A 113,464-nucleotide genomic window follows, 5' to 3' on the forward strand; every position below is an offset into this window, starting at 1 on the left:
CTGTCGCCGATCTTCAGCTACTTCTCGATGAGCGACAGCAACCCGCAAGCAACATTCGACTACACGGCCAGAATGCTCAGCCGCTATGGCTTGGCTTACCTGCACATCGTGGAATTGGGCGAAGGCCCGTTCGACTTCCTGGAACTCAAGCGTCGCTTCGGCGGGACGTACATTGCCAATGGCGGCTACAGCGCCGAACGCGCCGCCACTGCCATCAGCCGTGGAGAAGCAGACCTGGTGGCATTCGGCACGCCGTTTTTGGCAAACCCGGACCTGGTGGAGCGCTTCAAACGAGGCCAGGCGCTGAACACCCCTGACGCATCGACGTTCTACCAGGGCGACGAGCGCGGTTATACGGACTATCCGACCTTGGCCGGGGCTTGACCCCAGTGTCCAGCGCGTGCCTCGCTTGGACTTGTACAAAATAGCGAAATTACTTGTACAAAAAACTTTAATTTGTACAAGGCGTGCAGTAGGCTTCTGAAAACTTGTACAGGAATCATTTCCTGTACAACAATCGGAGCCTATGCATGTCCGTCTACCTCCAGCGTTTCGCCCACGCTTTCGCCGAGCTGGACGCCAGTCGCCTGGCTGAGCTCGATGAACTCTACAGCGCCGACATACAGTTCCAAGACCCTTTGCACCGGATCGAAGGCTTGCCGGCCCTGCGCGCTTACTTTGCCCAGTTGTACGCCAACGCCAGCAACCTGCGCTATGACTTCCACGCCTTCGATGAAGTCGGTCCCGGAGAGGGCTATCTGCGCTGGACCCTGCATTTCAGCCACCCCCGCCTGGCGCAGGGAGCACCCATCGCGCTGCAAGGCTGCAGCTATCTGCGTTGGAATGATCGAATCTACCTGCATCAAGACTTTTTCGACGCAGGCGCCCTGCTCTACGAACATCTGCCGCTGTTTGGATCGGTGATTCGCTGGCTCAAGCGGAGGTTGGCATGAGCCGTGTCTGGCTGACCGGCGCCAGCAGCGGCATTGGCGCGGCATTGGCGGCAGTCCTTCTGGAACAGGGGCATCTCCTGGCTGTGAGCGCGCGCCGGAGCCAACCCCTGGAGACGTTGGCCACACGCTATCAAGACCAGATATTGGTGCTACCGGGCGACCTGACCGACCCGCATCAGGTCGCCACGATCTGCCAGCAGATTGACCTTCATTGGGGGGCGCTCGATCTGGTGATCCTCAATGCCGGCACCTGCGAATACCTGGAACCGGGCCACTTCGACACCCGCCTGGTCGAACGGCTCATCAACACCAACCTGCTGGGTACTTGCCATTGCCTGGAGGGCGCCTTGCCCTTGCTGCGCCGGGGCCAGCGTCCACATCTGGTGGCGGTGAGCAGTGCGGTCACCTCGCTGGCCCTGCCTCGCGCCGGCGCCTACGGTGCGTCCAAAGCCGCGTTGCGTTATCTGATCGAATCCTTGCGCATCGACCTGGCCGCCGAGGGTATCGATGTCACCCTGGTCAGTCCCGGCTTCGTCGACACGCCACTGACCCGACGCAACGACTTTCCCATGCCCATGCGCTGGTCGGCGCAACGAGCCGCCCGCCATATCGCGCGACGCCTGCCGGCGCGCCCGCTGGACATTGCGTTTCCGTGGTCCTTCACGCTGGTCCTGCGCCTGCTCGGGCATTTGCCCGCCCGCTGGCGGCTGGCACTTGGCCGACGCCTGGCACGCCCTTCCAAGGAGTCTTGAAGCATGCGCATCGCGATCATCGGCAGCGGCATTTCCGGGCTGACATGTGCTTACCTGTTGGCCCGCAGGCACCAGATTACCCTGTTCGAGGCCGACGACAGGATCGGTGGCCACACCCACACCGTGGATGTCGATTGGCAGGGGCAGCGCTATGGCGTAGACACAGGCTTCATTGTGTACAACGACTGGACCTACCCGAATTTCATCCGTCTGCTGGACCAGTTGGGCGTCGCGTCTCGCCCCACTGAAATGAGCTTCTCGGTGCATGATCCGGCCACCGGCCAGGAGTATAAGGGCCACACCCTGCGCAGCCTGTTCGCCCGCCGCCGCAATCTGTTTTCGCCCGGGTTCTGGGGCATGCTGTGGGACATACTCAGGTTCAATCGGCAGGCCACCGCCGACCTGCAGGCGCAGCGCATCGACCGAACCGCCCGGCTCGGCGACTACCTGCACAGCCAAGGGTATAGCCAACGTTTCATCGATCACTACATCGTCCCCATGGGCGCAGCAATCTGGTCGATGTCGCCCGCCGGGATGCTGGAGTTCCCGCTCGAGTTCTTTGTGCGTTTTTGCCACAACCACGGCCTCATGTCGGTCAATCAGCGCCCTCAATGGCGCGTGATCGCGGGCGGCTCACGTGGCTACATCGAGCCTTTGTGCGCAGCCTTTCGCGAACATATCCGGCTCAATTGCCCAGTGCAGCGTGTCAGTCGCAACGTTGCCGGGGTTAGCGTGACCAGCAGCGCTGGCACCGAGCATTTCGATAAGGTGGTGTTCGCCTGCCACAGCGACCAGGCCCTCGCCCTGCTCGAGGCGCCAAGCCTGGCGGAGCGTGAAGTACTCGGCGCCCTGAGCTACGCCAGCAATGAAGTGCTGCTGCACACCGACACCCGCCTGCTTCCCCTGCGACCCCAGGCCTGGGCGAGCTGGAACTATCGGCTCGGCGGCCCTGCGCAAGCACCTGCCGCGGTGACCTACAACATGAACCTGCTCCAGGGCCTGGATGCCCCGGTGACCTTCTGCGTAAGCCTCAACCAAGGCGACGCGGTCGACCCGGCCAAGGTGCTTGCGCGCTTCGATTATGCGCACCCTCAGTACAGCCTCGCCGCCATTGCCGCCCAGGCCCGCCAAGGTGATCTGCAAGGGCATCAGCACAGCTATTTCTGCGGCGCCTACTGGGCCAACGGCTTCCATGAGGACGGCGTGGTCAGCGCGCTCGACGTGGCAAAGCATTTCGGAGAACAGCTTTGAACAGCAGTGTGTGTCGCGGCTGGATTGATCATCGGCGCCATACGCCGCGAATCCACGCCTTCCGCTATCGGATCGGCATGCTTTACGTGGACCTCGCCGAACAGGAACACATGCTGGGGTTGTCGCGCCTGCTACGGCCCTGGTCCTGGGCCCCCCTGTGCTGGCGCGAGCGCGACTACCTGCCATCGCGCACCCGCCTTGGGGTTCCCCTGGTCGATGCCGTGCGCCAGATCCTCAACGAAGCCCTGGGTGTCGCTCCCCAAGGGGCGATTCACCTGCTGACTCAGCCGCGCAGTTGGGGCCTGTCGTTCAACCCGGTGAGTTTCTATTTCTGCCATGAAGCCAACGGGCGCCTGGCGGCGATCCTCTGCGAAGTGCGCAACACCCCATGGCGCGAGCGCTATCACTATGTATTGCCGGTGCCTCCCGGCGCGTCCTGTGCCTTCAGGGTGGCCAAGGCGTTTCACGTATCGCCGTTCCTGCCTCGGGATATGGACTATCACATGGGATTCCTGGTCCAGGACACGCACATCCGCATACGCATGGAGAACTGGCGCGACGGCCACAAGGTGTTCGAGGCCGACCTGGCACTCAAGCGCCACCCCCTCGACGCCTCTTCGCTGCGCCGACATGTCCTGGCCTTCCCCTGGATGAGCTTGCGCACCGTAAGCGCCATTTACTGGCAGGCCCTGCGCCTGCTTTTCAAACGCACGCCCCTCTACGCCCATCAGGCCAGCGAAGACGGCCTGAGTCTGGGTCAAACCGCTCACAAGGATCCCAATCATGCCCGAACCGACCCTGAGCGCTACCAAGGCTGGTAGTTGCGACCTCTTTAACGGAGGTTTTTTCAAGCAAGCCGTGCTGGGTCAGTTACGCCGCCTGCGTCACGGCCACCTGCGGCTGCTACTCAATGGCGAACCATTGAGCTTCGGTGACCTGGCCAGCCCCTTGATGGCCGAGGTCGAGATCCTCGACGACGCGGTCTGGGGCATGGTTGCGTGCAACGGTTCCATCGGCGCTGGCGAGGCTTATGTCCACGGCTATTGGCGCAGCGGCGACCTGACGGCTGTGACGCGCCTGTTCGTCGCCAACCTGGATGTGCTCGATGCCATGGACAGCGGCCTGGCTCGCATCGGCCGCCCGTTGTTGCGCTGGCTGCACTGGCTCAACCGCAACAGTCGACGGGGTTCGCGGCGCAATATCATTGCCCATTACGACTTGGGCAATGCTCTGTTCGAGCGCCTGCTCGACCCCACCATGATGTATTCAGCCGCCCTGTTCGAAAGCCCCGAACAAAGCCTGGAGGAGGCTCAGCTCAACAAGCTCGCCCATATCTGCCGCAAACTCGACCTGCGTCCCGGCGACCATTTGCTGGAGATCGGCACGGGTTGGGGCAGCCTCGCCATCTACGCAGCCAGCCATTATGGCTGCAAGGTGACCACCACCACGCTGTCCCTGGAGCAATACACCCACACCTGTCGACGTGTCGAAGAATTGGGCCTGCAACAGCAGGTGCAAGTGTTGCGCAAGGACTACCGTGACTTGCAAGGGCGCTACGACAAGCTGGTGTCCATTGAAATGATCGAAGCCGTCGGGCATCGCTATCTGCCCGAGTACTTCCGGCGCTGCGCCGCGCTGCTCAAGGACGACGGGCTGATGCTGCTGCAATCGATCACCATCCGCGACCAGCGTTATGAGCAGGCCCGACGCTCGGTGGACTTTATCCAGCGCCATGTTTTTCCCGGTGGCGCGTTACCGTCACTGTCGATCCTGCTGAAGACTGCCAGCACCCAGACGCCGCTCAACCTCCTGCATCTCGAGGACTTCGGCGCGCACTACGCCCGTACACTGCGGCACTGGCACGACAACTTTCGCCAATCGCACCAGGCCTTGGCGCAGTTGGGCTACGACGAAACCTTCCAGCGTCTGTGGGAGTTCTACCTGTGTTACTGCGAAGGTGGATTCATCGAGCGTGCCATCGGCGTGGCCCAACTGCTCTTCGCCGGGCCCGGCGCCCGTCGAACCGCCCTGCTGGAGTACCAGGATACGTGATGAGCCGCACCGGCCTGATCGTCAATGCCCTCTGGTTGCAACTGGGTTGGTGGGGCTGTGTGCTCGGGGCACAGGACCCGTGGTGGCTGTTGCTGGTGGTCATCGGATTGCTGGCCCACCTGTGGCTGTGTCCTGCTCCCCGGGCAGAGCTGTTTGCGGTGATGCGTGTCGGGCTCAGTGGCATGCTGCTGGACTGGAGCCTGGGTACGCAGGGCTTGTTCATATTCAAGCAAACCCCGCTGCCGCTCTGGCTGGCGCTGCTCTGGCTGGTGTTTGCCACAGGCCTGCGTCATAGCCTGGCCTGGGCCAGGCGGCCGGTATCGCGTGGTGTGTTGCTGGGCTTGGTCGGTGGTCCGCTGGCCTATTGCGTGGGGGCGCCACTGGCGGGCGTCGCCTTGCCACTGGGGGTCGTTGGCACCGCCCTGTTCCTGGCACCGCTATGGGCGTTATGGCTACCCCTGGCGCTGCGTCTGGCCGAGCCGAACTGAACTGGCCCCAGAACGCCGTCGCTACCAGGGCTCGTCGAGGAAAAGCGGCATGCGCAGCGGCTCGATCGGCCCGTCGCGCTGGCCGCACATCTCATCATGGACAACCTGTTGCACCAGCGTGCAGGGCAGCCGTGGGACGAAACGCAGCAGCTCACGCAAATGGGTGGTGGAACGTATATGCAAAGTCTTTCCCGACTCATCCAGCAAAGTACGCAGGCCACCGTCCAGTCGGGCGCGCAATACGTAGATGCCACCCTCCAGTGACAACAACTCCAGTTCGCGGACTCGCCCCTCGACAGCCAGATCCGTGAGCGCCTGCAAGTTCATGGCACGTTTGCGCAATGGGTCAGGCCCAGCATCAACAGCAATGCCATCATAAAATGCCTCACTGCACATCTCTCCCTTCACTTGAGGTTTTGATTCCAAGCAATTGATTTCTAAGATCAGGCTCTCGAGTTCGAGGATCGAGCCAGATGGCAAAAAATGCCCGGGCGAATAGCGAGTCTGTGACCGCGAGAGACAGTTTTTCACCCACATAGAAACGACAGCCCTGCCCCGGCAGATACAGGCCAGTGATACGACTTCCAGGCTTAACATCAATAAAGGCACGGCGCATTTGAGCGGCCCATTCGTCCCGGCGCTTGGCGTCCAGGGGCGCACCGTTGAGGCGCTGCATTTCCTTCAGGCTCGTTTCGACCAAAGACTCTTTGTCGATGGCGCGTCGGTAATTGAGTTCCAGGGCAAACGCTGTTTCCAGGCTTGGTGCAGCGGCCGCACTCCAGAGCCTGGCCTGATAGACGTCGAACCCATACCAGTCGAAATCGGCTTGTCCAACCAGACGCGTGCCTGGCAATACGCCGCGCCAGTCCGACAAGACTTGGGGGCAGTAAAGCGTAAACATGCAAAGCGCTATGGCGACCAGGCTTTTCCTGAGCGCGAACGACCAGGCCATGAAGGCGTTACCCGCTTATCAAGGGAATCCTAATATTTGTACATAATTTTAGTTTTGTACAGGTTTTGTGCAGCTACACGCTTTCCGACACATCAATCTGAAGTGGCACCACCCGCCTCGGTGCCGGGCCTGGCGGCGTAGCAGTCGCCGCTTCGACCAGGGCTTCAACTGCCTGTTCGGCCATGGTCACGACGGGATGCGACAGCACTGCCTGGACCAGGCCCGTCTTCAACGCCTCGCGTGTCAACGGCGTCAGGTCGTGGCACACCACCACCGGCAAGCGAATCCGCTGTTTCTGGAGGCTGCGCAAGGCCCGCAACACGCCGGCGATGCCACCACCGGCCACATAAAGCCCCACCAGGTCAGGCTCTGCGCTGAGCAAGTCCAATGTGTTGCCATACGCGAACTCATCGTCCTCCAGTGTCAGGCGCGATGCGAGCAGCTCCCATTCGCTGGAGTGCTCGGCCAGATAACTGCGAAAGCTCAGCTCGCATAATTCCTGGCACTGGAAACGCTGGCTGCTGAGCATGACAGCCGCCGCCCCGGGCTGCCTCGCCAGACGGCTGATGAACCAGCCTGCCGTGCGGCCCGTGAGTCGATTGTCCAACCCGACATACCCCGTGCCGCTGGCGCTGGACAGCTCCGACAGCAGCGCCACTACCGAAACACCCGTCTCGCGCAACTTAGCAACTGCCTCCCGAACCCGGGGATGATCCACCGCCACCACGCCCAGGCCGTCCACTTGATCGCGCAGGGCCAGGATGCGTTGCGCCACGATGACCGGGTCGAGGTCGTCCAAGTAACCGATGACCACGCGAATCCGTGCTCGCGTGCAGGTCGCGGCAGCGTTCGACAACGCATGGGCAAGCCCCTGGTAGAAAGGCACACCACTTTTCTGCAACAGGAAGCCAAGCCGCAAGGTTGGGCGGTCGTTGAGCACCCGCTGTTCGATAACGCCCTTGGCATGGAACCCCAACCGCGCGGCCGCCGCGGCAATGCGTTGGGCGGTGTCGGCGCGCACATCGGCGCGCAGGTTCAGCACCCGATCGACGGTCGACAGGCTGACTCCGGCTTCCCGGGCGACATCGGACATGGTGGGGCGAAGCATTCGGCGGGGCTTTTCTGACATATTTTGACACCTCTACCGAGCATCATGAGGGGTTTTGACATATTAAGCCATCGGCCCATGGCCCCCTCCCCAGCAACGCAATAGCATCAGGTCCAGCCCATAACAATAAACACAGCCGGAGTACTTCCATGGCGATCCACATCTGCACAGCGCCCTGTTGTTGGGGCGTCGACGACGTCAAGAACCCGTTCCTGCCACCGTGGCGCCGGGTGCTTGGCGAAGCCGCCGAGGCTGGTTATCGCGGCATTGAACTGGGGCCCTATGGTTACCTGCCCCTGGACGCCGAAGGCGTAGGCTCGGCCTTGTCCGAACACGGTCTTCACGTGGTTGCCGGGACGATCTTCGACGACTTGGTCAACCCCGCCAACCTGCCTGAACTGCTGCGCCAGGCCCACGATATCTGCACGCTGCTCAGGCAGTTGCCCCCCATGGAAAAACAGCCCAGCCAACGCTTCGCCGGGCCGTATCTGGTGATCATCGACTGGGGCCACGAGGCGCGCGACTACGCCGCCGGTCACTCGGACCGCGCCCCGCGCCTGGACGATGCACGCTGGAACACGATGATGGCGCACATCCGCGCCATCGCTGACGTCGCCTGGCATCAATACGGCATCCGCGCCGTCATCCATCCCCACGCTGGTGGCTACATCGAGTTCGCCGACGAGTTGGCGCGCCTGGTGGACGACATTCCCGATGAAGTAGCCGGACTGTGCCTGGACACCGGGCACCTCTACTACGCAGGCATGGACCCGGTCGCCTCGCTGCGCACCTACGCCCATCGCCTGGATTACCTGCACTTCAAGGACATCGACCCAGTGGTGTTCGACCAGGTGCTGAACGAACACATCCGCTTCTTCGCCGCCTGCGCCCGCGGCGTGATGTGCCCCATCGGGCGTGGCGTCATCGATTACCCGGCGCTGCACAGCCTCGTGCATGAACTGGGTTATGTGGGCTGCATCACCGTCGAACAGGAACGCGACCCGCGCAACGCCGGGAGCAGCCTCGACGACGTGGCCGCCAGCCGCGCCTACCTGGCCCACATCGGTTTCTGATCACACAAGGACAACGTCATGATCAACGGCAGCAAAACAATCACGCGGCCCATCCGTTGGGCCATGGTCGGTGGCGGCGAGCACAGCCAGATCGGCTACATCCACCGCTCGGCCGCCCTGCGCGACCGGAATTTCGAACTGGTTGCCGCGGCGCTGGATATCGATCCCGCCCGTGGCCGGGCCTTTGGCGAGCAACTGGGTATCGACCCCCAGCGTTGTTATTCGGACTACCTCAGCCTGTTCGAGCTGGAAGCGCAACGTCCCGATGGGATTGAAGCGGTGTCGATCGCCACGCCCAACGGCACCCACTACGCCATCACCCGGGCCGCCCTGGAAGCCGGGCTGCATGTGGTCTGCGAAAAGCCGCTGTGCTTTACCCTCGAGCAGGCCGAGGCGCTGCGCAGCCTGGCGCACGCCAAGGGACGCATCGTGGGCTTGACCTACGGCTATGCCGGGCACCAGTTGATCGAACAGGCCCGGGCGATGATCGCGGAGCAGGCACTGGGCGAGATCCGCATGGTGCACATGCAGTTTGCCCATGGTTTTCACAGTGCGCCGGTGGAGGCGCAGAACCAGGCAACGCAATGGCGCGTCGATCCGCGCCAGGCCGGGCCCAGCTACGTGCTGGGGGATGTCGGCACGCATCCGCTGTATTTGTCCAAAGTGATGCTGCCCGATCTCAAGATCAAACGCTTGATGTGCAGCCGACAAAGCTTCGTCGCCAGCCGCGCTCCGTTGGAAGACAACGCCTACACCTTGATGGAATACGAAGGCGGCGCCATGGGCATGGTCTGGTCCAGCGCCGTGAATGCCGGTTCCATGCACGGGCAGAAAATCCGCGTGATCGGCTCCCGGGCCAGCCTTGAATGGTGGGACGAGCGGCCCAACCAGTTGAGCTTCGAGATCCAGGGCCAACCTGCGCAGACCCTGGAACGCGGCATGGGCTATCTGCACGCCGACGCACTGGAAGACGACCGCATCGGTGGCGGCCACCCCGAAGGGCTGTTCGAAGCCTGGTCCAATCTCTATCGCCGCTTCGCCCTGGCCATGGATGCGGCGAACCGTGGCGACAGCGAGGCGCTGGCCGCCCTGCGCTACCCCGACATCGACGCCGGCGTGGAAGGTGTGCGTTGGGTCGAACGCTGCGTGGAGTCAGCCGAGAAGGATGCTGCGTGGGTCGCCTATTGACCCAATGCCAGTCAGTCAAATAACCCTGTGGCGAGGGAGCAAGCTCCCTCGCCACAGGTAATGAGCGTTGCCTAAGGAGAACTACAATGAAAATCGCCCTCGACCCCTACATGCATCGCCACCTGAGCCTGCCGGACCTGTGCCGCAAGACCGCCGAACTTGGCTACCAGTACCTGGAGCTGTCACCACGGGAAGATTTCCTGCCCTGGTGGGTCCGCCCTCGTGCCCACAAGGAACGCATCGCCGAATTCAAGAAAGCCCTGCGCGACCACGATCTGCAACTGGCCTCGCTGCTGCCGATGTATCGCTGGGCCAGCCCCCACGAAGACGAGCGCCGGGCAGCGGTGAACTACTGGAAGGAGGCCATCCAGATCGCCGTGGAGATGGGTTGCACGACGATGAACTCGGAGTTTGGCCGCGGGCCATCCCCTGATCGTGGGCATAAAGTCAGTTGCTGCGGCGGCCTGCACAGCCATGAGTCGAGCGAAGCAGCCTGGTGGCGCTCGATGGAGGAACTGGTGCCGATCCTGGAAAGCGAGGGGGTCACGCTGAACGTCGAACCTCACCCCGAAGACTGGTGCGAAACCCTGAACCCGGCCCTCGACATGCTCAAGACCCTCGGTTCGGACAACGTCAAGTTCCTCTATTGCACGCCGCATACCTTCTATTTCGGCGATGACATGAAAGCCATGATCGCCGAGGCCGGATCGATGATCGCCCATGTCCACATCGCCGACACCTACAACCACAAGGCCTCGTCCGGCCTGCGCTACATCGTCAACCCACCCGGCGCCAAGGTCACCGTCCACCAGCACATGGACATGCACCAGGGCGAGATCGATTGGGACCTGTTCTTCAGCGAGCTGGCCAAGACCGGCTTCGACGGTATCGTCACCGCTTGCGTGTTCGGCTGGGAAGAACGGGCGGATGAATCCGGGCGCTTCATGCGCAAGGAAATCCAGTCCTACGTCGACAAGTACTTCAAGTAAGCATGTTCATTCCAGCAACCGGACTAGCCGCGGCTCGATCGCGCTAGCACTCACCTCGACCAACGCCAGCGTCACCGGCAGCGTGAACCGCCGCCGGCCGGCGCTGCCGGGGTTCAGGTACAGCCGGTCGCCACGCCATTCGATGCCCGGCTTGTGGGAATGGCCGCTGATCACCCACTTCACGTCCGGATCGAGTAAATCCTGTACATCGGCGATGTCGTGGACCAGCAAGACCTGCCATCCACACAGGTCGAACTGCAGGCGATCGGCAAGCGGTCCAGCCCAATCGGCCCCCATGTCGTTGTTGCCGCGCACCACGTGCAATGGCGCGATGGACGCCAGTTGATCAAGGATCGCGGCGCTGCCGATATCACCGGCATGAATGATCCGCTCACAGTCTTGCAGCGCAGCAAGCGCTTCGGGACGCAGCAGACCGTGGGTGTCGGAAATGACGCCAACTTTCATGAAACCTTTCTCCCCAATCGTGTGTCGCCCGTTGTACCTGCCTCGTCGCAGTTAGCTAACGTGCTGAAATCGAATAGGATAGGCTGCGCCCAGAAAGGCGCAGACCCGTCGTGGAAAGGATACGTCAATGCTCGGACGCAAACGGCCAGAGCCAAAGATTGAAAACACTGATGAAGCCTTTCCCCCCCACAGCGCACGGGCTGGAGCGGCATTACGGCTCACGGTGAGCTTCATGCTGGTGGTGGTGATCGCGTTTCTGGCCGTCGAAGGCTGGCGCACCTGGCGCGATTACCGCGCCGCTTTTGCGTCTGCCCGCGATTCGGTGACGAACCTGGCACGGGCGACGGCCCAGCACGCCGAAGATACCATTCGACAAGTGGATGTGGTCACCGCCGCCCTCAGTGAACGGGTGGAGGGCGATGGCCTGCAGAACATGGACGTCCCGCGCATCCATAAGCTATTGGTGCAACAGGCCGCCATCATGCCGCAACTGCACGGGTTGTTTATCTATGGCCCGGACGGCCAATGGCTGGTAACGGACAAGGAAATCATTCCGGAAACGGCGAACAACGCCGACCGTGACTACTTCCAATATCACCGTACCCACGAGGACCGAGGCGTGCGCATTGGCGCAGTGATCAAGAGCCGATCCACCAACGAACTGATCATCCCTGTGTCCCGTCGCTTGAACAATCCCGACGGCTCGTTCGCTGGTGTGTTGCTCGGAACGGTAAAAGTCAGTTATTTCGTCGACTACTACGGCGACTTCAAGATCGACGACAAGGGGGCGCTGGTCCTGGCCACACGCAGCGGGAGCATCCTGGTACGGCGCCCCTTCGTCGAATCAGTGATCGGCAAGAGCCTGGTCAACAGCGTGATCTTCAGGAACTACCTGCCTACCTCGAACCAGGGCGTAGCGGAAGCCAGGGCCGTGATCGACGACACCGAGCGGCTGTATGGCTATCGGGCCCTGACCACCTACCCGCTGGTGGTGGAAGCCGGGTTGTCGCGCGAGTCCATCATCGCCCCGTGGCGGCGCGATCTGTTCAAGACCAGCCTGGTGCTGATTTTCCTGATCGTGATCCTCGTCGGCTTCGGGCTCATCGTGCTGAGCCAGTTGCGCTACCGGATGACCATGGAGAAACAGATTCGCACTGCGCACCAGGCCATGCGCGACATGGCGCTGACCGACAGCCTGACCGGACTGGGCAACCGCAGGCGGCTGGACATCGCCTTGGCCGACGAAATTCGCCTGGCCAAGCGCCAGAATTCTTCCCTGGCGTTGATCATGCTCGACGTCGACTACTTCAAGCGTTTCAACGACAGATACGGTCACGCTGCCGGCGACGATTGCCTGCGCGCGATTGCCGCCGCGGTCAGGCAGACCATCAAAAGGCCGGGCGACCTGGCGGTCCGGTATGGCGGTGAAGAGTTCACCGTGTTGCTGCCCAACACCGACAGCGCCGGCGCCGCCAAGGTCGCGGAGCAAATTCTCGAAGCCGTCAGGGCCCTGAACATTGAACATGGCGATCATCCCTTGGGAATCGTGACCATCAGCGCCGGTATCACCACCTGCCAGCCGAGCGGCGAGGACGTCACCCCGGCCATGCTGATCAAGGCGGCGGACGCCTTCCTGTACCTGGCCAAGAACACCGGGCGCAACCGCTGGTGCAGCGCCGGCTCGACGCCTGGGTGAGCCCAGCGGGACGGCCGCGCATCGGTCAAGGTCGTACAACCCCAAGTCCACAGGTGCCGGCAAGGCGCCTGGCGGCTACAATGCTCGCTTCGACCGTGACCAGCCTGACTAAAAACAAATGTCCTTGCCCAAACATCATCTGGAATTGCTCAGCCCCGCCCGCGACGTGACCATCGCCCGCGAGGCCATCCTGCATGGCGCCGACGCCGTGTACATCGGTGGCCCGAGTTTCGGCGCGCGTCACAACGCTTGTAACGAAGTGGGCGATATTGCCCGGCTGGTGGAGTTCGCCCATCGCTACCACGCCCGTGTGTTCACGACCATCAACACCATCCTGCACGACAACGAGCTGGAGCCGGCCCGCCAACTGATCCACCAGTTATACGATGCGGGTGTCGATGCGTTGATCGTCCAGGACCTGGGGGTGATGGAGCTGGATATCCCGCCCATCGAGCTGCACGCCAGCACCCAGACCGACATCCGCACCCTGGCCCGGGCAAAGTTCCTCGACCAGGCCGGCTTCTCGCAACTGGTATTGGCCCGTGAGCTGAACCTGCAGGAAATCCGCGCCATCGCCGACGAGACCGACGCGGCCATCGAGTTCTTCATCCACGGCGCGCTGTGCGTGGCGTTTTCCGGCCAGTGCAACATCTCCCACGCCCAGAACGGCCGCAGCGCCAACCGTGGTGACTGCTCCCAGGCCTGTCGCCTGCCCTACACCCTCAAGGACGACCAGGGCCGGGTGGTCGCCTACGAAAAACACCTGCTGTCGATGAAAGACAACAACCAGAGCGCCAACATCCGCGCCCTGGTCGAAGCGGGCGTGCGCTCATTCAAGATCGAAGGCCGCTACAAGGACATGGGTTATGTGAAGAACATCACCGCCTATTACCGCCAGCGCCTGGACGATGTCCTCGAAGACCGGCCGGACCTGGCCCGCGCGTCCAGCGGCCGCACCGCGCACTTCTTCGTCCCCGACCCGGACAAGACTTTCCACCGTGGCAGCACCGACTATTTCGTCAGCGAACGCAAGATCGACATCGGCGCCTTCGATTCGCCGACCTTTACCGGCGTGCCGGTGGGCGTGGTGGAAAAAGTCGGCAAGCGCGACCTGCAAGTGGTGACCTTCGACCCGCTGTCCAACGGCGACGGCCTCAATGTGCTGGTCAAGCGCGAAGTCGTCGGCTTCCGCGCCAACATCGCCGAGCCCAAGGGTGAGTTCGAAGAGGATGGCCAGAAGCGTTACCGCTACCGCGTCGAGCCCAACGAGATGCCGGCCGGCATGTACCAGTTGCGCCCCAACCACCCGTTGAGCCGCAACCTGGACCACAACTGGCAGCAAGCGTTGCTCAAGACCTCCTCCGAACGCCGCGTGGGCCTGGCCTGGGTTGCACGCCTGCGTGAAGCGCGCCTGGAACTGACCGCCACCAGCGAGGAAGGCATCAGCGCCAGCGTCGCCCTGGATGGGCCGTTCGGCGTGGCCAACAAGCCGGAACAGGCCCTGGAGCAGTTGCACGACCTGCTCGGCCAACTGGGCACCACCGAATACCACGCCACCGCGATCGAGCTGGATGCGCCCCAGGCGTTCTTCATCCCCAACTCGCAGCTCAAGGCCTTGCGCCGCGAAGCCATCGAGGCCCTGACCGCCGCCCGCATCGAAGCCCACCCACGCGGTGGCCGCAAGGCCGAGACCAGCCCGCCGCCGGTGTACCCGGAGTCGCACCTGTCGTTCCTGGCCAACGTCTACAACCAGAAGGCCCGGGATTTCTACCATCGCCACGGCGTCAAGCTGATCGACGCGGCGTTCGAGGCCCACGAGGAAACGGGTGAAGTGCCGGTGATGATCACCAAGCACTGCCTGCGCTTCTCGTTCAACCTCTGCCCCAAGCAGGCCAAGGGCGTCACCGGCGTACGCACCAAGGTGGCACCGATGCAGCTGATACACGGTGATGAAGTGCTAACGCTGAAGTTCGACTGCAAACCCTGCGAAATGCATGTGGTCGGCAAGATCAAGGGGCACATCCTGGATCTGCCATTGCCCGGCAGCACCGCGCAACCGGTGGTCGGCCATATCAGCCCTGAAGACCTGCTCAAGACAATTCCGCGCGCACCGCATTAAGCCAATACCCACCCGCTTCCCCTGTGGGAGTGGGTGTTCACAAAACTGGCATCCACCGCAGCCCCCCTGTGGGAGCGAGCTTGCTCGCGAAAGCGGTGGATCAGTTTGCATTGATGTTGAATGTGCCGCCGTCATCGCGAGCAAGCTCGCTCCCACAGTAGGTTCTCGGCTGTTTGATGACCCTCCGCTATTTTTCATTTCTGCGCCGTTTTTGCCTCACTGTGCGACAAATTCCCCCGCCAGAGTCCCCTGCCCCACAATCGCCTGTTAGGTTGTAAAGGTTTGTGTCACCAAATCAGACACTTATCCCTTACAGCCTGCAAAGGAATGCCCAGCAATGGACTTCTCGCTCAAACACCTGGCCGTGACCACCCTGCTATTGTCCAGCCTCGCTTCGATCACCACCCCAGCATTCGCCAACATCAGCGCCCAACAGGGCGCAGCCATCGTCAAAACCTTCTCCGACACCTCAATCACCGATTTCAGGCAGTTCCTGGCCGATGTGGCCAAGAGCGACCTGGGCAAAACCGCCAACCTCGGCCCGGCCATCAGCGCGTTCCAGGGCAACAAAACCCTTTCGGCTGAACAGCAGAACGAAATCCATCGTCTGCTGGGCCTCTATGCCCGAGTGAAATACGGCCAGGCGGCCACCGAGACACTGAAGGAACTGGTCGCCATCCCGACCTTTCGCAAGGACGGCGTGGCCCAGCACGAGAACCCGGAATTCCTCAAGATCGCCGACAAGATCAAAAGCCTGGCCGAGGCGTTCAACCTCAACTTCCGCAATGTCGACAACCGCGTCTATGAGATTTCCCTCCAAGGCAGCGGCGACGAAGTCGTGGGCATTCATGCCCATGCCGACGTGGTGCCGGTAACGCCGGAAAACTGGGTGTTGAAAGATGGCACCCGCCTCGACCCGTTCAAGGTCACCCTGGTGGGCGACCGCATGTATGGCCGCGGTACCGAGGACGACAAGAACGGTATCGTGGTCGCGCTCTATGCCATGAAAATCATCAAGGAAGAGAAACTGCCGCTGGCGCGCAACTTCAAGCTGCTGGTCGACACCACCGAGGAAACCACCGGCGACGCCATTCCCTATTATTTCGAACGCAACCCGACGCCCAACTACAACCTGGCGCTGGATGGCGGCTACCCCGTAGTAATTGCCGAGAAAGGCTATGGCACCGTCATGGCGAACTTCCCCCGGCGCGCCGCACAGGGTAAGGGGGCAGAAATTACCGCGCTGACGGGCGGCCTGGCGACCAATCAGATTCCGTCGACGTCCGTTGCCACCTTCGCCAGCGACAAGCCCGCCGAACTGGCCGCCAGCCTGCTCAAGGCCGCTACCGACTATGCCAAGCGCAATGGCGGTAACTTCGAGGTGGCCAGCCAGGTCGTCGGCAAGGACGCCCAACTGACCTTCACCGGCGTTTCCGCCCACTCGTCCGAGCCCGAGTCAGGCGTCAACCCGGTGGCAAGGATGCTGGACTTCATCAATGACCTCGACGGCAAGGTCGCGCTCAAACGCAACCACATCACCGACGCCGCCCGCTATGCCGCCGATAACTGGGGCCTGGACTATCTGGGCAGCAAACTGGGAATTGGTTTTTCCGATGCCTTCATGGGCCCGCTGACCGCGTCCCTGACCTACGTCGGGATGGATGAGAAGACCTTCAAGTTGGCAGTCAACCTGCGGGTGCCGGTGGGCAAGACCACAGAAGCCCTCAAGACTGACATTGCCGACAAGCTGGCCGCCTGGAGCAAGAAGTCCCACGTCGCAGTGGCCTTCGACTATTCCATTGACGAGCCGATGTACCGAAACCCTGAAGGTGAATGGGTCAAGGCACTGTTGGCTGTGGCCAGTGAAAACCTGGGCATGGAACACAAATACGGCACCTCCGCCGGCGCCACGTCGGTCCATGAACTGCCCAACGGTGTGCAGTTCGGCCTGGCAATGCCCGACGTCAAGTACACCGGGCACAACGACAACGAGTTCAAGACGGTCGAGCAGTTCCTGTTGGACTTGCAGATCGTGACCGAGATGATGGGGCGGATCGGGCAATTGCCGAAGCTCTAAGGCGCGTGTGATCCATTGTGGCGAGGGAGCTTGCTCCCGCTCGGTTGCGCAGCGACCGCAAGTTTTTTGGGACTGCTGCGCAGTCCAGCGGGAGCAAGCTCCCTCGCCACAGGTTTACTTCATTCCTTCACGTGAGTGGCGCTTGGATCGATGACCTTGGCGGTAATGTCGACCAGCTCCAACCCCCAATCCCCATGCAGGTACCAATCGTCCCCGATCATCTCGGCCGGGTGCATCGTTCGATCGGCACCGTTGCCGCAGGCCAGCGCACTGGTCGGACAGTAACGATCACAGCCCCAACAGATGCGCTCGGGATGTTTGGGACTGATAGGAAAGGGCTTTGCCATGACGACCCCGTATAACTGATGGGTGTACCCGCACCCTACCGCGTCAGGGCGCCGTGCCCCTTGATCCCGATCAAGAACAACCGTGCAGGAACGAGCCGGCATTCGTTGTTGGAAAATTCGCGCTAAAAATTGACAAGAATCATTATTATTCGCAGCAAAGCTTCCTAGACTCGGCGCCATCATTTAGCCAACCAGGAAGTCATCATGCGCACACTTGCCACTCTACCTCTGGCCTTGCTGTTTCTCGCACCACTGGCCCAGGCCAAGGAATACCCCATCGGCGAACCGCAACTGTGCCCAGGACTGGAGGTCGGTGCGGTGTATTTGCAGCCGATTGAAATGGCACCCGCCGGGATGATGCGGGCCACGGCCGATTCCGACGTGCACCTGGAAGCCGACATCCGCGCCACGGCAGACAACCAGCAGGGCTTCCAGGAAGGCAGTTTCGTGCCCTACCTCAACGTGTCGTTCCAACTGAAGAAACAAGGCAACGACACCGAGCTCAAGGGTGACTTCCATGCCATGGTCGCCAACGACGGGCCGCACTATGGCGACAACGTCAAGCTACTCGGCCCAGGCAAATATCAGCTGACGTTCACCGTCCTGCCACCCGGTGGCCATGGCTCCCTCGGTCGTCATACCGACAAGGAAACCGGCGTGGCGCCATGGTTCGAGCGCTGTGAATTGCGCTACGAATTCGTCTACGCCGGGATCGGGAAAAAAGGCGGGTACTGAAAATGGATCGCCGATCCTGGCCGTCATACCTGGCCTGGCTGATGCTGGCCGGTCTGCTGCAACCGTCAATCGCCCAGGCTGAACTGCCGACCTACGAGCTGAGCATGCGCGACGGGCATTTCACCCCGGCGCAACTGCAAGTGCCGGCCGGGCAACGCTTCAAGATCGTGCTGAAAAACATCGGCCAGGGCCCGGCGGAGTTCGAAAGCACGCCTTTGCGCGTAGAGAAAGTGCTCTCGCCCGGCGTCACGACCTTCGTGGTCATCCACCCGCTGCGCCCCGGGCACTATCCGTTTTTCGACGAATTCAATCCGCAACTGCCCGAGGGCGGGATTCTCGCCCAGTAATCGGTCAGCAGGAGGCGTTTGCATGACTCAATCGATGTTTATTGTCTGGCGCGAAAGCGTCGAGGCGTTGTTGGTGATCGGGATTCTCCAGGCCTGGGTCAGCCGGCAACAACAGGCCAGCCAACTGCTGCGCTATGTCTGGGCTGGCGCAGCGTTGGGCTTGCTGCTTTCCGGTGTGCTCGCAGGGCTGATCCTGCTGGCCGGCGAGGCCATGAGCGGGACGGCCAATGAATGGTTCCAGGCGTCGCTGGCACTGGTCGCCAGCTTGCTGATCGTGCAGATGGTCGGCTGGATGCACCGAAACGCGAGGACGCTCAAGCATGACCTGACACGCCACGCCGACCAGCGCCTGAGCCGCCAGGGCGGCCTGGGATTGTTGGTGCTGGCGCTGCTGGCGGTCAGCCGCGAAGGCAGTGAAACCGTGGTGTTCCTGTATGGCGCCGGTGCGCGCCTGCAAGGGCCGCAACTGGGCTTGTTCGCCGTCGGCGCGCTGGCCGGGCTGGTGTTGTCGCTGCTGACCGTCTCCTTGCTGCACAGCAGTCGCCGGTTCATCTCATGGCCGCGTTTCTTTGCCATCAGCGAAGCGATCCTGCTGCTGTTGGGGGCGGCGTTGCTGGTCAGCGGTATCGAGCGGGTCGGCGGGCAACTGCTCGCGATGGATTGGCCTGAGGCGGTGTATCGCGGCATTGGCGACGCGCTGTGGGACAGCAGCGCGATACTCGACGACGGCCATGGTTTGGGAGGGTTCCTGGCGGATTTCACCGGCTATCGGGCCAGCCCGAGTGCGATGACGCTGCTGGTGTGGCTGGGCTATTGGGGCGTCGTCGCGGGCTGGCTGCGGCCGCGCAAGGCGGAAAACCTGCCATGCCCAACCTGACCCCCTGGCTCCAGCGCCTGGGCGACGGCATGCGGCGCCACGGTGCAACCATTCGTGCCGTGCAATGGACGGTGGTGCTGTTCTACGCGGTGCTGTTGGTGGTGCCGGCCCTGCTGCCATTGCCCAGCGGCCAGGCACGCCTGTTCGACAATCTCACGTTGCTGGCGCAGTTTCTGTTCTGGGGCCTGTGGTGGCCGTTCGTGTTGCTGTCGATCGTGTTGTTCGGGCGGATCTGGTGTGGCGTGCTGTGCCCGGAAGGCGCCTTGAGCGAATGGGCCAGCCAGTACGGCAAAGGCTTCGGGGTACCGCGCGGATTGCGCTGGGCTGGCTGGCCGACCCTGGCGTTCTGCCTGACCACCCTCTACGGTCAACTGATCAGCGTCTACGACTACGCCCAGGCTGCATTGCTGATCCTGGGGGGCTCGACCGTCGCCGCGGTGGTCGTCGGCCTGTTGTTCGCCCGGGGCAAGCGGGTGTGGTGCCGTTACCTGTGCCCGGTCAGCGGCGTCTTCTCCCTGCTTGCTCGCCTGGCGCCGGTGCACTTCCGGGTGGACGAACAACGCTGGCTGGAAAACCCGGCACCGCGTCGCCCTCCTCCCAACTGCGCGCCCTTGCTGGACATCCGCCGTATGCGCGGCGCCGCCGATTGCCACGCCTGTGGTCGCTGCAGCGGCCAGCGCGATGCGGTACGGCTGATTGCCCGCTCCAGCAGCGAGGAAATCCTGCACTCGACGGCTGACACCCTCTCGCCCTGGGATGTTCGCTTGCTGTTGTTCGGTGTCATTGGCCTGGCCATGGGCGCCTTTCAGTGGACCGTCAGCCCGTGGTTCATCGACCTCAAGCAAAGCCTGGCCCAATGGCTGGTCAGTCATGATTGGCTCTGGGCACTCCAGGACAATGCGCCCTGGTGGCTGTTGACGCACTATCCGCAACTCAATGACAGTTTCAGTTGGCTCGATGGTTTTTGCATCGTCGCGTACCTGGGAATGAGTGCGCTGCTGATCGGCACTTCGCTGATGCTGCTGATGCGCCTGGCGGCACGCCTCTCGGGGGATAGCGCACAATATTGGCCCTTAGCCATCACCCTGACGCCCCTTGGCGGTGCAGGGTTGTTCCTCGGCTTGTCGGCCACCACGGTCAAACTGTTGCGCTATGAAGGACTGCTGCTGGAATGGGTACAACCGGCTCGGGCCGGGTTGCTGATAGCGGCGATAGCCTGGAGTTTATGGCTGGGCTGGAAACGCCTGCAGCAAACAGAGGTATCACCGATCCAGCGATTGCCAGCCATGGCATGCCTGGTCTTGACCAGCGGCCTGGTGGGTTATGGCTGGTGGTTGCAATTCTGGGGATGGTGATAGCCCCCGAACACAACACAAAACCCTGTGGGAGCGGGCTTGCTCGCGAAGGCGCCGGCACATCCAACATCACCACAGTTCAGACCTCCGCTATCGCGAGCAAGCTCGCTCCCACATTGAATTTGTGTTGCCCACAACATTCGAATTCGACACAAAACCCTGTGGGAGCTGAGGCTCTGACATTGCCCCGCCTACACCTTGAACCGCGCTACCGTCTCATGCAGTGAGCCGGCCATCTGCGCCAGGTCCTGGCCCGCCGTATCGGTATGCCGGGCGCCCAGCATGACCTGTTCGGAGAGGTTGCGGATACCCACCAGGTTACGGTCCACCTCTCGCGCCACCAGGGCCTGCTGTTCCGTGGCGCTGGCGATCATCAGGTTGCGCTCGTTGATCTGCGAGATCGAGCGGGCGATTTCGTCCAGGGCATCGCCGGAGCGCTGGGCCACTAGCAGCGTGGCCTGCACCAGTTCGCTGTTGTTTTGCATGGAGCTCACCGCGTGCCCGCTGTCCAGGCGGATGTTACCGATCATGCCCTCGATTTCCCGCGTCGAATCCTGGGTTCGATGAGCCAGCGCCCGGACTTCATCAGCGACCACCGCAAAGCCACGCCCGGCATCGCCGGCGCGGGCCGCTTCGATGGCGGCGTTCAGGGCCAGGAGATTGGTCTGATCGGCAATGCTGCGGATCACATCCAGCACCGAGCTGATGTCCTGCACCCGCCCGGCCAATTGCTGGATTCGCCCGGAACTGTCCGTCACACCTTCGGCCAGGGCGGTAATGGAAGCCACCGTTTCCTGGACCTGTTCACGGCCGCGCTGTGCGGTTTGCTCAGACACTCGCGAGGCTTCGCTGGTACTCACGGCATTGCGCGCCACTTCATCCACCGCAGCGGTCATCTGGTTCACGGCCGCGGCCGCCTGTTCGATTTCATGCCCTTGCAACTGCAAGGTGCTGCTGGTCTGGCTGCTCACCGCGCTCAGTTCTTCGGAGGAACTGGCCACCCGATCCACCGAGGCCGCAATGTGCCGGACCATGCTATTGAGGCTCTGCTGCATGTCGTGCATGTTGCTCATCACGCTGTCATTGGCGCCGATGCCCACGGGCACGCGGATCGTCAGGTCGCCCTGGGCGATGAGGTTAAGCACCCGCGCCGCGTCATTGGGTTCACCGCCCAGGGGACGAGTCACGCTGCGGGTCACCAGAATTGCCACGGTCGTCACCAGTGCCAGGCAAGCCAGCACCAACGCCAGCATGTTGCGCCTCGCATCGTTGTAACGTGCCTGGGCCAGGTGCTCACGCTCGACGAAGACCTTGCCCTGCATCGCCATGATCCCTTCGAGACTCTTGTACACCTCGCGCTCTGCCGGAATCACCCCTTGCTTGAGCTGCGTCATCGCCTCCTGCGTCGCGCCCTGACGGATCAACGCCTGCACCTGGACGAAAGCCGCCACATAGGCCTCGCGACGCTTCTTCAATTCGGCATACGCGGCCTTGCCTTCAGGCTGATCGAACAGCGGCTCCAGCGTGGCGAAGGCCTGGGTAATCCGTTGCCGGGTGGCGTCGATGGATTGCTGGACCTGTGCATTGTCCTTGTCGATCAGCAAGTCCCGGGTGTTCCTGGCGTTGTCGCGCACACCCGTGGCGATCACCATGATCGGGTCGATCTTGGGCCAATCCTGCCTGACGATCTGCTCGGCCTGGTCGCGCAGCATCGCCAGGTCGTTCAAGGCGTAGAACGTCAAGGCGATCAAGGCCAGCGGCGCGATGGCAAAGCCGATCACGATGCGTTGGGCGGTGGTGAGTCTGGTCATATCAAATGCTCCCTGTTCAACTACCTGCCGGTTGGCAGCGCATTTGAAAACCTTGAAAAAAGAGGGGCCCGGTTGTCCCGGGCCGCTGTCGGTCGTTCATCCCGGCGTCCGTTCAACTGCGCAATACGAACGAGGGAAACAGCTCGCGCATGGCGGCCCATAGTTCGGGCTGCAAAGCGTGTGCCGAGACGCTGGAAAGGTGGGGATCGAGCATCCGGGCGGTGCGTACCAGTTGCACGGCGAAACGTGTGACGCCGCGCTCACTCAAGCGTCGGGCCAGGGTCAGCAACCGCTCCGGGTCGAACAGATGCCAGTGCACCGTCGTGCGACACTCATAATCCACGCCGCTGGCCAGCAGATAGTCGAGGCTGCGCCAGTTGGCAGGGCCGCTGCCTTCGACCCGGGTCACGTCGAGGGCATCTTCGGGCAAGGCCTTGACATCGAAACCCACCCAGTCGGCTTGTCCGACCACTTTGGCGAAGGCCGCCGGCTTGATGCCGGCACTGTGCAGGCCGATGCGAAAGCCCATCTGCCGCACTTCCTCCATGGCCGGCGCCAGGCCGTCCTGCAAGGTCGGTTCGCCGCCGCTGAAGACCACGGCGTCGAGCAGATCCTGACGGCGTTGCAAGAACGCCAACACCCGGCACCAATCCACCTCCTCGCTGCCGCGCGGCGGGATCAGTTGCGGGTTATGGCAATAACGACAACGCCAGGCACAACCCTGGCAAAACAGTACGCACGCCAGTTGACCCGGATAATCGAGGGTGGTCAGGGGCACCATGCCCCCGACCCGTAGCACTCGACTCATGGACGCCCGGCCGCGCGTTCGGTGAAGTGCACCCGCTCGCGGTGCTCGGACTGCTTGCCCGGGTTGAAGGCCGTTACCGGGCGGTGATAACCCATCACACGGGTCCAGACTTCACAACGTTGACGCTGTGCTTGGGGAAGGCTTTGCGATGCATTCATGGGTGAAGCTCCTTGCGGTCGATGGATCGGATCAGTGAACGCTGCCTGCCAACTGCTGTTGCAGCAGCAAGGCCTCGTCGCATTTCGGGCAAAACTCGTGTTCGCCGGCCAGGTAGCCGTGCACCGGGCAGATGGAAAAGGTCGGGGTGATGGTCAGGTACGGCAGGCGGAAGCGTCCCAGGGCCTTGCGCACCAGCTGCTTGCAGGCCTGTGTCGAGGAAATCTGCTCGGCCATGTACAGGTGCAACACGGTGCCGCCGGTGTATTTGCATTGCAGTTCGTCTTGCAGCTCCAGGGCTTCGAATGGATCTTCGGTGAAGCCCACCGGCAGTTGCGATGAGTTGGTGTAGTACGGCGCGACCGGGCTGCCGGCCTGCAAGATATCCGGGTAGCGCTTGAGGTCTTCCTTGGCGAAGCGGTACGTGGTGCCCTCGGCGGGCGTGGCTTCGAGGTTGTAGAGGTGGCCGGTTTCTTCCTGAAATCGCAGCAGCGTGGCCCGCACGTGATCCAGCAGTTTCAGAGCGAACTCCCGGCCCTGCTCGGTGTGCAGGCCTTGCTGGTCATCGGTGAAATTGCGCAGCATTTCGTGCAGGCCATTCACGCCGATGGTGGAGAAGTGATTGCGCAAGGTGCCCAGGTAGCGCTTGGTGTAGGGGTACAAACCGGCATCCATGTGATGCTGGATGACCTTGCGCTTGACCTCCAGGCTCTCCATCGCCAGTTCCATCAGGGTATCGATGCGTTGCAGCAAGGCGCTGGTGTCGCCCTTGTACAGATAGCCCAGGCGGGCGCAGTTGATCGTGACCACCCCCAGGGAACCGGTCTGCTCCGCCGAGCCGAACAGGCCACCGCCGCGCTTGAGCAACTCGCGCACGTCCAGTTGCAAGCGACAGCACATCGACCGCACCTGATTGGGTTGCATGTCCGAGTTGAGGAAGTTCTGGAAGTACGGCAGGCCGTAGCGGGCGGTCATTTCGAACAGCCGGTCGGCGTTCTCGCTGTCCCACGGGAAGTCATGGGTGATGTTGTAGGTCGGGATCGGGAAGGTGAAGACCCGGCCTTTCGCATCGCCGGCCTGCATCACCTCGATGTAGGCGCGGTTGATCAACTCCATCTCCGCTTGCAGGTCTCCGTAGGCGAACGGCATCTCCTGGCCACCGATCACCGGGATCTGTTCGCGCAGATCCTCCGGGCAGACCCAGTCGAATGTCAGGTTGGTGAACGGCGTTTGCGTGCCCCAGCGCGACGGCACGTTGAGGTTGTAGATGAACTCCTGCAACGACTGGCGAACCTCGTCGTAGCTGAGTTGGTCCTTGCGTACATAGGGCGCCAGGTAGGTGTCGAACGAGCTGAACGCCTGGGCGCCGGCCCATTCGTTTTGCAGGGTACCGAGGAAATTCACCATCTGTCCCAAGGCACTGCTCAGGTGCTTGGGCGGCCCGGCCTCGACCCGCCCTGGCACGCCGTTGAGGCCTTCGTGCAACAGGGTGCGCAACGACCAACCGGCACAGTAGCCGGCGAGCATGTCCAGGTCGTGGATATGCAGGTCAGCCTCGCGGTGCGCCTCGCCGATGGCCTGGCTGTAGACCTCGTCGAGCCAGTAGTTGGCGGTGACCTTGCCCGAAACGTTGAGGATCAGCCCGCCGAGGGAATACCCCTGGTTGGCGTTGGCCTGCACGCGCCAGTCTTCGCGATCCAGGTATTCGTTCATCGACGTGGCGACTTCCACCAGTGTGCGACGATCCCGGCGCAGGCGTCCGTGTTGCTCGCGATAGACGATGTAGGCACGCATGGAGAGAAAGAAACCGGCGTCCATCAGTACCCGTTCGACACGGTCCTGGATCTGCTCGACGTTCAACCGCGTCTGCCCTTCCAACCGCGCCAACACCGCCTCCAGCAACGCCTCGGCCTCGGCTTCGGCGTATTCGCCGGTGGCCTTGCCGGCGGCGATCAGCGCCTGGCGGATCTTGTCCGCATCAAAGGCGACCACACTGCCATCGCGCTTGTGCAAGCGGTTACACCCTACTGAGATCAACGTGCTCTGCATTTTCGCTCCAGACACTACATATAGGCTTTTTGAGATCTTTAAACACAATATGCAGTGGAGAGTACGGGCAAAAGGCAGGGTTGCAATTGATCGACATCAAGAATCGGGAGCGACCCACATTCAGGCTCGAAAAGTCATTTTTGCAGGCGCCGCAGATCCCCTGTGGGAGCGAGCTTGCTCGCGAAGAGGCCAGCACATTCAACATCATTGCAAGCTGACCCACCGCCTTCGCGAGCAGGCTCGCTCCCACAGGAGTTTTGGGGTGACTGTAAGATTTGTATCCAACACAAACCCTTTCTACCTAACCGCCACTCATGTTCATGAACCGCACAATCTGCACTTCCCCACCCGGGTTGAAATCATGGCGCAGTGGCTTGCCGCGCAGTGCCTGCTGCACCGCCTGAATCACCGGTTGGTCTTCCAGCGGATAACGCCGCAGCAAGCCGCGCAGGTCGAGGGAGTCCTCTTGTCCCAGGCACAGCAGCAAGCGCCCTTCGACGGTCATGCGCACGCGGTTGCAACTGGCGCAGAAGTTGTGGGTGTTGGGCGAAATGAAACCGATGCGGGTATCCGGATGACGCTCCAGGCGCACATAGCGCGCCGGCCCGCCGCTGTTTTCGGTGCTGTCGAGCAGGCGATGATGGCGGGCGATTTCGGCCCGTACCTCATCGCTGGAACAGAACGACTCGCCCCGGGAACGCCCGACCTCCCCCAACGGCATTTCCTCGATGAAGCTGATGTCGATGCGTTGGTCGATGGCGTATTGCACCAGCGCCGGAACTTCATCGAAGTTGCGTCCCTTCATGACCACGCAGTTGAGCTTGATCCGTTCGAACCCGGCGACCTTCGCCGCTTCGATGCCGGCCAGCACCTGGTCCAGGTTGCCGTTGCGGGTGATCGCCCGAAAACGTTCGCCGTCCAGGCTGTCGAGGCTGATGTTCATGCGCTTGACCCCGGCCTCGACCAGCGGCTGGGCCAATCGCCCCAGCTGCGAGCCGTTGCTGGTCATCACCAGTTCCCGCAGGCCGGGCAATGCCGCGATCTCGCGACACAGCCCGACGATGCCCGGACGGATCAGCGGCTCGCCACCGGTCAGGCGGATTTTCTTCACCCCCAGGCCGACGAACAGCCGCGCCAGGCGCTGCAACTCCTCCAAGGTCAACACTTGCTGACGTGGCAGGAACGTCATGTTTTTCGCCATGCAATACACACAACGAAAATCACAACGATCGGTCACCGACATCCGCAAGTAATCGATCTGGCGCCCAAATCCGTCCTGCAACACCGCGTTCATGAAAATCTCCCGATTGAGCCCGTGCTCACTGCACCAGCGGCGAGTCGGCACCCTGAAGGTGAATGCCGCGAATATCCGCCGCACCGATCAGGGTTTGCAGGTACTGCACCAGCGCTTTTTGCCACACGCCCTGCTGCAACTGGGTACGAATCGCCGTCGCTACCGCCTCATACGGCAATGGTTGGCCATCGATTCGCTGGTCGATGCTGATCACGTGCCAGCCGTAACGACTTTCCAGCGGTTTACCGGCCAGGCCCGCCGGCAGGGTGAACAACTGACGCTCCAGTTCAGGCACGGTCTGGCCCTTGCTGATCTGCCCCAGCGAACCGCCTTGCGCCTTGGATGGACACGCCGAATGCTTCAGCGCCAACTCGGCAAAACTGCCCGGGAACTGGTCCAGCCGCTCCAGCAGCAGCTCGGCCTGGACATGTGCCAGGCTGCGCGCCTCGGCATCGTCCGGCGCACACTCGAGCAGGATGTGCCGCACTGCCAGCAACGGTGCGCTGTGAAACCGCGCCCGGTTGCTTTCGTAATAACGCAGGCAGGTAGCCTCGTCGCACTGCGGCACCTGCACCTCGCGTTCGAGCAGCAGCCGCGTCGCCGCTTCCTCTTCGTTTTCACCGGCGCCGACCTGCAACGCCAGGCCCAGTTCGGCGATACGTTGCTGCAGCAACTCACGAATCACCAAGGCCCGTGCCGCTTGGTAAACCGCCTCCTCGCGGCTTTGTGCCGGGTGATACTGCAGCTCCTGGGCCATCGCCTGCGGGGTGACCGACACCCCGTTGACGCTGATGATCGGCCACTCTTGCTCACTGCTGGCAATCAACTGTGGCGCTTCATCCTCCGCCACCGGCCCGGCCTGGGCCGGCTCGAACTGCACCGCCCCCACTGGTTCGGCATCGGCCACCGGCGCGATCACCGGTGCCGCTTTTGCCGAAGAACCGCAGCCGCCGCTGCCGCCACCACCACCGCCACATCCGCATCCACTCGCCATGATCTTCTCCTCAAAACTTCTGCCGAACGATTTGATAACGACGCCCCAGGTACCAGACCGGCGCACTGACGATATGGACCAGACGGGTGAACGGGAACAACACGAACAGGGTCAGGCCCAGCACCACGTGGAGCTTGTAGACCAGGCCCACCGGCGCTATCGAGGTAGCGGCTTCAACCGGACGCAACAGCACGGTGTTCTGCGCCCAGTCGGCCAGCATCACCATCACCGAGCCGTCCATATGGGCGGTGGACGCGACGATGGTCATCAGCCCCAACACCAGTTGCACCAGCAGCACTACCAGCACGAGGATGTCCGAGGCACTGGACGTGGCGCGAACCCGTGGGTCAGTCAGGCGACGGTTGAGCAGCATCACCAGGCCGATCAGGCCCAGTACGCCGAAGAAACCGCCGGAGACCATCGCCAACAACTGCTTGTTCTCGGTGCTCAGGAAGTGGTGATAAACCGCCGAAGGCGTCAGCAGCCCGACGAAGTGCCCGGCCAGCACGAACAGCACGCCGATGTGAAACAGGTTGCTGGCCACGCGCATGCCGCGCTTGTTGAGCATCTGGCTGGAACCGGCCTTCCAGGTGTACTGGGACAGGTCGAACCGCGCCCAGCTACCGATCAGGCAAATCGCCAGGGCGACATAGGGGTAGACCCCGAACAACAACAGATCCCATTTAGACATTGCCCACCTCCCCGGCTGGCGCTGCGGCCCGCCCTTCATGCTGAAAATCCACCCAGTGCAGCGGCACCGCACTTTCGTCCCGCGCCTTGCCCGGCGCGCTTGGCATCGAGCTGCAACGGTCTTGCTGCTCGGCCTTCATGAAATCCACCGCCTCTTCTTCCCAGACCCTGTCCAGGGCTTCGAGGGAGTCGTCCCGTGGCTCGGCCTTTACTTGCTCAAGCATCTCGGCCACCGCCACCTGGGGTTCAGCACCGGATATCTGCAGCAAGGCCCGGAAGCAACTGGCGTAGGCGCTTTCACGCTCTTCCAGGCGCGCCGCGAGCAAGGCCAGCAGGTGCGCTACATCGGCCAGGCCCTCGCGGGCCTCGATGTCTTCGCGGGTGGAAAGAAACTCCAGGTACAACGGGATGTAGTCAGGCAGCTCCTTGACGCCGATGGCGAAACCGGCTTCTTCGTACTGGGCCATCATGTCGACCATGGCCTGGCCGCGGTCACGGGATTCGCCATGGACATGTTCGAACAACAGCAGCGACAGCGAACGACCGCGGCCGAACAGCGCACCGTAGTGCTCCTGGCCGTCCATCAAGTCCTTGCCGCAGATCACCTCCAGCAACTCGAACAACCCGGAGCGCTGGGCGGGACTGATTTCCCGCGCCTGGAGAATGGCCTGTTCCAGCTCGTCACGACCGGCCACCAGGGTCTCGGTCGGGTAATCGAGCAGCAACGAAATCACTTTGAGAATGCGCATGCTCATTCCTCCCACAACTGCACGGTTTTGATCACGTCGCGGCGGTTGGCCTTCTTGCCACCGAACATGTTGGTGTCGGAACTGCCACTGCAACCACTGCCAAAGCTGAAGCCGCAACCGGAGCGCTCGGCGAACGCGTCGCTCATGGCGTCTTCGCGGTGGGCGCTTGGCACGACGAAGCGGTCTTCGTAGTTGGCGATGGCCAGGTAGCGGTACATCTCTTCCACCTGGTTCACGCTCAAGCCGACGTCGGCCAGCACTTGCAGATCCTGCACGCCGTCGACCTGCTCGGAACGCTTGTAGGCCCGCATCGCCAGCAAGCGTTTGAGGGCAAGCTTGACCGGCTTTTCATCGCCGGCGGTGAGCATGTTGGCCAGATAGCGCAGCGGGATACGCAGGCTGTCGACGTCCGGGATCACCCCGTTCATGCCCACGGTGCCGGCCGTGGCAGCGTTCTGGATCGGCGACAGTGGCGGCACGTACCAGACCATTGGCAAGGTGCGGTATTCCGGGTGCAGCGGCAGTGCGAGTTTCCAGTCCACGGCCATCTTGTAGACCGGCGAGCGTTGCGCCGAATCGATCACCGACTGCGGTACGCCATCGGCCAGGGCCTGGCGAATCACCGCCGGGTCGTTCGGGTCGAGGAAGATCTCCAGTTGTTTCTCGTACAGGTCCTGCTCATTGGCGGTGCTTGCCACTTCGCTGATGCGATCGGCGTCATACAGCAGCACACCGAGGTAACGGATGCGGCCAACGCAGGTTTCAGCGCAGACGGTCGGCATCCCGGCTTCGATGCGCGGGTAGCAGAAAATGCATTTTTCCGATTTGCCGCTCTTCCAGTTGAAGTAGATCTTCTTGTACGGGCAGCCGCTGATGCACATGCGCCAGCCGCGGCATTTCTCCTGGTCGATCAGGACAATGCCGTCCTCCTCGCGCTTGTAGATCGCACCGCTCGGGCACGATGCCGCGCACGCCGGGTTCAGGCAGTGCTCGCACAGGCGCGGCAGGTACATCATGAAGGTGTTTTCGTACTCGCCGTAGATGTCCGCCTGGATCTTGTCGAAGTTCTTGTCCTTGCGCCGCTTGGCGAATTCAGTGCCGAGGATTTCCTCCCAGTTCGGGCCCCACTCGATCTTCTCCATGCGCTTGCCGGACACCACCGAGCGTGGTCGTGCGGTGGGCTGGTGCTCGCCCAGCGGTGCGGTGTGCAGGTGCTGGTAGTCGAAGTCGAACGGTTCGTAGTAGTCGTCCAGGCTCGGCAGGTCCGGGTTGGCGAAGATGTTCGCCAACACGCGGAACTTGCCGCCGATGCGCGGGTTGATCGAACCGTCAGCGTTGCGGATCCAGCCGCCTTTCCACTTGTCCTGGTTTTCCCACTCCTTGGGATAGCCGATGCCAGGCTTGGATTCGACGTTGTTGAACCAGGCGTACTCCATGCCTTCGCGACTGGTCCAGACGTTCTTGCAGGTAATCGAGCAGGTGTGGCAGCCGATGCATTTGTCCAGGTTCAGGACCATGCCGATTTGTGAGCGAATCTTCATCTCAGTTCTCCTCGATATCAGTCGGCAGTGGACGCGGCAAATCATCGCCACTGGAACCATCGAGCCAATCGACCTTGACCATCTTGCGCACCACGACGAATTCGTCGCGGTTGCAACCGACCGTGCCGTAATAGTTGAAGCCGTAGGCCTGTTGGGCGTAGCCGCCAATCATGTGGGTGGGCTTGAGCACCACGCGGGTCACCGAGTTGTGGTGGCCGCCACGGGTCTTGGTGGTTTCCGAACCCGGCACGTTCACGATCCGTTCCTGGGCGTGATACATCATCACCATGCCTTCCTTGACCCGTTGGCTGACCACCGCACGGGCGGTCAGCGCGCCATTGACGTTGAAGCATTCGATCCAGTCGTTGTCCTCGATACCGGCGCGCTTGGCGTCGATTTCCGAGAGCCAGACAATCGGTCCGCCACGGCTCAAGGTCAGCATCAGCAGGTTGTCGCTGTAGGTGCTGTGGATGCCCCACTTCTGGTGCGGGGTGATCCAGTTCAGGACGATCTCGGTCTCGCCATTGCTGCGCTTGCCCTTCACGCCGGCGATGGTGCGGGTGTTGACCGGTGGCCGGTAACTCATCAATTGCTCGCCGAACGCCTGCATCCACGGGTGGTCCTGGTAGAACTGCTGGCGACCGGTGATGGTGCGCCATGGGATCGACTCATGGACGTTGGTGTAGCCGGCGTTGTAGCTCACGTGATCGTCTTCCAGGCCAGACCAGGTAGGGCTGGAAATGATCTTGCGTGGCTGGGCCTGGATGTCACGGAAGCGAATCGCCTCGTGCTCCTTGGAAATGGCCAGGTGGCTGTGGTCGATGCCGGTGAATTCCGACAGCGCCGCCCAGGCTTTCAGTGCGACATGGCCGTTGGTTTCCGGCGCCAGGGACAGGATCACTTCGGCAGCGTCGATGGCGCTGTCGATTTTTGGCCGCCCTTGGCTGATGCCCGCCTCGACTTCCTTGTGGTTCAGCTCACCGAGGAATTTCACTTCGGTTTCGGTGTTCCAGTTGATGCCCTTGCCGCCGTTGCCGAGTTTTTCCAGCATCGGGCCCAGGGAGGTGAACTGCTTGTAGATGTTCGGGTAGTCGCGTTCCACCACGTGCAGGTTCGGCGCGTTCTTGCCCGGGACCGGTGCAACGCCGGCGCTTTTCCAGTCGGTGCCGCCGAATGGCTGGGCCAGTTCGCCGACGCTGTCGTGCATCAGGGGTACGGTGACCAGGTCTTTCTCGACACCCAGGTGGCCGACCGACATGGCGGAAAACGCCTTGGCGATGCCCTTGTAGATTTCCCAGTCCGAACGCGATTCCCAGGCCGGATCGATGGCCGCCGACAGTGGGTGAATGAACGGGTGCATGTCCGAAGTGTTCATGTCGTCTTTTTCGTACCAGGTAGCAGTCGGCAAGACGATGTCGGAATACACGCAGGTCGAGGACATGCGGAAGTCCAGGGTGGTCACCAGGTCGAGCTTGCCAATGGCGCCCTCGTCGACCCATTCGGCTTCGGTGGGCTTGCACTCGGTGCTATGGCCGATGTCTTCATTCATCACGCCGTTCTTGGTGCCCAGCAGGTACTTGAGCATGTACTCGTGGCCCTTGCCCGAGGAGCCCAGCAGGTTGGAACGCCAGATGAACATGTTGCGCGGGAAGTTCACCGGGCTGTCCGGTTGCTCGCAGGCAAAGCGCAGGGAACCGTCCTGCAGCGACTTGACCACGTAGTCCTTGGGGTCCAGGCCCGCGGCGGCGGCGTCCCGGCAGATGTGCAGCGGGTTGGTGTTGAGCTGCGGTGCACTCGGCAACCAGCCGGCCCGTTCGGCGCGGATGTTGTAGTCCAGGGCGTGCTCGGGGAATTGCGATTTGTCGGCCAGGGGCGAGAGCACATCGTGCATGCTCATCTTCTCGTGGCGCCATTGCGAACTGTGGCCGTAGAAGAAGCTGGTGCCGTTCATCTGCCGTGGCGGACGGTTCCAGTCCAGGCCAAAGGCCAGGGGCAGCCAGCCGCATTGCGGACGGAGTTTTTCCTGACCGACATAGTGGGCCCAGCCGCCGCCGGTCTGGCCGACGCAACCGCAGAGCATGAGCATGTTGATCAGCCCGCGGTAGTTCATGTCCATGTGGTACCAGTGGTTCATCGCCGCACCGACGATGATCATCGAGCGTCCACGGGTCTTGTCGGCGTTGTCGGCGAACTCGCGGGCGATCTGGATCGCTTTCTCGCGGCTCACACCGGTGATCTGCTCCTGCCAGGCCGGGGTGCCGGGCACCGAAGCGTCGTTATAGTCCTTGGCAACGTTGGCGCCGCCCAGGCCACGGTCGATCGCCAGGTTGGCCGCCGACAGGTCGAATACGGTAGCGACTTTCGCCACGCTGCCATCGGCCAGCACCACGTTGTGCACCGGCACCCGACGGAACTGCACCGCATCACCGGCCACATGCTGGAAGTACTCCTGGGCTTCGCCGGCGAAGTACGGGAACGCCACCTCGGCGACGTCGCCGCCGATCAGGCTCAGCTTGAGGTCGATCTCACGCCCCTCGCCGCCTTCACGGGGCAGGATGTTCCACTTGCCCTTCTCACCCCAGCGATAGCCGATGGAGCCTTGGGGCGAAACCAGTTCGCCGCTGGCATCCAGGGCGATGGTTTTCCATTCCGGGTTGTTGTCCTGGCCGAGGTTGTCGGTCAGGTCGCTGGCCCGCAGGAAACGGTCCGGCTGGTAACCGGCACCCGGCGCGGCGCCGAGCATTGGCTTGAGCATCACCAGCACCGGCAGGTCGGTGTAGCGCTTGGCGTATTCGGTGAAATAGGCGCTCGGCTTGTCCAGGTGGAACTCTTTGAAGATCACATGGTTGAAGGCCTGGGCCAACGCGGCGTCGGTGCCCTGCTTGGGGTTGAGCCACAAGTCGGTGAGCTTGGCGACTTCTGAATAGTCCGGGGTGATCGCCACGGTCTTGGTGCCCTTGTAGCGCACCTCGGTGAAGAAGTGGGCGTCAGGGGTGCGGGTTTGCGGGACGTTGGAGCCCCAGGCAATGATGTAGTTGGAGTTGTACCAGTCGGCCGATTCCGGCACGTCGGTCTGCTCGCCCCAGACCATCGGCGAAGCTGGCGGCAGGTCGCAATACCAGTCGTAGAAGCTCAGGCACACGCCACCGATCAACGACAGGTAACGCGAGCCGGCGGCGTAGCTGACCATCGACATGGCCGGGATCGGCGAGAAGCCCACCACCCGGTCCGGGCCATGTTCCTTGATGGTGTAGACGTTGGCCGCGGCGATGATCTCGTTGACTTCTTCCCAGTTGGAACGGATGAAGCCACCCATGCCGCGCTTGCTTTTATAGGAGTCGGCCTTGGCCTTGTCCTCGACGATGCTGGCCCAGGCTTCCACCGGCGGCAGAGTCTGCCGGGCTTCGCGCCACAGCTTGAGCAATGGCTTGCGAATTTTCGGGTACTTGAGCCGGTTGGCGCTGTAGATGTACCAGCTGTAGCTCGCGCCGCGAGGGCAGCCGCGTGGTTCGTGGTTGGGCAGATCGTTGCGGGTACGCGGATAGTCGGTCTGCTGGGTTTCCCAGGTGATCAGGCCATTCTTGACGTAGATTTTCCACGAGCACGAACCGGTGCAGTTCACCCCATGGGTGGACCGCACGATCTTGTCGTACTGCCAGCGCGAACGGTAGACGTTCTCCCAGTCGCGGGACTCCTTGCGGGTCTCGCCGTGACCATCGGAAAACTCGCCTTGCTTGCGGTTGAAAAACCGCAGTTGATCCAGTAAATGACTCACAGTGTGTTCCTCTCAGGCTTGCTCCGCGGGGTCTGCGCCCCGCCCACGCAGGTTTAGGTTCGGCTTAGCAAGGTGTCGCGGCGCCCTTGCGGGCATACCACCACCAGGTCACCACGATGCAGCTCAGGTAGAAGCCGACGAACATGTAGAAGGCCATCTCCGGGCCGCCGGTCAGGGCCATCGAAGTGCCGAATGATTTGGGAATGAAGAAGGCTCCGAAGGCGCCCATGGCCGAGCTGAAACCCAGCACGGCGGCCGATTCCTTGCCGGCATTCTTGAGCGCCTGCTCGCGCACCTCGGGCTTTTTCCCCAGGGCGGCTTTTTCATGCAGGGTGCGGAAGATCACCGGGATCATGCGGAAGGTCGAACCGTTGCCCACACCCGTGGTAATGAACAGCAACATGAACATGCCCAGGAAGCCGTAGAAGCTGCCGCCCTGGCCGTTCTGCGGAAGAAAGTGCAGGACGCCGAAGACCATCGCGATCATCAACACGAAGTTCCACAAGGTGACCTTCGCGCCACCGAGCTTGTCCGCCAGCCAGCCGCCCAGCGGCCGTACCAGCGCGCCCACCAGCGGGCCGAGAAAGGCGAATTTCAGGGCGATGACTTCCGGGAACGAGGTCTTGATCAGCAGCGGGAAGGCGGCGGAGAAACCGATGAACGAACCGAAGGTGGCCAGGTACAGCCAGCACATCAGCCAGTTGTGCTTGCGCTTGAAGATCACCGCCTGCTCGCTGAACGAAGCGCGGGCGCTGGACAGGTCGTTCATGCCGAACCAGGCAATCAGGGTCACGGCGAGGATGAACGGCACCCAGATGAAGCCGGCGTTCTGCAACCACAGCGAGCTGCCGTCGGCCAGGACTTGCGGTTGGCCGCCCATGAAGCCGAACACACCGAAGGAAATCACCAGTGGCACGCTGAACTGCATCACCGACACGCCCAGGTTACCCAGCCCGGCGTTCAGGCCCAGGGCGGTGCCCTGCTGGGACTTGGGGTAGAAGAAGCTGATGTTGGACATGCTCGAGGCGAAGTTGCCGCCACCAAAACCGCAAAGCAATGCGATCAGCACGAACACGCTGTAGGGCGTGGCCGAATCCTGCACGGCGAAGCCCATCCACAAAGCCGGTATCAGCAACGACGCCGTGCTCAGCGCGGTCCAACGACGCCCGCCGAAGATCGGCACCATGAACGAGTAGAAGATGCGCAAGGTCGCGCCGGACAGCCCCGGCAATGCCGCAAGCCAGAACAGCTGGTCAGTGCTGAAGCTGAAGCCGATGGCGTTCAGGCGCACAATCACCGTGCTCCAGACCATCCACACCGCGAAGGCCAACAGCAGCGCCGGGATGGAAATCCACAGGTTGCGCCGGGCGGTCAGTTTGCCGCTACTGCCCCAGAAAGCAGGGTCTTCCGGGCGCCAGTCATGAATGACCGGGCCCTTTTCAGGCGTTTGCAGAACGGACATGTTCTTCTCCTTGGGCAATGCTGGAAAACGGGGATTGAGTGGCCGGCGGCTGTTTACCCAGCAGCGGGCGCTTGCGTATTTCGCTGAAGTACATCCAGGCCAGTGACACCCAGACCACGCCGTACATCAACATGAAGCAGGACGAGCGCACGCCGGTGAGGTCCACCAGGGCGCCGAACATGATCGGCAGCACGAACCCGCCCAGGCCGCCGGCCAGGCCGACGATGCCGGACACTGCGCCCATGTTTTTCGGGTAGTCGTTGGCGATGTACTTGAAGACCGAGGCCTTGCCGAACGCGAAGGCGATGCCCATCACGAACAGCAGCACGGTGAACAGCGTGGCGTTGAGGCCGATGTGGAAATCGACGATGCCGTTGACGGTCTGCACTTGCAGTTGAGTCTGGGGATAGGAGAGCAGGAACAGGCAGATCCAGCTGACCCACAACACCCACCAGGTCACGCTCTGGGCGCCCCAGCGGTCGGACATCCAGCCACCGACGGCCCGCAGCACGCCACCGGGCAAGGAGAAACACGCCGCCAGCAGCGCCGCGCTTTGCAGGCTGAAGCCGTATTCCTGCACGTAGTACTTGGTCATCCACAAGGCCAGGGCCACGTAGCCACCAAACACGATCGAGTAGTACTGGCAGTAGCGCCACACGGCTGGCTCTTTCAGGGTTTGCAATTGCTCGCGCAACGTCGCACCGCCAGTGCCGCTGTGTTCCTTTTTCTCGGTGGTGAGAAACCAGAACAGCAGCGCAGTGATGAACAGGATGGCGCTGAACACTTTCGGCACCAGGTGCCAACTGCCGAACGCGATCAGCGCCGGAGCGAGGAACTTGGTCACCGCCGCACCGGCGTTGCCGGCGCCGAACACGCCCATGGCAAAACCCTGGTTCTGCTTGTCGAACCACTTGGCGACGTAGGCGATGCCCACCGAGAACGAGCCCCCGGCCAGGCCGACGAACAGGCCCAGCACCAGGAACTGCCAGAAGGCCGTAGCGAGGGTGATCAGGTACAGCGGCAATACGCAGGCCAGCATCAGCAGGAAGAACACGATCCGTCCGCCAAAGCGGTCGGTCAGAAGCCCCAGGGGTAGACGCACCAGCGAACCGGTCAACACCGGCGTGGCGGCCAGCAGGCCAAACTGGGTTTCATTGAGGGCCAGCAGTTCCTTGATCGGAACCCCCAGCACAGCAAACATCATCCAGACCATGAAGCACACGGTGAAGGCCAGGGTACTCATCCCTAGTACCAGCCCTTGTTGCACTTGCGCTCGCATCACGATGCACTCCGTCAGTTCGATGGGCGCAGCCTAGTGATACGAACCCCGCGAAAACTTGACCTGGGTCAACGTGCGCCGGGGCGGTACAGGCCTATGCTTGGCCCGTCTACCTCCAAGGAGGTAGGTCCTGATATTGATACAACCCTTTATTTATCAATACTTTGAACAAGTCTGCCGAAGCTTTTATGGAAATGGAGCGGCCGACAACTCTTTAGAGGTAGTACGCCCAGGATTGGCTGCTACACCCCCAGGTCCAAGGCGCGCCCATGCTCGCTTCACCGTTTTTCCTCGCAGGTCCGCGTCGATGATGCGTTGGCTGCGCAGTTCCCTGCCCGCTCGCGCCGGGCTGGCGGTGATCTTGATCGCCATCCTGGCCCTGGCCAGTTCCTTGAGTGCCGGGTTGATCGCCTGGTTCAGCCAGGGCGACGCTGCCGCCATCAACACCGCCGGCTCCGTGCGCATGGAGACCTACCACCTGAGCTGGAAACTGGCGGCGGGGGCCCACGACGACATCCCGGCGATCATGGACAGCCTGCAACAACGCCTCGACAGCCCTGCCCTGCGCGCTGTGCTGGAAGACGGGCCGGAAACCTCCTTGCACACGAGCTATCGCGACCTTGTACAACGCTGGAACCAGACCTTGCGCCCGGCCATCGAGCGTGGTGACTCGGCATTTTTCCAGGCCAGTGCCAACACCTTCGTCGATCAGTTGGACCAGTTCGTCACCCTGCTGCAACGCCAGAGCGAGCATAAGCAAGGCTGGCAGCAGGCGATCCAGGGCATGGCGCTATTCAGCACCATGATCATCTTGCTGATCGGCCTGTATGAATTGCAGTACGGCGTGGTCACGCCCTTGCAGGAGTTGGTCGACGCCACCCAGCGCTTTCGCCGTGGCGAATTCCAGGTGCGGGTCAATCACCAGTCCGAAGATGAACTGGGCCAGTTGGCGACCAGTTTCAACACCATGGCCGAAACCATCGAACAATCGCACCGCACCCTGGAAAACCAGGTCCAGCAAAAGACCCTGAACCTGCAACAGGCCAACGCCGCCCTGGAGCTGCTGTACCAGAGCAGCCGCAGCCTGGCGACACGCCAGGCCAATGCCGAAGGGCTGGATGAACTGATCCGACGCTTCCAGCAGCGCCTGCCGGGCCTGCGCCTGACGTTGTGCCTGCAAGGGCAATTGCAGTCACCGGCCAGGCACCTGCTGGCCCTGCATGGCGCCGCCAGCCGCCAGGTCTGCGCCAGCAGCGATTGCGCCAGTTGCCATAAACACAACGCTGCGCGCCCGCAAGCCTTCAGCATCAGTAACCAGGGCAACGAGCTGGGTGAGCTCAAGGCGCATTTTGTCGACGGCCACGCCGCACAGCCCTGGGAAACCGCATTGATCCAGGCCCTGGCCAACCTGATCGGCACCTCGCTGTCCCTCAAGCGCCAGCGCGAACAGGACCATCGCCTGCTGCTGCTCGATGAACGCACGATCATTGCCCGCGAGCTGCACGACTCCCTGGCCCAGGCCTTGTCGTACATGAAGCTGCAAGTCAGCCGCATGCAGACCCTGATGCGTCGCGGCGAACCGGTGCAGACCCTGGAGACCGTCACCGGTGAACTGCGTGAAGGGCTCAACAATGCTTATCGCCAGTTGCGCGAGTTGCTGACCACCTTCCGCTTGCAGATCCACGATGACGGCCTGGTCGAGGAACTCAAGGACACCGCCGAGGAGTTCTCCAACCGAGGGGATTTCCAGGTGCACCTGTTCATCGACACCCTGGCCTTCGAGCTGTCGGCCAGCGAGCAGATCCACATCCTGCAGATCACCCGCGAGGCCCTGTCCAACTGCCTGCGCCACGCCCATGCACAAAACGCCTGGCTCGAACTGCGCCAGGAAGGCGAGACCGTGCAGCTGTCGATCGAAGACGATGGCCGCGGCTTCAGTGGCGAGGTCGACCAGCGCGAACACCATGGCCTGAACATCATGAACGAACGGGCCCGCAGTCTGCACGGCCAACTGCAGATTCTCTCCAGAACACCCCAGGGCACCCGCATCCAGGTGCATTTCCAACCGGAATTCCTGGGCCAACACACCGAAGGCCTCGCAACATGAACGCCCCCCTGCGCCACACCCTGCTACTGGTCGACGATCACCCGATGATGCGTCGCGGGATCCGCCAGATGCTAGAGCTCGAAGACGATTTGCAGATCGTTGGTGAAGCCAGCCACGGCGAAGAAGCCCTGACCCTGATCGAGCCGCTCAAGCCCGACCTGGTCCTGCTGGACAACAACATGCCGCAGATGAACGGCATCGAGACCCTGCGCCGGCTGCGCGCCATGCACTACACCGGCAAGGTACTGCTGTTCACTGTCTCCGATGCCGAGGACGACATCCGCGATGCCTTGCGCCTGGACGCCAACGGTTACCTGCTCAAGGACATGGAGCCGGAGCTGCTGATCCAGTACATCCGCGATGCCCTCAACGGCGCCCTGGTGATCAGCCCGGGCCTGACCCGCGTCATGGCCCAGGCACTGCGCTCGCCACCGCGCCAGGCCGATGTGGAACTGACCGAGCGCGAACGCCAGGTACTCAAGACCATCGCCGGCGGCTACAGCAACAAGGTCATCGGGCACAAGCTGGGCATTACCGAAGGCACGGTCAAGGTCCACGTGAAGAACCTGCTGCACAAGCTCGGCTTGCGCTCACGGGTCGAAGCCGCCGTGTGGGCGATGGAGCATTTGCGCGGGGCGGGCTAGCCCTGCAAAACACACCAACTGTGAGAGCAGAGCCTGCAGGAAAAAAACCTGTGGGAGCAAAGCTTGCTCGCGATAGCGGTGGTTCAGCTTGCGCAAATGTTGAACGTGCTGCCGCCATCGCGAGCAAGCTTTGCTCCCACAGGGGATTGGCAGCAGATCTGGATTTCGTCCCCCACAGGGTTTGTGTCTTGATCGCGCAGCCCATCCCTCTTCCGAGGTAGGCCTGCCGAGGCATAGGCCGGCGGCGATTTGGGCTCTACCATGACGGCACGCGGAGGTACGCCATGCTGACCCACCCTTCCATCGTTTTACTGTTGCGTCGTCATCACCTGTTCAGCCAACTGCCGGAGCGGGTCTTTGAAGATGTCTGCAGCCTGGCCGTCCTCAGGCGCCTGGACTGCAACAGCACGCTCATGCACCAGGGCGATCCGGCCAAGCGGTTTTTCTTGCTGGTCAGTGGTCAGATCAAGCTGTTCCGGGTAACCGGTGAGGGCCAGGAGAACCTGGTGGAAATCATCCAGCCCGGCCAGACCTTCGCCGAGGCCCTGCTGTTCAGCCAGGCCCGTTGCTATCCGGTCAGTGCGTCGGCGATCAAGGACAGCGTGCTGGTGAGTATCGAGGGTACCCATTACCGCAAGGCCCTGGAGGACCAGCCCAAGGTCTGCCTGGCGATCCTGGCGAGCATGAGCATCCATCTGCACCAGCGCCTCAAGGACATCGACAACCTGACCTTGGCCAGCGCCAGTCGGCGGGTGATCAATTTCCTGCTGCAGGAGCGGGATCCGCGCGATGGTCAGGTGGTTTTGCAGGTGTCCAAGCGGCTGGTGGCTTCCAAGTTGGGGATCCAGCCGGAGACGTTTTCGCGGATTCTTCATCGGTTGGTGGATGGGGGGTTGATTGCCATGGAGCGACGTCAGATTCGTATCTTGTCCGAGGATGGGCTTGAGGGTTATCAGCAGTAGGTTTCTTTGTGTGAATATCCATTTCTTCGGTAACGGCTACTTAGGGTTCCGCCCTGACGGCGGCTCACTTTTGAGAAGCGCAAAAGTAAGCAAAACGCTTTTTGCCCCACCACTCGGTGCCTCGCTTAGGCTCGGCATTCCCTCACTCAGGCATTGCTCCGTGGGCCGCCGCGAAGGGCCATCCATGGCCCAGCGCGGCTACCTCGGCATCCATGTCGAGGTGCCCACTCCACAATGCCTGCGTTCGGCCATCGTGGTTAACGGGGCGCCGAGATCAACGTCCACCACGAGGCGGCCTGATAGCCGACCTGGCTCTGGGTGAGACCGCGTTTCTCCTGTGGGAGCAACTGTCTTGGATGGTTTATTTAGCCGGCACATTCAGCATCCGCGTCGATTGTGAGACCGCATTCGCGAGCAAGCTCGCTCCCACAAGAGGGCTGCGGCGTACATAGGTTTTGTGGCTGCTGAAGATCCAGTGTGGGAGCGAGCCTGCTCGCGATTGCGGTGGTTCAGTCACATGGATGTTGAACTTGCTGGCCTCTTCGCGAGCAGGCTCGCTCCCACAGGGGAAACGCGGTCCCACCAAGAACCAGGTCGGCTATCAGGCCGCCTCGTGGTGGACGTTGATCTCGGACGCCCCGTTAACCACGATGGCTGAACGCAGGTATTGCGCAGTGGGCATCCCGGCATGGATGCCGGGATAGCCGCGCTGGGCCATGGATGGCCCTTCGCGGCGGGCCCACGGAGCAATGCCGGAGTGAGGGCACACCGAGTCTAAGCGAGGTGCCGAGTGGTGGGGCAAGAGCGTTTTGCTTACTTTTGCGCTTCTCAAAAGTGAGCCGCTGTAAGAGCGGAACCATAAGCCGCCATTACCGAAAAAATGGATATTCACCCAACCTAACCCACATCAATCAACCCCGCTACCCGCGAAAACACCAACTCCATCTCAGGCTCACCGCAATCCACCCCGAACCGCTTGCGCAACCCCAGCTGGTTCAGAATCACATGCACATCCGCCACCAAATCATGCTGCCGCAAACACGCCTGAACGCACTGCAACGGACAACCATCCAACGCAATGATCCGCCGCCCCGACCGCGCCTTGTCAACCAGCGGCGCCACACCCCCACCCACCCCGACAATGCAGGACATCTCAGCCAGCCCCGCACGATCCAGCCGCAGGGCGACGGTGTTGGCCAGTTGCGCCACGTTGGAACAACCGGAACACGAATACACCAGAGGCAATAAACTCGGGGCTTTCATCAGACCGTCGCCAACCCCTTGCCCGCCCGCTCCAGATTGCGCCAAAGCCAGGGCGGCAGAACGTCCGGATCAAGACTGTCGATCAAATTCTTCAACGCCAGCCCCAACTCGGTATCCCCCTCGATCACCAACCGGCGACGGAAGAACAACGTGTCAGGATCCTCCTGCCGACTGGCCAACAACAGGAACTCGCGCCAGTTGCCGCTGATGGTGACCTGGGCCTCGGCCCGTTCGGCAATGCGCAATCCATCCCGCGCCAAGGTCAGGTACCAACACAACTTCAAGTCAGGCACGCGCAGGCACAACCAGCGCCCACGCAGCATCTCGAAACCACCGTCGCGCAACGGCTCGGCCAGGCAGCGATTGAGCGCCTGCTGCAACGCCAGTCGCTGCACCACGAACGGCACCTTGCCCACCAACGGCAGCAAGCGGTCGGCGCCTTTGAGCACCCACTTCTTCGGACTCAACACAGGCCCGCCTCCTCTACCTTCAACATGCCGGCATGGCCGTGCCAGTAACCATTGCAACCGTCCACGAACAGCGGGGGTGCCTCGCCCTGGCGAACCTTGTCGAAGGCCGTCACCACTTCGGCCATGCCTTGGGCACGCGGACTCAGGCGCAGCACATCGGCGCCGCAGGCCATCAACGCGTTGTAGTCGGCCAGCAGGTTCGTCACCTCGCCGGACATCGTCTGGATGCCGTTGAGGGTGAACAGCTGTTGGCCTTCCTGACTGCTCAGCGCCAGGCCGTCGGGGTAGTTGATGCAGCAGAACTGACAGTCGTCCTTGGGGCGATTTTCGGCTCGGGCGGTAAAGCAGCGGGCCGAGTACGCCAAGGGCAGATGACCGTAGGCGAAGATCTCCACCTCGGGCACCTCGCGGTCCATGTCCCGCACCTGCTCCAGCACATCGCCGATCAGTGCCGCCGAACATTCCACGGGCGGCACCCAACGGATCATGCCGCTGTCGAGCAATTGCCCCAGGGCGTGGCCGTTGTACAAGTTCAGCGCCGGGCCGCCAACGAAAGGCAGCTTGCGTTCGGCCATGAACTGCACCGCGCCCATGTCATTGGCTTCCACCAACAACTGGCCGTTGTCACACAGGCGTCGCAGCGAGGACAGCTCCGAGGCTGCTTCGATCAGCGTCAGGCTCGACAACACAATCTGTGCCTGGCTGCACGCTTGCAGCTCGCGCGCCAACCCCAGCCACTGATCCAGGGAGAACGCCCGGCGTTTCGAACACACGGTTTCCCCCAGGTAAATCACGTCCAGCGGCAATGCCGACATCTCGGCATAGAAATTCCCCAGTTGCGCTTTGTCCCAGTAAAACAGGACCGGTCCCAGGCTGAGTTTCATCTGGCCTCCCCTCATTGCCATGATCGATGGTAGGCACCCAGGGTGGTCTGGCTGCCTTCGGACAAGCCAGCCAGCACCTGGCGCCATTCTTCCTGCACCCGGAACCGTTGCGGCGCGGCCTTATGGGCATCCAGTGCGGCGCGCCAGACCCGGGTCACTTGTTCAACGTAGGCGGGGCTGCGTTGGCGACCTTCGATCTTCACCGCTTCGACGCCAATGGCTGCCAACTCCGGCAGCAGGTCGAGGGTGTCGAGGCTGGTGGGTTCTTCCAGCGCATGGAAGCGCTTGCCGCCGACCAGGAAGCGGCCTTTGCACAGGGTCGGATAACCGGCCGGTTCTTCGGGGGTGTAGCGGTCGATCAGCACCTCGCTCAGGCGTGCGCTAAGGCCCTGGGCATCCTCGCTCCAGCGCACCGCCTTGGCGGGCGAGCAGACGCCGCACAGGTTCGGCGATTCGCCGGTGATGTAGGAAGACAAGTGGCAACGGCCTTCGGCCATGATGCACAGGCTGCCGAAACCGAAGACTTCGATCGGCACCGGACTGCCCGCCGCCACCTGTCGCACCTGGGCCAGGGACAGTACCCGTGGCAGCACGGCGCGGCGGATGTCATAGCGCTGGGCGTAAAAAGCCAGGGCCGCGGCGTGGGTCGCCGAGCCTTGTACCGACAGGTGCAGCGCCAGTTTCGGATGGCGCTGGCTGGCGTAGCTGAGCACGCCGGGGTCGGCGGCAATCAGGGCATCCACGCCAAAATCGGCGGCACGGTCCACTGCCCGTTGCCAGCGCTCCCAACCCTTGGGCTGCGGGTAAGTGTTGACCGCCACGTACAGCTTGCGTTGGTGCTGACGGATGTGTGCGACAGCCGCGTCGAACTGCTTGTCGTCCATGTTCAGCCCGGCAAAATGCCGGGCGTTGGTGTCATCGCGAAAGCCGACATAGACGGCATCGGCGCCTTGGCGCACCGCCGCTTTGAGGGCAGGCAGATTCCCTGCCGGGCAAACCAGTTGCATGGGGCATCCTCATGAGAAAACTCAAGCGCCGCCAGTCTAGCCAGCCCTCGGCCGGCGACCTTGACGGCAATCAATTGCCGTCAATGCATCAGCTCGGCGAACGGCAGGTACAGCACCTTGTCGTGCTTGTGCAGTTGCGCCTCACACTCCACCACCGCCAGCCCATCGGCCCAGCACGCGGCCGTCAGCATTGCCGAACTTTGTTGAGGGTGCAGTTCCACACACAGGTGGCCGTTGGCATCCGGGACCAACCTGGCCCGCAGGTACTGCCGGCGCCGGTTGCGCTTGAGCCAGTCGAACCCGGCTGGCACCTGCAACGGCACAGGTAACACGTCGCCCATGCCCTGGGCCCGGAACAGGAACGGCCGCACGACGATCAGCGCGGTAATCAACGCCGCCGACGGGTTGCCCGGCAGCCCGATCCAAGGTTTGCCTTCCACATCGCCAAAGGCCAGGGGCTTGCCCGGCTGGATGGCCAGGCGCCAGAGGTCGACGCTGCCCAAGGCTTCGATGGCTTGCTTGAGGTGGTCTTCTTCACCCACCGAGACACCGCCCGAGGTGATCAGCACATCGCATTCGGCGGCGGCCAGGCGCAACGCTTGTCGACTGGCCAATAGCTGGTCGGGCATGACCCCGAAATCATGCACCTCGACACCCCAACCGCGCAACAGTGCGGCGAGGCTATGGCGATTGCTGTTGTAGATCTGTCCTGGCGCCAGCGGCTCGCCTGGCTCGCGCAGCTCATCGCCGCTGCTGAGCAAGCCCACTTGCAAGGGGCGATAAACGTCCACCTGGCCGATGCCGGCACCGGCGAGCAAACCTAATTCTTGGGCGCGCAAGCGCGTGCCGGCTTCGAGCAGCCGCTCTCCTCGACGCAACTCCTCGCCTTCCTTGCGAACATGGTCGCCGCCATTGACCGACGGCAACCAGACCCGCTCGCCATCGACGCGACAGCTTTCCTGCGGCACCACCGTGTCGGCCCCCGGTGGCAGCGGCGCGCCAGTAAAAATCCGCACGACCTGCCCGGCCTGCAACGGCTCGCCTGGCTCGTCACCGGCGGCGATCCGCCCGCCCAACAGCAGGTAGCCGCCGTCACCCGGCAGGTCAGCGGCCCGCAGGGCATAGCCGTCCATCGCGCTGTTGTCCCAGGCCGGCAGGTTCATCGGGCACACAATGTCAGTGGCCAGCACACGCGCCAGGGCCTGGTCCAGGCCAACCCGTTGCATGGGCGGTGGCGGCGGTGCCTGGTCGAGCAGATGACGGATCGCCTCATCCACCGGCATCAGCACGCCGCTGTCGCACACCCGGCCGCTCACGAGCGTGTCTCGCAAGCCGTCGGAGCGATGCCGTCCTGGGGCTTGAAGTGCGGGGTGAAATTGCACGGGCCGGTGCGGCTGTCCAATTGCCCGGCCAGGATCTGCTCCCAGCCGGTCCGGCACGCCCCCGGCGAACCCGGCAAGCAGCACACCAGCACCCCATTGCTCATGCCCGCCAAGGCGCGCGATTGCAGGGTGGACATGCCGATCTCCGCCAGCGACACCTGGCGGAACAACTCGCCGAAACCGTCGACGTGTTTGTCCAGCAGCGGCGCCACCGCTTGGGGGGTGTTGTCGCGCGGGGTGAACCCGGTGCCGCCGGTCATCAACACCACCTGCACCTTGGGGTCGGCGATCCATTGGGAGACCTGGGCGCGGATCTGGTAGATATCGTCCTTCACCAGCCCACGGTCGATGAGCACGTGTCCGGCCGTTTGCAGCAGGTCCGCCAGGGTTTGGCCTGAGGTGTCGGTGTCGAAGGTGCGGGTATCGCTGATGGTAAGGACCGCGATGTTCAGCGGTTGAAAGAGGCGTTGCGTCAGATGGGCCATGATCAGCCGTCCTGTCAGAAAAGATGGCCCAGCCTGAACCGCAATCGTTGCCGGGCCTATTCCTCCTTGGAGGTACCTCCCTTGGCGTCAGGGTGCCAGGCGGCAACGCTGCCAGGCGCCATCCTGCAGGCGGTAGTCTAGGCGATCGTGCAAACGGTCGGCGCGGCCCTGCCAGAACTCTATCCGTTCGGGCCGCAGGCAATAGCCTCCCCAATGGTCGGGGCGCCGCACGGGTTGATCGGCAAAGCGTTTTTCGGTTTGCGTCAGCAAGGACTCGAGCGCAGCCCTGTCCTCCAGTGGTCGGCTTTGTGGCGAGGCGCAGGCACCCAGGCGACTGGCGACGGAACGGGATTCGAAATAGGCATCCGACAACGCTGGATCGAGTTTGTCGACCGGCCCTTCGATGCGGACTTGCCGCTCCAGCCCCGGCCAGAAAAACGTCATGGCCGCCCAGGGGTTGGCCGCCAGGTTCTGGCCCTTGCCACTTTGGTAGTTGCCAAAAAAAGAGAAGCCCTCATCGCTGAACCCCTTGAGCAACAGGATCCGGCAATGCGGTCGACCCTGCTCGTCCACCGTCGCCAGGGCCATGCTGTTGGCTTCCACGGGTGGACTTTCGGTGTCGCGGGCCTGTTGCATCCAGAGCCTGAACAAAGCCATGGGGGCGTCGGGTGCCTGGGTTTCATCCAGGCCATCGAGGGTGTACTGGCGGCGCATTTTGGCCAGGGAAAGGGGCATGACGGTGATCTCCACGATGGATTTGGGCCAGTGTGGATTCTGCGGCGGTGGCGGGCCTTGATCGTTGTCAATGCCGGTTCTTGTGGTGAGTTGAAGGGTGCTACCGCGAGCAAGCTCGCTCCCACAGGTGATCTGCTGTGCTCACAAGATCCCTGTGGGAGCGAGCTTGCTCGCGATGAAGGCAACTCGGTCTAACGGATCAACGACTACTTAAGCCCCAACCGCCGCGCCAGCTTATGCAGATTGCTCGGGTCAACCTCCAACAACCGCGCCGCCCCCGCCCAGTTCTGCCCGCAGCGTTCCAGAGCCTTGAGGATCGCCTGTCGCTGGCAACCGTCGACAGCCTCGCTCAAGGGTTGCACGGGCGCATCCAACGCTTGCAGAGCCTGTTCCGGTAGCGCCTGCGCCGAAGCCGCGCTGGCGTTGACGTCAAGGTCCAGCACCTGCGGTTCCAGGGTCATGATCAGGCTGCGACTGGCGCCCCGGCTCAGTTGCTTCAACGCCGCGCGGCTGATGACGTGCTCCAGCTCCCGCACATTGCCGGGCCAGCTGTACGCCAGCAACGCCTGTTCGGCGGCCGGTGACAGGCGCAAGCCGCGCAAGCCCAGGCGCGTGCGGTTCAGTTCGAGAAAGTGCCCGGCCAGCATCAACACATCGTGGCCGCGCTCGCGCAGCGGCGGGATCGGCACTGGGTAGACCGAAAGCCGGTGGTACAGGTCGGCGCGAAACAGCCCGTCGCGAATGCTGTCGGGCAAGTGCCGGTTGGTGGCGGCGATGATCCGCACATCGACGTGCAGCGGCTTGTCCGCCCCCAAGCGCTGAATCTCGCCGTTCTGCAGGGTGCGCAGCAACTTGGCCTGCACGCTTAGCGGCAACTCGCCGACCTCATCGAGAAACAGCGTGCCGCCATTGGCCGCATCGAAGCGCCCGGCGCGGTCGGCGGTCGCCCCGGAAAACGCGCCTTTGACGTGGCCGAACAACTCGCTTTCGGCCAGGGACTCCGGCAACGCCGCGCAGTTGACCTGGACCAGCGGCTTGTGACCGCGCCGGGACAGGCGATGCAGCCGCCGGGCGAACAGCTCCTTACCGACGCCGGTTTCGCCCAGCAATAGCACCGGCAGTTCGGAATCCGCCAGCACATCCAGCTCGTTGAGCAACTGCTGCAACCCCTCGCTGCGCCCGAGGATCTCGCCCTCTTCGGCGGGCAGCCGCAGATCGGTCTGGTCGCTGCGCGACGCCCGCAAGCTGCGGTTTTCCTGCTCAAGGCGGGTGACCCGCACAGCGGCCTCGATCTGCAACGTACAGCGCTTGAGTTCCTCGCGAGCGCGGCTGTCAAAGGTGCCGGCGTGCAACGCATCCAGGGTGATCGCCCCCCAGAGCCGGCCTTCCACGTACAGGCTCACGCCCATGCAGTCATGCACCGGCAGTGGCTCGCCGACGTGGTTGTCGAGCAAGCCGTCATAAGGATCCGGCAAACGGCTGTCCGGCTCGAACCAGGTGGGTTCGCGCGACGCCATGATCGCCGCCAGGCGCGGGTGCTGGGCGATCACGAAGCGCCGTCCCAGCGCCTCGTGGACCAGGCCCACGGTGGCCACGGGCCTGAGACTGTCATCGTCCAGGCGCAGCAGCCCCACGGCGCCACTGTTGAAGTATTCGCGCAGGGTCTGCACCAGGCGCTGCAATCGCACCGCATTGGGCAGCTCGACGATCAGGTCGGCGGCCAGGCTTTCACGCAGCATGGTAGTGATGACCCTCCAGGGTTCGTTTGACCCTTCACAATCAGGGTGACAATCACCCTGGCAAAAATTTAATGCTTTGTTTTCAATCAGTTGAATCTGGCACGTCGGCTGCAACGACAGCGTTCATCTGTCCCTGCCGGGATTCAACCCAAGGAAACATGATGAGCCTCGATCTGCTGGAACAAAGCCTCGGCCAACTGGCCTGCGACATTCCCGGTGCAACCCGTACCTTCCATCATTACAACCTCGACTTCTGCTGCGGCGGGCGAAAATCCTTGCGCGAAGCCGCGCTGGGCAAAGGCCTGAACCCGCTGCTGATCGCCGACGCCCTGCGCACCCTGCAAGCCGCCGGGGAGCTGGGCCATGACTGGCGCGACGAGCCCCAGGCGACCTTGATTGCCCACATCCTGGAGCGCTATCACGCGCGCCATCGCGAACAGCTGCCGGAACTGATCCGTCTGGCCCGGCGCGTCGAGCAGGTCCACGGTGCACGCCCCAGTTGCCCCAACGGCCTGGCCGATCACCTGCAGGACATGTATCAGGAACTCGAAGGCCACATGCTCAAGGAAGAACAGGTACTGTTCCCGATGCTGCAACAGGGCCTGGGCGAACGGGCCTCGGCGCCGATCCAGGTGCTGCGCTACGAACACGACCAGCACGGTGAAGCCCTGGAAACCATGCTCACCCTGACCGACCAGATCACCCCGCCCTCCGACGCCTGCAACACCTGGCGCGCCCTCTATCGCGGGTTGGTGGAGTTTCGTGATGACCTGATGCAGCACATCCACCTGGAAAACAATGTGTTGTTCATCAATGCGATGAAGCCTGCTCACTAACTCTCAAACATTGCCCATTACTTCTGTGTTACTCCTGTGGGAGCAAGCTTTGCTCCCACAGGCATTTGCAGCTCTCATTTGCACATTTGCAGCTCTAATTTGCCGCCCTCATCCGCAGCTCAAAACTGCCAATAGAACATCGCCTTGGCCAACACCACGATCAGCACCATGTGCCCCAGGATACTGCGGCGCAACCAGCAGGCGCGGCTGGGCGTCAGGCGACCGCTCTTGAGCCAGTACGCCAGCCACAAATAGTGACCGATGATGCTCAGCGCCAGCAGGATCTTCAGGCTCAGCAGCAGGCCGAAGCTGTTGCTAAACGGCTGGCTCAATGCGCCGCGATGCTGCCAGGCCAGGGCCAGGCCGGCGCCGTACAGCACCAGCACGACGCCGTGCAGCACGTGCCGCGAGCGCTGGGCGATGGCCTGGTCGGCAGCGTCCTTGACGCCTTGGGCCAAGGGCCGACGGGCGTTATGCCAGATGAAGACCTCGAAAAACAGCGTGCCAATGAAAGCGATGGCCGCCAACAGGTGGGTAACCAGCAAGACCCCGTACATTATCGATCCCCTCTGCCCCACCGACTCATCCCGGATGCCCATCCACCCGGGCCTTGAGCAGCATCGGCCCATAGCGCCAGGCGTATAGACCGAACGCCAGTGTCCAGCACAGCGCCGCCAGCCACAGCCCGGCCAACGGCAACAGCAGCACCAACAGCACGCGGCTCAGGCACGCCAGGTTCAGCAGGATGAACGCCAGGGTCATGCCCGCTGGTGGCTCAAGGGGGCGCCCGGTATGGCCCAGGCTGACACGGGCAACCATCGCCAGGATCAATCCGGCCATCGCGCCGATGGTCAGGCTGTGCACCGCCAGGCTCGGGTTCACCGGCACACCGAAGTGCCACAGCGCCATGCCCAGGCAGGCCACCGCCAGCCAGGCGTAGGCCAGGTGCAACGACCACAACAGCGGCACCCGCCACAAATCCCGATCATGCCAACGCACCAGTCGAATCCCGTGGCCCACCGCCAACGCGGCGAACAACAGGCCGACCCAGACGCTGGCCACCAGCGCCGGACCGAAGGCATACAGCAACGCCACCAGCGCCGACCCTGCCAGCAACAGGCGATCAAGCCACGGCCAAGGGGCAACGCCCTCGACCCTACCAAGGCCGCGCTGGGTAAAAAATGGAATCACGCGCCCGCCGATCAACCCCATCATTGCCGCCACCAGCCACAGGCCGGTGAGCACGCTCTGGCGTTGCAAGCCCTCGTTGTGCTGCACCAGGCCGTACACGGATAACCCATCGGCGGCGGCCAACAGCAGCAATACCAGCACAATCGGGTAATTGCGCTTCTGCCGCACACGCCACAACGTCACACCCATCAACGCCGCGACCGCCAGGGCAAAACCCAGCTCCAGCAGCGTCAGCAATGGCCAGGGCGCATCCACCAGCCAGGCCAACCGCGCGCCCAGCCACAACGATGCCAGGGTTGCCAGCCGCTTGCCGCTGAGGCCCGGGGTTCCGGTCCAGGTTTGCACTGCCGTCAGCAGGAACCCGGCGATGATCGCCAGGCCGAAACCGAACAACAGTTCATGCCGGTGCCAGGCCAACCAGCCGCCGGCCGGCTGCCAGGCTGACAAGCGCCCGGTAAACGCCGCGAGCCAAAAGGGAATGGCCAGCAGCGCCAACACACAACCGGCCAGAAAGAATGGCCGAAACGCCAGGCGCCACAGCGGCGCGATGGCCATGGCCTTGCGACGGTCAAGCACTTGCATACATCACTCCTTTTGCCTCGCTGAACCGCCAGCGAGGTACAACAAACCAGGGTTCGAATGATCGGCTATCGACGCCGGCGGGCCTTGTCTCAGATCAAGCCAGCTCATCGGCAACCTCCCGTCTCGAACAGGTACTTGCAAGGGGCTTGCCGAACTGGATCAAGCCTCCCGACAAAACACCTCTGCCCCCTGTGGGAGCGAGCTTGCTCGCGATGGCGGTGGGTCAGGTGGCATTGATGTTGGGTGTGCTACCGTCATCGCGAGCAAGCTCGCTCCCACAAGGACTATAGCCATAAAGGGTATTTATGACCCTTTCATGGTTGTTTTAACCCTTCCAGACCAGGGTCATTTTCACCCACCTCATCTTCAACACCCCACAAATCAACGCCCGCAGGCATGGCCCGTCTCTTGCTCAGGCACGGCATCACCTTTCTTGTCGGGGTCATCCATGAAATCCGTCGTTCTGCCGCTTACCTGGTTCGTCTTGCTCTCCTGCGTCGTGGCGCTTGCCAGCGGCCTGTCCCTGAGCCTGGTCTGACCCCGATCACCTCTTTCGCCCTTACAAGGATTCCATGCCATGGTGCTCCACCGCGTCCATCACCAGATTCTGCGCAGCCATCACCTGTTCGAGCCCTTGAACGAAGAAGAGCTCAACGAATTGATGAGCAACAGCCAACTGCTGAACATCGACAAGGGCGATCCGCTGTTCCGCCAGGGAGAACCGGCGCAGGCGTTTTACTTCGTGATTTCCGGCGCGGTGAAAATCTATCGGCTGACCCCGGACGGCCAGGAAAAAGTCTTCGAGGTGATCGGCGAGCGCCAGACCTTCGCCGAAGCCATGATGCTGATGGACACACCCAACTACGTCGCGTCCGCCGAAGCCGTCGGCCCGACCCAGGTGTACCGGCTGTCCAACGCCACCTACATGCGTCTGCTGCAAAGCAACAGCCGGCTGACCTTCGCCCTGCTCGGCAAGCTCTGTGTGCGCCTGCACCAACGGGTCAACGAGATTGAAACCCTGTCGCTGAAGAACGCCACTCACCGCGTGGTGCGCTACCTCTTGACGCAACTGGTGCGCCTGCAAACCGTGGACAGCCAGTTCGAACTGCCGATGGCCAAGCAGTTGATCGCCGGGCACTTGTCGATCCAGCCGGAAACCTTCTCGCGGATCATCCGGCGCCTGATCGATGAAAAAATCATCACCCAGGACGGTCGCCAGATCGCCATTCTCGATCGCCTGCGCCTGGAGCAATTCGAATGAGCGCGCAGCCCACTTGCCTGTATTGCCAACAGACCCAACCCGTTGATGCAACCGAATGCCGCCAGTGCGGCATGCCCCTGCCGGCCGAGGCGGCGCTGGCCGGCGAGCGCAGGCTGCGGCGCTTCACCTGGTTCTGTGTCGGCTTGACGATCTTCTGCATCGTCATGTTCTTCTGGCTGCCTCGCAGCATCGTCTGAACCCCTCAATCCTGAGTCAACTGCCGGTACAACTGCGGTAAACGCAGCGGCAGTTGCTCGGGCTGGCGAATCAAGGTGTAGCCATTGGCCCCGAACATGTACGGCAGGTAATCCCCCGCTTCGCGATCAATGGTAATGCAGAACGGCGTCAGCCCTTGGCGCCGGGCTTCCAGCACTGCCTGGCGGGTGTCTTCCACACCGTAGCGTCCTTCGTAAAGATCCAGGTCATTGGGCTTGCCGTCACTGAGCAGCAACAACAATTTGCGCCGCCGCTTGCAACCCGCCAACCGTTGCGTAGCCTGGCGAATCGCCGCGCCCATGCGCGTGTAGTAACCGGGCTTGAGGCCCTGGATGCGTCCGCGGGTGTGATCGTCGTAGCGCTGGTTGAAGGCCTTGAGCTCATGCATGCGCACCTGCTGGCGGCGCAGGGAAGAGAACCCATACAAGGCGAAATCATCCCCCAGCACCGACAGGGTTTCGCCGAACAGCAACAGGCTGTCACGGATCACGTCGATCACCCGGTGCTCGTCGTTGAGGTGGGCATCGGTGGACATCGACAGGTCGGCCAGCAGCAGGCAAGCCAGGTCGCGGCGCGTCTGGCGCTGGTCCATGAACAGTCCGCGTTCGCTGCACTGCCCGTGCTGGCGCTCGACATGAAAATCCAGCCAGGCTTGCAGGTCCAGTTCCGAGCCTTGGGTTTGCTGGCGCAACCATTGGCGATCGTTGCGCAAGTGTTCGAACTGGCGACGCAAGCGCTGGGCCGAGCTCCGCAGGCGTGCGGGCAACGGTTGAGGCGGGCAATCGCGAGGGGTGAAGGTTTGCAGGCTGACGAAGTCGTCCTGCAATCGTTGCTTGCGGTAATCCCATTCCGGCAACAGGATGCCTGCGCCCAACGGGATGTCATCCACATCGGCCGGCGGCAGGTCCAGGTGCAGTTTCAAACCACCACCCTTGCGCAAGCGGGTGCGCGACAGGGTCAATTGGTCCAGGTCTTCGGCGACGCGGGCAGCGTCCGGGTCTTCGCTGTCATCCGCCCAGCGATCCAGGTCCACGTGCTCGGTCCAGCTGAACAGGTTTTCCAGGCGCACGATCAGCAGCCCACCGTCACGGGTGGTGTCGTCGATTCGCTCGGCGCGCTTGCGCCCGCCCTGCTGCTCACCGGGCGGCGTCGCCAGGTATTGCTCGGACTCCTCAAGGTTGGCGGCCTGGGGATTGGCCAGGTGTTGGGGTGGGTATAACCACAGCGGCAACGGCCAGGCCGCCCGCTCGCTGCGTGGAAAATGTTCGACACTGCCCGGTTCGCGCAAGGCATGGCACAACGCCCGCTCCAGGGCGGCTTCGGCCGGGTTGAGCGTGGCCGGATCGGGGCGCAGGGCCAGGTGCGCGTCCACCAGCCGCCGGTAGCGCGGGCGCAGCGCCGGGTAGCGCTTCAATACCGCCAGGGTCCAGCGCTGATTGTCCCGCCCCCAGTGCTTCATCGGCCCCGACTGCGCGGCCAGCAACGCGAGCCAGCGATACAGCTCTTCGTTGAGCCCGACATCAGGGAACGTCGCCAGGCTCGCCGGCAGCCGCAGATTGTCGCCATCGCAACAGGCCAGGGGCACTTGCTTGCAGGTGCCGGCGATCTGCTGCAACAGGTTGCGACGCAGCAACAGGTCGCGGTCGCTGACCGCTTCCACCCCCAGGTGAGGCGCACCGCCAGTGGCGCGAAACAGCACCTGCAACGCGCGTTGCCGGGGTACCAGTTCGACCCGGGCCTCAGGAAAATCGGCACTGGCCCGGCGGGTGATGAAACGGTGCCAGACACTGCCGACCCATTCTTCCAGCTCCAGGGTGAATGCCATGGTTACTCTCCTATCAACCCATTGCAGTGAAGAGACTGGCTCATACTGCTTTTGTGGCGAGGGAGCTTGCTCCCGCTTGGGTGCGAAGCGCCCATCAAAAAGGGTCTGCTGCGCAGCCCAGCGGGAGCAAGCTCCCTCGCCACAAAAGCTCCCTCGCCACAGTCTCAGTGGCGATGATTTACGAAGGCACCACCGCCGCCGGTGCGCGCAGGGCCGCACGGCCACGTTGACGGAAGCTGAACAGGTAGCAGAGCAACCCGGCCAGGAACCCGACGCCGCTGACCAGTCGCGCCCAGAACAGCGGCTTCAAGTGATCCATCGTGGCCATGAATGGCAAGGCACTGCCATCCGTCATCCAGCGCTGCAACCACACCTGGACGACACCGGCTGCGGTGAGGAACAAGGTGATCATCACCATCGACAAGGTCATCAACCAGAAGCCCCATATCTCCAGGCGCTGCGAACGCTCGTCCGCCGCTTCACCCAAGCCCCGCAAGCGTGGCATGGCGTAGCTGATCAGCGTCATCACGATCATTGCGTAGGCACCGTAGAAGGCCAGGTGACCATGGGCCGCGGTCAGTTGCGAACCGTGGGTGTAGTAGTTGACCGGTGCCAGGGTGTGCAGGAAACCCCAGACGCCCGCGCCGAAGAACGCGGTGACCGTGGTGCCCTTGGCCCACAAGGTAGCGGCGCGGTTCGGGTGGTGCCGACGACGGTTTTTCACCATGCTGAAGGCGAAGACCACCATCGCCAGGAACGGCAGCGGTTCCAGTGCCGAGAAGATCGAGCCTACCCACAACCAGACCTCAGGCGCGCCGATCCAGAAGAAGTGGTGGCCGGTGCCGATGATCCCGGTGATCAATGCCATGGCGATAATCACGTAGAGCCACTTCTCGACCACTTCACGGTCCACACCGGTGATCTTGATCAGGACGAAGGCGAGCATCGAACCCATGATCAGTTCCCAGACGCCTTCCACCCAAAGATGCACCACCCACCACCAGTAGTACTTGTCGCGAGCGAGGTTTTCCGGGTTGTAGAAGGAGAACAGGAAGAACACTGCCAGGCCGATCAGGCCGGTCATCATCACCATACTGACCGTGGTCTTGCGACCTTTGAGCAGGGTCATGCCGATGTTATAGAGGAACCCCAGGCACACCACCACGATACCCATCTTGGTGATGGTCGGCTGCTCCAGGAACTCGCGACCCATGGTCGGTAGCAAGTCGTTGCCGGTGAATTTCGCCAGCGTCGCATAAGGCACCGAGAGGTAGCCCAGGATCGTTGCCACGCCTGCGGCGGCGAACACCCAGAACAACACGAGCGCCAGTTTCGGGCTGTGCAGTTCGCGGTCGGCCTCCTCCGGTATCAGGTAATACGCCGCGCCCATGAAGCCAAACAGCAGCCAGACGATCAGCAGGTTGGTGTGGACCATGCGGGCCACGTTGAAAGGGATCAGCGGGAACAGGAAGTCGCCGACCACGTATTGCAGGCCCATGATCAAACCGAACAACACCTGCCCCAGAAACAGCATCAGGGCAAACACGAAGTAGGGTTTGGCGACGGCCTGCGAGGCGAATTTCAGATGCGGATTAGCCATGCTCATCTCTCAGCCCTCCTTGTTTGGCGGCCAGCCATTGGTATTGATTTTCGAGCTCCATTTGAGGAACTCGGCGATGTCGTCGACTTCCTGCTCGCTCAGGTTGAACTGCGGCATGGCCCGACGACCCGGAACGTTCAGCGGCTGCATTTTCATCCAGGCCTGCAGGAACGGCTTGAAGGCTTCATCGCCACCGCGACGGTTGACCACGTTGCCCAGCTCCGGCGCAAAGTACGCGCCCTCGCCCAGCAGGGTATGGCAGCCGATGCAGTTGTTGCGCTCCCAGACGCCCTTGCCGCGTATCACCGATTCCGTCAATTGCGCCTGGTTGCTGCGTTCCGGAAAGGTCTGTTCCGTGTGGTAGGTCAGGGCCAGGAATATCAGGAAAAAGAAGATGCTTCCCCCGAAATAAATATTCCTGGCCATGCCTTTGGTGAAGGTATCTGACATGGTCACTTCCTCATTGCTTGGCGTGTTCATTCTAGGAAGCAAGGGGTCGGAAACCGCTTGATGGCGATCAAGAATCTCCGATGGTTTTGGTGGGTTGTTGCAAGGACACCGCGATGATGGAGAGCAGCTTTTGTGGCGAGGGAGCTTGCTCCCGCTGGGGCGCGAAGCGGCCCTAAATCCCACTGACGCGATGTATCAGACGGATTGAGCTGTTGCTATTGGGGCTGCTGCGCAGCCCAGCGGGAGCAAGCTCCCTCGCCACAGGGGGGGGGGGTGTCGGGATTCAGAGCGCGAACGAGATTGCAATCGCAAGCAGCGCCGCCCAGCTCAACACCAACCGCCGCCACAACCGCGGCGCGTGGCGCAGCTCCATGAAGCCGTCGGCGATCAGCCAGGCCTTGGTCACCGCAACCACCAGGATGGCGATGGACACCACCCCGGTAGCCGCGATCTGGCCCAGGGCGACGGTACCGGTGCTCAGCACCGCCAGCGTCATCCAGCAGACGATCAAGACACGGGAAGCCGACATGAGCACCTCCGCTCAATCAAGGATGTAGACCACCGGGAACAGCAGCACCCAGACCAGATCGACCATGTGCCAATACAGCACGCCGGACTCCAACCCACTGTTGCACTGCGCCCCATAACGACGCCGCCGACAACCCTCGGCCAGCCAGGCGAGGATCACCATGCCCAGCAGCACATGCAGGAAGTGGAACGCGGTGAGGATCCAGTACAAGGTGAAGAACGTGTTGTGCTCCATGCCCAAGCCGTTCGCCAACAGATGGGCGTACTCCGTGAGCTTGATCCCCACATAGCCGCAGGCGAGCAACAAGGCCACCCACAACAACAGTGCGCCTCGACGCGGCCGGTCCTGCCTGACTTGCTCCTGGGCCAGGGCGGCGAACAGGCCAGCGGTCAGCAGACTGAGGGTCATCGCCAGGCCCGTGGAGCGGTCCAGCAATTGCCGGCCTTCGCTGAAAGTCTGCGGATGCAACGCCTGGGCAACGGTGAACGCCAGGATCAACAGCGCGAACACCGACAGCTCGGCGAGGATGAAAAACCACATCGCCAGGTCCCCGGGCAAACGTCGGGGCACTGCAACGGCTTCAGCCAAAGTGGACATCGACCACATCCATCAACGCGGAGACAGTCTGCGGATCGTCACTCAATGGCTCGGCCAGGCACGCCAGACAGGCTTGGCGCGGGTCCATGCCGGAGCCGATCATGCGCGCCGCGAAGATAAGCAGGCGCGTAGAGGCGACTTCCTCCAGGTCATGCTGATCGAGCCGGCGCAGCGCCTGCCCCAACCGCACCACCTGGGCCGCCAGGGCCAGATCAACCCCTGCCTCGCGGGCGACGATGCGTTCTTCATCGGCCACCGCCGGATAGCCAAAGCGCATCGCCACGAAACGCTGGCGCGTGCTGGGCTTCATGCCCTTGAGCAGGTTCTGGTAACCGGGGTTGTACGACACCACCAGCATGAAGGACGGCGGCGCCTGCAGTACTTCGCCGGTGCGTTCCAGGTACAACTGCCGACGATCATCGGCCAGCGGGTGCAACACCACGGCCGTGTCCTGGCGCGCTTCGACCACCTCATCCAGATAACAGATGCCGCCCTCGCGCACCGCCCGGGTCAAGGGCCCGTCCTGCCACCAGGTGCCCTGGGCGCCGATCAAGTGACGGCCCACCAGGTCGGCCGCGCTCAAGTCATCGTGGCAGGCCACGGTGTACAGCGGCAGTTTCAGGCGGTGGGCCATGTGCTGGACGAAGCGGGTCTTGCCGCAACCGGTGGGGCCTTTGATCAGTACCGGCATGCCGTGATGCCAGGCCTGTTCGAACAGCGCCTGCTCGTTGTCCTGGGGTTGATAAAAGGGTTCGTCGGGGTGCTGCAAAGTGTGGATAGCGTTCATGGCAAGGCCTGATCAGACAACACGATTGCAGGCCACGCTACGGTGCCCTGCGACAACCTGGCAAGGGCTGCGGCCGGCAAACTTGATCGCCGTCAAGCGGCTAACCACCGCCTCGGGCATAGCCTTGCACCGCACCAAGAACCTGCGCGCCGAACGTCAATTACAGCGCAGCGCGGGTCACGCCTGAGGAGAAATGGAATGCTGATCAGCCACAAAAAATCGTGGGCCCTGCGGGTCACGGCGCTGTGTACAGCGCTGGCCGCCCCCCACGCCTTCGCCGACCAAACCGCTGCGCCGGAACAACCCCGCGTGGTCAAGACCGAAGGCGCGCCCGACCTGAGCCAGGCCGACTTCGACTCGGCCAAGGAAATCTACTTCCAGCGCTGCGCCGGTTGCCACGGTGTGCTTCGCAAAGGCGCCACCGGCAAGCCGCTGACACCCGACATCACCCAATCGCGCGGCCAGGCCTACCTGGAGGCGCTGATCACCTACGGCTCGGCCGCCGGCATGCCGAACTGGGGCACCTCCAATGCCCTGACCAAAGACCAGATCACGGTGATGGCCAAGTTCATCCAGCACACCCCACCGACCCCACCGGAATGGGGCATGGCCGAAACCCGCAAGACCTGGAAAGTGCTGGTCAAACCCGAAGACCGGCCGACCAGGCAGATCAGCACCCTCAACCTGCAGAACCTGTTCTCGGTGACCCTGCGCGACGACGGCAAGATTGCCCTGATCGACGGCGACAGCAAGAAGATCGTCAAGCTGATCGACACCGGTTATGCGGTGCACATCTCGCGCATCTCGGCCTCGGGTCGCTACCTGCTGGTAATCGGCCGGGACGCCAAGATCGACATGATCGACCTGTGGCCGAAAGAGCCGACCAAGGTCGCGGAAATCAAGGTGGGTATCGAGGCCCGCTCGGTGGAAACCTCCAAGTTCAAGGGCTACGAAGACAAGTACACCATCGCCGGTTCCTACTGGCCGCCGCAGTTCACCATCATGGACGGCGAGACCCTGGAGCCCAAGCAGATCGTCTCGACCCGCGGCATGACCGTCGACACCCAGCAATACCATCCCGAGCCTCGGGTCGCGGCCATCATCGCGTCCCACGAATGGCCGGAGTTCATCGTCAACGTCAAGGAAACCGGCAAGGTGATGCTGGTCAACTACCAGGACATCAAGAACCTCACCATCACCAGCATCGACGCCGCACCGTTCCTGCATGACGGCGGTTGGGACAGCAGCCATCGCTACTTCATGACGGCCGCCAACAACTCCAACAAAGTCGCGGTGATCGACTCCAAGGAACGCAAGCTCACTGCCCTGGTGGACGTTGGCAAGACCCCGCACCCGGGACGCGGCGCCAACTTCAATCACCCCCTCTACGGACCGGTCTGGGCCACCAGCCACTTGGGCGATGCCGGGGTTTCGCTGATCGGCACCGACCCGGTCAAACACCCGCAATACGCCTGGAAACAGGTCAGCACGCTCCAGGGCCAAGGTGGCGGCTCGCTGTTCATCAAGACTCATCCCCAGTCTCGCCACCTGTATGTCGACACCACCCTCAGCCCTGACGCCAAGCTCAGCCAGTCGGTGGCGGTGTTCAACATCGACAAGCTCGACGCCGGCTACACCGTGCTGCCGATTGCCGAGTACGCCGGTATCAAGAAAGGCGCGCTGCGTGTGGTGCAACCGGAATACAACAAGGCCGGCGACGAGGTCTGGTTCTCGGTCTGGAGTGGCCAGGAAGACGAGTCGGCGCTGGTGGTGATCGACGACAAGACCCTCAAGGTCAAGAACGTGATCAAGGACAAGCGCCTGATCACACCTACCGGGAAATTCAACGTCTACAACACCCAACACGACATCTATTGAGCCCCATCAATAAGAGGAAAAACCATGAAGCCTATTCTGATTGCCTTGGCCTTGACTGCCGCCTACAGCCTGCCGGCGTTGGCACAAGACGGCCCGACGTTGTTCAAGAGCAAGCCCTGCGCGGCCTGCCACTCCATCGACACCAAGGTGGTTGGCCCGGCCCTCAAGGAGGTCGCGGCGAAAAACGCCGGCGTCGCCGGAGCACAGGATTTACTCGCCAAGCACATCAAGGAAGGTACGCAAGGCAACTGGGGACCGATGCCGATGCCGGCCAACCCGGTGACGGAAGAGGAAGCCAAGATCCTGGCTGCGTGGGTCTTGACCCTTAAATAACCACCCAGGAGGGAGGCTTTCAAGAATACCTGTGGCGAGGGAGCTTGCTCCCGCTGGGCTGCGCAGCAGCCCCAATAGCAACCTGACGACTCGGTGTGTCAGGCAAGCCCAAGGGGCTGCTTCGCAGCCCAGCGGGAGCAAGCTCCCTCGCCACAAAAGCTGATCGCGACTTTATTTTCTTATCAGGAGGACGTCATGGAACGACACAGCTCTGCAACCTTGATAACCACCCTCCTCTTTGTTTTCTCTTCCTGCGTGCTGGCCGCTCCCGACAGCCAGCGCCAGGCCCAACTGCAACACCTGCTGGACCAGGATTGTGGCGCCTGCCACGGCCTGTACATGACCGGCGGCCTCGGCCCGCCCCTGACCCACGAAGCCCTGGCCGGAAAGTCCCGCGACAGCCTCATCGCCACCGTCACCCTCGGACGGCCCGGCAGCGCCATGCCCGGTTGGGCACCGCTGCTTGCGCCCGACGACATTCGCTGGCTGGTGGACCGGCTCCTTCAAGGAAAACCCGCCTCATGATCCGTTCTTTCCTCTCCTCCACCGCCATCGCCCTGCTGCTCTGCGGTTGCGCCCAGACACCGTTGCGCGGCACCGGCGATTTGGGCGTGGTGGTGGAGCGCGCCAGCGGCAGCCTGCAAATCATTGAAAGCGACACCCGTACCGCCCTGGGCCGCGTCGAAGGCCTGGGGGACTTGTCCCACGCCTCGGTGGTGTTCTCCCGCGACCAGCGCTACGCCTACGTGTTCGGCCGCGATGGGGGCCTGAGCAAAGTCGACCTGCTGGACGCGCGCATCGAACGTCGGATCATCCAGGGCGGCAACAGCATCGGCGGTGCAATCAGCCAGGACGGCAAGCTGATCGCCGTCTCCAACTACGAGCCTGGCGGCGTCAAGGTATTCGATGCCCAGACCCTGGAACAGGTCGCCGACATCCCGGCCACGCCGTTGCCCGGCGGACAAAAGCGCTCGCGGGTGGTCGGTTTGGTGGATGCGCCGGGACAACGCTTCGTGTTCAGCCTGTTCGACACTGGCGAGATCTGGACCGCCGACTTCAGCCAAGGCCTCACCCCGCGCATCGAACGTTTCACCGCCATCGGCCAGCAACCCTACGATGCCCTGATCACCCCGGACGGGCGTTATTACATGGCCGGGTTGTTCGGTGAAGACGGCATGGCCCAACTCGATCTCTGGCACCCGGAGCGCGGAGTGAAACGGGTACTGGGCCATTACGGCCGCGGCCAGGCGCGGCTCCCGGTGTACAAGATGCCGCATCTGGAAGGCTGGGCCCTGGCCGACCAGCAAGCCTTCGTGCCTGCCGTCGGGCATCACCAGGTGTTGGTGATGAACGCCCAGGATTGGCAGCAGACCGACGCCATCGCCGTGGCCGGCCAACCGGTGTTCGTCACGGCGCGACCGGACGGCCGGCAGTTGTGGGTCAACTTTGCCTACCCGGACAACGACCGCGTCCAGGTCATCGACACCCAGACCCACGCCATCGTCGCCGACCTGCGGCCAGGCCCGGCGGTGCTGCACATGGAGTTCACCGCGCGGGGTGACCAGTTGTGGTTGTCCGCCCGGGACGGTGGCGAGGTCCAGGTCTGGAACCCGTATCGGCTTGAACGCCTGGGCAGCCTGCCGGCCCTGAGCCCGAGCGGCATTTTCTTCAGCAGTCGCGCGCACAAGCCGGGGTACTGACCATGACTTCCAGCTCACTGGCCCGGCGCCTGATCGATCAATTCCAGCATGGCCTGCCGTTGTGCGCCGAGCCCTATCGGGCCATGGCCGAGACCTTGGGCTGCAGCGAAGCCCAGGTCATCGACTGCCTGCAACACCTGCAAGTGGCCGGGACCTTGTCGCGGGTCGGCCCGGTGTTCGAACACACCCGGGCCGGGGCCAGCACCCTGGCCGCCCTGGCCGTGCCCGAAGAGCGCTTGCACCAGGTGGCCGCACGCATCAGCCAATACCCGGAAGTCAATCACAACTATGCCCGCGAACATCGCTACAACCTGTGGTTCGTGCTGACCGGCCCCAACCGCGCCCACCTGGAAAATATCCTCCAGGAACTGGAGAACGACACCGGTCTCACGCCACTGGACCTGCCCATGCTGACCGCCTACCGCATCGACCTGGGCTTTGCCCTGGAGGCCACCCCATGAAAAACGCCCTGAGCGAACAACAGTCACTGGCGCTGCGCCGTTTGCTGGAAACCGGCCTGCCCCTGACATCGCGTCCCTTCCAGGCCCTGGCCGAGCAGATCGAGGCCAGTGAGCCGCAGGTACTCGAGCAGGTGCAGCATTGGCATGAACAGGGGTTGTTCCGCCGTGTCGGCCTGGTGGTCAACCATCGCGCCTTGGGGTTTGCCGCCAACGCCATGCTGGTGCTGGACGTGCCGGACGCCTTGGTCGATGAAGTCGGCCGACGCCTCGGACAAGCACCGGGCATCAGCCTTTGCTACCAACGCCCCAGGCGCCTGCCCCAGTGGCAATACAACCTGTTCTGCATGATCCACGGTCGCCAGCGTGACCGTGTCGAGACCCAGGTCCAGGCGTTGCTGGAAGAACACCAGCTGGACGACCTGCCCCACCAGTTGCTGTTCAGCACGCACCTGTTCAAGCAATGCGGCGGACGTTTCGCCGCCCCGGCCGGAGCCCGTAGCGATGGATGACCTCGACCGCCGCCTGATCAATCGCCTGCAACTGGGCCTGCCGCTGGTCCGTCATCCCTGGCAGGCCCTGGCCCAGGAACTGGACAGCAGCAGCACCGAATTGCTCGATCGCCTGCATGAGTTGCTCAACGACGGGGTCCTCACCCGCTTCGGTCCGATGTTCGACATCGATCGCCTGGGCGGTGCGTTCACCCTGGCGGCGCTGGCAGTGCCCGAGCCGCGCTTCGAGGCCATCGCCGAGCTGCTCGCGGACATGCCCGAGGTCGCCCACAACTACCGCCGCGAGCACACCTGGAACATGTGGTTCGTGCTCGCCTGCCCCAGCGAACAGGCGATCAACGACACCCTGCTGCACATCGAACACCTGACCGGCCTGGTGCCGCTGAACCTGCCCAAAGAGGAGACCTACCATGTCGGCCTGTATTTCCCCGTCTGAGTCTTTGTGGCAAGCGCCGCCACGGCTGGATGAAACGCCCTTGGCGCTGCGCCTGGTGGAACTGACCCAGGCCGGCCTGCCCTTGCTCGAAGACCCCTGGGCCTGGCTGGCCGAACAACTGGAACTGAGCGTGGAATCCACCCTCGACCTGCTCAAGCGCTTGCAGGCCGACGGTGCGATCCGCCGCATTGCCGCCGTGCCCAATCACTATCGCCTGGGTTATCGCCACAACGGCATGACGGTCTGGGACGTGGCCGATGCCGACATCTCGCGTCTCGGCGCCCTGCTGGGGGCGCAGCCCTTCGTCAGCCACTGCTACCGGCGCCCGCGCCGGCCCGGCTGGCGCTACAACCTGTTCGCCATGGTCCATGGCCGCAGCCGCGAAGAAATCGACAGCTACCGCGAACACCTGCGCTACCTGCTGGGGGACGCCTGCGCCGCCGACGACATGCTGGTGAGCAGCCGCATCCTGAAAAAAACCGGCCTGCGCCTGACACCTGTGGGAGCAAAGCTTGCTCGCGAAACAGGCGCCTCGGTTTCTGAAGGACCGCATCAGCTTCATCGCGGGCAAGCCTTGCTCCCACCAAACCTTGCTCCCACAAAGCGGGAATAAGCCGCGCTGAACTCGGACATCGATCGAAATCGAAGGAGCGCCTTATGTTGAGGATCAGCCATTACCTGCGAGCCCTGGCCGGGCATTGCCCCGCCCCACGTGTCGCGCCACCGGGCAGCAGCCGCCCGCCGGTGGTGATCTGGAACCTGCTCAGGCGCTGCAACCTGACCTGCAAGCACTGCTATGCAACGTCGGCCGACAGCGTGTTTCGCGATGAACTGGACACTCCGGCGGCGCTTCAGGTCATCGACGACCTGCACGATGCCGGCGTGCGCGTGCTGATCCTGTCCGGCGGCGAACCGCTGTTGCGCGAGGACCTGTTCCAACTCAGCGCCTATGCCCGCGACAAAGGTTTTTTCCTCGCCTTGTCCACCAACGGCACGCTGATCGACGCTTCCAATATCGAACAGATTGCGGCGGCGAACTTCGATTACGTAGGCATCAGCATCGATGGCCTGGAAGCGACCCACGATGAATTCCGTCAGCTCAAGGGCAGTTTCGCCAGCTCCATGGCGGCCATCCGGCTCTGCCGCGAACAAGGCATCCGGGTCGGATTGCGCACCACCCTCACCCAGCAAAACCATGCCCAGTTGCCGCGTTTGCTGGACTTGATGAATGAGTACGACGTACAGAAATTCTACCTGTCGCACCTCAACTACAGTGGCCGGGGCAAGCGCAGTCGCAAGCTCGATGCCCATCAGCAGATGAGCCGCGAGGCCATGACCTTGATCTTCGAACGAGCCTGGCGCGACATCGAACAAGGCCGCGACAGTGACTTCGTCAGCGGCAACAACGACGCCGACGCGATCCTGCTGCTGCAATGGGTATCCCGGCACCTGCCCCAACACTACGCCGCACTGGAGCAGATGCTGCGGGCCTGGGGCGGCAATGCCTCGGGCAGCGGCATCGCCAACATCGACAATACCGGCGAGGTTCACCCCGATACGTACTGGTGGCAGCACTCGGTGGGCAATGTCCGCCAGACGCCATTCAAGACACTCTGGCTCGATCGACCCGATGCCCTGCTGCTGAAACTGCGCGAACACCCACGGGCCGTGGGCGGCCGCTGCGGACAGTGCCGCTGGCTGGCGATCTGCAACGGCAATACCCGCACCCGCGCCTGGGCCGACGGCGACCTGTGGGGCCAGGACCCCGGCTGCCACCTCAGCGACGAAGAAATCGGCTTGCACGCGATCCCCAGCGTTGCGATGCCCTGCGCCTGATCAACCGACGGCGAACCTGATACCGAACCAAGGAAGTCCCATGCCTGCCTCCATCGTTTTGCCCGCTGCCCTGCAATCGCCCTTCAGATCGGGTGAAGTCGCCCTGGTCGGCGCCGGCCCCGGAGACCCGGGCCTGCTGACATTGCGCGCCTGGAGCCTGTTGATGCAGGCCGACGCGGTGGTCTACGACCGCTTGATCAGCTCGCAATTGCTCAGCCTGATCCCGCTGACCTGCGCCCGGCACTACGTCGGCAAGGCCGCCGGTTGCCACAGCCTGCCCCAGCCACAGATCAACGAACTGCTGGCCGAGCTGGCCGACCAGGGACAGCGGGTGGTGCGACTCAAGGGCGGTGATCCGTTCATCTTCGGTCGCGGCGCCGAGGAGCTGGAGTATCTGCTGGCCCGCGGCATCGATTGCCAAGTGGTGCCCGGCATCACCGCCGCAGCTGGTTGCAGCACCTATGCCGGCATTCCCCTGACCCATCGCGACCTGGTCAATTCCTGTCGCTTCATCACCGGTCATTTGCAACGCGAAGGCGACTTGAACCTGCCCTGGCAAAGCCTGGCGGATGACAGCCAGACCCTGGTGTTCTACATGGGTCTGTCGAACCTCGGCACCATCGCCGCACAACTGATCGCGGCGGGCCTGGCGGCAGATACGCCGGCGGCGCTGATCAGCAACGGCACGCGCCCCGACCAGCAGGTCCTGCGCGGCACCCTCCAGCAATTGCCGCAGATGGCGCTGGCATGCGCCGAGGGCCTGCCAACCTTGACGGTGATCGGCAAGGTGGTTGGCTTGTTTGCCCATCAGGTATTGGAGCATCCGGCCCGCCTGCACCCGGCCCTACCGCTCCAGCCAGGTATCGCGAGGGTGGCCTCATGAGAATCGGCTGGCTTGCCCCATTGCTGTGGATCGGTGCCGTCCACGGCGCCACGGCGCCTGAACCGGACCTGACGTTGGCCGAACAGAACTACCAGCAACACTGCCAGCAATGCCACGGGGTGAATCGCATCGGCGCTGCCGGGCCGGCGCTGTTGCCCCAGAGCCTGAGTCGGATCAAGCCCGACGAAATACGCCAGGTGATCGAAAATGGCCGCCCGGCCAGCCAGATGGCGGCGTTCGGTGCGGTGCTCGAGCCTGCGCAGATCGATGGCTTGACCCACTATCTCCAGCGTTCACCCGCCGTCGAACCGACCTGGAGCGAGGACGACACGCGCCGCAGCCATCGCCTGCTGGCGGATGTCGCCAGCCTGCCCGATAAACCCCAGCACCACGCCGACCCGCTGAACCTGTTCGTGGTGGTGGAGGCTGGCGATCATCACGTCGATATCGTCGACGGCGATCGCTTCGAGGTCCTGGCGCGCTTCGCCTCACATTTCGCGGTGCATGGCGGGCCGAAGTTTTCGCCGGATGGACGCTTCGTCTATTTCGCCTCCCGGGACGGCTGGATCAGCCTGTATGACCTGCACAACCTCACGCTCATCGCCGAGGTGCGGGCCGGGCTCAATACCCGCAACCTGGCGGTGAGCAAGGACGGGCGCTGGGTGCTGGTGGGCAACACCCTGCCCGGCAACCTGGTGGTGCTGGATGCCCGCGACCTGTCACTGGTCAAGACCGTTGCAACGGTGGGGCTGGACGGCCAGGCTTCGCGGGTCAGTGCGGTGTATACCGCGCCGCCGCGCAACAGCTTCATCGTCGCCTTGAAAGATGTGAAAGAGGTCTGGGAACTGTCCACCGGCCCGAATCCGGACTTCGTGCCCAGGCGGATCGAGGCCGAGGATTACCTCGATGATTTTTCCTTCTCGCCCGATTACCGGCAGTTGCTCGCCACCTCGCGCAAGGCCCAGGGCGGCCAGGTGATCGACCTCGACACGGGGCGGATCGTCACCGACATCGCGCTGCCGGGCATGCCGCACCTGGGCTCGGGGACCTATTGGAAACGCGATGGGCACTGGGTGTTCGCCACGCCCAACATCAGCAAGGGGCTGATTTCGGTGATCGACTTCGACACCTGGAAAGTCATCAAGCAGATCCCCACCCTGGGGCCGGGTTTCTTCCTGCGCAGCCACGTCAACTCCCGCTACGCCTGGACCGATGTGTTCTTCGGCCCGGACAACGATGCCATTCACCTGATCGACAAACAGACTCTGGAAATCGCCCACACCCTGCGACCCATGCCCGGCAAAACCGCCGCCCACGTCGAGTTCACGCGCGACGGCCGCTACCTGCTGCTGAGCATCTGGGATACCGATGGCGCGCTGATCGTCTACGACAGCAACACCCTCAAGGAAATCAAGCGCCTGCCCATGAACAAGCCTTCGGGCAAATACAACGTCGGCAACAAGATCGAGTTCGCCGAGGGGACGTCACACTGAAAAAAAGGGGGGCTGATGCGCAGCCCCCAATATCAATCGATCTGAGACACCAGGGTGTCAGGTCTCAGGGCCGCTTCGCGCCCCAGCGGGAGCAAGCTCCCTCGCCACAGGGTTGCACCCGTACTCAAAAATGAAATCGAACACTGCTCTTGTGGCGAGGGAGCTTGCTCCCGCTGGGCTGCGCAGCAGCCCCAAAAGTCGACCTGACACGCCTCAGTTGAAGGGAGTCACCCTTACCAGGTGAGCACCGCCCCCACCGCAAAGGTGTCGGTGTCTTCGTTTTGGGCGCTGGTATCGTGGCCGTTGATTTCGAACTGGTTGTACTCGGCCACGAGCTTGAGGTTGTCGTTGATGTCGTGGAACAGCGCGACGCCACGGGTTTCGTAGTCGGCGCCACTGCCCACCACGCCGTTGCCGTCGTCATCGGTCTTGCCGTAGGACAACGCCAGGCGGTTCTTGCCCAGCTTGTAGGAGCCCTGCAACAGGTAGCCCTTGCTGTCGACATTGCGCAGGGTGGCTTCACCGGCGTTGTTGGTGAAGAACGGGTTGATGCCCTTGGCCTGGAACCCCGAGCCGGTCAGCGACAACCCGCCTATCTTGGCCTGCACGCCATACCCCAGGCCCTTGGAAGTGACCGACTCAACGGTGGCGTCGGTGTTGTCCGAGGTCTGGTAGCTGCCGTTGAGCCAGCTGTAGATCTTCGCCCCCCCCAGGTCGAACTGGTAGGTGATCTCGCTCTCGGTGCGCGGGTTTTCCTGATAGGCCTTGCCCGTGGCGCTGTTGTCGTTGGTGTCCACCGGGTCCATGATCCCCACCGCCACGCGCAAGCCCTCCATCACCGGCGTGCGGTAAGTGATCTGCGAGGTCGGGAACGGGTACGGATAACCGCTGCCGATGTTACCGAACGAGACGCCACCGCCGTCCACCAAACCCAGGGTGTCACTGACCTGGCCGTAACCGGCGAGCAACTCGTCCAGCAGGATGTTGGAGCGGGCAAACAGGCCGAAGTCCTTGCCGATCAGCACCTCACCCCACTCCGGGTTCGCCACGGTGCCGTAGAACTGGCGCACGTCGATGGCGGTGTCGGTGCCGTTGGTTTCACTGTCGTTGATGGTCACCCAGAACGAGGCCCGGGCACCGAGCTTGAGGTCATCGACCTGCTTGCCCATGTTGAAGCCCAGGTAGTTGGGCAAGAAACCCATCTTGACCCGCGCCTGCCGACGGTCGTACTGCTCACCGGCGCGGTCCACGTCGCTGTTGACGTAAAAGGCGTTGACGTAGCCATCGGTGGAAAACGTGGTCTGGTCCTTGTCGTACAGCATGATTTCGGCGTTGGCCCAAGGCATCAGGCCCAGGCTCGAAACACCTACGATGACCGCAGGCAAAAAACGTTGGCGGGTATTTTTATTGTTGTGCATGGCGCGCTCCGCAACAGGGGACGGGATGTCGGAGGCGATTATCGAAAGGCGCCCGCGCGCGTCATACGCTGCCTTGGAGGCATTTGGCGGATGCTTTGGAAGCGCCGGCCTGGCGCGGCAGTTTGGGTGTAAGACGGCGAGGCTGGCGGGTGCGGTACTTTGGGTGTGGGCCGCAAGGTGGCTTGGGAGGGATCAACCCATTGGGCAGTCATAGTGAGTTGGCTGGTTTGGGGCTGCTGCGCAGCCCAGCGGGAGCAAGCTCCCTCGCCACAGGGGTCGCACCCACACTCAAAATTGAAGTCAGATCCAGCTTTTGTGGCGAGGGAGCTTGCTCCCGCTGGCCTGCGCAGCAGGCCCCTCGCCTTCGGCTCAGAACCTCGGCTTGACGGTCTTCCACTCCGGCCGGTAACGCTGCATCTGCCGCACATCGTCACGCTGGCGGATGCCGCAACTGAGGAACTGCTCATGCAGCTTGCCCAGTTGATCCCGGTCCAACTCCAGGCCAAGACCAGGCGCCCGGGTGATCTTCACGCAACCGTCGACAATCGGCAGCTTGCCGCCCTTGATCACTTCTTCATCCGGTTCCTGCCACGGGTAATGGGTGTCACAGGCGTAATCCAGGTTCGGCACCGCGGCCGCCACGTGGGCCATGGCCATGAGGCTGATGCCCAGGTGCGAGTTCGAATGCATCGACACGCCCAGGCCGAAGGTGCTGCACATTTTCGCCAAGGCCTGGGTGTCGCGCAGGCCGCCCCAGTAATGGTGGTCGGCCAACACGATCTGCACGCTGTCCTGCGCCACACTGCGGCGAAACTCATCGAAATCGGTGACCACCATATTGGTCGCCAGCGGCAGCCCCGTGCGTTTGTGCAGCTCGGCCATGCCCTCAAGCCCCGGCGTCGGGTCTTCGTAATACTGCAGGTCATCCCCCAGCAGCTCGGCCATGCGAATCGAGGTTTCCAGGGACCAGTTGCCATTGGGATCGATGCGCAACGGGTAGCCGGGAAACGCCCGTTTCAGGGCCTTGATGCAGGCGACTTCATGCTCCGGATCGAGGGCGCCGGCCTTGAGCTTGATGCTCTTGAAGCCATAGTCCTGGATCATCCGCCGGGCCTGGGCAACGATCTGCTCTTCGTTGAGCGCCTCGCCCCAACTGTCGGGCGGGTACGGCGAGTCGATGTGCTCGGCGTACTTGAAAAACAGATACGCACTGAACGGAATCTCGTCACGAATCGCGCCGCCCAGCAGGTCCACCAGCGGCACGTTCAGGTAATGGGCCTGCAAATCCAGGCAAGCCACTTCGAACGCCGAATAGGCATTGCTCACCGCCTTGCTCGCGTGGGAACCCGGCGCCAGTTCGGCACCGGCAACGCTGGCCGGTTTCTGCGCGGCGACGGTCGCCTGGACGATGGCCCGCAACTGGTTGAGGTTGAACGGATCCAGGCCGATCAACTGGCTCTGCAACTGCTGCTGGATCGCCAGGGCCGGCGCATCGCCGTAGCTCTCCCCCAGGCCGATGTAACCGTTGTCGCTCTCGATCTCGATGATCGAGCGCAACGCGAACGGTTCATGGATGCCGCTGGCGTTGAGCAAAGGTGGATCGCGAAAAGCAATGGGGGTGACGGTGACGCGTTTGATCTTCATACAGCGGCTCCTGATAGGCCAGGGGTCAAGGCTTGGTTTTTTTCCAGCGGGTTGACGATGATGGACGCGGCGGATTGTTCCCGTCTAATCTAACTTGGCACTTGATTGATACCTGGATTGAATCAATGTTTGAACTGGCCCAGTTGCGCTGCTTCACCACCGTGGCGACCGAACTCAACTTCCGTCGCGCCGCCGAACGTCTGAACATGACCCAGCCACCGCTGAGCCGGCAGATCCAATTGCTAGAGCACCACCTGGGCGTCGAACTGTTCACCCGCAGCACCCGCAGCGTGGCGCTCACTGCTGCCGGCCGGGCGTTTTTCATCGAAGCGCAGAACCTGCTGGAACAGGCCCAACAAGCCGCCATTGCCGCCCGGCGTTTTGCCCAGGGTGACATCGGTTCGGTGACCATCAGCTTCGTCGGCAGCGCGGTATACGAGTTCTTGCCCAAGGTGATTGCCGAGGCCCGGCTGAAACAGCCCCAGGTCAAAATCGTCCTGGCGGAGATGAACACCTACCAGCAGCACGAAGCCCTGCGAGCCCGGCGCATCGACCTGGGCATCGTCCGCTCGCCCCTGCTGGAAACTGGCTATGCCACCGAATGTCTGGTGCGCGAACCCTTCGTGCTGGCGGTGCCTGCCGGACATCCGCTGGCCAGCGCCGAGACCGTGAGCGTCCAGGATCTGGACGCCCAACCGTTCCTCATGTACTCCCACGCCGCCTATCCGCCCTTCAACGAACTGCTCACCGGCATGCTGCGCTCGGCCCGGGTTGCGCCGCAGTTCGTGCAATGGCTGGGGTCGTCGCTGACGATCCTGGCACTGGTCAACGCCGGCATGGGCCTGGCACTGGTACCGCGTTGCGCCAGCAGCGTGGTGTTCAAGCAGGTGGTGTTTCGCGAGATCGACCTGGGCGAAGGGGTGCAGAGCGAATTGCACCTGGTGTGGCGCGAGGACAACGACAACCCGGCGTTCACCATGTTGCTGGAAGGGATTCGGGGGGCGGTTCGGGAAGGACTCTGAAGGCAGCACCGCCAAAGCTGCAGCGTGTGAAAACCTTGGGCCTATTCCAGTTCTCTTCGAGTGGTTGTACGATGACCGACGAGCTAACATTCGCTCGCGTTCCCGATACCTACAAAAATAAGGAAATCCCCATGAAAAAAGCGACATTGGTCATCAGCTTCTTGTGCTTGTTCAGCGGCTACGCAGCGGCAGCCACTTCATCGGCCGAGCAGGAAGTGGCCCAGGCCGTCGACCACCTGACCCAAGCCATGCTGCACAAAGACATCCCACAACTCCAGGCATTGGCCGCCGAAAACCTGACCTACGGCCACTCCAGCGGCAACATCCAGGACAAGAAAGCCTTCATCGCCGACATCGAAACGGGCAAGAGCGCATTCAAGACCCTGGAAATGAAGAACCAGAAAATCACCTTGTCCGGTGATGTGGCGCTGGTGCGCAACCACTTCTCGGCGCAGGCGCTCAAGGGTACTGAAGTGGTGCCAACGGAAATCGAGAACTTCCAGATCTGGCAGAAGCAGAAGAATGGCAAGTGGCTACTGATCGGTCGTCAGGCGTTTCGGTTCTGATAGCGGGCCAGGCCGGGAATCTCTGCGGCAAGCGCATTATTTGAGCTTAGGGTGATCCATTGTGGCGAGGGAGCTTGCTCCCGCTCGGTTGCGAAGCAGCCGCAAAAAAGGGGCCGCTACGCAGCCCAGCGGGAGCAAGCTCCCTCGCCACAGGGATGCCCTTTTCAGCCCTGGCGCCTTGCGTCAGGCTCCGGCCCACTGCTCCCGGTACTGCAACAGGAAATCCACAAAAGCACGCACCCGCTGCGGTACGTACCGGCCGTGAGGATAGAGCAAGGTGAACGGCCGTGAGCGCCCCGCGAAAGGCGCAAGCACCTCCACCAGTTGCCCATTGGCCAGCTCCTGTTCCACGATGAATTTGTAAGTCTGGAACAAGCCCGCGCCATGCTTGGCCAGCGTCACGCCGCCGAGAACATCATCCGAACAGCAATAGCCCCCTTCGCCGAACACCTCCTTTTCCTTGCCCTCGACATTGAACAACCAGGAAATCCGTCGCCCGCTACTGGGCAATTCGAACTGGATGCATTCGTGGTCGTCCAGGTCTTCAAGAACCTGCGGCGTGCCGGCCTTGCGCAGATAGTCAGGAGACGCGACCACCACCAGTTTCCCGTCTTCCAGCAGTCGGGCAATCATCGACGAGTCGGGTTGGGCCCGCACCCGGATGGCGAGGTCATAACCTTCGGCCACGAAATCGATGTTTCGATTGCTCAGGTGCAGGTCCACAGTCACTTGCGGGTACAGCGCCCGAAAGGCCGGCAGCAAGGGCAGGATGCGGTGATGACCGTAAGTGGTGGGCAGGCTGATACGCAGTTGCCCGGACGGCACCGATTGCGCGCCCATCATTTCCTGTTGCGCCTCGACCAGTTGCGTCAACGCCTGGCGGCATTGCTCGAAATAGATCTTGCCGGCTTCGGTCAGGCGAATGCTGCGGGTGGTGCGCACGAAAAGCCGTGAGCCCAGGCGCTCTTCCAGGCGAAAGATCGAGCGGCTCACCGCCGCCGGGGTAACCCCCGCCAACTGCGCCGCAGCCGTGAAGCTGCCCGCCTCCGCCGCCAGGCAGAACAGTTCTATGCTGCCCAACTGCAGGTCTTCGAAATGACGCTTCATGATTCATTACACCGCGTATCAACTGAAGTTTCCAAAGGCCTGTTTATCAGTCTGCGGCATATAAATACAGTGGGCCCTCAACGGCGTGGGATTCTTCCTGCGCACTTTCTCAGCAGCAGGAGTGCAACATGCCTTTCGTCAATGTGCGAATTACCCGAGACGGCGTCACCCGTGAACAGAAAGCCCAGGTGATTTCCGAAATCACCGAAACCCTCCAGCGCGTACTGGGCAAGGACCCACACTTGACCCATATCGTGATCGAGGAGGTCGACACGGATAATTGGGGATACGCGGGGATGACGACGACGCAGTATCGAAGTCTTCCCAAGGAATAACCCTCCACCCTTCCGAGCCCGGTCCGATTGACCGGGCTTTTTTCTGCCTACCAACCGGACTGCCTGACAATCCTGTGGGAGCGAGCTTGCTCGCGATAGCAGTGTGTCAGTCAGCATCAATACCGACTGGCCTGACGCCATCGCGAGCAAGCTCGCTCCCACAGGGGGCCACCGGGGTATGTGTGGCCCCGGCCATTGATTACATGACGTATCAACTCAAGTACCAGAAGCCTTATTTATCAAACCCTGGCGCATCAATACCCTGAACTCAACCACCGCCAACACAGGCGCATCGGTTCAACTCAATGTGATCAGGAGTCAATCATGAGCCTCAAAAAAACCGTCATCATCACCGGCGCTTCCAGCGGGATCGGCCTGGGTCTGGTCAAGGCGTTCCTGGGTCGGGGTTATAACGTGGTGGGCAATGCCCGCTCCCCGTCCGGCCTTGACGCTGCCGCCGCCGAGCTCGGCCACCCGGCGGGTTTCATCGGCGTGGCCGGCGACATCGCTGACCCGGCCACTTCAACCGCCCTCATCAGCCAAGCCGTCGCGGCGTTTGGCGCCGTTGACGGGCTGGTGAACAACGCCGGTTTCTTCCTGCCAAAACCCTTCGTCGAATACAGCCCCCAGGACCTGGACGCGCTGCTGGACACCAACCTCAAGGGGCTGGTCTACGCCAGCCAGGCTGCTGCCGCACACATGATCGGGCGCCAGCAAGGCTTCATCATCAACATTTCGGCCGCCGTGGCCCTGCAACCGAACATCCAGGTGCCGGCAGCACTACCGGTGTTGATCAAGGGCGGCGTCAACCAGATGACCCGCGCCCTGGCCCTGGAACTGTCGCCCCACAACATCAAGGTCAATGCAGTCGCCCCCGGCATCATCGACACGCCCATGCACGACCCGGCTCACCGCGAATTCCTCGACAACCTGGCCCCGGCCGGTCGCGTGGGCACCATCGAGGAAATTGCCGAGGCCGTGTTGTACCTGGCGGGCGCCGATTTCACGACGGGCGCGATACTGCCGGTGGACGGCGGGATGAGCACAGGCAAGTGGTAAAGAGGCAAGTGGTAAAAAGAAAAACCCCGAAGGCAAGGCCTTCGGGGTTTTCATGACGCACGGGATTCAGAGCGTGTAGGAGATGCCGGCCTGCACGGTTCGCGGGGCGCCTGGGTAGGCATAGACGCCACCGAATGCACCCTCTTCGTAGTCGGCGTCAAACAGGTTCTTCAGGTCCAGGTTGAGGCGGATCCGCTCGTTGACCTTGTAGTAACCGAGCAGGTCCACGACGGTGTAGCTGTCCATGGTAAAGGTGCTGGCCGCGGTATTGCCGGCCCGCTCATCGACGTACTTGGCACCTACGCCAAGGCCGAGGCCCTTGAGGCCACCGTCCTGGAACTCGTAGACGTTCAACAGGCTGAAGGAGTTCTTGGGCACGTTGAGCAGACGAGTGCCGGACGGGATGTTGATGTCCTTGGTCACTTCGGCATCTACATAGGCATAGCCACCAATCACGCGCCATTGCGGCGTCAAATTGCCCGCCACGTTCAAGTCAAAGCCACGGCTGCGCACTTCCCCGGCAGCGACGTTGAAGGTGGAATCAAGCGGATCGGGCGTGAGGACGTTGCGCTTTTCAATCTGGTAGATCGCTGCGTCGACGCTCAACTGGCGATCCAGCGCTTCCCACTTGACACCCATTTCGTAGGACTTGCCCTCTTCCGGCTTGAATCCCCCGCCACCTTCGCGACTGGCACCGGTGTTGGGTTTGAACGAGCGTGCGGTATTGGCATAGACCGCCACGGTGTCGGTCAGGTCGTAGATCACACCCAGGCGCGGGGTGACGGCGCTGTCGGTGACGTCCCAGTTCCGGCTACCGGGCGGGTTCTGCGGGACGAAACTCTCGTACTGATGCTCGAACCGCTCAAAACGCGCCCCGGCCAACAGCTTCAAGCGCTCAGTCAGCGCCACTTGATCCTGGACGAACACACCAAACGTCTTGAGATTTTCCTGGTCATTTGTGGGCGTGCGCGTCAACGCCGGGCGTGGCTGGCCATGCACCGGGTCGAAGATATCGATCGGGTAGGCACCGGCGGCACCGGAGGAACGCTGGATGATGGACTGGTAGTCGTAGTCCTCATACTCGATGCCTGTCAGCAACGTGTGCTCGAACCCGCCGGTGGAAAAATGCCCGGTGAGGTTAAGCTGGGTGTCGCGGTCGGTCCATTCCAGCTTGCGGTAGTTGAAGTTGCGACTCAGGGTACGCCCATCGGCGCCGATGCTGTTGCCCTCCACGGCATTGCCCTGCAAGGTGCCGTCGAGCCATTGGGTACCACCGGCCAGGGTCCAGTCGTCGTTGAGCATGTGCTCGAAACGCACCTGCAGCATGTTGTTGTCATTGTGCAGCTTGCCGGCGTCTTTTTCGCCGAAGAACGTATCGCGCGACGCGGTGCCGCGCTGGCCGGCGTAATGGGTCAGGCCACGGTCCAGCGGCGCATTGTTGCGCATGAAATCGCCTTCGAAGGTCAGGCGCGTGGTGTCGTTGACCTGCCAGGTCACCACTGGCGCGATGCCGTAACGCTCGGTCTCGACGTGGTCGCGGAACGTGTCGCCGCCCTCGCCGATCACGTTCAGGCGATAAGCCAGGCGCCCTTCTTCATCCAACGGACCGGAGGCGTCCAGCGTACCGCGACGCATCCCCTGGTCGCTGACCTGGCTGCCCAGGGTCACCGTGCGCTCGGCCAATGGTTGTTTGGACACCACGTTGAAGGTACCGCCCGGGTCGCCGCGGCCATAGAGCATGGTGGCCGGGCCGCGCAGGACCTCCAGCCGCTCGATGGTGTTGGCGTCCGGCATGTTCGGGTAGCCACGGTTGATCGGGAAGCCGTTGCGGTAGAACTCCCCGGTGGTGAAACCGCGTACGGTGAAAGTCGTCAGGCCCTGGCCGCCGAAGTTGTTGCCCCGGCCGACCCCGCCAGCGTAATCGAGGGCGTCCTGCAGGCGCGTGGCGCCGAGGTCTTCGACCACGTCGCGAGATACCACGGAAATGGATTGCGGGGTTTCATGGATCGCCGTGTCGGTACGGGTGGCGCTGGCCGAACGGGTGGCGTGATAGCCCTTCACCGGACCCTGGGCTGATTCATAGTCTGCAGTGCCGACGATATCCGTGGCTTGCAGCTCAAGGGTCGCCGGGTTGGCAGGGATTGGCTCTTCTGCCCAGGTGGAAACGGAGTAAGCCTGGAGCACACACAGTGAAACGAGAATCCGACGCATCGATGCACAATCCTAATGGAAACAAACCACCCACATCGGGAGGCTGACAAAAATGTGTCGCGAAAGATACAGTAACTCATTGTCGTTTGATATCTATTCCCATTAGCGTCGATGTTTTTTGTGACCGGTCAGTCCGTCATCGCGAGCAAGCTTTGCTCCCACAGGATCTTCAGCGGGAACAAGTCTTGTGGTTGGCCCCTGCCTCCCCTGTGGGAGCAAAGCTTGCTCGCGATGGCGCCAGAACAATCCCCCCATACCCTATTGGCCCGCCGCAATCGACTCCTGCTCCACCCGCTGGAAGAACACCTGCGCACGATGATCCTGGGTATAAGCCACGTTCAACCGCAACCAATCGCACGCCTCCCCTTGTGGCAGGAACGTTGAGCCCTGGGACAGTTGGATTTGCAGCTCCCGGGCGATCTGCTGCACCCGTTGTGCCGCCAGGCACCGCGGCCTGGCCCAGACGAACAGGCCCCCCAACGGCTCGGCAAATACCTCCCAGTGGGCCGGGTCCAGCTGGCGCAGCGTACTTGCCATCTGCTTGTTCAGGCGCTGGCGCAAGCGCTGGATCAGCTTGCGGTAAGCACCGTTGGCCAGCAACGTCGCCACCACGTTTTCCGCCAGCAGCGAACAACCGATGCCGGTAATCATCTTGACTTCGGCCAGGCGCTGGATGATCTCGGGGTGGGCGACCACGTAACCGATGCGCAGCGAACTGGACAGCGTCTTGGAAAAACTCGCCAGATAGATCACCCGGTCCAGGGCATCCAGGGAGGCCAGGCGTGAGGTCGGACCGTTCTGGAAATCGGCGTAGATGTCGTCCTCGATGAGGCGAAAGTCATGGGCCGTTGCCAGTTGCAGCAGACGATAGGCCACGCTCGGCGCCAGGCTGGTGCCAGTGGGATTCTGGTACATGCTGTTGATGAAGAAATACGCGGGTTTGTGCTCGCCCAGAAGCTGTTCCAGGCGGGCGATGTCCGGGCCTTGCGCGGTTCTCGGCACCGCCAGGGTCTGGACCCCATGCAGTTTCAGCAGATTGAACAGGTTGTAGTAGCCAGGGCTTTCCACCAGCACCAGGTCACCGGGCTTGAGCAAGGTTCGCACCAGCAGGTCGAGGCCCTGGCTGGCGCCTTGGGTGGTGATGATCTGCGTCGGGTCGACATGAATATCGATAAGGCCCAGGCGCTTTTGAAGGTGCAGGCGCAGATGAGGCGAGCCCAACGGGGTGCTGTAGTTGAACAACGCATGGTTGTCGCTGCGCACCACTTGGCGGATCGCCTGGCCCAGGTCGGTGTCGTCGCGCCAGGCGTCGGGCAGCCAGCCGCAACCGAGCTTGAGCTGCGTCGATTCAATGTCGAACAACCGCCAACGCGCGTTATCCATTTCGGGCTCCGGCTCCACGGGCCGGGCCAACTGCTGCGCGACAAAAAAGCCCGCGCCGTGCCGGGACTCCAGCACCCCGCTGGCGACCAGTTGGTCATAGGCCTTGATCACGCTCGACAGGCTCAGGCCATTTTCCCGGGCCAGTTGGCGAATCGACGGCATTCGCGCGCCGGGGCGGATGCCATGGGCGTTGATCCAGCCCATGAGGTGCGTCACGAGCTGCCGGATCACGGGCTCGGCAACGTTGCGATCGATCTTCAGGTCCACGTCGGGCACTCTTGGCTAAGTGTTCTCGATTTTCGAGCGAACAGTTAAGCACAAATGGCCTGGGTCTGTTCCTTGTTTGCGCTGTGTCCGGCAGTGATAGTCCCCGGGACTTCATGCACACCCTTTAAGGAACACCCTTGAACCCATCGCATCGACATTCCTGGGGGCTGGCTTTCGGCCTTTGCCTGATCACCCTTGCGGTCAACCTGCAGGCGCCGCTGTACACCACCTACGCGCAGTTGTCCGGCTACGGGGCCGGCGCCACGGCGGTGGCGTTTTCCGGTTATGTGCTGGGCGTACTGCCGGTCCTGCTGGCGTTCGGTGGGCTGGCCGACCGGGTGGGACGCAAACCGTTGATCCTCGTCGCGCTCGGGCTGTCGATGCTGGCGACGCTGGTGACACTGCTCTGGCCGAGCCTGGAGGCGCTGGGCGTGGCGCGCCTGATGATGGGGATCGGCACAGGGCTGGCCTCGGCCACATCAACCGCCTATATGGCCGAGCTCATGGCAACCCGCGATCCCCGCTCGCCGGCCAACCGGGTCACCGCCAGCACCTCCCTGGGCTTTGGCCTGGGCGCGGCGTTGACCAGTCTGTTCCTGTTCGTCCATCACAGCGCCACGCCCGGCAGCTTCTGGTTGCAGCTGATGTTGGCTGCCATCGCGATCGTCGTGGTCTGGCGGTTACCGGACCCGGCGCTGAAAATCAAAGACGCACCGCTGCTGCGCCTGCCGTTGTTTCCCGCCGGCAGCCTGCCCTACAGTTTTTCCATGCTGCTGGCCTGGGCGACCTCGGGCCTGGTCATCGCCATATTGCCGTCAGTGCTGGCGACCCACGACTTGCAGCGTTGGTCTGGCCTGTCGACCTTCACGGTCATCAGTTGCGGCTTGCTCTTCCAGCCCTGGGTTCGGCGCATGCAACCAGCCAGGGCCACAGGCTTGGGCTTGTTGATCCTGCCTGCGAGCTACGCGTTGCTGGCCTGGGGCGCGAGCGCCGGCTCCCTGCTCGCCGTGTTGCTCGGAGCACTGGGCGCCAGCAGCGCCTGCTACGGTTTCCTGTACTTGGGCGGGTTGTCAGCCATCACGGCGATGGCCGGCACGGAAAAGGCCCGGGTCAGCGCCGGGTTCTTCCTGTTCGCCTATGTCGGGTTCAGCATCCCGGTGGTGATGACCGGGTTGCTGGCCGATCATTTTGGCGCTGACGTGGCGTTGATCGTGTTCGGCCTGGCGCTGCTGGCGGGGGCGTCCGTCACCGGATGGCGCATCCTCCGGACTCAGGCCTATGTGGCCCAACTATCCCACAGCTGAACACACCAACCTGAAGGATTGGAGGAAGCCTGGGACAGCTCGACACCACGCTCGGCAAAGTCGTATACCATATCCCCATCTAAGCCGAACGACCCGCCGCCGTGACTTTATCCAAGTTCAACCTGCCTGACCTGGGCAACACCCCTTCCACCTCGGAAATCATCACCCGCCACCTGCGCGATGCCATTGTGGCCGGGCACTTTGCCGAGGACGAGCCCATTCGCCAGGATGACATCGCCCGGCAGTTCAACGTCAGCAAGATCCCCGTGCGCGAGGCCCTCAAGCGCTTGGAGGCCGAGGGCCTGGTGATGTTCCAGCGCAATCGCGGGGCGATGGTGACGCGCATTTCCGAGGCGGAGCTGGCGCAGATGTTCGAGGTGCGGATGCTGCTGGAAGACAAAGTGCTGCGCCTGGCGATTCCCAACATGACCGAAGCCACCTTCGCCCGTGCCGAAAGCATCTGCCGGGAGTTCATCGGTGAAGACGACGTCGGGCGCTGGGCCGAACTGAACTGGCAACTGCATGCCTGCCTCTACGAACCGGCGCAACGGCCCTTCATGGTGAGTCTGATCCGCTCGGTCCACGACAAGCTGGAGCGCTACTTGCGCATGCAGATGAGCCTTTCGGCGGGCAAGGAACGCGCCGATCACGAGCACCGGGAAATCATCAAGGCCTGCCGCGCTGGCGATGTCGAGCACGCGGTGAAGCTGCTGGACGAACACATCGCCGGGGTCTGCGAGACCCTGTTCAAGTTCCTGCCTTCCAGCCATTGATGGGCCGGCACTGTGCCGATTTCGTCATCGGTGACAGATAAATCCATCAAGCCGTCGCCCCCCGGCGCGGGCCACGCTTGCCGTCACTCATCTGAACCGACGTGGCCCTCCCATGAAACGCATCACCGTGATCGATTCCCATACCGGCGGCGAACCGACCCGACTGGTCACCGACGGTTTTCCTGACTTGGGCCAGGGCAGCATGGCCGAGCGCAAGCAACGCCTGGCAACGGAACACGACGCGTGGCGCAGCGCCTGCGTGCTCGAACCGCGGGGCAGCGATGTGCTGGTGGGGGCGCTGCTCTGTGAGCCGGTGGACCCCAGCGCCTGTGCCGGCGTGATCTTTTTCAATAACAGCGGCTACCTGGGCATGTGCGGCCACGGCACCATCGGCCTGGTGGCGTCACTGGCCCACCTGGGCCGGATCGGCCCCGGCGTGCACAGCATCGAAACCCCGGTAGGCACGGTACAGGCAACCTTGCACGAAGACCGCTCGGTGAGCGTGCGCAACGTGCCGGCCTACCGTTACCGCAAGGCCCTGGCCCTGGAGGTGCCCGGCATCGGCCAGGTGGTGGGCGACGTGGCCTGGGGCGGCAATTGGTTTTTCCTGGTCGCCGAACATGGCCAGCGAGTGGCCGGCGATAACCTCGACGCGTTGACCGCCTACACCTACGCCGTGCAGCAAGCCTTGGAGCAGCAAGGTTTTCGCGGCGAGGACGGCGGCCTGATCGACCACATCGAACTGTTTGCCGACGACCCGCAAGCCGACAGCCGCAACTTCGTGCTCTGCCCGGGCAAGGCCTATGACCGCTCCCCTTGCGGCACCGGCACCAGCGCCAAACTGGCGTGCCTGGCGGCCGATGGAAAACTGCAACCGGGGCAGATCTGGCGCCAGGCCAGTGTCATTGGCAGCGAGTTCGAGGGCTCCTACGAGCGCTCGGGCGAGCGCATCGTGCCGACCATTCGCGGTCGCGCCTACATCAGCGCCGAAACCACACTGATCATCGAAGCGGATGACCCGTTCGCCTGGGGCATTCGTCCGTGAGCGAGGGCCATGTCGCCGACGTGATCATCATTGGGGCGGGCATCATCGGTGCGGCCTGCGCCCAGGCGTTGGCCCGACGCAACGTCAACGTGTTGGTGCTGGACGCCGGTTGGCACGGCGCCACGGCGGCCGGCATGGGGCACCTGCTGGTGCTCGATGACAACCCGGCGGAACTGGCCCTCAGTCAATATTCCCTGCAACGCTGGCGTGAACTGGCCCCGGCCCTGCCCGACGGCTGCGCCTGGCGTAACAACGGCACCTTGTGGCTGGCGGCCAATGCCGAAGAAATGGCGGTGGCCCACACTAAATACCTGAACCTGCTGGCCCATGGCGAAACCTGTGAATTGATCGGCAATGCCGCGCTGCATCAGCGCGAACCCGAACTGCGCCCGGGGCTGGAAGGTGGGCTGCTGATCAAGGGCGACGGCATCCTCTACGCCCCGGCGGCCGCGCGCTGGATGCTGGACGCGCCGAACATTCGCCAGCAACGGGCACAGGTCAGCGAAGTCGACGGCGCTCGCGTGCGCCTCGATGATGGGCGCTGGTTGAGCGCCGAAGCGGTGGTCCTCGCCAATGGCATCCAGGCCACTGAATTGTGCCCGGAACTGCCGATCGTGCCGAAGAAGGGCCACCTGCTGATCACCGATCGCTACCCCGCTACCGTCACCCACACCCTGGTGGAACTGGGCTACGTCACCAGCGCCCATAACGCCAGCGGACCGTCGGTGGCGTGCAATATCCAGCCGCGCCCAACCGGGCAATTGTTCATCGGCGCCTCGCGGCAGTTCGGCACCGTCGACCCGCAGGTGGAAGGCTGGATGCTGGCGAAGATGCTCAAGCGCGCCGTCGAATACCTGCCAGGGTTGGCGCATCTGAACGGCATCAGGGCCTGGACCGGTTTTCGCGCAGCGAGCCCCGACGGCTTGCCCCTGGTGGGCCAACATCCACAGCGCCAGGGACTGTGGCTGGCGGTAGGTCACGAAGGCCTGGGCGTCACCACGGCGCCGGCAACCGCCGACCTGCTCGTCGCGCAGCTGTTCGACGAAACCTCACCACTGGCCGCGCAGCCTTACCTGCCGCAGCGTTTTTTGGGAGAACCGGCCCATGCCTGAATTATTCCTGGACGGCCGCCCGCTGTCCGTCGCCAACGGCACCAGCGTCGCGGCGGCATTGGCGTTGGGCGCGGATGGTTGCAGTCGCACCTCGGTCAGCGGCCAGCGCCGAGCGCCGTTGTGCGGCATGGGTATCTGCCAGGAGTGCCGGGTGCTGATCGACGGCCGTCGCCGCCTGGCCTGCCAGACCCTGTGCCACGACGGCATGCAGGTGCAGACCCGACCATGAACGAAACCACCGACCTGCTGATCATTGGCGCCGGCCCCGCCGGCATGGCCGCCGCCCTCGCCGCGGCCAGCAGCGGCGCGCGCATCGTGCTGCTGGACGACAACCCGCTGCCCGGTGGGCAGATCTGGCGCGACGGCCCCCAGGCCAACCTGCCCAGCGCCGCCCGACGCCTGCGCGAGCAACTGCAAACCTGCGCCAACGTACGCTGCCATGCCGGCACCCGTGTGATCGCCTGCGCGGCGGATAAAACCTTGCTGGTGGAAGATGCCGAGCGCGGCTGGCAGATCAGCTACGAGCGCGTGATCCTTTGCACCGGTGCCCGTGAGTTGTTGCTGCCGTTTCCCGGCTGGACACTGCCCGGCGTGACCGGTGCTGGCGGCTTGCAGGCGCTGATCAAGGGGGGCTTGCCGGTGCGCGGCGAACGGCTGGTCATCGCCGGCAGCGGCCCCTTGCTGCTGGCCAGCGCCGCCACGGCAAAGCATCAAGGTGCTCAGGTGCTGCGCATCGCCGAGCAGGCCAGTCGCACCGCTGTTGGCGGTTTCGCCGCGCAACTGCCGCGCTGGCCGGGGAAGTTTTTCCAATCGTTCAATCTGTTCGACTGGCACTACCGTACCGACACCCATGTGGTGGAAGCACTCGGTCGGGAACGGCTGGAGGGCGTGCGTCTGCATCAACAAGGCAAGACGATTGAATTGGCCTGCGACCGGCTCGCCTGTGGCTTCGGGCTCATTCCCAATACCCAATTAGGCCAGGCCCTGGGCTGCGCGGTTGAAGACCAGGCGCTGGCGGTTGACGCCTGGCAAGCGACCACTCGCCGTGAACATTACGCGGCAGGCGAATGCACCGGTTTTGGCGGCAGCGAACTGGCGCTGGTGGAAGGCGCCATCGCCGGCCATGCCGCCGTCGGCAATAGCGCAGCTGCCCAGCAGCTGTGGCCGCGCCGTGCACGTTGGCAGGGTTTCGCCCGGGCCTTGAACACGGCGTTCGCCCTTGATCCACGGCTCAAGACCCTGGCCCGCAGCGACACCCTGGTCTGCCGCTGCGAAGACGTACCGTACGGCGAACTGGTCGGCCACGAAAACTGGCGCGAAGCGAAACTGGCAAGCCGCTGCGGCATGGGCGCCTGCCAGGGCCGAGTGTGCGGCGCCGCCCTGGAACACCTGTTCGACTGGACACCACCGACACCCCGTCCACCCTTCAGCCCGGCGCGAATCAACACCTTGCTGAACCTGGAAGAAACCCCACCCACCTGAACCCGACACACATCCCATCCTGACCTGCACAACCACAAAACCTGCATTCAGCACCGATCCCCTGTGGGAGCGAGCTTGCTCGCGATAGCGGTGGGTCAGCTTGCGGTGATGTTGGCTGTGCCGCCGTCATCGCGAGCAGGCTCGCTCCCACATGGGTTCCTGCGGTGCCTGCAAAGTCGAAGTTCAGCGCAAATCCCTGTGGGAGCGAGCCTGCTCGCGATGGCGGCGTGACAGGCAGCACATTTTCGACTGACACTGCGCCATAGCTCCCACAAAAAAGACAACGCCGGCCATGTACCCCTCGCTCACTTCCCTAGCCCCCTGCGACCTCGACACCCTGCTGCGCAGCCTGCAGCCTATCGCCCCGCTGCTGGACACCCTCGCGGACGTGGTGTTTTTCATCAAGGACAAGCAGGCCCGCTACGCCTTCGTCAACCAGACCCTGGCCCGCCGCTGCGGTTTCAAACACAGCGGCGACCTGCTCGGCCTCACCGCCGAACAGGTGTTCCCCGAGCGCTTCGGCCCGCTGTACACCGAACAGGATCACCGGGTGCTGGCCAGCGGGCGGGAGTTGGCCGACCAGCTCGAACTGCATTTGTACTACGGCAACCAGCCCGTCTGGTGCCTGACCCACAAGCTCGCCCTGCACGATCCAGACGGCCAGATCGTCGGCCTGGCCGGCATTTCCCGCGACCTGCAACTGCCGCAATCGAGCCATCCGGCGTTCCACAAACTGGCGGCGGTGGACGCCCATATCAAGCAGCACTTCGCCCGCCCCATCAGCCTCGCCGAGCTGACCGCCATTGCCGAATTATCGGTGGCCCAACTGGAGCGGCACTGCAAACGCATCTTCCAACTCACGCCGCGGCAGATGATTCACAAGGCACGACTGGAAGAGGCCTCACGGCTGTTACTCGACAAAGACCTGCCGATCACCGAGATCGCCCTGCGCTGCGGTTACACCGACCACAGCGCCTTCAGCCGCCAATTTCGGGCCCTGACCAGCCTGTCGCCCAGCCAATATCGCGAGAATCAGCGCTGATTCTTGTTCCCTGATGGGGCGTCGGATCCCGTGGCTGCTCCCATCTGTAACACCCCGCCCCAGCAGCGCCTTCTCGCCCTGCTTGTTACCGCCCGGCATGAAAGCCTCTAGACCAGCCCTCCGGTGGCATTACTACGACTCTGCCAGAAACAGGCACGTTGATTGCTTATCTAATATCGTATACGAAATCCTCAATACGATATCTCACCGCATTTATTCGACAGCGAGGCATTTATGAAAAACCCTGCATTGGCCGTAGCCCTCAGCGTTGTCCTCACCCCGCTTTTCATCGCCCCCGCCCACGCCGACAAGCTCGATGACATCATCGGCTCCGGCAAGCTGCGTTGCGCCGTGACCTTGGACTTTCCCCCGATGGGCTTTCGCGATGAAAGCAACAAGCCGGCGGGCTTCGACGTGGACTATTGCCACGACCTGGCGAAGGTCCTCGGTGTAGATGCCGAAGTGGTGGAAACCCCATTCTCCGACCGAATCCCCGCGCTGCTGTCCGGCCGCGCCGATGTCATCGTCGCCTCCACCTCCGACACCTTGGAGCGGGCCAAGACCGTGGGCCTGACCGTGCCCTACTTCGCCTTCCAGATGGTGGTGCTGACTCGCGACAACACCGGCATCAACAGCTACGCCGACCTCAAGGGCAAAGCCCTGGGTAACACCAGCAGCACCTACGAAGCCATCGCCCTGGAGAAGGACCAGAAGAGTTGGGGCAGCGGCAGCTTCCGCGCCTACCAGTCGCAGAACGACACCTTGCTGGCCGTCGCCCAGGGGCACATCGATGCCACCGTGGTGACCAACACCGTGGCCGCCGCGACCATCAAGTCGGGCAAGTACAAGGGCTTGAAGATCGCCGGTGACGCGCCCTACGTCATCGACTACGTGTCCCTCGGCGCCAAGCGCAGCGAATACGGCCTGCTCAACTACCTCAACCTGTTCGTCAACCAGCAGGTGCGCACGGGTCGCTACAAGGAACTGTTCGTCAAATGGGTGGGCACCGACATCCCACCGGCCAACCTGACCGTTCCCCAGGTCTACTACTGAGGATCGGCGCATGCCAAGCACGCCTGTCCGTGTGAAAGGCCGCAGCCTGGTGGAGGGTGCCGCCCAGGGCGCCCTGCTGTTCGCCGACGTGGGGCTGAGTTTCTGGGGCGGGGTCGATCCAGCCAGCGGCGAAGTCATCGACCGCCACCATCCATTGAGTGGTCAGCGCCTGGCCGGGCGCGTGCTGGCGATCCCCAGCGGACGCGGCTCCTGCACCGGCAGCAGCGTCTTGATGGAACTGATCAGCAACGGCCACGCACCGGCGGCCCTGGTGCTGGCTGAAGCCGATGAAATCCTGACCCTGGGCGTGCTGGTGGCGCAGGTGATTTTCCAACGCTCGCTGCCGGTGGTGTGCGTGGGGCATGAGGCCTTCAATGGACTGCGCGGGCAGGGTTTCGTGCGCCTGGAAGGCGACGTCCTGACATTGTCTGGCCGGCCGCCAAACGACGGTTGGCAAGGTTCTGACCCAGCGCCGCAGCCGCCCACGTCCTCAACCCTGGCGCTGAGCGAACAGGACCGGGCGTTGCTCGACGGCACCCACGGCAAGGCCGCCCAAGTGGCGATGCAAATCGTGCTGCGCATGGCCGAGATCCAGGGCGCCACACAACTGCTGGATGTGACCCAGGCCCACATCGACGGCTGCATCTACACCGGCCCGGCCAGCCTGCGCTTTGCCGAACAACTGGTGCAGTGGGGGGCGAAAGTTCGCGTCCCCACCACCCTCAACTCCATTTCCGTGGACCAGCGACGCTGGCGGGAACTGGGCGTCGATCCGGTCCTGGGCGAACCGGCCAGTGCCTTGGGCGATGCCTACATGGCGATGGGCGCGCAACTGAGTTTCACCTGCACCCCCTACCTGCTGGACAGCGCGCCAAAGGCCGGCGAACAAATCGTCTGGGCCGAATCCAACGCCGTGGTCTACGCCAACAGCGTGCTGGGCGCGCGCACGCAGAAGTACCCGGACTTCCTCGATATCTGCATCGCCCTGTGCGGACGGGCACCGTTGACCGGCTGCCATCTCGACGACCAGCGCAAGGCCCGGCTGATCGTCGACGTGCCGGCGCTGGGTCACGTGGATGACAGTTTCTATCCGCTGCTGGGTTATCACATCGGCAGCCTGGCGGGCCGGCGCATCCCGCTGATACGTGGGCTGGAACATGCCGCACCCACCCTGGACGACCTCAAGGCCTTCGGCGCAGCGTTCGCCACCACCAGCGCCGCGCCGTTGTTCCACATCGCCGGGGTAACGCCGGAAGCCCTCGACCCTGCCGATGTCCTGGAGAACGACGTCAGCTTGCCGCAGGAAAGCGTCGATGCCGCAGGCCTGCTTGCCAGTTGGCGTGAGCTCAACAGCGCCCGGGACAACTGGGTGGACGTGGTGTCCCTGGGCAACCCGCATTTCTCCCTCAGCGAATTCGCTGCCCTGGCGACCTTGTGCACGGGCCGGGTCAAGCATCCGTATGTGGTGCTGGCGATCACCTGCGGCCGGACAGTGCTGGAGCAGGCCCGCAAAGCCGGGTATCTGGCCGCCATCGAGACCTTCGGCGCGGTGCTGGTGACCGATACCTGCTGGTGCATGCTGGGTGAACCGGTGATTCCGCCCCACGCCACCACGCTGATGACCAACTCCGGTAAATACGCCCACTACGCACCGGGCCTGGTCGGGCGTGGGGTGCACTTTGCCGCCCTCGCCGAATGCGTCGAGGCCGCCTGCACCGCCTCGACCCGCGGCCAGCCGCCGACATGGCTGCAACCCATCGCCCGCAGGGGGAGCCCGACTCATGTTTGACTACAGCTTCCAATGGCGCCCGGCCTTGCGCGCCCTGCCCGACATGCTCGCCGGGGCCTGGGTGACGTTCGAGACGGCCGCGCTGTCGATGATTTTCGGCGTGCTGATCGCCCTGGTGCTGACGGTGATGCGCCAGGCCCCGAATCGCTTGCTGCGGGGCGTGGGCAATGGCTGGGTGTCCATCGCCCGCAACACGCCCTCGCTGTTCCAGATCTACATCCTCTACTTCGGCCTCGGCTCCCTCGGGCTGCACGTCAGTTCCTGGCTGGCCTTGCTGGCCGGGATCACCTTCAACAACGCCGGCTACCTGGCGGAAAACTTTCGCGGCGGCCTCAAGGCTGTGCCCAGTACGCAAATGCGCGCCGCCCGCTCCCTGGGGATGAGCGCCTTCCAGGCCTATCGGATGATCATCGTCCCACAACTGTTGCGCATCGTGTTCTACCCGTTGACCAACCAGATGGTCTGGGCGGTGCTGATGACATCCCTGGGCGTGGTCGTCGGCCTGAACAACGACCTCACCGGTGTCACCCAGGAATACAACGTCAAGACCTTCCGCACCTTCGAATACTTCGCCCTCGCGGCGCTGCTGTATTACCTGATCGCCAAGCTGATCGTCGGGTTGGCCCGGCTGTTGTCCTGGCGGTTGTTTCGTTATTGAGGAGGTGGGTCATGTTTTCTACAAGCCTCAGCGTTAACGACCTGCTGTACCTGCTCGAGGGGGCCTGGGTCACGCTGCAACTGACCGTCTGGTCGATCCTTTTGGGCACCCTCGCCGGGTTGCTGTTCGGTCTGTTGCGGGCGTTGTTGCCGCGGGCCAGCCTGCCACTTGCCTGGTTGCTGGACGTGTTCCGCAGCGTGCCGCTGCTGATCCAGTTCGTGCTGTTCAACTCGCTCAAGAGCATCGCCGGCCTGAACCTCAGCGCCTTCGCCGTCGGTTGCATCATCCTCGGCGTCTACGCCGCGGCTTACTTCACCGAGATCGTCCGCGGTGGCGTGCTGGCGGTGCCGTTGAGCACCCGTCGGGCCAGTCGGTCACTGGGCCTGAGCTATGTGCAGGACCTGCGTTTCATCGTCCTGCCGATCGCCACGCGGGTGGCCTTTCCCGGCTGGCTGAACCTGGTGCTGGGCGTGATGAAAGACACCGCCCTGGTGATGTGGATCGGCATTTTCGAATTGCTGCGGGCATCGCAAACCATCGTCACGCGCATTCAGGAACCCCTGCTGGTGCTGTGCATCGCGGGCCTCATTTACTACGTCATGAGCCTGGTGGTCGCCCGCCTCGGCGCACGCCTGGAAAGAAGGTGGCAGGAAAATGATTGAGATCGAAAACGTGCACAAATCCTTCGGTGACCTGGAAGTGGTCAAGGGGGTGAGCCTGACGGTGGACAAGGGTGAAGTGGTGTCGATCATCGGCGGTTCCGGCTCCGGCAAGTCGACCCTGCTGATGTGCATCAACGGCCTGGAACCGATCCAGAAAGGCAGCATCCGCGTGGACGGCATCGAGGTCCATGACCGCGCCACCGACCTCAATCGCCTGCGGCAGAAGATCGGCATCGTGTTCCAGCAATGGAACGCCTTCCCCCACCTGACCGTGCTGGAAAACGTGATGCTGGCGCCGCGCAAAGTGTTGGGCAAAAGCAAGCAGGAGGCCGAAGCACTCGCGGTGCAACAGCTTGAGCATGTGGGCCTGGGGGACAAGCTCAAGGCCTTCCCCGGCAAGCTTTCCGGCGGCCAACAGCAGCGCATGGCCATTGCCCGGGCGCTGGCGATGTCGCCGGACTACATGCTCTTCGACGAAGCCACCTCGGCCCTCGACCCGCAACTGGTGGGTGAAGTGCTGGACACCATGCGCATGCTCGCCGAAGACGGCATGACCATGGTGCTGGTGACCCACGAAATCCGCTTCGCCCGGGACGTGTCCGACCGCGTGGCGTTCTTTTGCAATGGCCGGGTTCATGAGATCGGGCCGCCGGACCAGGTGATTGGCAATCCGGTGCAGCCGGAGACGGCGGCTTTTCTCAAGTCGGTGAAATAGCCGATGGCCCCTTCGCGAGCAAGCTCGCTCCCACACTGTTTCGTGTGCACCACAAAACCCTTTGTGGGAGCAAGGCTTGCCCGCGATGAGGCCCGAATAGACAACCCAAGGATTTGACCCATGCGCTCATCAAAAATCATCCATGTCGTCAGCTGCCACGCCGAAGGCGAAGTCGGCGATGTGATCGTCGGCGGCGTCGCCCCTCCACCCGGCGCCACGGTGTGGGAACAGTCTCGCTGGATCGCCCAGGACCAGACCCTGCGCAACTTCGTCCTCAACGAGCCCCGCGGCGGGGTGTTCCGCCACGTCAACCTGCTGGTGCCAGCCAAGGACCCGCGGGCGCAAATGGCCTGGATCATCATGGAACCGGCCGACACGCCGCCGATGTCCGGCTCCAACTCGTTGTGCGTCGCCACCGTGCTGCTGGACAGCGGCATCCTGCCAATGACCGAGCCCCAGACCCGCCTGGTGCTCGAAGCGCCGGGCGGCCTGATCGAAGCCGTGGCCGACTGCCGCGACGGCAAGGTGCAACGGGTCGAGATCAAGAACGTGCCCTCCTTCGCCGACCGCCTCGATGCCCGGATCGAAGTCGAGGGGCTGGGCTCGTTGCAGGTTGACACCGCCTACGGCGGCGACAGTTTTGTCATCGTCGACGCCCAGAGCCTGGGCTTTGCCATTCGCCCGGAGGAAGCCGCCGAACTGGTGGCCGTGGGCTTGAAAATCACCCGCGCCGCCAACGAACAACTGGGCTTCGTGCATCCACTGAACCCCGACTGGTCGCACATCTCGTTCTGCCAGATTGCCGCGCCCATCGTCCAGGAAAACGGCATCGCCACCGGGGCCAATGCGGTGGTGATCCAGCCCGGCAAGATCGACCGCTCGCCCACCGGCACCGGTTGCTCGGCGCGCATGGCGGTGCTGCACGCCAAGGGCTTGATGCAGGTCGGCGAGCGTTTTATCGGCCGCTCGATCATCGGTTCCGAATTCCACTGCCGCATCGACTCACTGACCGAAGTGGCCGGACGCCCGGCGATTTATCCGTGCATCGCCGGACGGGCGTGGATCACCGGGACGCATCAGTTGTTGCTCGACCCGGCCGATCCGTGGCCCGAGGGCTACCGGCTTTCGGATACCTGGCCGGGCGCATGACTTTCAGATTCACCCAAAACCCTTGTGGCGAGGGAGCTTGCTCCCGCTGGACTGCGAAGCAGTCCTGAAGACTGACAACTCGGTGTATCAGTCAGATCCTGAGGGCCGCTTCGCGACCCAGCGGGAGCAAGCTCCCTCGCCACAAAAGCACTATCAAAAACGGAGACAACCATGAGCAAACGCATCAACTGGAGCGGCGTCTTCCCTGCCGTCACCACTCAATTCAACGATGACTTTTCCATCAACCTGGAAAAAACCCACCAAGTGATTTCCAACGTCATTCGTGATGGCGTTTCCGGCCTGGTGGTCTGTGGGTCGGTGGGGGAAAACACTTCCTTAAGCGCCGAGGAAAAAATCGCCGTGACCGAAGTGGCAGTGGACGCTTCCCGTGGCCGCGTGCCGGTGATCTGCGGCGTGGCCGAATTCACCAGCGTGCAAGCCGCCAAGGTTGCCAACGCAGTGCGCAAGGTCGGCGTCGACGGGGTGATGCTGATGCCAGCGCTGGTCTACGGCTCCAAGCCCTTCGAGACCGCCGAGCACTTCCGCTACGTGGCCCGGCACGCCGACGTGCCGTTGATGGTCTACAACAACCCGCCGATCTACAAGAATGACGTGACACCGGACATCCTGATTTCCCTGGCCGATTGCGACAACGTGGTGTGTTTCAAGGATTCCTCCGGCGACACCCGGCGCTTTATCGACGTGCGCAACGAAGTCGGTGATCGCTTTGTGTTGTTCGCAGGCCTTGATGATGTAGTGCTGGAAAGCCTCGCCGTGGGGGCCGAAGGTTGGGTCTCAGGCATGTCCAACGTGTTCCCGCAGGAAGGCGAGACCATTTTCCGCCTGGCCCGCGCCGGACGCTTCGCCGAGGCGATGCCCATCTACGAATGGCTGATGCCGATCCTGCACCTGGACGCCCGCGCCGACCTGGTGCAATGCATCAAGCTGTGCGAAGCCATCGCCGGCCGCGGCAGCGCCCTCACCCGCCCACCGCGCCTGGCGCTGCCGGAAGCGGACCGGGTGTATGTGGAGCAGATCATGGCCAAGGCCCTGGCCAATCGGCCGGTGTTGCCGGATGTGGGGCTTTAGGACTGCCCCCTGAGGTAAGGGCGCCCTGTGTGGGAGCGGGCTTGCTCGCGAAAGCGGTCTATCTGATATGACTATGCTGTGTGTGCCGCCGTCTTCGCGAGCAAGCCCGCTCCCACAGGATTTGTGGCGGACATGATAGGGAGGCTTCCCATGAATTATTTCCTGGCCCAGGCCCTGAACAACCGATGGGCCAACCACAGGCTGCTCAGCGCCTGCGCGAATCTGAGCGAGGCTGACTACGCGGCGCCGCGCACGGGGTTCTTCCCGTCCATCCAAGCCACGCTGTGCCACATCCTGGAAGTGGACCGTTATTACCTCACCGCCCTGGAAGGCGACCGGGACGGCCAGATAAAGGACTTTTCTGAAACCCTGGCCTTTGCCCAACTGAAGCAAAGCCAAACCCAGACCGATCAGCGGCTGGTGGCGTTTTGCGAAACCCTGCGGGAAAAAGACCTCGCCCGCTCCGTCGACCTGGTGCGTGTCGACGGTGTGGTGCAGGAACGAATCGACCGGCTGCTGTTGCACCTGTTCGAACATCAGATCCATCATCGTGGACAGGTTCACACCATGCTCAGCGCCACCCACGTCGCGCCGCCACAACTCGATGAGTTTTTTCTCGACTGCGACCGACCGTTTCGCAAGAACGAGGAGCAACTGCTTCAATTGGATGAACGGCGGGTCTGGCGCGAATACCTGCCTGGTTGAACGGATCACCCAAAGGAGACCTTGCCATGAACTTCATTCTTCGTAGCATCGGTTTGGCATTGATGCTGGTCGCCACGGCGGCCCTTGCCCACCATGGCTGGAGCGAATACGACGCCAGCAATCCCCTGACGCTCGAAGGCACGATAAAGGAAGCCGGTTATTCCCATCCCCATGGCTACGTGCGCCTGCAAACCACGGACAAAACCTGGACCGTCGTGTTGGCCCCGCCGTCACGCATGGAAAATCGGGGCCTGAGCAAAGACATGCTCAAAGCGGGTAACCGCGCCACCGTGGTCGGCTATGCAAACCGCAACAAACCCGACGAGTTACGCGCCGAACGCATCACCATCGACGACAAGACCACCGAGTTACGCTGATGCAGGCCTCCCAGGCAGGCTCAGCCCAAGGCTGGATGGACCGTCTGAGCGATTCGTCCCTGGCGTTGGCCATGCGCAGCGAGTTGTGGCTCTATCCGCTGGTGGAAGTGGTGCACATCATCGGCTTTTCGATATTGGTCGGCGCGGTGTTGATGTTCGACCTGCGCCTCCTCGGGCTGTCCAAGGGCATCGCCGTGACCGCACTGGCCCGCCACCTGCTGCCCTGGGCCGTTGCGGCCCTGCTATTGATCGTGCCTGCCGGGTTGATGATGTTCAGTGCGCATCCCCACGACTTCGCCGGCAACAACGTCTTCATCCTCAAACTCTGCCTGATCGCGGCGGCGGGCCTCAACGCCCTGCTGTTCCACGTTGGAACCTACCGCTCGGTCGAGCAATGGAACACCGCCCACAAGGCGCCCGGTCTGGCCAGAATTCAAGCTCTGGTGTCCATGGCGCTATGGATCTCGGTCATTCTCTGCGGTCGATTGCTGGCCTATACCTGAACTACACCTGAAAAAAAGGCGATGGCCGCTGCCGGCCATCGCCAAATCGCCCACCCGGGCGCTCTCAGATCCGTGCGGGAGACACGATGATCTTCACGTTGTGCTCCTTGTTGTTCACCAACTCCTCGAAGCCCTGCCCGACGATCTCCTCCAACTGGATGCGCCCGGTCACCAGCGGTGAGATGTCCAGGCGTCCGTCGGCGATGAAGGCAATCACATCGGCGAACTCACCGTTGTAGGCCAGCGCGCCCAGCACTTGCTTCTCCGTGGAGACCAGCTCAAAGAAGTTGAACTCGCTCGGTTCCTCGAAAATGCCCACTAATACACACTTGCCGGCCTTGCGGATCAGGTCGATGGCCAGTTTGGCGGTGTGCTTGTTGCCGATGCATTCGAAACTGACATCGGCCCCCAGGCCAGCGGTCAGGCGGCGGACTTCGGCCAGGGCATCGCATTCGTTCGGATCGATCACATGGCTGGCCCCGACTTCCAGGGCCTTGGCCTTGCGCGCACCAGACATTTCCAGGGCAATCACCTGGGCCGCCCCGGCGGCCTTGGCGCACATGATGGTGCACAGGCCGATGGTGCCGGCACCGACCACCACCACGTTCTGGCCCAGCAGGCTGCCGGCCTTTTTCACCGCATGCATGCCCACCGCCAATGGCTCGATCAACGCACCGGCCTCGGCCGGGAAATCGGCGGGCAGTTTGTAGAGCAGGTTGGCCGGTACGTTGACCAGTTCGGCGAACGCACCGTTGTTCATCAGCCCGGTGAAGGCCAGGTTCTCGCAAATGTTGTAGAGCCCGTGGGTGCAGTAATAGCAGGTGCCGCAGTGCTGGCAGGCGTCCGCCGCCACTGGCTCGCCGACAGTGAAGCCTTCGACACCGGCGCCCAGTTCGACGATCTCGCCGCAGAACTCATGGCCGAGGATGCACTGGCCCTTGATCCCGGTCAGCGGGTGTGGCGCGTCCACCGGAATGAACACTGGCCCGGCCACGTATTCATGCAGGTCGGAGCCGCAGATGCCGCACCACTGCACGCGGATCTGCACCCAACCGGCGGGCGGCGAAACCGGCAGTGGCACGTCTTCGACGCGGATGTCGTTGCGGCCATGCCAGACGGCGGCGCGCATGCTACGGGTCGGCTTGATTGAAACGTTCATAACGTTGCCTCCAGAATTTTGTAGGAACGACGACGCATGTCGCCGCCCGCTTGATCAGTGCTGCTCGATGAACCCGAGGATCAGCCGGTTGACCTGCTCGGCCGCTTCCATTTGCACCATGTGGCCCTGGCCGGAGAGCACCTCGACCTGGGCACTCAGCCCGTCGCTATGGGCCGCCGGGATGATCGCGTCATCGCTGCCCCAGATCACCAGGGTCGCTACGTCGCCGGTCTGCACCACTTCGCGCAGATCCACCTGTTGGCGGCCGTCGGCGAACAGCGTCGCTGACAGTTGCTGCAGCGCCGCGTCCACGCCCTCCAGGCGCTTGTACTTGAGCATGTCGTCGAGCATCTGGCGGTTGACCAATTCGGCATTGGAAAACAGTTGCACCAGCTGCGGCTTGAGGGCGTTGCGGTTGGCCGCTTCGACAAAACCTTGCAGGTAGCTGCCGTTGATCTGCGCGCCCAGCCCGGCGCTGCCGATCAAGGTCAGCGACCGGACTCGCTGGGGCATCAGGCGTGCGGCATTCAGCGACACCGCCCCACCCATGGAATGCCCAACCAGATGCACAGCGTTGATGTCCAGGTGATCGAGCAAGGCCTGCACCACGCCGCTCAGTTCGTCCAGGTCGCCGCGTTGCAGGGCTTTCGAAGATTCCCCGTGGCCCGGCAGATCCAGCGCAATGACTCGACGCCCAACCGCCAACGCCTCATGGTTGAACAACCAGTTGTTCAGGTCGCCGCCGAAACCATGCACCAGCAACAACGGCGTGCCGCCCTCGCCCCGCTCGAAATAGCGGATCACCCGGCCGTCCAATTCGACTTTCTGCGGTTTCGGCCCGCTGTCTTCATCGGCTGCGTCACCGGGGACAAAGGTCGATTGGAACTGCTCGATGACCGCGTCGATCTCGGCATCGCTGGCGTCGCCGTCGACCACGATGCCGAGCAAGGCGCCGACCGCCAGGGTTTCGTCCTGGCGGGCAATCTGGCGGCGCAGGATGCCGGAAAACGGCGCTTCGACGCTGCTGGAGATCTTGTCGGTCTCCACGTCCATCACTTCATCGCCCTTGGTGATGGCCTGGCCCTCCTCCTTGAGCCAGGCGTCGACCCGGCCCTCAGTCATCGACAAGCCCCACTTGGGCATGGTCAGGGTATGAATCTGGCTCATCAGCGCTTGCTCCACTCGATCACGTTGAGCACGGCTTGTTCGATCTTCGCCGCGTCAGGGATGTACAGGTCTTCCAGCGAGTCGGAGAACGGCACCGGGGTGTGCGGCGCGGTGACCATTTCAATCGGCGCCTTGAGCGCGCCAAAGGCTTTTTGCGCCACCAGCGCCGAAATATCGGTGGCCATGGAACAGCGTGGGTTGGCTTCGTCGATCACCACCAGGCGCCCGGTCTTCTCGACACTTTCCAGGATGCTGTCCTCGTCCAGCGGGCTGGTGGTGCGCAAGTCGATGACTTCGCAGTCGATGCCACGCCCGGCCAGGCTGCGCGCCGCGTCCATCGCGGTGTTGACGGTGCGCCCGTAGGACACGAGGGTCACGTCCTTGCCGTCGCGCAGGAAGTTGGCCTCGCCAAAGGGAATGGTGTAGAGCTCTTCCGGCACCTCGCCCTGCATGCTGTAGAGCAACTTGTGCTCGCAGAAGATCACCGGGTCGTTGTCGCGGATCGCCTGGATCAGCAGGCCCTTGGCGTCGTAAGGCGACGATGGGCAGACCACTTTCAGTCCCGGAATGTGCGTCCACAACGATGTGAGCATCTGCGAATGCTGGGCGGCGGCGCGCAGGCCGGCGCCGACCATGGTGCGGATCACCAGGGGGGTGGAGGCCTTGCCGCCGAACATGTAGCGAAACTTCGCCGCCTGGTTGAGGATCTGGTCCAGGCAGCACCCGGCAAAGTCGACGAACATCAGTTCGCACACCGGGCGCACGCCACAGGTGGCGGCCCCGACCGCCGCGCCGACGTAACCGATTTCCGACAGCGGCGTGTCCAGCACGCGTCCGGGGAACTGGTCGTAAAGCCCCTTGGTAACGCCGAGCACGCCGCCCCAGGCGTCGTTTTCACCGGGTGCGCCAGCGCCACCGGCCACGTCCTCACCCATGATGAAGACGCTGGAGTCGCGGCGCATTTCCTGGGCCAAGGCCTCGTTGATTGCCTGCTGATAGCTGATTTTTCTCGCCATGATGGGATTCTCTATTGTTGTTATTCAGGAGGGCGTTCAGGGATAGCTGACGTAGACGTCGGTCAGCAGGTCCGCCGCGGTGGGCTTGGGATCGGATTTGGCCTTGTTCACGGCGTTTTCAATCAACATGTCCACTTCCTTGTCGATCTGGTCCAACTGCTCGACGGTGAGCAAGCCGGCCCGGGTGGTGCGCTCGCGGAACTGCATCAGGCAGTCCTGGTTCTCGCGAAAATGCTTGACCTCGTCGGGCGCCCGATAGGTTTGGGCGTCGCCCTCGAAGTGACCGTAGTAGCGGGTCAGCTTGACCTCGATCAGCGACGGCCCTTCCCCGGCACGGGCGCGTTCGACGGCGGCCCCGGCGGCCTCATGCACGGCAAAGAAGTCAAAGCCATCCACCGTCACCCCGGGCATGCCGAACCCGGCCGCACGGTCGGCGATGTGATCGCAGGCCACCGACCAATTGGAAGCGGTGGCTTCGGCGTAGCCGTTGTTTTCGGCGATGAACAGGCACGGCAGGTTCCACACCGAGGCCATGTTCATGGCTTCGAACACCGCGCCCTCGTTGGAGCCGCCGTCGCCGAAAAACACCACGGCAACGCTGTCGGTGCCCTTGAGCCGGGCCGCCAGCGCGGCGCCCACCACCAGCGGCGCGCCGGCACCGACGATGCCATTGGCACCGAGCATGCCCTTCTCGAAATCGGCGATGTGCATCGAACCGCCCTTGCCTTGGCAGACGCCGGTTTTCTTGCCATAGATTTCGGCCATCATCCCGTAGACATCCACGCCCTTGGCGATGCAATGGCCGTGACCACGGTGGTTGGACGCGATGCAATCGTCATCGCCCAGGTGGGCCATGACGCCGGCGGCCGAGGCTTCTTCGCCGGCATACAGGTGGACGAAACCGGGAATCTCGCCGGTAGCGAACTCCACGTGCAGGCGCTCTTCGAAAGCGCGGATGGTGCGCATCACCTGGTAGGCGTGCAGCAATTGATCGTGGGTGAGCGGTGTCGACATTTTTATTCTCCTGGGGTGTCTTCTTGAAGATTCAGAGGGTGTTGCGGGTGTTCGCGGCCGATGGCCAGCAAACGCTGTTGCGCGGCGTAGGCCAGCACCGCGTTGACGTCGATGCTCAGCGGGCCGCCGGCATCGAGGGTGACCGTGGGCCGGTCCTGCGCGTTGAATTCGATTTCCCGCTCGCCATCCAGGGCCAGGGTGCCGCTGGAGAGCGACAGGCCGTGGGCGACGCCAGGCTCCAGGGGCCCGGCAGCGAGCACGCCACAGCCTTGCAGCAACCCTGGCGCAAGCGGCACCAGCAGCGCTTCGGGGGATTGCGGGTCCAGGCGCATCCAGGCGCCACCCGGTGCCTGGCGCGACACCGGAAACCACAAGCCGCACAGCGCCGACAGGCCAATGGATTGCGGTTCGGCGAAGGTCACAAAGACTTCGGCCAGGTCCTGTGCGCGACTGATCGCCCGGGCGCCGACAAAGCGCAGCGGCGACACGGCGACGTCCACCAGGGCGACTTCGCGCAAGCCACGTCCGGCATCACAGACCAACAAGCGTTTGTTGCGGCGCAAGCCGATCGAGCCCGGCACCCGGCCACTGGCGTACAACCCGCCGGCCAAGCCGGCACTGGTGGCCTCGCGCAGTTCGGGAAAGGCGTTGTTGGTGCCGGTGGACAGGGTCAGCAACGGGATGTCCCCCACTTCGGCGGCCACCGCCTTGTGGGTGCCGTCGCCGCCAAGCACGGCAATCAGCGCCACCTCGCGCTCGGCCATCAGGCGTGCAGCCCGGCGGGTGTCTTCGACGGTCTGGCGCAGGGTCAGCTCGAGAAACTCCAGGGCCGGCCAGTGGCTGCTGCGGGCCTGGCGGCTGTGGCTGTTCTTCAGCACCGCGGCGGCCATGCCAATCATGTCGGTGGGCATCAACACCTGTTCGATGCCGGTGGCGCCGAAAGCGGCCAGCAGGCGCTGGATCACCGAGACCTTGTCAGTGCTGGAAAACAGCCCGGCATTGGCGGTCAGGCGCCGCACGTCACGGCCCGATGCGGGGTTGGCGATGATGCCCACGGTCAGTGGCCGGCGACTCATGACGCCACCGTGGAGGGGGCAGGCACACGGCCTGGGCAGGAAACCATAGACACCTCGTTGTTATTATTGGATGACCCGTCTAGCGGGCTCCAGAGGTAGAGCAAGGGCGGTGCCAGTTGTGAAAAAAACCTGCTCAAAGCCCGGGCCAGAGCGGCCCCCATGGGATTTTCGATGAAGCGAACCGAGCCCCGGTGAGACGCCCCATGTCAGCCTGCACGAGGTTTCGGCGAGACTCTGAGACGTGGCGTCTCACACCGCCCGAAGAACCCGTCGAGCTTGTCTGCACCCGGCGAACGGCGCTTAATGTGCGCACAACGATAAGAAGCTGAATCGGAGGCCCCTATGCTTTCCGCTCACTCCCGGGCGCACGTGGATTGCGTCAGCCGCGTGGTGAAAAACGCGAACCAATTGCCACAACTGCCCGTCCCGGACCTGATCCTCGACTCCTGGCGCCGATCCATGGAGCAACATCACCTGGACCCCGGTTCGCTGCAGGGCCCGCGCATCCTGTCCCAGGACGTGCTCAAGCAATGCCGTGAGCGCTCCGAGCTGTTCCTCAATATCGCCAGCGAAGAAGTGGCCCGCCTCCATGGCCGGGTCCGCGATGCCGACTACTGCGTGCTACTGACCGATGCCCAGGGCCAGACCATCGACTATCGGGTGGAAACCACGATTCGCAATGACTGCCGCAAGGCCGGGCTGTACCTGGGCACCTGTTGGTCGGAGGGCGAGGAAGGCACCTGCGGCGTGGCGGCGGTGCTCACGGCCAAGGCCCCGGTGACGGTGCACAAGCGCGACCATTTCCGGGCGGCGTTCATTGGCCTGACCTGCTCCGCCGCACCGGTCTTCGATCCCCAGGGCGAATTGCTCGGGGTGCTGGACGTCTCGGCGGTGCGCTCGCCGGATGATCGGCGCTCGCAGCACCTGATCCGGCAAATGGTGGTACAGAGCGCCCGGGAGATCGAACAGGCGTTTTTCATGAGCAGCGCCCAGGGTTACTGGGTGCTGCGGGCCCATCGCAACGCCGGCTACGTCGACAGCCAGCCGGACTTCCTGTTCGCCTGGGACGACGACGGTTGCCTGCAAGCCTTGAACCCGGCCGCCCGCCAGTACCTGCTGCAACATTACGGGCAGTTGCCGCAACACATCGGCCAGGTGTTCGACCAGCAGCTGCTGCACCGTGCCCGGGACGAAAGCCTCTGCTCGCTCGATCACGCCATGCACGGGCGCTTGAGCGCGCCACGCCAGCGGGCCAGTTCACGTTCGCGGGTGGCGATGACCCCGCTGGAAATCGATCCACGCCTGGCCGACAGCCTGCGCCTGGCGGTGCGGGTCAAGGATCGCAACCTGCCGGTGCTGATCCAGGGCGAAACCGGTTCCGGCAAGGAAGTGTTCGCCCGTCAGTTGCACCAGGCCAGCCAGCGCCGTGATCGCCCTTTCGTGGCGTTGAACTGCGCCGCCATTCCCGAAAGCCTGATCGAAAGCGAATTGTTCGGCTACGTCGCCGGCGCCTTCACCGGCGCCTCGGCCAAGGGCATGCAGGGCCTGTTGCAACAGGCCGATGGCGGCACCTTGTTCCTGGATGAAATCGGCGACATGCCGCTGGCCTTGCAGACCCGCCTGCTACGCGTATTGGCCGAGGGTGAAGTGGCGCCACTGGGCGCGTCCCGTCGCAAGGCCGTGGACATCCAGGTGATCTGCGCCACCCACCGCGACCTGGAGACCCTGGTGGCCGCCGGCGAGTTTCGCGAGGATTTGTATTTCCGCCTGGGCGGCGCGCGCTTCCAACTGCCCCCGTTGCGTGAGCGCAGCGACCGGCTGGCGTTGATCAATCGAATTCTTGCCGAGGAGTCGACGCTGTGCGGGGCAACCGTGCAATTGAGCAGCGCGGCCCTGGAATGCCTGCTCGGCTATCACTGGCCGGGCAATGTGCGCCAGTTGCGCCATGTGCTGCGCTATGCGTGCGCAGTGTGCGAAGCCAGCGTGGTCCAGCTCAGCCACCTGCCCGAGTCAATGCACCGCGCGGACGCCACCGATCACGGGCCGGAACCGAGCGCCAGCCCGGAACGCCAGGCACTGCTCGATGCCTTGGTGCGCCACCGCTGGAAACCCACCGCCGCCGCCCGGGCCCTGGGCATTTCCCGGGCGACCCTGTATCGGCGGGTAAACCTGCATGGCATCGAAATGCCAGGCCGCAGCCCGGCCTGAGGGCCTAGCGTCGCGCCAGCTCATGGCGAACACACTGTTCGTAGTAGGTCTGCTTGACCGCGACCGGCTTGAGGCGCGAAGCGCTGTTGTAGGTCTGTTCGGTAATGCCCAAGGCGGTCATGCGCATCCAGGGCCGGGGAAACTTGCGCACTTGCAGCTTCTTGCGCGCGCCGTACAGGCTGACGCCGGAAAGCTTCGAAGCTTGCGCCCCCGCCGCGATATCCGAACCCCAGCGGCACACCGACTGCTGGTTTTGCGTCAGCGCCCTGGCCTGGGCCTCGAGCGAGACGGCGGCCAGGAGAAACGTCGCCACGACCCACATAGAAATACGCATAGGTTTGTCGCCCAACTTTCTGAAAGGAAAGAAGTTTGACCTTATGTAAATGAGCAAGGGGCCAGCATTTGCACATGGCCCCTGTGGCTATGCCTTCGCCAACTACGATACCTGCCTCAAGCGATACTCAATTCTAGAAACAGATAGAGGTTATTTAGTTAACACTATGAAATTAAACTAATTTTAGTTTAAACCTATCCCTCACCACGGTCATTGCCCTGCCTTCGCCTCCTGCAACAATTGCTGGATCACCTGCTCCTGCTCGCCATAGCGTCCTTCGCCAAAATGGCTGTAGCGCACCTGCCCCTTGGCATCGATGAAGTAATGAGCGGGCCAGTACTGATTGTTGAAGGCACGCCAGATCGCATACTGATTGTCGATTGCCACCGGGTAATGGATGTCCAGCTTGCGCACCTGCTCGCGCACGTTGTCGATGATCTTCTCGTAGCCGTACTCCGGGGTGTGGACACCGATCACCACCAAGCCGTCCTTTTCATACTTCTTCGCCCAACCGTTCACATAGGGCAAGGTGTGCTGGCAGTTGATGCAGTCGTAGGTCCAGAAGTCCACCAGCACCACCTTGCCCTTGAGTGATTCGCTGCTCAGCGGGGGCGAGTTCAGCCATTGCACCGCGCCGTCCAACGCAGGCATGGTGCCCTGGGATTCGAGGGCCGGCATGGAACTTGCGCCAGCCTTGCTCACCACATAGTCGATGGCCTTGGGCACGTTCTCCAGCAAGCTTTTTTCCAAGCTGGCCGATTGTTGGGAGGAAGTCGCCGCCAACAAGCGATCATCCGCCCCGGTGCCAATCGCCACGGCCGCCAGCAACACCACCGCTCCCGTTCCCCGACGCAGCCAGGTGGTGATCGGCAGCGAGAGTTTCAGGCGTCCGACCAGTCCGCGTCCGGCCAGGATCAGTGTCCCCAGGGACAAGGCACTGCCCAGGCCGTAGGCGAGCAACAGCAGGCTGGTTTGTGCGCTGGCGCCTTGCAGCATGGCCCCGGTCAGGATCACCCCGAGTATCGGTCCGGCGCACGGAGCCCAGAGCAGCCCGGTGGCGACCCCGATCAGCACCGACGCCACTGGCGCGGCCATCCGCCCCGCCCCGGCGTCCAGGCGATTGCCCAGGCTGACCAACGGCCGCGCCAGCCAGGTGCCGACCCGACTGAAGATCAGCGACAAGGCAAACACCACCATCACCACCAAGGCCACTTGGCGGCCGACGCTGCTGGCGCGCAGCACCCACTCACTGCTGACCACCGCCAGGCTGGAGACCAGGACAAACGTCAGCACCATGCCGCCAAGGGTCAGCAGCACCGAGCCACGGGAGCGATCGGCCCGGGCGAACAGAAACGGCACCACCGGAAGAATGCAGGGGCTGAGGATCGTCAGGATCCCGCCGAGAAAAGCGATCAGAAGCATGGCAACACCTCAAAATAAAAAGCTGACATAGACCCTGTGGCGAGGGAGCTTGCTCCCGCTGGGGCGCGAAGCGGCCCTCTTTATTTTTCTGAAGCATCCAGTTGTCAGGTCGATTTCGGGGGCTGCTTCGCAGCCCAGCGGGAGCAAGCTCCCTCGCCACAAAAACAGGTCAGTTCTGGTTGCTGCAGTTGTCGGAAAGCTTGCGATAGTCCAGCGCCTGCTTGTGGCCTGCCGAATCCAGGTAGGTCATCTGGGCGTTGACCACGCCGCAGGTCGGGTTGGCGTCTTCGCTAAGGGACAGCACCTTCTGGATGTCCAGGTGGGTGCCGTAGGTGTAGGGCTGCGCCTGCACGTTGCTTTCGGCCCGGGCCGACAGGGTGCAGATGTTCAGCGCGGCGAAAAGGCAGGCGGCGTAGATGGCTTTGGTGTTCATGGCGATTCCTCGATTCAATGGGGGTTATCTGCCGAGGCCTGTTGTGTTGCCTCGATGGGTGCCATTGAATGCCGCGCAAGTATCGCGTCTGTATCGAGCCAGGTGGTTTTTTGCATCGCTGTGTATCCGTCGCGCGCCAGATACACTGCAATACAAACCGCCGCGAGCCGGGCCGGCCGGCGCCTGTAGACTGCTCATAACGAAACGCCGAGGAGCTGGACACCATGGATCATGTCGATCACGTGTTGATAGTGGATGACGATCGCGAGATCAGAGAACTGGTTGGCAACTACCTGAAAAAGAACGGTCTGCGCACCACTGTCGTTGCCGATGGCCGGCAAATGCGCGCCTTCCTGGAAACCACTCCGGTGGACCTGATCGTGCTGGACATCATGATGCCCGGCGACGACGGCCTGGTGCTGTGCCGGGAGCTGCGTGCCGGCAAGCACAAGGCCACGCCGGTGCTGATGCTCACCGCGCGCAACGACGAAACCGACCGCATCATCGGCCTGGAAATGGGCGCCGACGATTACCTGGTCAAGCCCTTCGCCGCCCGTGAGCTGCTGGCCCGCATCAATGCCGTGCTGCGCCGCACCCGCATGCTGCCGCCCAACCTGGTAGTCACCGAGAGCGGTCGCCTGCTGGCTTTCGGACGCTGGCGCCTGGACACCACCGCCCGTCACCTGCTGGACACCGACGGCACCATGGTTGCCTTGAGCGGCGCCGAATATCGTTTGTTGCGGGTATTCCTCGACCATCCGCAACGGGTGCTCAACCGCGACCAGCTGCTTAACCTCACCCAGGGCCGGGACGCCGACCTGTTCGATCGCTCCATCGACCTGCTGGTCAGCCGCCTGCGCCAGCGCCTGCTGGATGATGCCCGGGAGCCGGCCTACATCAAGACAGTGCGCAGCGAAGGCTACGTGTTCTCGCTGCCGGTGGAGATCCTCGAGGCCTCGGTATGAGCCTGTCGTTGCGCTGGCCGCGGACGCTGGCCTCAAGGTTGTCGCTGATCTTCCTGATCGGCCTGATCCTGGCCCAGGGGCTGTCCTTCGGCGTCCAGTACTACGAGCGCTACCAGAGCGCCAAGTCGACCATGCTCGGCAACCTGGAAACCGACGTCTCGACCTCCGTCGCCATTCTTGACCGCCTGCCTGCCGCCGAACGCCAGGCCTGGCTGCCGAAACTCGCCCGGCGCAACTATGGCTACCTGCTCGACGAAGGCCAGCCCGGGCAACCGATGGACCTTGCCGACGCGCCGATCTCGGTCAGTTCGATCCAGGAAGCCATCGGCCAGGCCTATGGCCTGACGTTCAAACAGATTCCCGGGCCAAAAATGCACTATCAGGCGCACCTGCGCCTGGGGGACGGCAGCCCGCTGACCATCGACGTACGCCCGGCGATGGCGCCTCTTTCGCCCTGGCTGCCGGTGGTGTTGCTGGGGCAGTTGGCGCTGTTGATCGGCTGCACCTGGCTGGCCGTGCGCATCGCCGTCGGCCCCCTGACCCGGCTGGCCGAGGCGGTGGAAACCCTCGACCCGAACGCCCATGGCGTGCGCCTGGACGAGAAAGGCCCGACCGAAGTGGTGCATGCCGCCAAAGCGTTCAACGCCATGCAGGACCGCATCGCTGCCTACCTCAAGGAGCGCATGCAGTTGCTGGCGGCGATTTCCCACGACTTGCAGACCCCTATCACGCGTATGAAGCTGCGCGCCGAATTCATGGACGAGGGGATTGAGAAGGACAAGCTGTGGAGCGACTTGAGCGAAATGGAGCACCTGGTGCGTGAAGGCGTGGCCTATGCCCGCAGCATCCACGGCGCCACCGAGGCCAGTTGCCGGATCAGCCTGGATGCGTTCCTCGACAGCCTGGTGTTCGACTACCAGGACACTGGCAAGGATGTGCAACTGTCCGGGAAAAACGCTGCGGTCATCGACACGCGCCCCCATGCCCTGCGGCGGGTGCTGGTCAATCTGGTGGACAACGCCTTGAAATTTGGCGGCGCGGCGCAGATCCAGGTGCAACTCGCCGACAACGGGCAATTGGCGATCCAGGTCCTGGACCGCGGCCCCGGGATCAACGAGCAGGAACTGGCCGAGGTGCTCAAGCCGTTCTACCGGGTGGAAAGCTCACGCAACCGGGAAACCGGCGGCACCGGCCTGGGCCTGGCCATCGCCCAGCAACTGGCGATCGCCATGGGCGGCTCCCTGACCCTGAGCAACCGCGACGGCGGCGGCCTGTGCGCCGAGTTGCGCCTGGCATTCGCAAGCTGACACGGCCCTTGTGGGAGCGGGCTTGCTCGCGATGGCGGCCTGACCGTCGGCTGGGATTTTGTTGACTGGGTACATATCCATTGCTGCGGTAACGGCGGCTTAGGGTTCCGCCCTGACGGCGGCTCACTTTTGAAAAGCGCAAAAGTAAGCAAAACGCTTTTGCCCCACCACTCGGCACCTCGCTTAGGCTCGGTGTGCCCTCACTCCGGCATTGCTCCGTGGGCCCGCCGCGAAGGGCCATCCATGGCCCAGCGCGGCTATCCCGGCATCCATGCCGGGATGCCCACTGCGCAATGCCTGCGTTCGGCCATCGTGGTTAACGGGGCGCCGAGATCAACGTCCACCGCGAGGCGGCCTACTAGCCGACCTGGCTCTCCCGGTCGTACACCCATCAGATCTGTTTGAGCAGGACCTGTGGGAGCAAAGCTTGCTCGCGAAGACAGCTGCAAATTCAACACAAATATGGATGCCTTGCCCAATCCCCCTGTGGGAGCGAGCTTGCTCGCGATAGCGGTGTATCTGCCAGCACCTGTTCAACTGACCTGACGCCATCGCGAGCAAGCTCGCTCCCACAGGGGTTGGGTATTGGATTTGGATGCGGTTTTGTATGGCAGTGTGTCTGCGGATGATCAGCATACACAAACTTGCACAATGCTGCGTGGCGGACACACCCCGCTTACACCTGCTTGAAAGACTCCCCCGTGTTCCCGGCTGCTGTCACGACCGGGTCTCACCATCCAAGGAGCCTTTACATGCCTAACGCAACTGCATCCCCCTTTCGTTATCAGGGCTGGTCGCTGTTCAGCCTGCTCGCCGCCCTGGTGCTGTTGATGACCGGGTTGATCCTGGTGCTCAACCCGGACCTGACCGAAGGCGTACGCAGCGTCATTCGCGCCACGGCGCGTTCGTCCTTTATCTTGTTCCTGCTGGCCTTCACCGCCTCGGCATTCGCGGTGCTGGTGCCCTCGCCCCTGAGCCGGTCGCTGGTGCGTGAGCGGCGTTTCATCGGGCTGGCCTTTGCCTTTTCCCATCTGGTCCATGCCGTGCTGATCTACAGCTACGGCCAGCTCAATCCCGAGTTCTGGCCCGGCCGCACCACCCTTGGCAACGTGCCTGGCACCGTGGGCTACGTGTTCATCCTGTTGCTGGCGCTGACCTCGTTCAAAAGCACCACGCGCCTGATCGGTTTCCAGGCCTGGAAGCGCCTGCACGTCACCGGCATGTGGGCGCTGGCGGCGATCTTTGCCTATTCCAACTTCAAACGCATCCCCATGAGCGCCTGGTATGTGCTGCCCTTCGGCCTGATCTGCGCCGCCACCGCCATCCGCCTGGTGGGCAAGCTGGCCCAGGCCACCCAGCGACGCCAACGGCCGCAACACGCGACAGCTCGTACATAGCGCCTGCGCCACAGCGCCTTGGCGTTGAAAAAATCGAAACCTTGGACGGCATGCACTGGTCAAGTCCTGTATGAACGTCAACCGCTGCACGTCGCACCAAGCGACGGCGGCCTGAAGCGAGGGACAGGCATGAGCATGACCGTCGGTGATTTTCTGGTGGAACGTCTTTACGAATGGGGGGTTCGCCGTATTTATGGCTATCCGGGCGATGGCATCAACGGCGTCTTTGGCGCCTTGAACCGCGCCCAGGGAAAAATCCGCTTCATCCAGGCCCGCCACGAGGAAATGGCCGCATTCATGGCCTGCGCCCACGCCAAGTTCACCGGTGAGCTGGGCGTCTGCATCGCCACCTCCGGGCCCGGCGCGTCCCACTTGGTGACCGGCCTCTACGACGCGCGGATGGACCACATGCCAGTGCTCGCCATCAGCGGCCAGCAGGCGCGCGCCGCGCTGGGCGGGCATTACCAGCAGGAGCTGGACCTGGTCAGCCTGTTCAAGGACGTGGCCGGGGCATTCGTGCAGCAAGCCAGTGTGCCCGCCCAGGTCCGCCACCTGCTGGACCGCGCCGTACGCACGGCGGTGGGCGAGCGCCGGGTCACGGCGTTGATCCTGCCAAACGATCTCCAGGACATGGAGTACACCGCACCACGCCACAAGCACGGTACGGTTCACTCCGGCGTCGGTTACCGCAAGCCCAGCGTCGTTCCCTACGATGAGGACCTGCGCAAGGCCGCCGAGGTCCTCAACGCCGGCAAGAAAGTCGCCATCCTGGTCGGTGCCGGAGCGCTGCACGCCACCGACGAAGTGATCGCCCTCGCCGAGAAGCTCGGCGCCGGCGTGGCCAAGGCGCTGCTGGGCAAGGCCGCCGTACCGGATGACCTGCCCTGGGTCACGGGCACCATCGGCCTGCTCGGCACGGAGCCCAGCGACAACCTGATGGCCGGCTGCGACACCCTGCTGATGATCGGTTCCGGCTTCCCCTACGCCGAGTTCCTGCCACCTGAAGGCCAGGCCCGGGGCGTGCAGATCGACATTCAGGCGGACATGCTCAGCCTGCGTTATCCCATGGAAGTCAACCTGCACGGCGATAGCGTCGATACCTTGCGCGCCCTGCTGCCGCTGATCGAAGAAAAACCCGACCGCGCCTGGCGCAAGAAGATCGAGCATTGGCGCGAACGCTGGGAGCGGACCCTGGAAAAACGCGCCCGGGTCAGCGCCAAGCCGATCAATCCGCAGCGGGTCACCGTCGAACTGTCGCCGCGGCTGCCGGAGCACGCCATCATCACCTGCGATTCCGGCTCCTGCGCCAACTGGTACGCCCGGGATATCAAGATCCGGCGCGGCATGATGTGTTCGCTGTCCGGTGGCCTGGCGTCGATGGGCGCGGCCGTGCCCTATGCCATCGCGGCGAAGTTCTGCCATCCGCAGCGGCCGGTGATCGCCCTGGTGGGCGATGGCGCCATGCAGATGAACAACATGGCCGAGCTGATCACCGTCGCCAAATACTGGCGCACCTGGGCCAATGGCACCTGGATCTGCGCGGTGTTCAACAATCGGGATCTGAACCAGGTCACCTGGGAACAGCGGGTGATGGAGGGCGATCCGAAATTCGCCGCCTCCCAGGACATCCCCGACGTGCCCTACCACCTGTTCGCCGAATCCATTGGCTTGAAGGGCATCCTGGTGCTGCACGAGGACGACGTGGCCACGGCCTGGGAAACCGCGCTGGCGGCGGATCGTCCGGTGCTGATCGAGTTTCGCACCGACCCCGACGTGCCGCCGCTGCCGCCGCATATCAAGCTGGAACAGGCGAAAAAGTTTGCCTCAACCCTGCTCCAGGGCGACCCGAACGAGCGAGGCATCGTTGTCGAAACCGCCAAGCAGGTATTGAGCAGCCTGCTGCCGGGCCAGCGCACGGATAAAGAGTGAGGCACGACGCGATGCCAACCGTTGAGCTGCATCGTCGCTATGAACGGCCCCTGCTCCTGGCTTTCTGCGCGGTGTGGGGGTGGCTGGCCATTGCGCCGATAAAACGCAGTGACTGGCTGGCGGAGAACCTGCTGGTCATCGCGTTATTGGTGGTCCTGGTGACCGTTCATCGGCGATTCAGCTTTTCCCGACTGTCCGCGACGCTGTTGTTCGTCTTCCTTTGCATCCATGAAGTCGGTGCCCATTACACCTATGCCAAGGTGCCTTATAACCACTGGTGGCAGGCCCTGACGGGGGGGCAGTCGCTTGATCAGTTCATGGGTTTCCAGCGCAACCAGTTCGATCGGCTGGTGCATTTCAGCTACGGCCTGCTGCTGGCCTATCCGCTGCGCGAGGCCTTGCTCCGGGTTGCGCCAGCAACGGGGTTCAGGGGTTATTTCCTGGCCTGGAGCCTGATTCTCGCGTCGTCGGCGATTTATGAAATTATCGAATGGTTGGGCGGCGCCTACATCGGGGGCGATACCGCCAAGGCCTTTGTCGGTGCCCAACAGGACCCGTGGGATTCACAAAAAGACATGGCCCTGGCGGCACTGGCCGCGTTCATGACCCTGCTCGTCGCCGCCGGGGTCAGTTACCTGCGCCAGCGGGACTTCGCCCTCGAATGGACGTTGCGCTTCAAGGCCCGAACATGATGCAAGCCCCGATATCCGCCAGTTCCCGTGCGATCACGACTAAGTAAATCAGCCCACCAGCCGATACAAGACAGGTGCGGGTGAAATCGCTTTTTTGCTGATGACTTATTTTTATGATTGAAAATGCTGGCAATGACTCGACTGTCCTTTCCCCGGGTTCGCCAACCCGAAGTTTCACTCGTCGCACTTTCCCGGCCATCATGCTGCTGCTGTTTGTCATGTCTGCACTGGCGATCGCCGTGCTGCTCAACATCACTGGCGCCCAGGACCGGCGCGCCCGTGAACAGAGCCTGTTTTTCGCCCAGCGGGCCATCGAGGGGATCCGCAAAGGTATCGGACGGGATCTGAGCGACTACTCCAAGTGGAGCGACGCCTACCGGCACCTGCATGTCAACGTCGACAAGGAATGGGCCTATGACCAGGAAAACGTCGGCAGCAGCGTGTCCTCGCTCTATGGCTACCAGGCGGTGTTTGTCATTTCGCCGACCGGCCAGACCGTCTATTCAGTGATCGATGGCCAGATGAGTGAAGTCGATGCCGACACCTGGCTGACCGGCGACTTGCGAGCGCTGTTGAAAAAAGCCAGCGCTGCGGAAAATCACGAGGAAGTGATCGTCGAGATGCTCCATCACGAAGACGCCCCGGCGTTTGTCGCCGCATCCGCCATCACCATCGGCACAGACAGCAGCGTGCCGGAAATCCCCGGCCCGCCCAGCCTGATGCTCTTCGTCAAGGTCCTTGATCCCGGTGCCCTGGAAAACCTGGCGCGGGACTTCGCCCTGCCCGATGCCCATATCGCCAGGACCCCGGGCCCAGCCGATACCGCCCAACTGCTGCTCGACGACCTGACCCTGGAAGCCTTGGCCTGGCGGCCGCAGACCCCGGGCCAGGACCTGCGCAAAATCCTCCTGCCGTTGCTGGCCGTGGCGTTACTGGTGCTGGGGATTCTGGCCCTGGCGGTTCTGCGCCATGCCCTGGCCATGCTCCGCGCCCAGGAGCGCCAGTACGCCAGCCTGCTGGCCCACCGCAAGGCATTGGAACGCAGTGAAGAACGTTTCCGAGACATCGCCGAAGTGTCATCCGACTGGTTGTGGGAGGTCGATTCGACCGGGACGCTGACCTATCTGTCGGAACGCTTCGAACAAGTGACCGGGTTCAGCCCCACGGAGTGGCTGGGCAAACCTCTGCACCGGCTGCTCCACCCCCATGGCGGCTCGATCTCGATTGCCCAATGGCTGCTCGGCGGCGCCAATAGCCTCTCCTCGGCACCGCTGCTGTGCGAGTACACCGCGCGCAACCAGCGCATCCGCACCTGCAAACTCTCGGTGCGGGCTATCGAAGCTGGCACCCTGGGTTTTCGTGGCACCGCCACCGATATCACCGACGAATTGCGGGCCCTGGCCCAGATCAAGCACCTTTCCCTGCATGACCCGCTGACTGGGCTGGCCAACCGCAACCGCTTGTTCGATTGCCTGCGCGAACACCTGGACCGGACCGATCGCCCGCCCCTGGCGCTGCTGAACCTGGACATGGACCGGTTCAAGCCGGTCAACGACTCCCTGGGTCATGCCGTGGGCGATAAAGTACTTAAGGAAGTGGCGCATATCCTCCAGCAAAACGTGCGCGGCACTGATCTGGTGGCCCGCCTGGGCGGTGATGAGTTTGTCATTGTCATGCCCGACCCGGGCGATGCCGGCGATCTCGATCAACTCTGTGAACGGCTGATCGATTGCATGCAACGACCCATGCACCTGGACGGCAATACCCTGTACCTGGGGGTGAGCATCGGCGTTGCCTGGTCGCAGCCCGGTGACGAACGTGCCGATGAACTGCTGCGCCACGCCGACATCGCCTTGTATGCGGCCAAGGCGGCGGGCCGCAACACCTGGCGCGTGTATGTGGAAGCCATGGGCAACCTGGCCCGCGACCGGCGGCAATACGAGCAGCAACTGCGCGACGCCATGCAACGGGATCAACTGGAACTGCGTTACCTGCCCCGCTTCGATGTGAGCGCCGAACAACTGCATGGCTTCGAAGCCCAGACCTTCTGGCACCATCCCGAGAAAGGTGAACTGGGTGGGGCCGACTTCATACCGGTGGCCGAAACCTCGGGCCAGCTTGAAGAACTGGGCACCTGGATGTTGATCAACGTCTGTGAAGAGGCCGCCACCTGGCCGAGCGCCGTCAACGTCTCCATCGCAGTTTCACCCCGGTGGTTCAACAGCAGTTTCCTGCTCAACCAGGTACAGACAGCCCTCGAAGCGAGCGGCCTGGCACCTCAGCGGCTGACCCTGGAAGTGGCTGAAGGGGTGCTGCTGGCCGACCACAAGACCGTCGCCAGCACCCTCCATGCGCTCAAGGA

Annotated in this window: 109 protein-coding genes (2 of these 109 cut by a window edge); 62 read left to right on the top strand and 47 right to left on the bottom strand. The window is 63.0% G+C overall.

Annotated elements, in window-relative coordinates; genetic code table 11:
• From HU749_RS16810 to HU749_RS16840, 7 genes are all read left to right on the top strand, one after another.
• Positions 1-384, top strand: the 3' portion of a protein-coding gene (locus HU749_RS16810; RefSeq protein WP_079304014.1) for an alkene reductase. 693 nt of this gene lie to the left of the window's left edge; the window shows 384 of its 1,077 coding nt (coding positions 694-1,077); its start codon lies off the left edge, out of view; its stop codon occupies positions 382-384.
• A gap of 146 nt (positions 385-530) precedes the next feature.
• Positions 531-953 (top strand): nuclear transport factor 2 family protein, encoded by a 423-nt coding sequence (locus tag HU749_RS16815; RefSeq protein ID WP_014339204.1) that lies wholly within the window; start codon positions 531-533, stop codon positions 951-953.
• Positions 950-1,705 carry an SDR family NAD(P)-dependent oxidoreductase gene (locus HU749_RS16820; protein ID WP_014339203.1) on the top strand — a complete coding sequence of 252 codons (756 nt, stop codon included), beginning with the start codon at positions 950-952 and terminating at the stop codon, positions 1,703-1,705. Before HU749_RS16815 ends, HU749_RS16820 begins: the two co-directional genes overlap by 4 nt.
• A 3-nt stretch (positions 1,706-1,708) precedes the next feature.
• On the top strand, positions 1,709-2,956 hold the full coding sequence (locus HU749_RS16825) for an NAD(P)/FAD-dependent oxidoreductase (RefSeq protein WP_186651891.1): 1,248 nt from the start codon (positions 1,709-1,711) through the stop codon (positions 2,954-2,956).
• Entirely contained in the window at positions 2,953-3,777 is an 825-nt protein-coding gene (locus tag HU749_RS16830; RefSeq protein ID WP_186651889.1) for a DUF1365 domain-containing protein, read from the top strand. The genes HU749_RS16825 and HU749_RS16830 overlap by 4 nt, the downstream gene beginning before the upstream one ends.
• Positions 3,740-5,008, top strand: coding sequence for an SAM-dependent methyltransferase (locus HU749_RS16835; protein ID WP_079304006.1), 1,269 nt, complete (start codon positions 3,740-3,742; stop codon positions 5,006-5,008). Before HU749_RS16830 ends, HU749_RS16835 begins: the two co-directional genes overlap by 38 nt.
• Positions 5,008-5,496 (top strand): DUF2878 domain-containing protein, encoded by a 489-nt coding sequence (locus tag HU749_RS16840; protein WP_024617110.1) that lies wholly within the window; start codon positions 5,008-5,010, stop codon positions 5,494-5,496. Before HU749_RS16835 ends, HU749_RS16840 begins: the two co-directional genes overlap by 1 nt.
• A 21-nt stretch (positions 5,497-5,517) precedes the next feature.
• Here HU749_RS16840 and HU749_RS16845 read toward each other — a convergent pair whose 3' ends face one another.
• From HU749_RS16845 to HU749_RS16855, 3 genes are all read right to left on the bottom strand, one after another.
• Positions 5,518-5,823 carry a DUF6482 family protein gene (locus HU749_RS16845; protein ID WP_186651887.1) on the bottom strand — a complete coding sequence of 102 codons (306 nt, stop codon included), beginning with the start codon at positions 5,821-5,823 and terminating at the stop codon, positions 5,518-5,520.
• Positions 5,824-5,881: 58 nt separating this feature from the next.
• A complete protein-coding gene (locus HU749_RS16850; RefSeq protein WP_186651885.1) occupies positions 5,882-6,448 on the bottom strand; it encodes a chalcone isomerase family protein in 567 nt (188 codons plus the stop codon).
• Positions 6,449-6,521: 73 nt separating this feature from the next.
• Entirely contained in the window at positions 6,522-7,577 is a 1,056-nt protein-coding gene (locus HU749_RS16855; protein WP_186651882.1) for a LacI family DNA-binding transcriptional regulator, read from the bottom strand.
• Positions 7,578-7,705: 128 nt separating this feature from the next.
• Between HU749_RS16855 and HU749_RS16860 the strand changes: the two genes are divergently transcribed.
• The 3 genes from HU749_RS16860 to HU749_RS16870 all read left to right on the top strand — a co-directional run bounded on the left by HU749_RS16860 (position 7,706) and on the right by HU749_RS16870 (position 10,806).
• On the top strand, positions 7,706-8,629 hold the full coding sequence (locus HU749_RS16860; protein ID WP_186651880.1) for a sugar phosphate isomerase/epimerase family protein: 924 nt from the start codon (positions 7,706-7,708) through the stop codon (positions 8,627-8,629).
• A gap of 18 nt (positions 8,630-8,647) precedes the next feature.
• Positions 8,648-9,817, top strand: coding sequence for a Gfo/Idh/MocA family protein (locus HU749_RS16865; RefSeq protein ID WP_095962488.1), 1,170 nt, complete (start codon positions 8,648-8,650; stop codon positions 9,815-9,817).
• Positions 9,818-9,903: 86 nt separating this feature from the next.
• Complete coding sequence (locus tag HU749_RS16870) at positions 9,904-10,806, top strand: sugar phosphate isomerase/epimerase family protein (protein ID WP_018613397.1); 903 nt, start codon at positions 9,904-9,906, stop codon at positions 10,804-10,806.
• A 6-nt stretch (positions 10,807-10,812) separates the two neighbouring features.
• On the opposite strand, the gene HU749_RS16875 is transcribed toward HU749_RS16870, so the two are convergent.
• A complete protein-coding gene (locus tag HU749_RS16875) occupies positions 10,813-11,271 on the bottom strand; it encodes a metallophosphoesterase family protein (RefSeq protein WP_186651878.1) in 459 nt (152 codons plus the stop codon).
• A gap of 127 nt (positions 11,272-11,398) precedes the next feature.
• Here HU749_RS16875 and HU749_RS16880 point away from each other — a divergent pair, with 127 nt between their 5' ends.
• The 3 genes from HU749_RS16880 (at position 11,399) to HU749_RS16890 (ending at position 17,163) form a co-directional block, all read left to right on the top strand.
• Positions 11,399-12,967, top strand: coding sequence for a sensor domain-containing diguanylate cyclase (locus HU749_RS16880; RefSeq protein WP_186651876.1), 1,569 nt, complete (start codon positions 11,399-11,401; stop codon positions 12,965-12,967).
• Between the two features lie 118 nt (positions 12,968-13,085).
• A complete protein-coding gene (locus HU749_RS16885) occupies positions 13,086-15,086 on the top strand; it encodes a peptidase U32 family protein (protein ID WP_018613401.1) in 2,001 nt (666 codons plus the stop codon).
• A 337-nt stretch (positions 15,087-15,423) separates the two neighbouring features.
• The gene (locus HU749_RS16890; RefSeq protein ID WP_046062151.1) at positions 15,424-17,163 is read left to right on the top strand and encodes a dipeptidase; all 1,740 of its coding nucleotides are present in this window, start codon (positions 15,424-15,426) and stop codon (positions 17,161-17,163) included.
• 119 nt (positions 17,164-17,282) lie between these two features.
• Here the strand turns inward: HU749_RS16890 and HU749_RS16895 are convergent, their stop codons facing one another.
• Positions 17,283-17,510, bottom strand: coding sequence for a DUF3079 domain-containing protein (locus HU749_RS16895; RefSeq protein WP_046062150.1), 228 nt, complete (start codon positions 17,508-17,510; stop codon positions 17,283-17,285).
• A 204-nt stretch (positions 17,511-17,714) separates the two neighbouring features.
• On the opposite strand from HU749_RS16895, the gene HU749_RS16900 reads away from it, so the two are divergent.
• The 4 genes from HU749_RS16900 to HU749_RS16915 are packed head-to-tail and all read left to right on the top strand — an operon-like array spanning position 17,715 to position 20,824.
• Positions 17,715-18,245, top strand: coding sequence for an iron transporter (locus HU749_RS16900; protein ID WP_024616148.1), 531 nt, complete (start codon positions 17,715-17,717; stop codon positions 18,243-18,245).
• A gap of 2 nt (positions 18,246-18,247) precedes the next feature.
• Positions 18,248-18,592: a cupredoxin domain-containing protein gene (locus HU749_RS16905; protein WP_095962484.1), complete on the top strand. Its 345-nt coding sequence runs from the start codon at positions 18,248-18,250 to the stop codon at positions 18,590-18,592.
• A gap of 22 nt (positions 18,593-18,614) precedes the next feature.
• A complete protein-coding gene (locus tag HU749_RS16910; protein ID WP_186651874.1) occupies positions 18,615-19,469 on the top strand; it encodes an FTR1 family iron permease in 855 nt (284 codons plus the stop codon).
• The gene (locus HU749_RS16915; protein WP_186651871.1) at positions 19,457-20,824 is read left to right on the top strand and encodes a 4Fe-4S binding protein; all 1,368 of its coding nucleotides are present in this window, start codon (positions 19,457-19,459) and stop codon (positions 20,822-20,824) included. The genes HU749_RS16910 and HU749_RS16915 overlap by 13 nt, the downstream gene beginning before the upstream one ends.
• A 191-nt stretch (positions 20,825-21,015) precedes the next feature.
• Here HU749_RS16915 and HU749_RS16920 read toward each other — a convergent pair whose 3' ends face one another.
• The 12 genes from HU749_RS16920 to HU749_RS16975 form a co-directional block, all read right to left on the bottom strand.
• Entirely contained in the window at positions 21,016-22,635 is a 1,620-nt protein-coding gene (locus HU749_RS16920; RefSeq protein ID WP_186651869.1) for a methyl-accepting chemotaxis protein, read from the bottom strand.
• A 112-nt stretch (positions 22,636-22,747) separates the two neighbouring features.
• Entirely contained in the window at positions 22,748-23,443 is a 696-nt protein-coding gene (locus tag HU749_RS16925) for an anaerobic ribonucleoside-triphosphate reductase activating protein (protein WP_041476031.1), read from the bottom strand.
• Positions 23,440-23,601, bottom strand: a complete 162-nt coding sequence (gene nrdD, locus HU749_RS29375) for an anaerobic ribonucleoside-triphosphate reductase (protein WP_014339185.1) — start codon at positions 23,599-23,601, stop codon at positions 23,440-23,442. Before nrdD ends, HU749_RS16925 begins: the two co-directional genes overlap by 4 nt.
• A gap of 31 nt (positions 23,602-23,632) precedes the next feature.
• Complete coding sequence (locus HU749_RS16935; RefSeq protein WP_095974667.1) at positions 23,633-25,648, bottom strand: ribonucleoside triphosphate reductase; 2,016 nt, start codon at positions 25,646-25,648, stop codon at positions 23,633-23,635.
• Positions 25,649-25,949: 301 nt separating this feature from the next.
• Complete coding sequence (gene moaA, locus HU749_RS16940; protein WP_095962481.1) at positions 25,950-26,942, bottom strand: GTP 3',8-cyclase MoaA; 993 nt, start codon at positions 26,940-26,942, stop codon at positions 25,950-25,952.
• Positions 26,943-26,967: 25 nt separating this feature from the next.
• Positions 26,968-27,936, bottom strand: a complete 969-nt coding sequence (locus HU749_RS16945) for a peptidylprolyl isomerase (protein ID WP_186651867.1) — start codon at positions 27,934-27,936, stop codon at positions 26,968-26,970.
• A gap of 10 nt (positions 27,937-27,946) precedes the next feature.
• Positions 27,947-28,627, bottom strand: coding sequence for a respiratory nitrate reductase subunit gamma (narI, locus tag HU749_RS16950; protein ID WP_024616157.1), 681 nt, complete (start codon positions 28,625-28,627; stop codon positions 27,947-27,949).
• A complete protein-coding gene (narJ, locus tag HU749_RS16955; protein ID WP_014339180.1) occupies positions 28,620-29,375 on the bottom strand; it encodes a nitrate reductase molybdenum cofactor assembly chaperone in 756 nt (251 codons plus the stop codon). The genes narI and narJ overlap by 8 nt, the downstream gene beginning before the upstream one ends.
• Positions 29,376-29,377: 2 nt before the next feature.
• Positions 29,378-30,916: a nitrate reductase subunit beta gene (narH, locus tag HU749_RS16960; RefSeq protein ID WP_014339179.1), complete on the bottom strand. Its 1,539-nt coding sequence runs from the start codon at positions 30,914-30,916 to the stop codon at positions 29,378-29,380.
• 1 nt (position 30,917) lies between these two features.
• Positions 30,918-34,691 (bottom strand): nitrate reductase subunit alpha, encoded by a 3,774-nt coding sequence (locus HU749_RS16965; RefSeq protein ID WP_186651865.1) that lies wholly within the window; start codon positions 34,689-34,691, stop codon positions 30,918-30,920.
• Positions 34,692-34,755: 64 nt separating this feature from the next.
• On the bottom strand, positions 34,756-36,153 hold the full coding sequence (locus HU749_RS16970) for a NarK family nitrate/nitrite MFS transporter (RefSeq protein WP_046062143.1): 1,398 nt from the start codon (positions 36,151-36,153) through the stop codon (positions 34,756-34,758).
• Positions 36,131-37,432 carry an MFS transporter gene (locus HU749_RS16975; RefSeq protein WP_189664758.1) on the bottom strand — a complete coding sequence of 434 codons (1,302 nt, stop codon included), beginning with the start codon at positions 37,430-37,432 and terminating at the stop codon, positions 36,131-36,133. Before HU749_RS16975 ends, HU749_RS16970 begins: the two co-directional genes overlap by 23 nt.
• 307 nt (positions 37,433-37,739) lie before the next feature.
• Here HU749_RS16975 and HU749_RS16980 point away from each other — a divergent pair, with 307 nt between their 5' ends.
• The 3 genes from HU749_RS16980 to HU749_RS16990 all read left to right on the top strand — a co-directional run bounded on the left by HU749_RS16980 (position 37,740) and on the right by HU749_RS16990 (position 41,145).
• Positions 37,740-39,539, top strand: coding sequence for a HAMP domain-containing protein (locus HU749_RS16980; protein ID WP_046062141.1), 1,800 nt, complete (start codon positions 37,740-37,742; stop codon positions 39,537-39,539).
• Positions 39,536-40,183, top strand: a complete 648-nt coding sequence (gene narL, locus HU749_RS16985; protein WP_003202460.1) for a two-component system response regulator NarL — start codon at positions 39,536-39,538, stop codon at positions 40,181-40,183. Before HU749_RS16980 ends, narL begins: the two co-directional genes overlap by 4 nt.
• Positions 40,184-40,467: 284 nt before the next feature.
• Positions 40,468-41,145, top strand: coding sequence for a Crp/Fnr family transcriptional regulator (locus HU749_RS16990; RefSeq protein WP_095962479.1), 678 nt, complete (start codon positions 40,468-40,470; stop codon positions 41,143-41,145).
• A 601-nt stretch (positions 41,146-41,746) separates the two neighbouring features.
• Here the strand turns inward: HU749_RS16990 and HU749_RS16995 are convergent.
• The 9 genes from HU749_RS16995 to norR form a co-directional block, all read right to left on the bottom strand.
• Positions 41,747-41,914, bottom strand: a complete 168-nt coding sequence (locus HU749_RS16995) for a nucleoid-structuring protein H-NS (protein ID WP_172436136.1) — start codon at positions 41,912-41,914, stop codon at positions 41,747-41,749.
• Between the two features lie 128 nt (positions 41,915-42,042).
• A complete protein-coding gene (locus tag HU749_RS17000; protein ID WP_095961910.1) occupies positions 42,043-42,408 on the bottom strand; it encodes a putative zinc-binding protein in 366 nt (121 codons plus the stop codon).
• Positions 42,408-42,878, bottom strand: coding sequence for a ubiquinone anaerobic biosynthesis accessory factor UbiT (gene ubiT / locus HU749_RS17005; RefSeq protein WP_079303978.1), 471 nt, complete (start codon positions 42,876-42,878; stop codon positions 42,408-42,410). The genes HU749_RS17000 and ubiT overlap by 1 nt, the downstream gene beginning before the upstream one ends.
• Positions 42,872-43,762, bottom strand: coding sequence for a U32 family peptidase (locus tag HU749_RS17010; RefSeq protein ID WP_003202470.1), 891 nt, complete (start codon positions 43,760-43,762; stop codon positions 42,872-42,874). Before HU749_RS17010 ends, ubiT begins: the two co-directional genes overlap by 7 nt.
• 11 nt (positions 43,763-43,773) lie before the next feature.
• Positions 43,774-44,769: a ubiquinone anaerobic biosynthesis protein UbiU gene (ubiU, locus tag HU749_RS17015; RefSeq protein ID WP_095961911.1), complete on the bottom strand. Its 996-nt coding sequence runs from the start codon at positions 44,767-44,769 to the stop codon at positions 43,774-43,776.
• Positions 44,770-44,849: 80 nt separating this feature from the next.
• On the bottom strand, positions 44,850-46,085 hold the full coding sequence (locus HU749_RS17020) for a molybdopterin molybdotransferase MoeA (protein WP_095961912.1): 1,236 nt from the start codon (positions 46,083-46,085) through the stop codon (positions 44,850-44,852).
• Entirely contained in the window at positions 46,082-46,636 is a 555-nt protein-coding gene (gene moaB, locus HU749_RS17025) for a molybdenum cofactor biosynthesis protein B (protein WP_095961913.1), read from the bottom strand. The genes HU749_RS17020 and moaB overlap by 4 nt, the downstream gene beginning before the upstream one ends.
• Positions 46,637-46,723: 87 nt before the next feature.
• Positions 46,724-47,371: a pyridoxamine 5'-phosphate oxidase gene (pdxH, locus tag HU749_RS17030; protein WP_079303973.1), complete on the bottom strand. Its 648-nt coding sequence runs from the start codon at positions 47,369-47,371 to the stop codon at positions 46,724-46,726.
• 206 nt (positions 47,372-47,577) lie between these two features.
• A complete protein-coding gene (gene norR / locus HU749_RS17035; protein WP_014339167.1) occupies positions 47,578-49,110 on the bottom strand; it encodes a nitric oxide reductase transcriptional regulator NorR in 1,533 nt (510 codons plus the stop codon).
• A gap of 161 nt (positions 49,111-49,271) precedes the next feature.
• Here norR and ytfE point away from each other — a divergent pair, with 161 nt between their 5' ends.
• On the top strand, positions 49,272-49,946 hold the full coding sequence (gene ytfE / locus HU749_RS17040) for an iron-sulfur cluster repair protein YtfE (protein ID WP_095961915.1): 675 nt from the start codon (positions 49,272-49,274) through the stop codon (positions 49,944-49,946).
• A gap of 119 nt (positions 49,947-50,065) precedes the next feature.
• On the opposite strand, the gene HU749_RS17045 is transcribed toward ytfE, so the two are convergent.
• The gene (locus HU749_RS17045; RefSeq protein ID WP_095961916.1) at positions 50,066-50,503 is read right to left on the bottom strand and encodes a hypothetical protein; all 438 of its coding nucleotides are present in this window, start codon (positions 50,501-50,503) and stop codon (positions 50,066-50,068) included.
• Positions 50,504-50,528: 25 nt separating this feature from the next.
• Positions 50,529-51,719 carry an NnrS family protein gene (locus HU749_RS17050; RefSeq protein WP_095961917.1) on the bottom strand — a complete coding sequence of 397 codons (1,191 nt, stop codon included), beginning with the start codon at positions 51,717-51,719 and terminating at the stop codon, positions 50,529-50,531.
• 577 nt (positions 51,720-52,296) lie between these two features.
• Between HU749_RS17050 and HU749_RS17055 the strand changes: the two genes are divergently transcribed.
• Positions 52,297-52,980, top strand: coding sequence for a Crp/Fnr family transcriptional regulator (locus HU749_RS17055; protein WP_046065833.1), 684 nt, complete (start codon positions 52,297-52,299; stop codon positions 52,978-52,980).
• Positions 52,977-53,177: a hypothetical protein gene (locus tag HU749_RS17060; protein ID WP_057452135.1), complete on the top strand. Its 201-nt coding sequence runs from the start codon at positions 52,977-52,979 to the stop codon at positions 53,175-53,177. The genes HU749_RS17055 and HU749_RS17060 overlap by 4 nt, the downstream gene beginning before the upstream one ends.
• Before the next feature lie 5 nt (positions 53,178-53,182).
• On the opposite strand, the gene HU749_RS17065 is transcribed toward HU749_RS17060, so the two are convergent.
• From HU749_RS17065 to HU749_RS17090, 6 genes are all read right to left on the bottom strand, one after another.
• Positions 53,183-55,021 (bottom strand): nitric oxide reductase activation protein NorD, encoded by a 1,839-nt coding sequence (locus HU749_RS17065; RefSeq protein ID WP_095961918.1) that lies wholly within the window; start codon positions 55,019-55,021, stop codon positions 53,183-53,185.
• A gap of 178 nt (positions 55,022-55,199) precedes the next feature.
• Entirely contained in the window at positions 55,200-56,627 is a 1,428-nt protein-coding gene (locus tag HU749_RS17070; protein ID WP_079304768.1) for a cbb3-type cytochrome c oxidase subunit I, read from the bottom strand.
• Between the two features lie 3 nt (positions 56,628-56,630).
• Positions 56,631-57,071: a c-type cytochrome gene (locus tag HU749_RS17075; RefSeq protein WP_003202495.1), complete on the bottom strand. Its 441-nt coding sequence runs from the start codon at positions 57,069-57,071 to the stop codon at positions 56,631-56,633.
• 283 nt (positions 57,072-57,354) lie between these two features.
• Positions 57,355-57,600 (bottom strand): cytochrome C oxidase subunit IV family protein, encoded by a 246-nt coding sequence (locus HU749_RS17080; RefSeq protein WP_079304770.1) that lies wholly within the window; start codon positions 57,598-57,600, stop codon positions 57,355-57,357.
• 12 nt (positions 57,601-57,612) lie between these two features.
• Positions 57,613-58,197, bottom strand: coding sequence for a cytochrome c oxidase subunit 3 family protein (locus HU749_RS17085; protein ID WP_046065829.1), 585 nt, complete (start codon positions 58,195-58,197; stop codon positions 57,613-57,615).
• On the bottom strand, positions 58,181-58,984 hold the full coding sequence (locus tag HU749_RS17090) for a CbbQ/NirQ/NorQ/GpvN family protein (RefSeq protein ID WP_079304772.1): 804 nt from the start codon (positions 58,982-58,984) through the stop codon (positions 58,181-58,183). Before HU749_RS17090 ends, HU749_RS17085 begins: the two co-directional genes overlap by 17 nt.
• 198 nt (positions 58,985-59,182) lie before the next feature.
• Here HU749_RS17090 and HU749_RS17095 point away from each other — a divergent pair, with 198 nt between their 5' ends.
• The 11 genes from HU749_RS17095 (at position 59,183) to HU749_RS17145 (ending at position 68,513) form a co-directional block, all read left to right on the top strand.
• Positions 59,183-60,862, top strand: a complete 1,680-nt coding sequence (locus HU749_RS17095; RefSeq protein ID WP_079304774.1) for a cytochrome D1 domain-containing protein — start codon at positions 59,183-59,185, stop codon at positions 60,860-60,862.
• Between the two features lie 24 nt (positions 60,863-60,886).
• A complete protein-coding gene (locus tag HU749_RS17100) occupies positions 60,887-61,195 on the top strand; it encodes a c-type cytochrome (RefSeq protein ID WP_014339157.1) in 309 nt (102 codons plus the stop codon).
• Between the two features lie 195 nt (positions 61,196-61,390).
• Positions 61,391-61,720, top strand: coding sequence for a c-type cytochrome (locus HU749_RS17105; protein ID WP_024616180.1), 330 nt, complete (start codon positions 61,391-61,393; stop codon positions 61,718-61,720).
• On the top strand, positions 61,717-62,895 hold the full coding sequence (locus HU749_RS17110) for a cytochrome D1 domain-containing protein (protein WP_079304776.1): 1,179 nt from the start codon (positions 61,717-61,719) through the stop codon (positions 62,893-62,895). The genes HU749_RS17105 and HU749_RS17110 overlap by 4 nt, the downstream gene beginning before the upstream one ends.
• Positions 62,896-62,897: 2 nt before the next feature.
• Complete coding sequence (locus HU749_RS17115) at positions 62,898-63,356, top strand: Lrp/AsnC family transcriptional regulator (protein WP_046065825.1); 459 nt, start codon at positions 62,898-62,900, stop codon at positions 63,354-63,356.
• The gene (ahbB, locus tag HU749_RS17120; RefSeq protein WP_046065824.1) at positions 63,353-63,865 is read left to right on the top strand and encodes a siroheme decarboxylase subunit beta; all 513 of its coding nucleotides are present in this window, start codon (positions 63,353-63,355) and stop codon (positions 63,863-63,865) included. The genes HU749_RS17115 and ahbB (HU749_RS17120) overlap by 4 nt, the downstream gene beginning before the upstream one ends.
• A complete protein-coding gene (locus HU749_RS17125) occupies positions 63,858-64,301 on the top strand; it encodes an Lrp/AsnC family transcriptional regulator (RefSeq protein ID WP_018613495.1) in 444 nt (147 codons plus the stop codon). The genes ahbB (HU749_RS17120) and HU749_RS17125 overlap by 8 nt, the downstream gene beginning before the upstream one ends.
• A complete protein-coding gene (ahbB, locus tag HU749_RS17130; RefSeq protein ID WP_079304778.1) occupies positions 64,276-64,914 on the top strand; it encodes a siroheme decarboxylase subunit beta in 639 nt (212 codons plus the stop codon). The genes HU749_RS17125 and ahbB (HU749_RS17130) overlap by 26 nt, the downstream gene beginning before the upstream one ends.
• Before the next feature lie 44 nt (positions 64,915-64,958).
• Entirely contained in the window at positions 64,959-66,137 is a 1,179-nt protein-coding gene (gene nirJ, locus HU749_RS17135) for a heme d1 biosynthesis radical SAM protein NirJ (RefSeq protein ID WP_079304780.1), read from the top strand.
• Positions 66,138-66,177: 40 nt separating this feature from the next.
• Entirely contained in the window at positions 66,178-67,020 is an 843-nt protein-coding gene (gene cobA / locus HU749_RS17140) for a uroporphyrinogen-III C-methyltransferase (protein WP_014339149.1), read from the top strand.
• The gene (locus tag HU749_RS17145) at positions 67,017-68,513 is read left to right on the top strand and encodes a nitrite reductase (RefSeq protein ID WP_079304782.1); all 1,497 of its coding nucleotides are present in this window, start codon (positions 67,017-67,019) and stop codon (positions 68,511-68,513) included. Before cobA ends, HU749_RS17145 begins: the two co-directional genes overlap by 4 nt.
• Positions 68,514-68,746: 233 nt before the next feature.
• Here the strand turns inward: HU749_RS17145 and HU749_RS17150 are convergent, their stop codons facing one another.
• A complete protein-coding gene (locus HU749_RS17150; protein ID WP_095961921.1) occupies positions 68,747-69,931 on the bottom strand; it encodes a porin in 1,185 nt (394 codons plus the stop codon).
• A 369-nt stretch (positions 69,932-70,300) separates the two neighbouring features.
• Positions 70,301-71,575, bottom strand: coding sequence for a glucarate dehydratase family protein (locus HU749_RS17155; protein WP_186650869.1), 1,275 nt, complete (start codon positions 71,573-71,575; stop codon positions 70,301-70,303).
• A gap of 125 nt (positions 71,576-71,700) precedes the next feature.
• Here HU749_RS17155 and HU749_RS17160 point away from each other — a divergent pair, with 125 nt between their 5' ends.
• Both HU749_RS17160 and HU749_RS17165 read left to right on the top strand, forming a co-directional pair.
• Positions 71,701-72,597: a LysR family transcriptional regulator gene (locus HU749_RS17160; RefSeq protein WP_057452151.1), complete on the top strand. Its 897-nt coding sequence runs from the start codon at positions 71,701-71,703 to the stop codon at positions 72,595-72,597.
• A gap of 131 nt (positions 72,598-72,728) precedes the next feature.
• Positions 72,729-73,163 carry a nuclear transport factor 2 family protein gene (locus HU749_RS17165; protein ID WP_057452153.1) on the top strand — a complete coding sequence of 145 codons (435 nt, stop codon included), beginning with the start codon at positions 72,729-72,731 and terminating at the stop codon, positions 73,161-73,163.
• A 183-nt stretch (positions 73,164-73,346) separates the two neighbouring features.
• Here the strand turns inward: HU749_RS17165 and HU749_RS17170 are convergent, their stop codons facing one another.
• Entirely contained in the window at positions 73,347-74,270 is a 924-nt protein-coding gene (locus HU749_RS17170; protein WP_095961923.1) for a LysR family transcriptional regulator, read from the bottom strand.
• 128 nt (positions 74,271-74,398) lie between these two features.
• Between HU749_RS17170 and HU749_RS17175 the strand changes: the two genes are divergently transcribed.
• Together HU749_RS17175 and HU749_RS17180 are read left to right on the top strand one after the other, a co-directional pair.
• Positions 74,399-74,605 (top strand): tautomerase family protein, encoded by a 207-nt coding sequence (locus HU749_RS17175; RefSeq protein WP_003202537.1) that lies wholly within the window; start codon positions 74,399-74,401, stop codon positions 74,603-74,605.
• 324 nt (positions 74,606-74,929) lie between these two features.
• Complete coding sequence (locus HU749_RS17180; RefSeq protein ID WP_095961924.1) at positions 74,930-75,664, top strand: SDR family NAD(P)-dependent oxidoreductase; 735 nt, start codon at positions 74,930-74,932, stop codon at positions 75,662-75,664.
• A 66-nt stretch (positions 75,665-75,730) separates the two neighbouring features.
• On the opposite strand, the gene HU749_RS17185 is transcribed toward HU749_RS17180, so the two are convergent.
• Both HU749_RS17185 and HU749_RS17190 read right to left on the bottom strand, forming a co-directional pair.
• Positions 75,731-77,875 (bottom strand): TonB-dependent siderophore receptor, encoded by a 2,145-nt coding sequence (locus tag HU749_RS17185; RefSeq protein WP_186650867.1) that lies wholly within the window; start codon positions 77,873-77,875, stop codon positions 75,731-75,733.
• Positions 77,876-78,133: 258 nt separating this feature from the next.
• Positions 78,134-79,525: an aminotransferase-like domain-containing protein gene (locus HU749_RS17190; protein WP_186650865.1), complete on the bottom strand. Its 1,392-nt coding sequence runs from the start codon at positions 79,523-79,525 to the stop codon at positions 78,134-78,136.
• Positions 79,526-79,662: 137 nt separating this feature from the next.
• Here HU749_RS17190 and HU749_RS17195 point away from each other — a divergent pair, with 137 nt between their 5' ends.
• From HU749_RS17195 to HU749_RS17275, 17 genes are all read left to right on the top strand, one after another.
• The gene (locus tag HU749_RS17195) at positions 79,663-80,829 is read left to right on the top strand and encodes an MFS transporter (protein WP_186650863.1); all 1,167 of its coding nucleotides are present in this window, start codon (positions 79,663-79,665) and stop codon (positions 80,827-80,829) included.
• 101 nt (positions 80,830-80,930) lie between these two features.
• Complete coding sequence (locus tag HU749_RS17200; RefSeq protein WP_046062699.1) at positions 80,931-81,602, top strand: GntR family transcriptional regulator; 672 nt, start codon at positions 80,931-80,933, stop codon at positions 81,600-81,602.
• A gap of 112 nt (positions 81,603-81,714) precedes the next feature.
• A complete protein-coding gene (locus tag HU749_RS17205) occupies positions 81,715-82,647 on the top strand; it encodes a 4-hydroxyproline epimerase (protein WP_095961927.1) in 933 nt (310 codons plus the stop codon).
• Positions 82,644-83,759 carry an NAD(P)/FAD-dependent oxidoreductase gene (locus tag HU749_RS17210; RefSeq protein WP_186650861.1) on the top strand — a complete coding sequence of 372 codons (1,116 nt, stop codon included), beginning with the start codon at positions 82,644-82,646 and terminating at the stop codon, positions 83,757-83,759. The genes HU749_RS17205 and HU749_RS17210 overlap by 4 nt, the downstream gene beginning before the upstream one ends.
• On the top strand, positions 83,752-83,988 hold the full coding sequence (locus tag HU749_RS17215; RefSeq protein ID WP_014339133.1) for a 2Fe-2S iron-sulfur cluster-binding protein: 237 nt from the start codon (positions 83,752-83,754) through the stop codon (positions 83,986-83,988). The genes HU749_RS17210 and HU749_RS17215 overlap by 8 nt, the downstream gene beginning before the upstream one ends.
• Positions 83,985-85,241, top strand: a complete 1,257-nt coding sequence (locus HU749_RS17220; protein ID WP_186650859.1) for an NAD(P)/FAD-dependent oxidoreductase — start codon at positions 83,985-83,987, stop codon at positions 85,239-85,241. The genes HU749_RS17215 and HU749_RS17220 overlap by 4 nt, the downstream gene beginning before the upstream one ends.
• A gap of 292 nt (positions 85,242-85,533) precedes the next feature.
• The gene (locus HU749_RS17225; RefSeq protein ID WP_186650857.1) at positions 85,534-86,283 is read left to right on the top strand and encodes an AraC family transcriptional regulator; all 750 of its coding nucleotides are present in this window, start codon (positions 85,534-85,536) and stop codon (positions 86,281-86,283) included.
• A gap of 234 nt (positions 86,284-86,517) precedes the next feature.
• Positions 86,518-87,336 (top strand): ABC transporter substrate-binding protein, encoded by an 819-nt coding sequence (locus HU749_RS17230; protein ID WP_057452165.1) that lies wholly within the window; start codon positions 86,518-86,520, stop codon positions 87,334-87,336.
• A 10-nt stretch (positions 87,337-87,346) separates the two neighbouring features.
• Positions 87,347-89,125: a cis-3-hydroxy-L-proline dehydratase gene (gene lhpI / locus HU749_RS17235; RefSeq protein ID WP_186650855.1), complete on the top strand. Its 1,779-nt coding sequence runs from the start codon at positions 87,347-87,349 to the stop codon at positions 89,123-89,125.
• Entirely contained in the window at positions 89,118-89,783 is a 666-nt protein-coding gene (locus HU749_RS17240; RefSeq protein WP_053119631.1) for an amino acid ABC transporter permease, read from the top strand. The genes lhpI and HU749_RS17240 overlap by 8 nt, the downstream gene beginning before the upstream one ends.
• Before the next feature lie 11 nt (positions 89,784-89,794).
• A complete protein-coding gene (locus tag HU749_RS17245) occupies positions 89,795-90,445 on the top strand; it encodes an amino acid ABC transporter permease (protein ID WP_186650853.1) in 651 nt (216 codons plus the stop codon).
• Positions 90,438-91,160, top strand: a complete 723-nt coding sequence (locus HU749_RS17250) for an amino acid ABC transporter ATP-binding protein (protein ID WP_046062706.1) — start codon at positions 90,438-90,440, stop codon at positions 91,158-91,160. Before HU749_RS17245 ends, HU749_RS17250 begins: the two co-directional genes overlap by 8 nt.
• Positions 91,161-91,280: 120 nt before the next feature.
• Positions 91,281-92,309: a trans-3-hydroxy-L-proline dehydratase gene (locus HU749_RS17255; RefSeq protein WP_186650851.1), complete on the top strand. Its 1,029-nt coding sequence runs from the start codon at positions 91,281-91,283 to the stop codon at positions 92,307-92,309.
• Positions 92,310-92,480: 171 nt separating this feature from the next.
• Positions 92,481-93,398, top strand: coding sequence for a dihydrodipicolinate synthase family protein (locus HU749_RS17260; protein WP_003202565.1), 918 nt, complete (start codon positions 92,481-92,483; stop codon positions 93,396-93,398).
• Positions 93,399-93,548: 150 nt separating this feature from the next.
• Entirely contained in the window at positions 93,549-94,103 is a 555-nt protein-coding gene (locus tag HU749_RS17265; protein WP_186650849.1) for a DinB family protein, read from the top strand.
• 26 nt (positions 94,104-94,129) lie between these two features.
• Complete coding sequence (locus tag HU749_RS17270) at positions 94,130-94,480, top strand: DUF6152 family protein (RefSeq protein WP_079304818.1); 351 nt, start codon at positions 94,130-94,132, stop codon at positions 94,478-94,480.
• A complete protein-coding gene (locus tag HU749_RS17275) occupies positions 94,480-94,983 on the top strand; it encodes a DUF6644 family protein (protein WP_095961931.1) in 504 nt (167 codons plus the stop codon). Before HU749_RS17270 ends, HU749_RS17275 begins: the two co-directional genes overlap by 1 nt.
• Positions 94,984-95,047: 64 nt before the next feature.
• Here the strand turns inward: HU749_RS17275 and HU749_RS17280 are convergent, their stop codons facing one another.
• From HU749_RS17280 to HU749_RS17300, 5 genes are all read right to left on the bottom strand, one after another.
• Positions 95,048-96,112: a 2,3-butanediol dehydrogenase gene (locus tag HU749_RS17280; protein ID WP_225919188.1), complete on the bottom strand. Its 1,065-nt coding sequence runs from the start codon at positions 96,110-96,112 to the stop codon at positions 95,048-95,050.
• An 84-nt stretch (positions 96,113-96,196) separates the two neighbouring features.
• Complete coding sequence (locus tag HU749_RS17285; protein WP_186650847.1) at positions 96,197-97,309, bottom strand: acetoin dehydrogenase dihydrolipoyllysine-residue acetyltransferase subunit; 1,113 nt, start codon at positions 97,307-97,309, stop codon at positions 96,197-96,199.
• A complete protein-coding gene (locus HU749_RS17290; protein ID WP_014339122.1) occupies positions 97,309-98,325 on the bottom strand; it encodes an alpha-ketoacid dehydrogenase subunit beta in 1,017 nt (338 codons plus the stop codon). The genes HU749_RS17285 and HU749_RS17290 overlap by 1 nt, the downstream gene beginning before the upstream one ends.
• 36 nt (positions 98,326-98,361) lie before the next feature.
• Positions 98,362-99,339: a thiamine pyrophosphate-dependent dehydrogenase E1 component subunit alpha gene (locus HU749_RS17295; protein ID WP_003202577.1), complete on the bottom strand. Its 978-nt coding sequence runs from the start codon at positions 99,337-99,339 to the stop codon at positions 98,362-98,364.
• 2 nt (positions 99,340-99,341) lie between these two features.
• Positions 99,342-100,415, bottom strand: coding sequence for an ATP-NAD kinase family protein (locus tag HU749_RS17300; RefSeq protein ID WP_095961935.1), 1,074 nt, complete (start codon positions 100,413-100,415; stop codon positions 99,342-99,344).
• 342 nt (positions 100,416-100,757) lie between these two features.
• Between HU749_RS17300 and HU749_RS17305 the strand changes: the two genes are divergently transcribed.
• The gene (locus HU749_RS17305) at positions 100,758-102,623 is read left to right on the top strand and encodes a sigma-54-dependent Fis family transcriptional regulator (protein WP_046062716.1); all 1,866 of its coding nucleotides are present in this window, start codon (positions 100,758-100,760) and stop codon (positions 102,621-102,623) included.
• A gap of 4 nt (positions 102,624-102,627) precedes the next feature.
• On the opposite strand, the gene HU749_RS17310 is transcribed toward HU749_RS17305, so the two are convergent.
• The 3 genes from HU749_RS17310 to HU749_RS17320 form a co-directional block, all read right to left on the bottom strand.
• Entirely contained in the window at positions 102,628-102,957 is a 330-nt protein-coding gene (locus HU749_RS17310; protein ID WP_027911912.1) for a hypothetical protein, read from the bottom strand.
• Positions 102,958-103,167: 210 nt separating this feature from the next.
• On the bottom strand, positions 103,168-104,379 hold the full coding sequence (locus HU749_RS17315) for a cytochrome c biogenesis protein DipZ (protein WP_186650845.1): 1,212 nt from the start codon (positions 104,377-104,379) through the stop codon (positions 103,168-103,170).
• 169 nt (positions 104,380-104,548) lie between these two features.
• On the bottom strand, positions 104,549-104,812 hold the full coding sequence (locus HU749_RS17320) for a DUF2790 domain-containing protein (protein ID WP_095961936.1): 264 nt from the start codon (positions 104,810-104,812) through the stop codon (positions 104,549-104,551).
• A gap of 224 nt (positions 104,813-105,036) precedes the next feature.
• On the opposite strand from HU749_RS17320, the gene HU749_RS17325 reads away from it, so the two are divergent.
• The 6 genes from HU749_RS17325 to HU749_RS17350 all read left to right on the top strand — a co-directional run.
• Positions 105,037-105,777, top strand: coding sequence for a response regulator (locus tag HU749_RS17325; RefSeq protein WP_003202589.1), 741 nt, complete (start codon positions 105,037-105,039; stop codon positions 105,775-105,777).
• Complete coding sequence (locus HU749_RS17330) at positions 105,774-107,084, top strand: ATP-binding protein (RefSeq protein WP_046062720.1); 1,311 nt, start codon at positions 105,774-105,776, stop codon at positions 107,082-107,084. Before HU749_RS17325 ends, HU749_RS17330 begins: the two co-directional genes overlap by 4 nt.
• Before the next feature lie 752 nt (positions 107,085-107,836).
• Positions 107,837-108,481 (top strand): ferric reductase-like transmembrane domain-containing protein, encoded by a 645-nt coding sequence (locus HU749_RS17335; protein ID WP_186650843.1) that lies wholly within the window; start codon positions 107,837-107,839, stop codon positions 108,479-108,481.
• Positions 108,482-108,610: 129 nt separating this feature from the next.
• Positions 108,611-110,410 (top strand): thiamine pyrophosphate-requiring protein, encoded by a 1,800-nt coding sequence (locus tag HU749_RS17340; protein WP_079302021.1) that lies wholly within the window; start codon positions 108,611-108,613, stop codon positions 110,408-110,410.
• Positions 110,411-110,421: 11 nt separating this feature from the next.
• Positions 110,422-111,102 carry a DUF2238 domain-containing protein gene (locus tag HU749_RS17345; RefSeq protein ID WP_079302020.1) on the top strand — a complete coding sequence of 227 codons (681 nt, stop codon included), beginning with the start codon at positions 110,422-110,424 and terminating at the stop codon, positions 111,100-111,102.
• A gap of 113 nt (positions 111,103-111,215) precedes the next feature.
• On the top strand, positions 111,216-113,464 hold the 5' portion of the coding sequence (locus tag HU749_RS17350) for a bifunctional diguanylate cyclase/phosphodiesterase (RefSeq protein ID WP_095961938.1). The gene runs 325 nt beyond the window's last position; only the first 2,249 of its 2,574 coding nucleotides appear in the window; the start codon lies at positions 111,216-111,218; the stop codon falls past the right edge of the window.

This window comes from Pseudomonas ogarae, from assembly GCF_014268695.2.
GTDB classification, from domain to species: domain Bacteria; phylum Pseudomonadota; class Gammaproteobacteria; order Pseudomonadales; family Pseudomonadaceae; genus Aquipseudomonas; species Aquipseudomonas kilonensis.

Excerpts from the sequence above, each read along its gene's own strand:
- lhpI (WP_186650855.1), top strand. The coding sequence starts at position 87,347 with ATGCCAAGCACGCCTGTCCGTGTGAAAGGCCGCAGCCTGGTGGAGGGT.
- HU749_RS17125 (WP_018613495.1), top strand. The coding sequence starts at position 63,858 with ATGGATGACCTCGACCGCCGCCTGATCAATCGCCTGCAACTGGGCCTG.
- HU749_RS17305 (WP_046062716.1), top strand. The coding sequence starts at position 100,758 with ATGCTTTCCGCTCACTCCCGGGCGCACGTGGATTGCGTCAGCCGCGTG.
- HU749_RS17275 (WP_095961931.1), top strand. The coding sequence starts at position 94,480 with ATGCAGGCCTCCCAGGCAGGCTCAGCCCAAGGCTGGATGGACCGTCTG.
- HU749_RS17150 (WP_095961921.1), bottom strand. The coding sequence starts at position 69,931 with ATGCACAACAATAAAAATACCCGCCAACGTTTTTTGCCTGCGGTCATC.
- HU749_RS16920 (WP_186651869.1), bottom strand. The coding sequence starts at position 22,635 with ATGACCAGACTCACCACCGCCCAACGCATCGTGATCGGCTTTGCCATC.
- HU749_RS17315 (WP_186650845.1), bottom strand. The coding sequence starts at position 104,379 with ATGCTTCTGATCGCTTTTCTCGGCGGGATCCTGACGATCCTCAGCCCC.
- HU749_RS16925 (WP_041476031.1), bottom strand. The coding sequence starts at position 23,443 with ATGAGTCGAGTGCTACGGGTCGGGGGCATGGTGCCCCTGACCACCCTC.
- HU749_RS17045 (WP_095961916.1), bottom strand. The coding sequence starts at position 50,503 with ATGTACGGGGTCTTGCTGGTTACCCACCTGTTGGCGGCCATCGCTTTC.
- HU749_RS17205 (WP_095961927.1), top strand. The coding sequence starts at position 81,715 with ATGAAACGCATCACCGTGATCGATTCCCATACCGGCGGCGAACCGACC.
- HU749_RS16865 (WP_095962488.1), top strand. The coding sequence starts at position 8,648 with ATGATCAACGGCAGCAAAACAATCACGCGGCCCATCCGTTGGGCCATG.
- HU749_RS16905 (WP_095962484.1), top strand. The coding sequence starts at position 18,248 with ATGGATCGCCGATCCTGGCCGTCATACCTGGCCTGGCTGATGCTGGCC.
- narL (WP_003202460.1), top strand. The coding sequence starts at position 39,536 with ATGAACGCCCCCCTGCGCCACACCCTGCTACTGGTCGACGATCACCCG.
- HU749_RS17105 (WP_024616180.1), top strand. The coding sequence starts at position 61,391 with ATGGAACGACACAGCTCTGCAACCTTGATAACCACCCTCCTCTTTGTT.
- HU749_RS17180 (WP_095961924.1), top strand. The coding sequence starts at position 74,930 with ATGAGCCTCAAAAAAACCGTCATCATCACCGGCGCTTCCAGCGGGATC.
- HU749_RS16970 (WP_046062143.1), bottom strand. The coding sequence starts at position 36,153 with ATGTCCGTTCTGCAAACGCCTGAAAAGGGCCCGGTCATTCATGACTGG.
- HU749_RS17250 (WP_046062706.1), top strand. The coding sequence starts at position 90,438 with ATGATTGAGATCGAAAACGTGCACAAATCCTTCGGTGACCTGGAAGTG.
- HU749_RS17080 (WP_079304770.1), bottom strand. The coding sequence starts at position 57,600 with ATGTCGGCTTCCCGTGTCTTGATCGTCTGCTGGATGACGCTGGCGGTG.
- cobA (WP_014339149.1), top strand. The coding sequence starts at position 66,178 with ATGCCTGCCTCCATCGTTTTGCCCGCTGCCCTGCAATCGCCCTTCAGA.
- HU749_RS17280 (WP_225919188.1), bottom strand. The coding sequence starts at position 96,112 with ATGCGCGCCGCCGTCTGGCATGGCCGCAACGACATCCGCGTCGAAGAC.
- HU749_RS17340 (WP_079302021.1), top strand. The coding sequence starts at position 108,611 with ATGAGCATGACCGTCGGTGATTTTCTGGTGGAACGTCTTTACGAATGG.
- HU749_RS17215 (WP_014339133.1), top strand. The coding sequence starts at position 83,752 with ATGCCTGAATTATTCCTGGACGGCCGCCCGCTGTCCGTCGCCAACGGC.
- HU749_RS16945 (WP_186651867.1), bottom strand. The coding sequence starts at position 27,936 with ATGGCGAGTGGATGCGGATGTGGCGGTGGTGGTGGCGGCAGCGGCGGC.
- HU749_RS17100 (WP_014339157.1), top strand. The coding sequence starts at position 60,887 with ATGAAGCCTATTCTGATTGCCTTGGCCTTGACTGCCGCCTACAGCCTG.
- HU749_RS17310 (WP_027911912.1), bottom strand. The coding sequence starts at position 102,957 with ATGCGTATTTCTATGTGGGTCGTGGCGACGTTTCTCCTGGCCGCCGTC.
- HU749_RS17270 (WP_079304818.1), top strand. The coding sequence starts at position 94,130 with ATGAACTTCATTCTTCGTAGCATCGGTTTGGCATTGATGCTGGTCGCC.
- pdxH (WP_079303973.1), bottom strand. The coding sequence starts at position 47,371 with ATGCCCCTTTCCCTGGCCAAAATGCGCCGCCAGTACACCCTCGATGGC.
- HU749_RS16820 (WP_014339203.1), top strand. The coding sequence starts at position 950 with ATGAGCCGTGTCTGGCTGACCGGCGCCAGCAGCGGCATTGGCGCGGCA.
- HU749_RS17175 (WP_003202537.1), top strand. The coding sequence starts at position 74,399 with ATGCCTTTCGTCAATGTGCGAATTACCCGAGACGGCGTCACCCGTGAA.
- nrdD (WP_014339185.1), bottom strand. The coding sequence starts at position 23,601 with ATGAATGCATCGCAAAGCCTTCCCCAAGCACAGCGTCAACGTTGTGAA.
- HU749_RS16815 (WP_014339204.1), top strand. The coding sequence starts at position 531 with ATGTCCGTCTACCTCCAGCGTTTCGCCCACGCTTTCGCCGAGCTGGAC.
- HU749_RS17290 (WP_014339122.1), bottom strand. The coding sequence starts at position 98,325 with ATGGCGAGAAAAATCAGCTATCAGCAGGCAATCAACGAGGCCTTGGCC.
- HU749_RS16890 (WP_046062151.1), top strand. The coding sequence starts at position 15,424 with ATGGACTTCTCGCTCAAACACCTGGCCGTGACCACCCTGCTATTGTCC.
- HU749_RS17095 (WP_079304774.1), top strand. The coding sequence starts at position 59,183 with ATGCTGATCAGCCACAAAAAATCGTGGGCCCTGCGGGTCACGGCGCTG.
- HU749_RS17075 (WP_003202495.1), bottom strand. The coding sequence starts at position 57,071 with ATGTCAGATACCTTCACCAAAGGCATGGCCAGGAATATTTATTTCGGG.
- ubiU (WP_095961911.1), bottom strand. The coding sequence starts at position 44,769 with ATGCAACTGGTTTGCCCGGCAGGGAATCTGCCTGCCCTCAAAGCGGCG.
- HU749_RS17225 (WP_186650857.1), top strand. The coding sequence starts at position 85,534 with ATGTACCCCTCGCTCACTTCCCTAGCCCCCTGCGACCTCGACACCCTG.
- HU749_RS17265 (WP_186650849.1), top strand. The coding sequence starts at position 93,549 with ATGAATTATTTCCTGGCCCAGGCCCTGAACAACCGATGGGCCAACCAC.
- HU749_RS17185 (WP_186650867.1), bottom strand. The coding sequence starts at position 77,875 with ATGCGTCGGATTCTCGTTTCACTGTGTGTGCTCCAGGCTTACTCCGTT.
- HU749_RS17115 (WP_046065825.1), top strand. The coding sequence starts at position 62,898 with ATGACTTCCAGCTCACTGGCCCGGCGCCTGATCGATCAATTCCAGCAT.
- HU749_RS17170 (WP_095961923.1), bottom strand. The coding sequence starts at position 74,270 with ATGAAGCGTCATTTCGAAGACCTGCAGTTGGGCAGCATAGAACTGTTC.
- HU749_RS16860 (WP_186651880.1), top strand. The coding sequence starts at position 7,706 with ATGGCGATCCACATCTGCACAGCGCCCTGTTGTTGGGGCGTCGACGAC.
- HU749_RS17345 (WP_079302020.1), top strand. The coding sequence starts at position 110,422 with ATGCCAACCGTTGAGCTGCATCGTCGCTATGAACGGCCCCTGCTCCTG.
- ahbB (WP_046065824.1), top strand. The coding sequence starts at position 63,353 with ATGAAAAACGCCCTGAGCGAACAACAGTCACTGGCGCTGCGCCGTTTG.
- HU749_RS17220 (WP_186650859.1), top strand. The coding sequence starts at position 83,985 with ATGAACGAAACCACCGACCTGCTGATCATTGGCGCCGGCCCCGCCGGC.
- HU749_RS17010 (WP_003202470.1), bottom strand. The coding sequence starts at position 43,762 with ATGAAACTCAGCCTGGGACCGGTCCTGTTTTACTGGGACAAAGCGCAA.
- narI (WP_024616157.1), bottom strand. The coding sequence starts at position 28,627 with ATGTCTAAATGGGATCTGTTGTTGTTCGGGGTCTACCCCTATGTCGCC.
- HU749_RS16975 (WP_189664758.1), bottom strand. The coding sequence starts at position 37,432 with ATGCGAGCGCAAGTGCAACAAGGGCTGGTACTAGGGATGAGTACCCTG.
- HU749_RS16845 (WP_186651887.1), bottom strand. The coding sequence starts at position 5,823 with ATGAACTTGCAGGCGCTCACGGATCTGGCTGTCGAGGGGCGAGTCCGC.
- moaA (WP_095962481.1), bottom strand. The coding sequence starts at position 26,942 with ATGAACGCGGTGTTGCAGGACGGATTTGGGCGCCAGATCGATTACTTG.
- HU749_RS16900 (WP_024616148.1), top strand. The coding sequence starts at position 17,715 with ATGCGCACACTTGCCACTCTACCTCTGGCCTTGCTGTTTCTCGCACCA.
- nirJ (WP_079304780.1), top strand. The coding sequence starts at position 64,959 with ATGTTGAGGATCAGCCATTACCTGCGAGCCCTGGCCGGGCATTGCCCC.
- HU749_RS17070 (WP_079304768.1), bottom strand. The coding sequence starts at position 56,627 with ATGAGCATGGCTAATCCGCATCTGAAATTCGCCTCGCAGGCCGTCGCC.
- HU749_RS17230 (WP_057452165.1), top strand. The coding sequence starts at position 86,518 with ATGAAAAACCCTGCATTGGCCGTAGCCCTCAGCGTTGTCCTCACCCCG.
- HU749_RS16915 (WP_186651871.1), top strand. The coding sequence starts at position 19,457 with ATGCCCAACCTGACCCCCTGGCTCCAGCGCCTGGGCGACGGCATGCGG.
- HU749_RS17295 (WP_003202577.1), bottom strand. The coding sequence starts at position 99,339 with ATGTCGACACCGCTCACCCACGATCAATTGCTGCACGCCTACCAGGTG.
- HU749_RS17085 (WP_046065829.1), bottom strand. The coding sequence starts at position 58,197 with ATGTCCACTTTGGCTGAAGCCGTTGCAGTGCCCCGACGTTTGCCCGGG.
- HU749_RS16935 (WP_095974667.1), bottom strand. The coding sequence starts at position 25,648 with ATGCAGAGCACGTTGATCTCAGTAGGGTGTAACCGCTTGCACAAGCGC.
- HU749_RS17320 (WP_095961936.1), bottom strand. The coding sequence starts at position 104,812 with ATGAACACCAAAGCCATCTACGCCGCCTGCCTTTTCGCCGCGCTGAAC.
- HU749_RS17285 (WP_186650847.1), bottom strand. The coding sequence starts at position 97,309 with ATGAGCCAGATTCATACCCTGACCATGCCCAAGTGGGGCTTGTCGATG.
- HU749_RS17050 (WP_095961917.1), bottom strand. The coding sequence starts at position 51,719 with ATGCAAGTGCTTGACCGTCGCAAGGCCATGGCCATCGCGCCGCTGTGG.
- HU749_RS16875 (WP_186651878.1), bottom strand. The coding sequence starts at position 11,271 with ATGAAAGTTGGCGTCATTTCCGACACCCACGGTCTGCTGCGTCCCGAA.
- HU749_RS17000 (WP_095961910.1), bottom strand. The coding sequence starts at position 42,408 with ATGAAAGCCCCGAGTTTATTGCCTCTGGTGTATTCGTGTTCCGGTTGT.
- HU749_RS17145 (WP_079304782.1), top strand. The coding sequence starts at position 67,017 with ATGAGAATCGGCTGGCTTGCCCCATTGCTGTGGATCGGTGCCGTCCAC.
- HU749_RS16840 (WP_024617110.1), top strand. The coding sequence starts at position 5,008 with ATGAGCCGCACCGGCCTGATCGTCAATGCCCTCTGGTTGCAACTGGGT.
- HU749_RS16835 (WP_079304006.1), top strand. The coding sequence starts at position 3,740 with ATGCCCGAACCGACCCTGAGCGCTACCAAGGCTGGTAGTTGCGACCTC.
- HU749_RS16910 (WP_186651874.1), top strand. The coding sequence starts at position 18,615 with ATGACTCAATCGATGTTTATTGTCTGGCGCGAAAGCGTCGAGGCGTTG.
- HU749_RS16990 (WP_095962479.1), top strand. The coding sequence starts at position 40,468 with ATGCTGACCCACCCTTCCATCGTTTTACTGTTGCGTCGTCATCACCTG.
- HU749_RS16850 (WP_186651885.1), bottom strand. The coding sequence starts at position 6,448 with ATGGCCTGGTCGTTCGCGCTCAGGAAAAGCCTGGTCGCCATAGCGCTT.
- HU749_RS17335 (WP_186650843.1), top strand. The coding sequence starts at position 107,837 with ATGCCTAACGCAACTGCATCCCCCTTTCGTTATCAGGGCTGGTCGCTG.
- HU749_RS16870 (WP_018613397.1), top strand. The coding sequence starts at position 9,904 with ATGAAAATCGCCCTCGACCCCTACATGCATCGCCACCTGAGCCTGCCG.
- HU749_RS16855 (WP_186651882.1), bottom strand. The coding sequence starts at position 7,577 with ATGTCAGAAAAGCCCCGCCGAATGCTTCGCCCCACCATGTCCGATGTC.
- norR (WP_014339167.1), bottom strand. The coding sequence starts at position 49,110 with ATGCTGCGTGAAAGCCTGGCCGCCGACCTGATCGTCGAGCTGCCCAAT.
- HU749_RS17155 (WP_186650869.1), bottom strand. The coding sequence starts at position 71,575 with ATGAAGATCAAACGCGTCACCGTCACCCCCATTGCTTTTCGCGATCCA.
- HU749_RS16880 (WP_186651876.1), top strand. The coding sequence starts at position 11,399 with ATGCTCGGACGCAAACGGCCAGAGCCAAAGATTGAAAACACTGATGAA.
- HU749_RS17245 (WP_186650853.1), top strand. The coding sequence starts at position 89,795 with ATGTTTTCTACAAGCCTCAGCGTTAACGACCTGCTGTACCTGCTCGAG.
- HU749_RS17300 (WP_095961935.1), bottom strand. The coding sequence starts at position 100,415 with ATGAGTCGCCGGCCACTGACCGTGGGCATCATCGCCAACCCCGCATCG.
- HU749_RS16825 (WP_186651891.1), top strand. The coding sequence starts at position 1,709 with ATGCGCATCGCGATCATCGGCAGCGGCATTTCCGGGCTGACATGTGCT.
- HU749_RS16885 (WP_018613401.1), top strand. The coding sequence starts at position 13,086 with ATGTCCTTGCCCAAACATCATCTGGAATTGCTCAGCCCCGCCCGCGAC.
- narH (WP_014339179.1), bottom strand. The coding sequence starts at position 30,916 with ATGAAGATTCGCTCACAAATCGGCATGGTCCTGAACCTGGACAAATGC.
- ahbB (WP_079304778.1), top strand. The coding sequence starts at position 64,276 with ATGTCGGCCTGTATTTCCCCGTCTGAGTCTTTGTGGCAAGCGCCGCCA.
- HU749_RS17255 (WP_186650851.1), top strand. The coding sequence starts at position 91,281 with ATGCGCTCATCAAAAATCATCCATGTCGTCAGCTGCCACGCCGAAGGC.
- HU749_RS17090 (WP_079304772.1), bottom strand. The coding sequence starts at position 58,984 with ATGAACGCTATCCACACTTTGCAGCACCCCGACGAACCCTTTTATCAA.
- HU749_RS16980 (WP_046062141.1), top strand. The coding sequence starts at position 37,740 with ATGATGCGTTGGCTGCGCAGTTCCCTGCCCGCTCGCGCCGGGCTGGCG.
- HU749_RS17110 (WP_079304776.1), top strand. The coding sequence starts at position 61,717 with ATGATCCGTTCTTTCCTCTCCTCCACCGCCATCGCCCTGCTGCTCTGC.
- HU749_RS17165 (WP_057452153.1), top strand. The coding sequence starts at position 72,729 with ATGAAAAAAGCGACATTGGTCATCAGCTTCTTGTGCTTGTTCAGCGGC.
- HU749_RS17260 (WP_003202565.1), top strand. The coding sequence starts at position 92,481 with ATGAGCAAACGCATCAACTGGAGCGGCGTCTTCCCTGCCGTCACCACT.
- HU749_RS17065 (WP_095961918.1), bottom strand. The coding sequence starts at position 55,021 with ATGGCATTCACCCTGGAGCTGGAAGAATGGGTCGGCAGTGTCTGGCAC.
- HU749_RS16895 (WP_046062150.1), bottom strand. The coding sequence starts at position 17,510 with ATGGCAAAGCCCTTTCCTATCAGTCCCAAACATCCCGAGCGCATCTGT.
- moaB (WP_095961913.1), bottom strand. The coding sequence starts at position 46,636 with ATGGCCCATCTGACGCAACGCCTCTTTCAACCGCTGAACATCGCGGTC.
- HU749_RS17055 (WP_046065833.1), top strand. The coding sequence starts at position 52,297 with ATGGTGCTCCACCGCGTCCATCACCAGATTCTGCGCAGCCATCACCTG.
- narJ (WP_014339180.1), bottom strand. The coding sequence starts at position 29,375 with ATGCGCATTCTCAAAGTGATTTCGTTGCTGCTCGATTACCCGACCGAG.
- HU749_RS17060 (WP_057452135.1), top strand. The coding sequence starts at position 52,977 with ATGAGCGCGCAGCCCACTTGCCTGTATTGCCAACAGACCCAACCCGTT.
- HU749_RS17160 (WP_057452151.1), top strand. The coding sequence starts at position 71,701 with ATGTTTGAACTGGCCCAGTTGCGCTGCTTCACCACCGTGGCGACCGAA.
- HU749_RS17330 (WP_046062720.1), top strand. The coding sequence starts at position 105,774 with ATGAGCCTGTCGTTGCGCTGGCCGCGGACGCTGGCCTCAAGGTTGTCG.
- HU749_RS17325 (WP_003202589.1), top strand. The coding sequence starts at position 105,037 with ATGGATCATGTCGATCACGTGTTGATAGTGGATGACGATCGCGAGATC.
- HU749_RS17240 (WP_053119631.1), top strand. The coding sequence starts at position 89,118 with ATGTTTGACTACAGCTTCCAATGGCGCCCGGCCTTGCGCGCCCTGCCC.
- ytfE (WP_095961915.1), top strand. The coding sequence starts at position 49,272 with ATGAGCCTCGATCTGCTGGAACAAAGCCTCGGCCAACTGGCCTGCGAC.